Consider the following 90,580-nt stretch of genomic DNA (forward strand, 5'->3'; position numbering starts at 1 on the left):
CCTATCCTTAACGTTCGACCCTTGCACATCGTGTCTCACCCGGCAGGGTGAGACCCGTCTCTGTCTGTTGTGCATGGTCCTTGCGGACGATGCCGAACAAACAGTGAAGCTGACTATCCATCATCGGGCCGAAGCCCTAGGTAGTTGATATGCAAGAGTGTTCCGTCGTCTAGGACCAAACCGCCCGCATATCTCTTCAGATACCATCGATTTCAAAGAGCGTGAGAGACAAAATCGACTGGATGCGCCCTAACTTCCTTGGCGCGCCCCGCCTCATCGATCTCTCGTTTTGTTGTTCGCCTCGTTGCCGTGTGGCCCGTCTGGCGTTCCGTTGTGCGCCTCAGCGCCGCCGGTGAGGGGGTATTTACGGATTGCGGCTCACACTCGCAAGCCCTTTTTTCCGGAAACGTCATGTTTTTTTCAAAAAACTCGATTTCCCAACAAAAACAATGGCTTCCTTTCCTGAAATTTCGCCCACCCCCAGTTTTGCGCAGGATTTTTTCTGCCCCATACCGCGCAATTCCGGGGGAAATCGGCTTATCCACAGGGAATCTGCCGGGAAATGGCCAGACTCGCCCCCGGATTCCCCCGGAATCGGCGGCGAGTCAGCCGGGCGACTCGTGAATCGCGCCCGATTCACCCCCAAATGAATCGCTTTGTCGTCCGCGAGTCGTCATTTTTTCGGAAAGAATCCCTGAATCGCCCCGAATCCGGGCGCCGCGAGGTATTCGAAAAGCGATTCCGCCGGAATCGCCCCCGTCCGGGTCAGGCCCGGCTCTGCGCCCTGTCCGCCATCCGTGCCCGGCGCGGTTTCCCGATCCCCGGCAGCCGCAGGACAAGCAGCACCAGGATGACACCCAGCATCACCAACGGCTTCACCTGCCACCCCTTTACCAGCATCAGGTAATGCACCGCCCCCAGTACGGCCGCCGGATAGGCCAGCTTGTGTAGCTGCCGCCATGTCTGCCCCAGCTTGCGAACCGATAGGTTGTTCGACGTCACCGCCAGCGGCAGCAGCAGAACGAAGCCGGCCATGCCGACAGTTATATAGGGCCGCTTCACGATATCGGCCCAGACCCGGTCGAGCGCCTGAACATCCAGCACCGCCCAGGTGAGCAGATGGATCGTCACGAAGAAGAAACACGTCAAGCCGATCGCCCGCCGGAACTTCAGCAGGTTCACCTTGGCGAACCGCCGCAACGGCGTCACCGCCAGCCCGGCAATCAGAAGGTAAAGCGCGGCCTCGCCATAGGCATGTTCGATCGCCTCCACCGGGTTCGGGCCCAGTGCGCCGGTCGCGCCCTGGAAGAACACCCAGCCGGCATAGGCCAAGCTGCCCACGTAGACCGTCCAGGCCGGCACGCGGCGCATGGCCGAATTGAAGCGATCGACAAACCCCATCAGTGGAACTTCACCAGGTCCATGCCTTCATACAGGCCGGCCACCTCTTCCTCGTAGCCGTTGAACATCCGGGTCGGCGTCTTCTTGGCGAAAAGCCCCTGCCCGATCAGCTGTTCGTATTCCTGGCTCCAGCGCGGGTGATCCACCTTCGGGTTCACGTTGCTATAGAAGCCGTATTCATTCGCACTGTACTTGTTCCAAGCCGTCGGCGGCTGCGTATCGGTCAGCGTGATCCGCACGATCGACTTGATCGACTTGTAGCCATACTTCCACGGAACCACCAAGCGCAGCGGCGCGCCGTTCTGGTTCGGAATGTCCCGGCCATAGATCCCGGTCGCGATCATCGTCAGCGGATGCATCGCCTCGTCCAGCCGCAGCCCCTCGACATAGGGCCATTCGATCACCGGCCGGCTGACCCCCGGCATCTCGTCAGGGCGCAGCGCGGTCTCGAACGCCACGAACTTCGCCGAAGACTGCACCCCCGCCATCTCCAGCAGGTCGGCCAGCTCGAACCCGTTCCACGGCACGACCATCGCCCAGCGCTCCACACAGCGGAAGCGATAGATCCGCTCCTCGACGGTCATCTTCTTCATGATGTCCTCGAAGGCGTACGCGCCGGGGCGGTCGACCATCCCGTCGATCTCCACGCTCCACGGCTCGGTCGTCAGCATATGGGCGTATTTCGCCGGATCGCCCTTGCCGGTGCCGAACTCGTAGAAATTGTTGTAGCTGGTGATGTCGTCCCATTCATTGGGCTCCAGCGTATCGGCCCGCGCCGGGGCGCCAATGCCGGTCAGCGCCAGCCCGGCGGCCGCCGCCCCGATCACTTGCCGCCGGTTCAGGAACAAATGCTCCGGCGTCACGTCATTGTCGGTCAGGGTGTTCTTCCAGCGAAAGGCCATGCGTCGGGTCTCCGGTAATGCGCTACATCTGCGCCACAGATGTAGAGGGCCACGGCCAGCCCGGCAAAACAAGCCGACTCACAAACACGTTGCCCTACCGTAACATTCGGCAGCCCTCGCGCGCGCACGCGCGCGCGTCGTACTAAGGCCCGCCTACTCCGCCGCCTTCGCTGGGTCATAGCTTGGCAGAAGCCGGTTGAACGGCACGCTCGTCCCGTCCGCCTGCACGATCCGCACATGCCGCCGCCGCATCTGCCGCGGTTCGGCCACGCCGACCGAGTGGGCGATGGTCTCGACCTCCCTGATCACCGCCTGCGCGTAATGCGCCACCTTGTCGATCTTGGTCTCCACCACCAGCCCCTTCTGATACCGCGGGTTATGCGTGGTGATCCCCGTCGGACAGGTGTTCCGGTTGCACTTCAGCGCCTGGATACAGCCAAGCGAGAACATGAACCCCCGCGCCGAAGTCACGAAATCCGCCCCGGCACAGATCGCCCAGGCCACATCGCCCGGGTTCACCAGCTTGCCGCTGGCAATGATCCGGATCCGTTCCTTCAGCCCGTGCCGGTCGCGCATGTCCACCACCCGCGGAAGCGCCTCGCGCACCGGCATGCCCACAAGGTCGAGCAAAGGCATCGGCGCGGCCCCCGTGCCACCCTCGCCACCGTCTATGGTGATGAAGTCGGGCGCATGCTTGGCCCCGCGCGCGTCGATCGCCTCGAAGAGCGGCTCCATCCCCTCGACCGAGCCCACCGCCGTCTTGATCCCCACGGGCTTGCCGGTCACCTCGCGGATATGTCCGATCATGTCGAGCAACTCGTCATAGGTGCCGGCCTCCGGGTGCCGGTTGGGCGAGATGCTGTCCTGCCCCACCGGAATCCCCCGTATCATCGAGATCTCCGGCGTCACTTTCGCCCCCGGAAGGATACCGCCCTTGCCGGGCTTCGCCCCCTGGCTCAGCTTAAGCTCGAACATCCGCACCGTCTCGTGCGCGGCGACCTCCCTCAGCTTGTCGTCGCTCAGCCCGCCGGTCAGGTTCCGAACTCCGTACTTGGCCGTCCCGATCTGGAAGACCAGGTCGCACCCGCCCTCGAGGTGATAGGGCGACAGCCCGCCCTCCCCGGTATTCATCCAGATCCCCGCCGCCTTCGCCCCCTTGCTCAACGCCCTGACCGCCGGCCTGGAAATCGACCCGTAACTCATCCCCGAAATGTTGAAGATCGACGGCGCGGCAAAGGGCATCCGCGCATGCGGCCCGATCTCCAGCGGCTCGGTCTTGGCATACATGTCGTTGAGCGGCGGAAAGGCCGAGTTCGCGAAGATCGGCGTGCCAGGCACGCTGATATTCCGGGTCGAGCCAAAGGCCACCGTGTTCCCCACGCCCTTCGACGCCCGCCCCACCCAGTCGCGCTGCGCCCGGTTGAACGGCAGCTCCTCCCGGTCCATCGCGAAGAAATACTGCCGGAAGAATTCTCCCAGCTCCGAGAACAGGTGCCGGAACCGTCCGATCACCGGGTAATTCCGCCGGATCGCGTCGCCCCGCTGCGACCGGTCGATCACGAACAGGATCACTCCCGCCAACGCCAGCAGTCCCAGCACCGCGATGAACGCGACCGCCAGGATCTCGACGGCCCTCATTGCGAACCCCATGTCCAGTTCCATCCTCGCCCTCCATGCCCGGCCCGATCGGCCGCCGCCCCCTACAGACTTCTTCGCGGCGCCCGAGACTTCAACCCGCGAATTGCCATCCCCGTACCCCGCCGGATCACCGTTTGGGCGCCGACGCGATCACGCACCGCTAACCCTGAATAACAAATCTTTGACTTGATGACGCGAAATGCGCGGGCTTAGCGGGCCGATCCCGAAAGTCCACCCGCCCGAACGGGATCTTGCAGTGAACCGGTTTCGCAGGCCTCCCGTACTCCAGACCGAATGCTCAATGGGCATTCTCACACTCAACCAAGGAGGAGACTCTTATGCTTCGCAGAACCTATCTCGCTCTGACCGCCGCCACCCTGCTGTCGGCCACCGCTGCTCCGGCGCTCGCGGAAAGCGGCTCGATGGACGTCGTCGACACCGCCGTCAACGCCGAGGGCTTCGAAACCCTCGTCGCCGCGGTCGAGGCCGCGGGCCTGGTCGAAACGCTGAAGGGCGAAGGCCCCTTCACCGTCTTCGCTCCCACCGACGAGGCGTTTGCCGCCCTGCCCGAGGGCACGGTCGAAGACCTGCTTCTGCCCGAGAACAAGGATCAGCTGACCGCGATGCTCACCTACCACGTGGTGCCCGGCAAGGTGATGTCCGGCGACCTGTCCGACGGCATGACCGCGGCCACCGTCGAGGGCAGCGAAGTGACCATCATGACCGAGGGCGGCGTCATGGTGAACGACGCCACTGTCGTGCAGCCCGATATCGAGGCGTCGAACGGCGTCATCCATGTCATCGACAAGGTGATCATGCCCGACATGTAAGCCCGTCACGATGACGGTTTGGCGGGACGGGGCGGCAATGCCGCCCCGTTCTCGTTTCACGATTCGGCGAAAGTGGCCCCGGAATTCGAGCGCACGCCGGCTTGTCTCGGGATTGGCAACGCCAACGCTACCTTCGATATCATTGTTGCCCAAACTGGCCGCAATCCGCCGCTCGCCGACACATTCTCACCACAGATGGCCTTATTTATGCCATATTCGGACCACAGAAAAAACTTGGTTCCGGTCGCCTGGCCGGGCCCTGCGCGGGGGCGCAGATATTAGGTTTGTGAGTGCTGCGATGAAATCCTTTCAGGAATTGCCGCCGTCGACCGGCGACTTCTCCAACTCTGCCGCTGGCGCGAATCCGTATTTGAAACAGCCCAGCCGCGCCTTCTGGCGTTCGGCGGTATCCGACCTGTCCCCGATCGAGATGGACGGCGTCTACCAGCCCCGCTTCCGGATCTCGCGCGAAACCCGTATTTCCGCCGCCGGAAGCTGCTTCGCCCAGCACATCGCGCGCCAGTTCAAGGCCCGCAACTACCGCTTCACCGATGTCGAACCCGCCCCGCCCTTCCTGGACGCGGAAACCGCCGAGGATTTCGGCTACGGCCAGTACTCCGCCCGCTACGGCAACGTCTACTCGATCCGCCAGCTGCTCCAGCTCTTCGCCCGCGCCGAGGGCGCGATGGACCCCGACGATCACGTCTGGCTGAAGGATGGCCGCGCCTACGATCCGTTCCGGCCCACCATCCAGCCCGACGGCTTCGCCTCGCTGGCCGAGATGGAGGCCGACCGCGACTATCACCTCGACCAGGTCCAGACCCTGCTGGGCCAGACCGACCTCTTCGTCTTCACCTTCGGCCTGACCGAGGCCTGGGTGAACAAGCGCGACGGCGCGGTCCTGCCCTCGTGCCCCGGCACCCATGCCGGCACGTTCGACCCGGACACCTACGCCTTCCGCAACTTCCGCTTCGCCGAGGTGCTGCAGGATGCCGAGGCCTTCATCGCCCTCGCCCGCCAGCACAACCCGGACATGCGATTCCTCTTCACCGTCTCGCCCGTGCCCCTGACGGCCACCGCCACCGATCAGCACGTGCTGGCCGCCACGACCTATTCCAAGTCGGTCCTGCGCGCGGTCTGCGGCGAGCTGGCAATGGCGCATGACTTCGTTGACTACTTCCCCTCCTACGAACTGGTCGCATCGCACCCCATGCGCGGCATCTACTACCGCCCCAACATGCGCAACGTCGCGGCCCAGGGCGTGGCCCGGGTGATGGACATCTTCTTCGCCGCCCACGGCGACACCGGCACCGCCGAGCCGAAGCAAGACGAGACACCTGCCGTGCCCACCTCCGACCCGGCCTGCGACGAGGAAATACTGGAGTTCTTCGAGACATGACCCTGAACATCTGTGGCAACTCCCACACCCGCGCCCTGCGCGCCGGCATGCAGATCCTCGAAGACAGCGTCGCCGAAGAGGTCGTGGTCTTCCCCCTCGGCACCGCCGACAACGAGGCCGAGCCGTTCAGCACCATCGAGAACGGCCGCGTCGTCCTGACCAACGGCCGCTTCCGCACCAAGCTGCAGAAGAATTTCGGCTTCTCCAGCTTCGGCCCGGCCGATCGCTGGGGCATCTGTCTCGGCACCCACAACTACCGCCTGATGCGCTCCGAGGCATGGCTCCGCGCCGCCCCGGCGTGGCTCGGCATCCCCGGAATGCAGCCGGTGCCCGAAGCCGCCTTCGCCCAGATGGTCGCCGCCGATCAGCGCCACATCCGCGCGTTCTTCGACCAGCTTCTGCACACCGGCGTCCGCCCCTTCGTCATCTCGGCGCCCTGGCCCGTGCGCAGCCACCCGATCATGACAGAAACCGGCGTCCGCCCCGAGATCATCAAGGCGATCGACGTCAAGGCCCGTGCCCTATTCGCCGCATGGCTGGCCGAGCGACGCATCGACCTGATCCTGCCCCCGGAAGAGGCCGCCGACGAACAGGGCTTCCTACGCCCCCGCTTCGCCAAGGGCGGCGACGATCACTACCACGGCAACCCGCGCTATGGCCGTCTGATGATGAAGAAGGTGCTGGAAAGCCAGCGCGTGGCCGTCGCCGCTTAGGCCATCGACAGCCAGATGGCGTAACCGAACAGAACCACGTTAAGGTAGGACGTCCCCGCCATGCCGAAGGCGCGATAGAGCGGATGGATGCGATACCCGATCCAGAACGCGAGCCGCATCACCACGAAGATGATCGCCGCCCCCGCGACGACGCTCACCCTCTCACCGGTCGCACAGGCCGCCACCGCCAACGAGGCGACCACGAAGAGCACGTATTGCTGAAGGGTGTTTTCAGCGACGCGTCCGTTGATCTTGATCGCATCGGTTTCCTTTCCCAGGGTCGGGTCGATCGCGTCGCTGGTAAAGCGCGCGTTTCCCACGAACAGAAGCACCAGGAACAGCGGCAACGCCGCAATCGCGATCCATCCCGCAGCATAGGCAAGCCGCTCGCCCGGCAACGCCTCGGGCGGCAGCCCCGTCAGAAAGAACGACAGCGCGACAAGCCCCCCCAGCATCGTGAGAACGCCGCTCGCCGCTCCGGCCGCAACAACCTTCTGATCTCTCGTCATCGGCCTATCCGTCCTGCCTGAAAACATCGGGCTACCCGGCGATTGATTCGGCAAACCGGGTCGGCCCGAGTGTGGCCGCCTGCGCGCCCCGCATCTACCGGTTTTCCCCTTCAGCCTGTGAAGTTTCCGTAACGCTAGACCACCTCAAGGCTCGACCGCCGGCGAAACTCCAGCTCTCCGGCCAGCGCCCGGCGCAGCGCCACGGGCCGCTCGCCGATGGCGCATTCCGTCACCCGGTTGATCAGCCCCGCCGATTTCAGCCGCTTGCCCACGCCGTGCCCGACCTTGCCGATGATGTAATGGTGCAGGTTCGGACAGACCGGAAAGCGCGACCAGTGCGGGCGCTCTACCTTGCCACCGCCATGCAGGACGAAATAGCTGCAACCCGGCTCCTGCGTATCCTCCAGCGGCGGCCTGGTGAACCGCCCGATCCGCTCGCGATAGGCCGCCCACCGCTCCTCTTCGGGCACCACCGCCGGGTCCGCCGAATACTGCGCCGAGATCGCCAGGCAGCTCTTCGCCCGCAACGCCCCGGCAAAGATCACCGCACCATAGCCGCCCATCGAATTGCCGAAGGTCACAGTCTCGGTGATCCCGTGCGCCTCCCGGTACCGGCCCACCACGTCGAGGATCTCCTCGAAGATCCCCGGATCGTTGTACCAGCTCCGCAAGGTGTCCGACACGAACAGCACGTGGTTGCGCCCGTCCTGCCGGCTGCTCTTGACGAATTCCTCGGTCTGGTGCCGCGCCTCGGGCTTGCCCACACCGGTGAACGACACCACCAGCCGCGGTTCGCTTCCCGCAAGGCTCTTGGCCTTCACCCGGTCCGACTGGTGAAACACCGCAAGCGGCGCGGTCGGCAAACCGGCCATCTACTCGACCACCGACCTGTCCTTCTGATCGGCCACCGGCGCCGCGCCGGCCTCGATCCCGTGCTTGTCCAGCAGCGTCGCCAGCCAACTCCCCTCGGGCGGCACCCCGTCATGTCGGCGCGCGCAGAACCGCTTGATCGGCGCCCAGATATGGATGCAGCGCGTGTTCTCGGTCAGCTTCCGCTTCACCGCCATCGGCCGCTTGGCAAAGGCCCGGCGATTGGCGAAATGCACCGGGTAGTAATAGTCGGTCGGCCGCGCGTGCTTGTCCTCGCCCGTCTCCTGCAGGAACGCAGTCACGCCCAGCGGCCCCCACACGCCCCACGGCATCTCCGACACGTGCATCGGATCGCCCGCTTCGGCCCTTGCCTTGATCTCGTTCAGGAACCGCGGCGGAAGCCATTCCGGCACCGGGTACTCGTCCTTGGTGAACTCCAGCAGCCCGTTCAGCGCCGGCGAATCCTGCGGCAGCCGCAGGATGGCACCGTTGATCTGCCCCTTCTGCTTCTCCTCCGACCAGAATTCGTAGCCATAGACATGGCTTTCCCCGCCCGGCAACGGCTTCACCGAATAGACATCGGTGTCGATATAGATGATCTCCGGATCCTTCGCGATCATGTGAAAACGGAACAGGTCGGAAAACAGCGCCACGCTCCCGGTCCGGGCATGGGTGTGGAAATCATCCGTCTCCAGAACCTCCCGCCCGTCGCGCACCTCGACGCCCTCGGGGATGCCGCCAACCTCGCCATATGTATAAAGGATCGTGCGGTGCCCCTGATCGACGAAAGACTTCAGGCACAGTTGCTCGAGCCACGTCAGCGACCCGCCAATCCACAACGCGCCCACCGGGGGAAGTTCTGCCATTCCATTGCCTCGGGTTATCTTTTTTGGTTGCCCCAACTTCTACCCCACCCCCCGAATCGCATCAAGCTTGGCCCGACGCGAAGTCGCGCCAAGTTTCCTCAAATCCACAGCACCGGCGCAGCCATTGCCGCATTGCACCACGCGCCCGCTCTGGTACTTCTAGGGACCATGGGCAAACGCCCCGCCAAGCAAGGAGCCGCCTCATGCCAGATCGCCAGCCGAGAACCCTGCTCGGGACGGTCAAGGACGAAGGCCCCTACCTGCTGGAATGGATCTGTTACTACAAGCTGATCGGCTTCGACCGCATCGTCGTCGCCTCCAATGATTGCGAGGACGGCACCCGCCAGATGCTCGACTACCTCGACACCGTGGGCGAAATCACCCATCTCGAGAACAGCGGCCAGCGCGACGGCGAACATGCCGACCCCCAGAACCGCGCCTATGACAGGTTCTGGGCCGACGAAACCATCAAGACCTCCGAATGGGTGCTGGTGGCCGATGCCGACGAGTTCCTCAACATCCACGCAGGCGACGGCACCGTCGACGCCCTGGTCGACGCGGCCGAGGCCCGCGCCGGCAAGCGGGTCGACATCATCTCGGCCACCTGGCGGGTGTTCGGTAATGCCGGCATCGTGCCCTTCGAGGATGAACCGGTCATCGCCCAGTTCACCCGCTCCGCCCCGCCCGGCACCAACAAGGTCCAGCGGTACACCGCCTTCAAGTCGATGTTCCGCCCCCACCCGGTGCGCAAGCTCGGCATCCACCGCCCCCGCCTCTCGCCCCGCTACCAGGAAGGGCGCGTATCGCTCACATGGGTCAACGGCTCGGGCGACGAAATGCCGGAGCGCTTCCTCCAGCAGGGCTGGCGCTCCTTCGAGGACAGCTATGGCGACGCGCTGGTCACCATGAACCACTACATGATCAAGTCGTCCGAAGCCTTCCTGATGAAGCGCTACCGCGGCACCGCCAACAGCGACGACGACGAGCGCATCAACTTCCGCTATTTCGAGACCTTCAATGCCAACGATGTCGAGGACACCACCATCACCCGCCACGTCCCGGCGCTGAAATCGGCCATCGCACGGCTCAAGGCCGACCACCCGCATCTTGCCCTGCTCCACGACCAGAGCTTTGCCTACCACCGGGCCAAACTCGAAACAGCCCGACAGGAACTCGCGGCCAGCCGCCCGGATATCGCGGCAAGGCTCGGCCTCACCGCCTGAAGCCCTCACAAAGCCGGCGTTTTGCAAAAGACACGCCCAAGAATCGCCTTATAAATGCTTGTTGCCTGCTTTAGCGAGAGGTGGGACACTCCTGCCCGAGGCAGACGAAAGAACGGGTTACATGGCCTCCGATCGAAAAGAACGCTTCCTGATCGTCACCACGATGAAGAACGAAGCGCCCTTCATGCTGGAATGGATCGCGTATAACCGTGCCATCGGGTACGACGATTTCCTCATCTATACCAACGACTGCACCGACGGCACCGACGCCATCGCGAAGCGGCTCGAGGAAATGGGCCTCGCCGCCCATGTCGACAACAACAACCGCCAGATCGGCCGCAAGGGGGCAGAGCTGTCGCCCCAGCGCGCCGCCCTCCGGCTCGCGACCGACCACCCGCGCTACAAGGCCGCAGACTGGGTCATCTGCTCGGATGCCGACGAGTTCATGAATGTCCGCTCGGGCCGCACACTGCCCGACCTCGTCGCCGCCTGCGGCCCGGCCGATGCCATCTCGGTCTGCTGGAAGCTCTTCGGCAACGGCCTGCACCGCCATTACGAAGACATCCCCCTCACCGAACAGTTCTTCTCCTGCGCGCCCGAAGACGGCTTCACCAATTTCCGCGGCGCCGGCATCAAGACCCTCTTCCGCAACAACGGCGCCTTTCACCGGATGGGCGTCCACCGGCCCAAGGTCAACGCCGCCCGCGCCCCCGACCCCGAGAAGCCATACGCCCACGTCACATGGCGCGACGCCGGCGGCCAGCAGGTCGATGCCGAGACGATCACATGGCGCACATGGGCGGGCTTCTCCCACACCCACGCCCGGCTGCACCACTACGCCATCCGCTCGGCCGACAGCTTCCTCGTCAAGCGCGACCGCGGCCGCACCAATCACGTGCATGTCGACCAGGGCCGCGAATATTTCGACGCCATGAACACCAACCACACCCGCGACTATTCCGTCCTGCGCCACGTGCCGGGCATGTTGCGGGAACTGGTCAAGCTTCGCTCTGACCCGGTGCTCAACGAGCTGCACATGCAGGCCGTCGCGTGGCACCGGGAAAAGATCGCCGACATCAAGTCCCGCCCCGACTGGCGCGACTTCATCGAGATGGTCTATACCCATCCCGGCATCAAGCGCCCCGATCCCAGGGCGGCCAGCCAGCCCGAACCGGAACCGGAAGAAGAATTTGCCGACGACTGAGCGCATGAGCCCGATCGACGACATCCTGTCGAACTACCGCAATCGCCGGCACCTGCTGCAAACCATGCACTTGCCGGCGAAACCCTATGGCGGGCCCGATTTCCTCTACATGAAGAACCACAAGGCGGCCTGCACCAACATCCTGACCCTGCTGATCACCCAGATGCACAACGCCCTCGGCGGCGATGCCGCGCCCGAGATCAGCATGGACGGCGTCCATAACCTGCCCACCGACTACCTGCGCGCCGGCGCCCGCGGCCTGACATGGGAAACGGCACAAGACGCCCTCACCGGCCCGGGCTGGTTCCGCTTCACCATGGTCCGCGACCCGCTCTCCCGCACCGTCTCGGCATGGTCCGACAAGCTGCAGCCCGGTTCCAACCCGCGCCATCTGCGCGACCTCAACACCCATCTGGGCCGTCCCGCCGACACGGAAATCACCCTGCCTGCCTTCCTCGACCTGCTGGCCCAGGACGAGGGCGCCCGCGACCTCGACCGCCACTGGCGCCCGCAGCACAAGGAAATCAGCTACGGCCTCGTCTCCTACGACCTGATCGGCCGGGTCGAGGCGATGGACGACGCCCGCCGCGCCATCATCCGCGCCCTCTTCGGCGCGAAAGGCGAGGCGGTCGAGGCCATCGACACCCGCAAGCATCTCGGCCACCGCACCGCGAGCCAGCAACATCGCGACAGCCTATCCGCCGCCGACCGCCGCAATGTCGACCGCGCCTTCGCCCGCGACTTCGAGATGTACGAGGAAATCGCCGGGACGGAGGCCGCCTAGACCCCATGCGCAAGCTCTGGATCCATATCGGCACGCCCAAGACAGGCTCCACCGCGATCCAGCGCTATGCCCGCGCGCGCCAGCCCTACCTCGCCTCGAAATCCGTCGATTTCCTGATCCGCGGCCGCCGCGGCTCCTATAACGATCTCGGCGTGCAGCTTCGCGGCGGCCAGCGGGCCGAGGCCGAAAAGACCGGCGCCGAGATCCGCCGCAAGATCGCCGACAGCCCGGCCGAAACCCTCGTCCTCACCTCCGAGATGTTCACCGGCAGCGATCCGGCCCTCCTGCGCGAGGTGCTGGCGCTCGACGAGCCCTTCGAAACCCGCATCGTCGGCTATTTCCGCCGCCAGGACCGCTATCTCGAAAGCGCCTACAAACAGAAGATGAAGACCGGCAAGGTCAAGCCGGGCTTCCAGAACTACGTCGACAAGTTCGGCACAAGGGGCGGCGAATACCTCCGCATCATCTCGGGCTGGGATGCCGCCTGGCCCGACGCCGAATTCCTCTTCCGGCGCTTCGACCCGGCGGCCTTCCCCAAGGGCGACGTCGTCTACGATTTCATGTCCCTGCTCGGCCTCGACATCGACGCCGATGGCAAGCCGCCCGCCGAAGAGGTGGCCAACCCCACCCCCTCGATCGACCTGCTCGACCTCATGCAACTGGTGGCCGACATGCCCGGTCTCGACGCGCGCAAGGTCTTCCGCTCCATGCCGGTGGGCGCCCTTCCCCGGTTCGAGGGCCGCGCGATGGACAACGCCACCGCCCTGGACCTGCTGCAGCAATTCGAAGCCGACAACGAAGCTCTCCGCCAGCGCTTCTTCCCCGACGACCCCGCGCTTTTCCCGGTGGATGACCTCTCGGGCCCCGATCCTGCCATCGCGTCCCCCGGCTTTTCCGACGACCAGCGCACCATGATCCGCGCCCTCCTTCAAGCGGTCACCGAACAGACCACGCGCTCCCGCGCCTGACGCCCCTCAGAACCCGCGCCGCCACCCGATCGCGAAGGCGTTCGAGCCGGAATCCGTCGCCATCAGCCCGTAAGCATCCGACCGGTGATGCAGTCGCACGAAGATATCGTCATCTCCATCCCCCACCGAAAACGCGGTCTCGAGGCTGAAATACACCAGCGTCCGCTGCGATTCGCCCCGCCGGACCACCTCCAGCAGCGGAGTCTCGCTCGTGTGGGAAATGCCGATCCCGAAGGCGAAACTGTCGATCACCGCCGGCCACGGCCGCGCCGGGCTGTAGCGGATCGTCACCGGCAAAACCAGCTCCTGGTACGTGTCCTGCCCGAAATGATGGTTAAGCTGAACCTCCGCGCCCAAGGCCCAGCGCGGGTCGCTCAGCGGCACTTCGTAGCCAAGGATCAGCCCGCCGAAATAGGCATCGGTGAATTCCGTCTTGGTGGGCACGAAGACCTCGTCGATCCCGTTGATCGTCATTTGCCCGCCCTGAAGGCTCAGCGAAAGCCGGCCTTCCCCCGCGCGGTCCCCCTCCGCAGAGGCCATCGACGCCAGGATCAAACCGAGTGCCGCCACGAAGGATCGACAGGAAACACATGGGATACGCACGTGGTGCTCCCGCAGTTGAAAAACGACATTCCCCGGTTGGCGCAGCCCCTGAATACACCCCGGCAAGCGCTTCGGGCAACTCCATTCGGCAGCAGCCCGGCCCGATCAGCCGAACCCGCGAAAAGCCGCTCAGGGTTCCAGCACGCTCAGCCGCGCATCATCGCGAATGGCTGCCCAGTCGCGCTCGTAAAGCCCCTTCAGATGCGCCCGCTCCTCCGCGCTCCACGGGTCGAACTTGCCGTTCTCCTCGTTGAGCGGGAATTGCTCCTGCACCGCCTTCGCCCGTTCCGACATGGCGCCGGCCCCCTCCAGCTCGGAAATCAACACCAGCTCCTCGACCGCCCGCCGCGACGCGGTCGGCCGGGGCTTGGCATCCTCCATGTCCTTCAGCCGGCGCACGTCGACCCCCTCGCCGCAGAACAGGCCCAGCACCTCGTTCCGCAAGGCGCGGAAATCCTCGAACCGCCAGACATGGACGCGCGTCTCCGGAAAAACCTCCGCGAAATCCCCCAGCACCGCCTGCCATGACGGCAGGCTCGCCAGCACGTTTCGCCGCATCTCCTCGGGCGTGATCATCTTGCCCGATGTCGTCGCCGTCGCCGCCCGCAGGTACTCCACATAGGACGACGCGAAGAAATCCGCATAGTTCCTGACGGCAAAGAACGCATCCGTCACCGGCAGCGGGATGCGCTTGGCGAAACACTGAAAGAACGTCTTGCGATACTGGTAAAGCGCGCCCGAGGTCACGCAATGCCCCGGCAACCCCGGAAGGTTCTCGTCCGACAGGATCATCCGCTTCGGCCGAAGCGCCAGCGGCTCGGCAAAGAACGCATCCGCGAACCCCTGCAACTCCTCCTCGGAAAACTTCGTCCGCCGGCTGATCTTCAACTGCCGGAACGCATCGAGCTGCGAGGGAAAGGTCACGTGCTTGCGCAGCTTCTGGTGCGGCACCACGTAAACGCTCTGCCCACCCAGCCACGCCTCGTTATCCTCCAAAAGCTTCTGGATGTACGTCGTCGCCGTCTTGTGAAACCCGCCATGCAGCACCGCCCGGCTCTCGCCCTCCGCCGCTGCCTGAACGTCGAACCGCACCGGGCGCACCGGCGGCGGCATGTAGGTGCCCCCGCCGCCCCTCGGCGCGGTGCGCACCGTATCCTTCTTCTTTTCCTTCCGCTCGGCCTTCTTCGTCTCGGCCCGGGTCGCGTTGGTCATCTCGGCGCACAGCTCGGCGATCTTGCCGTCCTGCAGCATCTCTGCCATCCGCGCCTCGTGCCACGCCCGACCCGCCTGCTCCATCTCCGCCAGCGCCGCATCCCCGCGCAACGCCTCCAGCACCGGCGCCGACCGCGCGATATCGGCCTCCATCGCCGTATCCTCGACACCGTTCACGTCTAGCTTGCCCCAATCGTCCAGCAGCGCCTTCCGATGGTTCTTCTTCTCCGGCACGCCCCGCCGAAGGATGAACGCCTCTGGGCTGGGCACGGCGTAGTAATGCAACCGCGCGAACCGGTGCGAAAACCCGTCATGCGCCGCCCACTGCCCCTCGAAATACTTTTCCGGCATCGCCTGCCCGCCGGCATCGACCCACGCCACCTTGCCGGGGCCGTCGTCGAAATACGGCCGATGCGGTGCCAGCCGGCTGACCTTGCCGGGCCGGAACAGCGTCTTGATCCCGCGGCCGATCATCCGCCCCCGGTCATCCTCCTCGGCGCACAGCGTATAAGCCTCTCGCACCGACCCCTCCGGCAACCCCCGCCGCCAGCCCGACCCGAACGGCTTGCGGCAGATCGAGATCGCATCCGCCGCCCCGACCGCCGTCAGAAAACTCTGCAGATCACCGGCCCCGGTGCGGACCTGCAGATACTCGTCCACATCCACAGGCAGCGCCCAGTCGGCCCCCAGCCTATCGAGCACTGGCAGCACATCCCGTAGCCCATACCGCAACGGATCGCGCCCCGCCTTCAGGTCAAGCGGCACATGATGCACATACCCCAACTCCGCCAGCCGCGCGGCTATCCGGTCGGTGCCATCCTCGCTTCCGCTGGTGAACAGCACGGCCCCTGCGAACCCCAGGGCCCGGTAATGCGCGATCCATTCCAACAGGTAAGGCGCCTCGTTCACCGGCGCCGCGACGATCCACGCCTCCTCCGTCATCACACGCCCCGGTTTCCGCCAAGCCGCCCGTGCTTGCGCAGGTTCTGGCGAAACGCCACCGTCGCCCGCTCGGCCATGGCGGTGCGCCCGTCCTTCTCGAAGTAATTGGCCAGCGACCCGCGATACCACGGCAACCGCCGCCGTTCTCGGTAGAGCTCGTAGAACCGCCGCTCCGTCAGGTCGCCGAACAGCGCCTCTGACATGATCGGCTTCAACGCTTCGATCTTACGCAGGAAAACCGCCGACTTGTGGTTCGAGAACCAGCATTTCAGCGGCACCACGGTGCCCCCGGCCCCCTCCGCCGCCATCAATCGGTCAGTATGAAACTGGTCCAGCTCGAAATACGGATCATAGAACACGTACGCGCGCCCCAGCTCCGCCACCGCCTCCGCCGCATCGCCCAAGGGCAGCGACCAGTCCTGCCGCCGCCCCACCTGGTACCGCGTCTCCCACGGCACCAGCGCCTCGTTCAGCGTCGATTGCGGATTGAAGGCCAGCACATGCGCCCCCGGCGCCAGCCGCCCGAAACTCAGCGCCCCGAAGGCGCCCATCGAAGAGCCGGTGAAGACGCACCGCTCGTACCCCTCGAAGAACCCCTCGGCGGCCATCTTCTGCATCGTCGCGATCAGCCCGGCATCGCGGTACCAGTTCGGCAGATGCGCATAGACCCCGAGGTGACTCACCTGGTTGTCCCGCGCAAACTTGTAGGCCCATGGCAACCGCCCCGGCGAGCGGTCGTTGACGTTCGAAAGGTTGTCGAAGGTCACCATCAGGATCGGACGCCGCCTTTTGACGAACAGCATCGGATGGCGCGGATCGGAGTGCAGGAACCCGCTGGCCGACCCGCACGGCCCGATCTCGTCGAACCACATCGGTTTGTCGATCTGCTCGGCCTTCTCGACCTGCCCGGCCGGTTCGACCTCCGGAACGTCCTCTTCCTCGCTCATCCGCCCGGGCCCCGCCTATTCGCCCGCCGCGGCCTGCGGCTCGCCCGCATCCCAGCGCACCGAATAGTCGCCTTGCGAGACGTTGCGGATCCGCTCGTCGGTCACCGCATCCGGCCCGCGCTCGATGATGTAGAACAGGTACCACCGCCCCTGCATCCCGGCCCCGCGAAACCGCCGCCCGTCCTGACCCGTGTCGGGCGCCGGCCGCGGCTTGGCATCGGTCACATCGTGCGGCACGGCGGCACATTCATGCAGCACGCAGCGCCGCGCATCCTTCCAGTAGCGCCAGACCAGCTCCGGGCTGAACTGGTAGAACCCGTGCCCGGCCCAGCCGGTGATCCCGTTGATCGACAGGAAGATCCCGCCCGGCCGCAGCATGTGAAACACGTTATCCAGCGCCTGCGGCGTGTTGTAGATATGCTCCAGCGTGCCGCCATCGATGATCACGTCGAACCGCCCGCGCAGGTCATCGGGCAACGGATCGTTCAGATCATGGGTCAAATCGCACTTCTCGTAAGGCGACGCATCCAAAGACATCGACTCCGGGAACCCGATCTTCTTCAGGAAGGTCTCGCTGAACCCGTCCTCCTGCTCATACTCCGGAATATCCGGGCTCAGCCCCGCCTGCCGCAGCTTTTGCCGCACGAAGCGGCGGAACTTGCCCTTGATGTGGAACTTCTGCCGCCCCAGCATCACGCAGTTTTCCTTGCCCTCGACAAGCCCCCGCGCGGCGATCAACTGGCTGGCAAGCTGTGCGTCAATTCCCATGGCGACCTCTACCGCTCCGTCCGGTGGCGCCCCGTCGGGGGCCCGTCACAACCATTACGCAGCGCGAAATGCCTCGCGTCAACAGCAGCCGGCCCGTCACACCGGCCCCGGCACACGCGTTGACCGCCCCGCCCGTTTTTCTTGTCTAGGGGGCGCACTGCTCTCGCAATTTGGATACGGCAGCGGCGCGTGACCGGTCAATACGCCACGCGCCCAACGGCCTGTGCAGCGTTCGCGTCGTTGCCGTTTTGCCCGCGAAACCGCCCCGTTCAGCAAAAAGCCCCGCCGTCTCCGGCGGGGCTTCCCAAGCTCAATGTACGACCGCGTCGTCGGGCCGCCCGCGGTTGGAACTGCCCACCCGGTCGCCGATGATCAGCCCGTCGGGCCCGGCACTCACCGGCACCGTGCTGCCGTCGAGGATGTCGCCTGCCAGCAACGCCTCGGCCAGCGGATCCTGCAGCGCCTTCTGGATCACCCGCTTCAGCGGGCGCGCACCATAGACCGGGTCGTACCCCTCGTCGGCCAGCCACTTCCTGGCGTCCGCATCCAGCTCCAGCCGGATTTTCCGGCTCGCCAGCCGCTTGGTCAGGCGGCCCATCTGGATATCGACGATCCCGTCCATCTGGTCGCGCGTCAGCCGGTCGAAGACCACGATCTCGTCCAGCCGGTTCAGGAACTCGGGCCGGAAATGCGACCGCACCGCATCCATCACGTCACGCTTGGCCGAAGCGGCATCCGCCCCCTCCGGCAACTGGCTCAGCGCCTGCGACCCAAGGTTCGACGTCATGATGATCAGCGTCTGCTTGAAGTCGACCCGGTGCCCCTGACCATCGGTCAGAACCCCGTCGTCAAGCACCTGCAACAGCACGTTGAACACCTCCGGATGCGCCTTCTCGACCTCGTCGAACAGCACCACCTGGTAGGGCCGGCGGCGGACGGCTTCGGTCAGAACACCACCCTCCTCGTAACCCACATACCCCGGCGGGGCCCCGATCAGACGGGCGACGGCGTGTTTCTCCATGAACTCGCTCATGTCGATCCGCACCATCGCGCTGTCATCGTCGAACAGGAACTCGGCGACGGCTTTCGTAAGCTCGGTCTTGCCGACACCCGTCGGCCCGAGGAACAGGAAGCTGCCCAGCGGCCGGTTCTCGTCGTTGAGCCCCGCCCTCGCCCGGCGCACCGCGTTGGCCACGGCCCGCACGGCGCTGTCCTGGCCGATCACCCGCTTGTGCAGGTTGTCTTCCATACCCAGCAGCTTCTCGCGCTCGCCTTCCAGCATCTTGGCGGTGGGAATCCCCGTCCAGCGCTCGACCACCTGCGCGATCTGCTCCGGCCGCACGGCCTCTTCCACCATCATGCCGTCTTCCTCGGCCTGCTCGGCCTCGGCCAACTGCTTCTCGAGCTGCGGAATGACGCCATAGGACAGCTCCCCCGCCTTGGCGAGGTTGCCCTCGCGCTTGGCGTGGTCCAGTTCGATCCGCGCGCGGTCAAGCTGCTCCTTCAGGTCGCGTGCGCTGGCCAGCTTGTCCCGCTCGGCCTGCCACTGCGCGGTCATCTCGGCGGATTTCTCCTGCAGCTCGGCCAGTTCCTTCTCGAGCTTCTCGAGCCGGTCCTTGCTGGCGGCATCATCCTCCTTGCGCAGCGCCTCAGCCTCGATCTGCTTCTGCAGGATATCGCGGTCGAGCGCGTCAAGCTCCTCGGGCTTGCTGTCGACCTCCATCCGCAAGCGGCTGGCGGCCTCGTCCACAAGGTCGATCGCCTTGTCCGGCAGGAAACGGTCGGTGATATAGCGGTTCGACAGCGTCGCGGCGGACACAAGGGCACTGTCCGAGATCCGCACACCATGGTGCAGCTCGTATTTCTCCTTGATGCCCCGCAGGATACTGATCGTATCCTCGACCGTCGGCTCCGACACCACCAGCGGCTGGAACCGGCGGGCCAGCGCGGCGTCCTTCTCCACGTGCTTGCGATACTCGTCCAGCGTCGTCGCACCGATACAGTGCAGCTCGCCCCGGGCCAGCGCCGGCTTGATCAGGTTGGCGGCGTCCATCGCGCCATCCGTCTTGCCCGCACCCACAAGCGTGTGCATCTCGTCGATGAACAGGATGATCTCGCCCGCGGCACTGGTGATCTCGTTCAGCACGGCCTTCAGCCGCTCCTCGAACTCGCCCCGATACTTCGCCCCGGCAATCAGCGCCCCCATGTCGAGCGACAACAGCCGCTTGTTCTGAAGGCTCTCCGGCACGTCGCCATTGACGATCCGCAGGGCAAGCCCCTCGGCAATCGCAGTCTTACCGACGCCCGGCTCACCAATCAGAACGGGGTTGTTCTTCGTCCGGCGGCTCAACACCTGCATCGCGCGGCGGATCTCGTCGTCGCGGCCGATGATCGGGTCGATCTTGCCATCCTCGGCGGCCTTGGTCAGGTCGCGCGCGTATTTCTCCAGCGCCTCATAGGTATCCTCTGCACTCGCGCTGTCGGCGGTCCGGCCCTTGCGGATATCGTTCACGGCCTCGTTGAGGCTCTGCGCGCTCACCCCGCCCTGGTCCAGCGCATCCTTTGCCGGGCTTTTCACCACGGCCAGCGCCGTCAGCAGGCGTTCGACGGGCACGAAACTGTCGCCGGCCTTCTTCGCCAGCTTCTCGGCCTCGTCCAGCACCTTGCCGGTCTGGCTGTCCATGTAGACCTGGCCGGCATCGCCCGTCACCTTGGGGATCTTGCCCAGCGACAGCTCAAGCGCCTGCACCACGCGCTGCGGCTGGCCGCCCGCGCGCTTGATCAGGTTGCTCGCAAGCCCCTGGTCGTCATCCATCAATGCTTTCAGAACATGTTCGGGCGCCAGCTTCTGATGGCTCTCCCGCATCGCGATCGTCTGCGCCGCCTGAAGAAAGCCACGCGACCGCTCGGTGAACTTCGACAAGTCCATCCCTACTTCTCCTTTTCAAAGCGTTCCACCTTTTGGCGCACCCAGCATTAGGCATGCATCCGTCGGGAACCTCGACCCCCGAAATGGGGGGCGCGGCGCGGGTATTCAAGCGGGCAACTGCCGGAAAAAGGGCAAATTTCCACCGATCTGCCAGCGCCATTGCGGCAAGTTTGCGCCACTGTCGCCTGCCACCGACGGAACACTGGAACTTTTCCGTAATACTTCACGTTTATACCACATGTATGCCGCTCCTGGCGGCCGCAACACAAGGATTAGTGCAATGCTTATCGAGAAACTCGGCTTTGACGATGTCCGCTACAATCCGGAACTGTCGGCCTTCGAAGCGCTGGTGCAGATCAGGGAAGAAGGGGAGGTTTATTCCTACCCGGTCCACATGCTTGCACCGCTGCACGCAGAATTCAACGTAATCGCCCGGGGCCTGACCGACAAGGCCCTGCGCGCGCACCGCCACGCGCCAGAGCGGTCCATGCGCCTGCGCCGCGCCCCCGTCCCGGGCGAGGCCGCGCTGCAACTCGTGCCGAACGGCGTCGAAACCCCCGAACTCCGCCGCCTCGGCGGAGCGCTTGCAGCCTGAAACCCCCGTCCCCGGGCATCTCCCGGCCCGGGGACGACCCCGACCCTTCGGCTGCAATGCCTGAACCCCCCGCGTCTCGCTCCCGCGCGGGGGGTTGACCCGGTCGCCCTCCGCCGCGAGAAGGTTCCAACCCCCATCGCAAAGGAGCGCCCCCGATGTCCGATGACCGCCTCATCGTCGCAATAGATCTGCCCAACGCCCTCGAAGGGCTGCAACTGACCGAGGCGCTGGGGGATAACGTCTCCTTCTACAAGATCGGTCTCGGCATGCTCACCGGCGGCGGGCTGGCGCTCGCAAACGAGCTCAAGCAGGAGCACGGCAAGCGCATCTTCCTCGACATGAAGCTCTTCGATATCGGCGCCACGGTCGAAAACGCCGTGCGCGGGCTGGCGCAGTTCGACCTCGACTTCCTCACCGTCCACGGCGATCCGCATGTTGTACGCGCCGCCAAGGAAGGGGCGGCGGGCAAGGACATGAAGATCCTCGCCGTGACCATCCTCACCTCGCTCGACCGCGCCGATCTCGACGCCGGGCTGATGAAGGCAGGCGACGTGCCCGCCCTGGTGGAGGAACGCGCCGCCCGCGCCTTCGAGGCCGGCGCCGACGGGGTGATCGCCTCGCCACAGGAAGCCGCGATGATCCGCGCCCTGCCACAGGCCGAGGGCCGCCTGATCGTCACGCCGGGCGTCCGCCCCGCCGGCGCTGCGCTCGGCGACCAGAAGCGCGTCGCCACCCCGGCCCAGGCCTTGAAAGACGGCGCCGACCACATCGTCGTCGGTCGCCCGGTCTGGGCCGCCGAAGACCCCGCCGCAGCGGTCCGCGCCATCTTGAGCGAGATCGCCTGATCCTGCCGTCGGAATGGGGGCCAGCCCCCAATACCCCCGGGATACTTGACCCAAGAAGAAGCACACACCGCGCGCCTTCCTGGTTCGGGTACTCAAGTCCGCAACGCCGCCACGCCTTCCAGCACCCGCGGCCGAAAATGCGGCACCGCCTCCGCCGAGGCGGCGAATGCCTCGGGCGGCATCAGGAACCACCCCTGCCCCTCGTTTCCGAACCGCACCTCGGCGGCGCGTTCGGCAGGCAGGGCGGCGGCGAAGAACCACGCCCGGATCGGGATCGTATAGAACCGTCGCCACGAAATCTCCGTGCGGGACAGCCGCAACCCCAGCTCCTCTCGCATCTCGCGCAGGGCACAAGTTTCGGGGCTTTCTCCCCCCTCGCGCCCGCCGCCGGGCAGGTCGAGCAGCCCAGGATAGGCAATCCCCTCGATGTCGTCGCGCCGGATCACCGCCAGCCGCCCACCCAGAAGCAGGATGGTCTTGGCCCCGTCGAAGTCATGTTCCGGATCGCCTGTCATGGCCCGCCCCGCCGCTGACGTTTTCTGACCGGTGCCCTCACGTGCCCCGGTGAACTCTGGTCCGAAAACATGTAAGCTCGTCCCGATCCGACACAAGCGCCTGACACATGCCGTCTCTCTGCCGCACCTGCCTGACCCGGTTCGACACCGGCCCGCGCTGCCCCGCCTGCCGCAGCCCGCGGGTGCTGGCGCATGACGAACTTTATTCCCTCTCCATCGCCCATATGGATTGCGACGCATTCTATGCCAGCGTCGAGAAGCGCGACAATCCCGACCTGCGCGACAAGCCCCTGATCATCGGCGGCGGCCGGCGCGGCGTGGTCTCCACCGCCTGCTACATCGCCCGCATCCGCGGCGTCCGCTCGGCCATGCCGATGTTCCAGGCGTTGAAGCTCTGCCCCGACGCCGTCGTCCTGAAACCCCGGATGGAGGTCTATGCCAGCGTTTCGCGCGAGATCCGCGCGATGATGGAAGAGCTGACGCCGGATGTCGAACCCCTCTCCCTCGACGAGGCCTTCCTCGACCTCACCGGCACCGAGCGCCTGCACGGCGCCCCGCCCGCGGTGATGCTCGCCCGCCTCGTCAAGCGCATGCAGGACGAGCTGGGCCTCACCGGCTCGATCGGGCTCAGCCACAACAAGTTCCTCGCCAAGGTCGCTTCCGACCTCGACAAGCCGCGCGGCTTTTCCATCATCGGCAAGGCCGAGACGGCCGATTTCCTGCGCGACCGCCCGGTCAGCCTGATCTGGGGCGTGGGCCACGCCACCCGTACCGCGCTGGAAGGCGCCGGCATCCGCACCTTCTCCGACCTGCTGCGCTGGGACCGCGAAGACCTGACTGCGCGCTTCGGCTCGATGGGCGAACGCCTCTGGCACCTCGCCCGAGGTCAGGATGCCCGCCGCGTCTCGGCCAATGCGCCGGTGAAATCGATCTCCAACGAGACCACCTTTTCCGAGGACACCGCCAGCCGCGACATTCTCGACGGCCATATCTGGCGGCTCTCCGAAAACGTCTCCGACCGCGCCAAGGCCAAACGCCTCGCCGGCCGCGTCGTCACGCTCAAGCTCAAACGCGCCGATTTTTCCCTCGTCACCCGCCGCCTCGCCCTGCGCGACGCCACCCAGATGGCCGACACGATCTACCGCACCGCCACCCACCTGATGGCCCAGGTCGATCACAAGTCGCCCTACCGGCTGATCGGCGTCGGCATCTCGCATCTCGTGGCCGAGGACAGCGCCGACCTTTCCGGCGACCTTCTCGATCCCGAGGCCCGCGCCCGCGGCCTTGCCGAACGCGCCAGCGACGAGATCCGCCGCCGCTTCGGCAGCGACGCCATCATCAAGGGCCGGGCATTGCGCTAGAAGTTATTCCGCCGCCAGCGGCTGTTCCACCGGCCGCCCGATCGCGGCAATCTCGCCGATCACGCCGTCCAGCAACCGCTTGAACGTGCGGAACCGCGAATTCGGCCGAATCGACTGCTCGTCCATGTAGAGCGACCGGTCGATCTCGATCTGCACCGCGTGATGGCCGTTCGAGGGCCGGCCGTAATGCTGGGTGATATAGGCCCCGGCAAAGGGCGTGTTCCGCGTCACCACCAGCCCGGCATTGTAGAACGCCTCCTCGATCCGGTCGACGATCTGCTCGCCCGCCGCCGCGCCGAACCGGTCGCCCAGCACCACGTCGGGCCGGCGCACGCCGGAACGCGCCACCGAATCCATCGCCTCGTGCGGCATCGAGTGGCAATCGACCAGGATCGCCTGTCCGAACTGCCGCTGCGCCTCGGTCAACTGCAGGCGCAGCGCGGCGTGATAGGGCCGCCAGTAGGTCTCGATCCGCCGGTACGCCTCCTCCCGGCTGATCTTGCCGGTATAGATCACCTGCCCGTTCGCCACCACGCGCGGCACAACCCCCAGCCCCGAGGCCACGCGCGGGTTGTGCCCTGCCTTGCGCACCCCCTCGATCAGGGCCGGGTCAAGCTCGTCCTCGCTGCGGTTCAGGTCGACATAGGCCCGCGGCACGGAGGCGCAGAGCAACGGCGCGCCATGCGCCGGCGCGCTTTCGAACAGGTCATCGACGAAAGCATCTTCCGAACTGCGGATCGCATGCTCGTTCAGGGCCGATTGCTTCAGGAAACTGCGCGGATAATCCCGCCCGCTATGCGGTGATGCAAACACCACCGACGTGGTGCGGCGTTCGGGGTGGGTGATCTGGAACGCAAGCCTGTGCATCGAACCTCCTGCTCGTCGGTATCATAGACCGAAATTGCACTTCTAAAAGCCCTTGATCCCGTTTCCGACTCCTTTTATAGACCTCCCTCACCGGCGCGGATTTCCGCGCCCCAATTTATTGGGGTGCTGGTCCGTTTCGGTATTCATGGGCGATTAGCTCAGTGGTAGAGCACTTCGTTGACATCGAAGGGGTCACTAGTTCGAACCTAGTATCGCCCACCATGAATTCACTGTTCCGCACCCCGCGGGACGCCCGCGAAACCAAGGCGCTGGCCCGCGCCGCGACCAAAGAGGAGAGGACCGATGAAGGTCAAGAACTCGCTCCGTTCGCTCAAGAACCGGCACCGCGATTGCCGCGTCGTGCGCCGCAAAGGCCGCGTCTACGTGATCAACAAGACCCAGCGGCGGTTCAAAGCCCGCCAGGGCTGAGCCTTTCCGGCAACGGATTACCTGGAAAACCCCGCCTTCGGGCGGGGTTTTTCGTCGTGGTGGCAAAGCCTCTACCCGACCCGCTTCTCGAAATAGACCCGGTTGAACCCGTCCTCTGTCCGCCGCTCCGTCTCGGCATAGCCGAGATGCGGATAGATCGAAAGGTTCGCGGCCATCTTCTCGTTGGTATATAGCTGCACGCCCGCCAGCCCCAGCCGCCGTGCCTCCGCTTCGCAGAACCCGATCAACGCCCGACCGATCCCCTGCCCGGCGGCGGTTTCTGCCACGGCCACGTTTCCAGGAACATGCGATCGCCGCGCGGGAAAAACACGATGAACCCCAGCACGCTGCCGTCCGCGCCCTCGGCCACACGGACGACGCCATCGGCGATTTGCCCCGCGAAATTCGCCACCATCGGCGCGGGCTTCCGCCCGATCGCGGCCACGTATTGCGCATAAGCCGCCTCGGCACAGCCCCGCACGGCGGCCTCATCCGCTGTGACCGCCGGCTTTATCCGCCACGCCTCAACGCCCATGGCTCCGGTCATACCCGTTCACCGCCGGGCTCTCCCACCCGTCAAGCGCCCCGGCCTTTGGCGCGAACACCTCCACTAACAACGGATGACAGGCCGCCGTGTCGCTCGAATGCTCGGCCGAGCAATCCCCGCCCGGACAGGCCGACAGAGCCCCCAACACGTCGATCTCGGCGAAGAACTCCAGGTAATCGCCGGGCCGAACCGGGCTCGCCTTCATGAAATACTGGCCCGTGTCCCGCGTGAACCCGGTGCACATGAAGACGTTGAGCACGTCATGCACATGCGGCTCCGCCTCTTCCAAACTCATCCCCAGCTCATCCGCCAATGCCCGCGTCAGGTTGGAATGACAGCAATAGTGATACTGCGACCCCGCCAACAGGTTGCCCGTATACGGATCGCACCGCGTCCCGATCACGTCATGCACCGACCCGCCGAACCCGTCGATCCCGTACCAGCCCAGCGTATCGCCCGTGATCGTCGCCATCGGCCGCAAATACGGAAACGAGGACCACATCCGCTCCCCTTCCGTCAGGTGCGTGCCATGCAGCGCCCGCGACTTGCCGGAATAGAACCGCTCCGACAAATCATGCGCGTTCCACAGGTTCAGGTCACCCACCTGCGGCCCCTCGATGCTGCTGATCCGGAAGAACTGCCCGGCCGCCGCCCGGAACGTCGCGGCCTCCCGCGGTTCGACCCTGACCTCGGCGACCTTCTCCGCCCCGTCCCGCGCCCGGGCATATAACTCAAGATCCGGCACCGGCAGCGTGTCGTTCGGATAGCAGATCACCGGCTTTACCGCCCTGCGCGCCTCGGCATCCTTCGGTTCCCGCATCCTGTCACTCCTTCTTGTCCGGCTGGGTCACCCGGCAATGCAAAGGCTCTTTGCCCGTCGATGTAAAGACCACCGCGCCACAGGCCGCACAGCGATACATCGCCTCGCCGTCCTTGTCGCCCGACCGCACGGCCCGCCAGCGGCAATTCCGCGTCGCCCGGTTCGAGAAGACGAGCACCAGAACGAAGGCGATGATCAGCCCGGCAACGATGATCACTTTGACACCTCCCTGCGCTTGCCTCGGGCACCCTATCAGCCGGCGCGCCGAGGGTGGAGGGGGCCTCACGCCATTTCCACCGCCCGCGCCCGCCGCGCCAGCTCCGACTGCCGCCGGCACAGGAACGCCCGCAAAAGCGCCGGGTACTCCTCGGGCACCGCCTGCGCGACCGTCGCCCGCGCGGCCAGCCTTTCGCGCCACGCCGCCACGCCCGGCAACCCGTCCAGCAGGCGGAACTCCCCCAGCGCGTCGAACACGTCGAGATAGCGGAACACCGGCCCCCACGCGGCATCCACCATGCCGAACCGCGCCCCGGCAAAGAACGGGCCGTCCACCTCCGGCGACACCCGGGCGAACATCTCCGCCAGCCTGGCACGTTTCTCCTCGAATTGCTCCGCCGGGGCCGAATAGAACGCCGCAATCGCGTTCAGCGTTTCCGACGCATAGGCACACCACGCCCGCTGCCTTGCCCGCTCCAGCGCATCCTCCGGCAGCAACGCACCCTCCGTCACCTCGTCGAGATACTCGGCGATCACCTGGCTTTCGAACAACGCCACACCGCCCGCCTGCAGCACCGGCACCTTTCCCAGCGGAGAGATCTCCCGAAACCAGCCCGGCTTGTCCGCCAGGTCAATATAGGTACGCTCATGCGCGATCCCCTTTTCCGACAGAACGATGACTGCGCGCTGCACATAAGGGCAAAGATGGTGGCTGATCAGGTGATACGTCATGTGGGCTCTCCATTTACATGCATTTGCATATAACTTGCCAAGCCTTGCATTTAAATGCACTTGCATGTTACCCGGCGCACATGCCGCTCCCCACCGATTCACAGAAAGCCACGTGGCGCCGCCTGTTCCGGGTGCAGGCCCACGCCCACCGCCACGCCGAGACCGCCCTGAAATCCGCGGGCCTTCCGCCGCTCGAGGTTTACGATGTCCTGCTGGAACTCGACCGTGACGAGGCAGAGGACGGCCTCACCGCCAGCCAACTCGAACCCCGCCTGCTCCTGCCGCAATACGGCGTCTCCCGCCTCCTCGACCGGCTGGAAGCCGACGGGCTTATCGCCCGCCGCCCCAACCCCGAGGATCAACGCAGCCGCCTTGTCACCATCACCGAACGCGGCCATGCCCTGCGCGCCGCGATATGGGAGGTGTATGGCGACGCCATCGCCGGGTTCTTCGACACCCGCCTCCGCCCCGGCGAGGTCGACCGCCTCGGAACGTTGCTGGCAGAGCTCGACAACCACCCCGACGCATGATCCCGCCCCCCCGGGCCCGTCGCGCCTCACGCCTCCCGCCCGGCCACGCGCCCCGAGAAGATGCACCCGCCAAGGAACGTGCCCTCCAGCGCGTTGTACCCATGGTACCCGCCGCCGCCGAAGCCCGCGACCTCGCCCGCCGCGTAAAGCCCCTCGAACACCGAGCCATCCCCCCGCAACACCCGGCCATCCAGCCCCGTGTGCAGGCCCCCCAGCGACTTCCGCGTCAGGATATTCAGCCGCACGGCAATCAGCGGCCCCTTCTCGGGGTCCAGTATCGCATGCGGTTTCGCCGTCCGGATCAGTCGGTCACCCCGATATGCCCGTGCCTGCCGGATCGCAATGATCTGCGCGTCCTTGGCAAAGGGGTTCTCCAACTGTGCATCCCGTGCCTCGATCTGCCGCCGCAGCTTCGCGGCCTCCAAGGGCACCTCCGGCGTGATCCGGTTCATCCCCTCCACCAGCTCGTCAAACCCGTCCGCCACGACGAAATCCGCGCCCTTCTCCTTGAACGCTTCCACCGCCCGCGTCGCGCCCTTGCCCAGCCGCTCCTTCAGAACCGCCCGCCACTTCCCGCTGGTCAGGTCGGGGTTCTGCTCGCTCCCCGACAGGGCGAACTCCTTCTCGATGATGCCCTGCGTCAGGATGAACCAGCTATGCCCGTGCCCCGTCGACAGGATGCGCTTCAACGTCGCCAGCGTATCGAACCCCGGCAGGCACGGCGCCTCCATCCGCTCGCCCAGCGCGTCGAACCACATCGACGACGGCCCCGGCAGGATGCGAATCCCGTGATTGGGCCAGATCGGATCCCAGTTCCGCACCCCCTCGGTGTAATGCCACATCCGGTCCTCGTTGATCGCCGCGGCCCCGGCCCCCTTGGCCACCTCCTGCATCGCGCCGTCCACGTAATCCGGCACGCCCGAGACCATCACCTCCGGCGCCTTCCCCAGCCGTTCCTCCGGCCACAGCCGCCGCACCTTCGCATGATCCCCGCCAATCCCGCCGCTGGCGACAATCACGCTCTCGGCGCTGATCGCGAACTCCCCCACGATCTCGCGGCTGGTCGACGCCCCGCGCCTTGCCTTGTCCTCGGCCAGCACATCGCCGCTCACCCCGGTCACCCGGCCCGCCTCCACGTCCAGCGCCGTCACCCGATGCCGAAAGCGAAACTCCAGCAAACCCCTCTCGGCCGCCGCCTCCACCTCCCGCACGAAGGGCGCCACGATCCCCTCGCCCGTCCCCCACGTGATATGAAACCGCGGCACCGAGTTGCCGTGCCCGTCCGCCTTGCCGCCGCCCCGCTCGGCCCAGCCCACCACCGGGAACCACCGCAGGCCGATTTCGTGCAGGTACCCCCGCATCTCCCCGGCCGCGAAATCCAGGTACGCCTCCGCCCAGGCCCGCGGCATCGCATCCTCGTCCCGGTCGAACCCGGCGCTGCCCATCCAGTCCTGCGCCGCCAGCGCCCGGCTGTCACGTATCCCCATCCGCCGCTGCTCCGGCGTGTCGATCATGAACAGCCCGCCCAGGCTCCAGAACGCCTGCCCGCCCAGCGATTGCGGCCCTTCCTGGTCCAGCAGCATCACCTTCCGGCCCCGCCGCACCGCCTCATACGCCGCGACCAGCCCGGCCAGCCCGCCCCCGATGATGATGACATCCGTCTCCGCCATGCGCGCCTCCCTTTCCCTTCAGGTTAGGAACAAGCGCGCCCCGGCGTCCACAGAAACGACGCGTCAGCCCCGTTCCAGCACATCCACCGACAGCACCGTCGGCAGATGCCGCGCGACCTCGGCCCAGCTTTCACCCTCGTCCGCGCTGGCAAAGACAGAGCCGGTGTTCGTCCCGAAATACACCCCCGCCGGATCGCCGCTATCCACGGCCATCGCCTGCCGCAGCACGGTGAAGAAACACGCCTCCTGCGGCAGCCCCTCGCGCTTGTCGGCCCATGTCGCCCCGCCATCCACCGACTTCCAGACAGCTGCCGCCGCCCCCGGCGGATACCGCCCCTCCGTGTCGCCGTTCAGCGGCACGGTCCAGATCGTGCCCGCCTCCCGCGGATGCAGCCCGATCGGAAACCCGAAATGCGAGGGCAGGCCTTGGGTGATATCGTCCCAGCTCCGCCCGCCATCGCCGCTGCGGAACACCCCGTGATGGTTCTGCTGGTACAGCACGTCTCCCGGCGCCCGCGCCATGTTGTGCACGCACATGCCGGTATTGCCATCGCTCCCCGCCGCCGGATGGGCATGGTCACACGCTTCCGCATTCGACAGCCGGTTGCGCCGCTCCCACGTCGCCCCGCCATCCTCGGTCGCAAACACCCCTGCGGCGGATATCCCCACCCAAAGCTTCCCGGCATCTTCCGGATCATGCAGGATCGTGTGCAACACCAGCCCGGCCGCCCCCGGCTCCCATTCCTGCGCCGACGGATGCTCCGTCAGCGCCTCGACCTTCGCCCAAGTCTCCCCGCCATCCCGGCTCTCGAACAACGCCGCCGGCTTCGCCCCGGCATAAAGCCGCCCCCCGGCCCGCCGGATCGACCACAGCGCCACAACCTCCCCGTCAAACGGCGCCGGCGGCTCCGGCTCCATGCCGAATGCCTTGGCCATCTCCGGTTCGGCCTTCAGAAACTCGTTCATCGTCCCATTGGCAAACCGCGACAAGACCCAGCTCTCGCCGCCATCCTCCGACCGCCACACCCCGGCGCCGTGAAACTCACCGCCGCCCGCGGCCCAGATCGTGCCGCTCTCCGGATCGCCCGCCATGTGGTTGATCGGCCAGCCCCCGCAATGCGGCCCGCTGACGGCCCAGCCGTCCCCCTCCGGCCGAAGCAGGAAACCTCCCTTGGTCGTCCCCAGAAGCAACGTCACAGACATGGCCCACGCCCTCCCTTTTCCGGGCGGACCCTACCACCGAATCGCGCTCAGGTCGCCTCGTCGTAGAGAAGCCCGTAAAGATAGGCGCGCCGTTGCTCCTCGTTCAGGACACCCTGTTCCCAGCCATCCCCAAAGGCACGGCGGGTTTCCTCGTCATCGTAATGCTCGTCGAACACCCGCCCCAACCGGGACAGAAGCTCCGCCACCTCCGACGAGAACTTCTGCTCCCCCATCGCCACGCGGTTGAGGTAATGCATCCGCATCGCCAACTGGTGACACACCGCCCGGAACTCCTCCTTCGACTTGAAGTCGAGCGAAGGGCGCTCCGGCGCTTCGCTCAAACCGTGCGCTCCAGCATGAGCTTCTTGATCTCGGCAATCGCCTTGGCCGGGTTCAGCCCCTTCGGACAGGTCTTGGCACAGTTCATGATCGTGTGGCACCGATACAGCTTGAACGGATCTTCCAGATCATCCAGCCGCTCGCCCGTCGCCTCGTCGCGACTGTCGATGATCCACCGATACGCATGCAACAGCGCCGCCGGCCCGAGGTACTTGTCCCCGTTCCACCAATAGCTCGGGCACGCGGCCGAACACGACGCGCACATCACGCATTCATACAGGCCATCCAGCTTCTCGCGGTCCTCGATCGACTGCTTCCACTCCTTCGCCGGCCGGTTCGTCTTGGTCTCCAGCCACGGCATGATGCTGGCATGCTGGGCATAGAAATGAGTGAGGTCCGGAATCAAATCCTTCACCACCGGCATATGCGGCAGCGGATAGATCTTCACGTCGCCCTTGATCTCGTCCATCCCGTAGATGCAGGCCAGCGTGTTGATCCCGTCGATATTCATCGCGCATGACCCGCAGATCCCCTCGCGGCACGACCGCCGGAAGGTCAGCGTCGGGTCGATCTCGTTCTTGATCTTGATCAGCGCATCCAGAACCATCGGCCCGCAGGTGTCCATGTCGATGAAATAGGTGTCCACGCGCGGGTTCTGCCCGTCATCGGGGTTCCAGCGGTAGATCTGGAACTTGCGCACGTTCGTGGCACCCTCGGGCTTGGGCCATGTCTTGCCCGTCTTGATGCGCGAGTTTTTCGGCAGTGCCAGTTCGACCATGTCAATTCCTCCTGGGGATTTGCACCTGCGCAGTCTCCTGCGCCGTATCCGTCTGCGGGGTCTTGCCCGCCTGCCCGCTCTGCCGCAGCCGGATCAGCTGCCTTGCATCGTCGGGGTAGACCTTCGAAAGCCTGTCGCACAGAACCTCGTCCTGCGCCGCAAGCCACATGACGATCCGGTATTCCGGATCGTCCCGCATCTCTTTCCAGCGGGCGAGCGTGTTCAGCTCCTCCGCAGTGCCGGCATCCGCCTGGAAGGACGAGCCGTTACCGTAACGCTGCACCTCGCCAAGGCTGTTGTCCCGCGCCTCCAGGCCCAGCCGCTCCAGCAGCCCGGCGCGATACCCGGCATCGGCCATCCACGGCTCGTACCGGATCACCACCGGGCCCGGCCGCGCCTCGTCCCTGACCAGCTCCAGCATGCAGGAATACCCGTTCACCGCCTTCAGAACGACGCCCACGCGCTGATGCGCGGCAAAGGCCCCGTTCCCCTGCACCTTCTTCAACAGCGACGCGGCCCAGTTCAGGAACCCCCGGCAGATCACCACGTCATGACTGATCGCCGCATCGTCCACGCCCACCGTAACCGGCCGCTTCCGCCGCTCGTTCGGCATCGCATCCTCGTAGGACAGGATCAGCGCCGCCCCGTCCCCGGCCCGTTCGGCCAGCTTCACCGGGTCGCCGCCGCTCCCGGCCACGCGCTCCCCGTCGAGCTCGATGGCGCGATATGTCTCGAAAGGTTTCCGCCCCGCCCCGCAATTGTTGAAGAACAGCGACCGCCCGCCCGGCGCGTTCCGCGCCAGCCAGTTGATCACCGCATGGTTCCCCGACCGCCGCATCCCGAAGACGCGCAGCACCGGACCGGGCGTGATCCCAAGCTGCGGCCATGCGCTCATGACGGCAGTCTCCGGTGCACGGCCAGTCCGGCCTCGCGTGCTATGGCGGTCCCGCACGCCATCACCGCCTCAGAACGTCCGTTCCTTCGGCGCGATCTTCTTCAGCGCGATCCCGCCTTCCTTCTCGGTGGTCAGCGGATCCTCGATGATCGGCCGATAGCTCAGCTTGACGTCCTTGCCGTCGACCCGCGCGATGGTGTGCACGCGCCATTTCTCGTCGTCGCGCTTGGTGAAATCCTCGTGCGCGTGGGCGCCCCGGCTTTCCTGCCGCGCCTCGGCCCCGGCAATCGTGGCCAGCGCGTTGGGCATCAGGTTGGTCAGCTCCAGCGTCTCCATCAGGTCGCTGTTCCACACAAGGCTTCGGTCGGTGACCTTGATGTCGCCCAGCTTGGCGGCGATGGCGTCCATCTTCTTGACACCCTCGGCCAGCGTCTTCGACGTCCGGAAGACGGCCGCGTCCTCCTGCATCGTCCGCTGCATCTCCAGCCGCAGCTCGGCGGTGGGCGTGCCGCCATCGGCATGGCGCAGCCCGTCGAACCGCTCGAACGCCTTCTCCACCTGGGCGGTGTTCGTCGCCGGCACGGCGCTCCCGGCATCCACGACCTTGCCGGCGCGAATGGCCGCGGCCCGGCCGAACACCACGAGGTCGATCAGCGAGTTCGACCCCAGCCGGTTCGCGCCATGTACAGACGCACAGCCCGCCTCGCCCACGGCCATCAGGCCCGGCACCACGGCATGCGGGTCGCTCTCCGTCGGGTTCAGAACCTCGCCCCAGTAATTCGTCGGGATACCGCCCATGTTGTAATGCACGGTCGGCAGCACCGGGATCGGCTCCTTGGTCACGTCCACCCCGGCGAAGATTCGCGCCGATTCCGAGATCCCCGGAAGCCGCAGGTTCAGCGCCTCGGCCGGCAGGTGGCTGAGGTTCAGGTGAATATGATCGCCGTTCTCGCCCACGCCCCGGCCTTCCCGGATCTCCATGGTCATCGACCGGCTGACATAGTCGCGCGGCGCAAGGTCCTTGTAGTTGGGCGCATAGCGCTCCATGAACCGCTCGCCCTCGCTGTTGGTGAGGTAGCCACCCTCGCCCCGCGCACCTTCCGTGATCAGGCAGCCCGAGCCGTAGATCCCCGTCGGGTGGAACTGCACGAACTCCATGTCCTGAAGCGGCAGACCGGCCCGCGCCACCATACCGCCGCCATCGCCGGTGCAGGTATGCGCGCTCGTCGCGCTGAAATACGCCCGGCCATAACCGCCGGTCGCCAGCACCACCATCTTCGCGTTGAAGACATGCATCGTCCCGTCATCGAGCTTCCAGCACACCACGCCGGTACAGGCGCCGTCGTCGCTCATGATCAGGTCGATGGCGAAATACTCGATATAGAACTCCGCCTTCTGCTTCAGGCTCTGACCGTACAGCGTATGCAGGATCGCGTGCCCCGTCCGGTCGGCGGCGGCACAGGTGCGCTGCACCGGCGGGCCTTCGCCAAACTCGGTCGTGTGCCCGCCGAAGGGGCGCTGATAGATTTTGCCCTCCTCGGTGCGCGAGAACGGCACGCCGTAATGCTCCAGCTCGTAAACCGCCTTCGGCGCTTCCCGCGCGAGGTACTCCATCGCGTCCGTGTCGCCCAGCCAGTCCGACCCCTTCACCGTGTCGTACATGTGCCATTGCCAGCTGTCGGGGCCCATGTTGCCAAGGCTCGCGGCAATCCCGCCTTGCGCGGCCACGGTGTGCGACCGCGTCGGGAACACCTTCGTCACACAGGCCGTGCGCAGCCCCTGCTCGGCCATGCCCAGCGTCGCCCTCAGCCCGGCACCGCCGGCGCCCACGACAACGACGTCATAATCATGCGTCTCGTATTCGTATGCAGCCATCTCTCAGCTCTCCGGTCTCAAAGGGCGATCCTGGCGAGGGCGAACAGGCCCGTCACCATCAGCCCGTAGCTCACACAGGTCATCAGGATGATCGCGTATTTCCGCTTTCCACCCTGTACGTAATCCTCGATCAGCACGCGGACACCGTCGTTGAAATGCCGGAAGCCTACGATCAGCGTCAGCGCCGCGACGATCGCCGGGAAGGGCCGCGCGAAATAGGCCACCACCGCCTCGTGCGGCTCGCCCAGCATCGGCCCGAAGGTGAACACGAACAGCGGGATCAGGATGAGCAGCGCCACCGAGGACACTTTCATCGCCCAGAAGTGATGCACCCCGGTCTTGGCCGAACCAAGGCCGACGGCGCGCTTGCGGTCGGTCAGATAACGCATCGCGTCCTCCTCAGATGATGATGACGGTGACGATGGTCAGAATCACCGATCCACCGATCGCGGCCCAGCCCAGCCTCTCGGCGCTCGGGATGTCCAGCATCGCGCCGCTGTCCCAGATCAGGTGCCGGATCCCCGCCAGCGTGTGATACCACAGCGCCCACAGCGACAGCACCATGATCACGTCGCCGATGAAACTGGTCACCAGCCCGTCGACCGTGGCGAAATACTCCGCCGAAGTCGCCGCCGCCAGGAACCACCAGACCGTCAGGATTGCGGCCAGCAACAGCGCATTGCCGGTGATCCGCGTCAGGATCGAGGTGATGGAGGTCAGCTGCGGGCGATAGATTGTCAGGTGGGGTGACAGCGGGCGGTTGCCGCGGTTCACGTCTGCCATGGATCGGTCCCTTTCGTGTTTGCGTCGGGCGCAAGACAAAAGCCTGCCCGGCGCGTGGCCGGTCGGTCGGCTTCCTTCTCCTACGTTTTAACGGGTGAGTCACGTATGCAAAGAGCGAAATGCCGGATTTTTCAGGCAATTCGTCGCATTTGGCCCTTATGTGATCACAAGCGGATACGCGTGATCACAAACGCCCCTCCCCCTCGCCTCCTTCCCGCGCCGATATCTGCTTCGCCACCTCACGCAGCAATTTCCGCCGCATCCGCGCAGGATATTCGGCATAGCTGTTGGCTGTGATCACAAACGCGCCCGGCCCCAGGATCACGTTCTCCCAGAAATACTCGGTCATCATCGGCTCCGCCCCCTCGATCACCAGCGCGTTCACCACGATCCCCTCGGCCTGCAACGCCGCCCGCACCGCCACCGGGTCGATCCCCTCGTTCGACGACCCGTCACCTGATATGTCGATCACCCGCCGCTCGCACGCCGGCCCCTCCGCCAGCCTGTCCCGCGCGAACAAAAGCGCCTCGCCGATCGCGGTCGAGAAATTCCGCCACTGCCGCGGCGCCCGCTCCACCTCGTTCGCGAATCGCTCCAGCACGTCGAAACCGGTAATCCTTGTCCACGGCACCACCACCTCCTGCCGCGACGAGCCGGTCCAGTGCATCACCATCACCGCCGCCTCGCCCGCCACCAGCGCCTCGCTCACCGATCCGTCGCGCAGCCCCTCGGCCAGCCCCTGCATCTGGATGGCGTATTCATGCCGGTCGACCGAGCCCGACACGTCCACCGCCAGCACCAGCGCGATCTCGCACGCCGCCGCCGGCACCGCCGCGCCCAACATCATCAGGTGAAAGAGACCACGCAAGACCATGCGCCCAGAATGACCAATCCCGCGCCCCCTGCCCAGCACGGAAAAGCCCGAGGCGCACCCCGGGCTTCTTCTTGGTCCAAATATCCAGATCCCGACAGCCGCCCCAGGGCGCCGTCACATCGGCATGAGCGCCCAGTAATCCAGGTCCAGCATCACGTGCGGCAGATACTTCCCGTCCTCGCCCTTCAGCGTGAACGCCTCCCCGCCCTTCGTGGCCACCAGCCGCAGCCGGATCGCACCCACCCCCGGCGCGCCGGTCTCGGCCTTGTCCAGAACCTCAGACCACGCCTTGATCGTGTCACCGGCAAAACACGGGTTCGCATGCGCGCCTCCGTTCAGCCCGGCCACGATCTGCGCATTGGCCAGCCCGTTGAAGCTCAACGACCGCGCCATCGAAATGACGTGCCCGCCATAGATCAGCCGCTTGCCATCCTCCCGCAGGCTCGCATCGAAATGCACCTTCGCGGTGTTCTGCCACAGGCGCGTGGCCATCATGTGCTCGGCCTCCTCGACGGTCACCCCGTCGACATGGTCGATCACCTCGCCCACCTCGTAATCGCCCCACCGGTGCGGCTCGCCCGCCAGCGTGAAATCGTATCCGCTGAAATCCAGCCCTTCCGGCACCACGAGGTCCGACGCCTCCAGCACCGGCTTCAGCTCCGGGATCACCGTCTCCGGCGCCGGCGCATCCAGGTCGAACTTCCGCACCATCGCCCAGCGCACGTATTCGAGCACCACCTCGTCCCGCTGGTTCACCCCCTTCGTCCGCACCCAGACGACACCCGACTTGCCGTTCGAATTCTGCTTCACCCCGATCACGTCCGAGGTCGAGCGCAGCGTATCGCCGGGCCAGACAGCCTTCAGCCACCGCCCCTCGGCATAACCCAAATTCGCCAGCGCGTTCAGCGAGATATCCGGCACCGTCTTGCCGAACACCACGTGAAATGCCGCCCAATCGTCGATCGGCGCCCCCGGCAGCCCGCACCCTTTCGCGAACTCATCCGAAGAATAAAGCGCGTGCCTCGCGGGATAGAGCGCATGGTACAAAGCCCGTTCGCCCCCCGATACCGTCCGCGGCACCGCGTGGTGGATCGTCTCGCCCACCGTGTAGTCCTCGAAAAACCGCCCCGGGTTGGTCTTCGCCATGCTCACTGCTCTCCCAGCTTGGTGTCCGGCGAATACGTGCCCTCGGCCTCTTTCACGACCGCCTGCCCGCAGCGCATCACGCCGTTCGCCGCGTCATAGGCATAGGTGGGCGAGCCGTGCAGCGCCCAGCCCTTGTTCAGCGCCTCGGTCACCTTGTGGCAAAAGGCCGACGTGTCGTCGGCGCTCAGGAATCTGTACAGTTTCATCTCTCTCACCCGAAAACAGGATAGCCCAGCCAGCCATGGATCAGGGCGATCACCCCGAACACCACCACCGTGCCCACCACGGCCATGATCTCCTTGCGCGCAGGCACAGGCGCGGGCGGCACCCACTCGGGCTCCGACCGGTTGATCACGATCACCTCGATCACCGCCCAGGCCAGCAGCCCGCCGAACAGCACGAAGGACGGCACGTCGCCATTCACCAGCAGATGCGCCAGCGCCCAGGTCTTCACGCCCGCCAGCATCGGATGCCGCATCTTCCGAGCCACCGCCGTCTTCATGCCGGATGCAGCGAACAGGTAGACCGCCACCAGCATCAGCAGGTTGTTGATCCCCGCCGTCATCGGCGTCCGGCCCCAGAAGAACGCGCCTTCCGCCATCCGGTAGCCGATCACCATCAGCACGATCGCGACAAGCAGGCTCAGCGCCACCGCGCCCTTGCCCCCCTCGCCCATCGAGGCCCGCGGCCCCGGCGCGATCCGTTTGAACAAATGTGCAAGGGTCCAAAGCAGAACCCCGAGGATAAGCCAGATCATGCGCCCTACTCCGCTGCCAGTTCCGAAATCGCCTGGCGCTTCGCAAGGATGCGCTGCGCCGCCACCACGTGCAGGTTCTCGACGATCTGCCCGTCGACAACGGCCACACCCTGCCCCGATTTCATGCTCTCTTCATAGGCCGCGATCTGCCGCTCGGCCAGATCAATCTCCGATTGCGTCGGCGCGAAGGCCGTGTTCGTCACCTCGATCTGCGCCGGGTGGATCAGCGTCTTGCCGTCGAACCCAAGGTCGCGCCCCTGCTCGCATTCCGCCTTCAGCCCGTCGCCATCGCGGAACCGGTTATACACCCCGTCAATCGCCACGACGCCCCGCGCCGCCCTTGCGGCCATCACGATCATCTGCAACGCCGTCATCAGCGGCAGCCGGTCGGCCCGCGTGCGACAGCCCAGGTCCTTGGTCAGGTCGTTCGTCCCCGTCACCAGCCCGGTCACCCGGTGATGCGCCGCGATCTCGCGCGCGTTGAACACGCTCACCGGCGTCTCCATCATCACCCAGATCGGCATGTCCGGCGCCAGCATGTCGGCCAGCGCATCCACATCCGTGGGCGTGTTCACCTTGGGCAGCAGGAAGATATCGGCCCCCGCATCCTTCAGCACCCGCACATCCTCGTTGCCCCATTCCGTCGTCAGCGCGTTGATCCGAACCACCTTGGCCCGCTTGCCGTAATCGTTCTCCTTCAACGCCGTCGCCAATATCTCCCGCGCCTCGGCCTTGGCATCCGGCGCCACCGCATCCTCTAGATCGAAGATGATGGCATCGGTCGGCAGGCTCATCGCCTTCTCCAACGCCCGCTCCTTCGAGCCGGGGATATAAAGAACGGAACGATAGGGATGCGTCGTCAGGTCCATCTGCTGGTCCTCGTCTGGCAGGTGACGGAAATTTTCTTGCGCAGTCCTGCCACTTTTCGCCCGAAAAGTTCAAGCGCTTTCGCGCCGCATTGCAGCGAACGCCGCGGCGCGCGTTGCATTAACCGTCTCTTGGCAGGTGCGTCACAGCCTTTCCGCACACGCCCTTCGGGGCCCGTTCCGAAAAGGATACGCAAATGATCAAGTCGCTTGTCATGGCCCTCGCCACCGCCACGCTCGGCACAACCGCGGCCGCCTCCAACTGCGCCCCGCGCGATGTCGTGCTCGACCGGCTGGCCGACCGCTACGGCGAATCCCGCCAGTCGATCGGCCTCGGCGCCAACAATGCCGTGGTCGAGGTGTTCGCCTCCGCCGAAACCGGCACCTGGACGATCATCGTCACCACCGCAGAGGGGCTCACCTGCATGATCGCCAGCGGCCAGGCGTTCGAGACCCTGGCCGAAGCCCCGCCCGCCCCCGGCACCGACGCCTGACCGGTCAGGTCAGCGCGTCCCAGATCAGCTTGCTGCCGGTCACCGTCAACAGGACATAGGTGATCGCGAAGAACAGGCCCTCCGGCACCAGCCGGTGCGCCTTCACCCCGATATAGGCCCCCAGCAACGCGAAAGGCGCTATCGCCACATCGAAGACCAGCGTCTCCCGCGTGAAGATCCCCAGGAACGCATAGGGCACCACCTTCGCCAGGTTGATCAGCCCGAACACCAGCACCGTCGTCGCCTGGAACGGCGTCTTGCCCACCTTCTTCGACAGCAGGTACACCGCCACCGCCGGCCCGCCCGCGTGGCTGATGAAGCTGGTGAACCCGGCCACCACGCCCGCCAGCGCCCCGCCCCATGGCGGCAGCTCCCGCTTGCCGATCCGCAAGAGCCCCAGCCGGCCCGACAGCTGCCACCCCACGAACACCAGCGCCACCGCCCCGATCAGCAGCCGGAACAGGTCCGGCTCCGCCACCGTGTAAAGCGCCGCGCCCAGCGCCACCCCCGGCAACGCCCCCAGCACCAGAAGCCGTGCATCGGGCCAGCTCCATTGCCGCCAGTAGGGCCTGAGCGTCGAGACGTCGATCAGCATCAGCAGCGGCAGCATGATCCCCAGCGCCATCCCCGGCGGCATCACCAGTGCCAGAATCGTGGCGCTGGCAAAGGCCGCGCCCGACCCGAACCCGCCCTTCGATATGCCCGCGAAACAGGCGGCAAACGCACCCAACGCGTAAACTTCCCAGCCGAACCCGCCCATGCGCGACGCCCCTAAATCACCGGTTTTCCAACGGAATATCCCACCCCGACCAAAAGCAACAGCCCCCGCACACACCCGCGCCGCATCGCAGCGCCCTTGCGTGGCTGCCGCTTTGGGACTAGGCCATGGCAAAATTCAAACCACCGGAGAATTTTCCAATGGCCAGACCCAAGATCGCCCTCATCGGCGCCGGACAGATCGGCGGCACGCTCGCCCATCTCGCAGCCCTCAAGGAACTGGGCGATGTCGTCCTCTTCGACATCGCCGAAGGCACCCCCGAGGGCAAGGCGCTCGACATCGCAGAATCCGGCCCGTCCGAAGGCTTCGACGCGGCGCTCAAGGGCACGCAGGACTACGCCGACATCGCCGGCGCCGATGTCTGCATCGTCACCGCCGGTGTCCCCCGCAAACCGGGGATGAGCCGCGACGACCTGCTCGGCATCAACCTCAAGGTCATGAAAGCCGTCGGCGAAGGCATCAAGGCCAACGCGCCCGACGCCTTCGTCATCTGCATCACCAACCCGCTCGACGCGATGGTCTGGGCCCTTCAGAAATTCTCCGGCCTTCCGGCCGAGAAGGTCTGCGGCATGGCCGGCGTCCTCGACAGCGCCCGCTTCCGCCACTTCCTCAGCCTCGAATTCGGCGTCTCCATGAAAGACGTCACCGCCTTCGTCCTCGGCGGTCACGGCGACACCATGGTGCCCTGCGTCCGCTACTCCACCGTCGCCGGCGTCCCCCTGCCCGACCTCGTGGACATGGGCTGGACGACGCAGGACAAGCTCGACTCCATCGTCCAGCGCACCCGTGACGGCGGCGCCGAGATCGTGGGCCTCCTGAAAACCGGCTCCGCCTTCTACGCCCCCGCCACCTCGGCCATCGAAATGGCCGAAGCCTACCTCAAGGACCAGAAGCGCGTCCTGCCCTGCGCCGCCTATTGCGACGGCGACCTCGGCGTGAAGCAGATGTATGTGGGCGTGCCCACCGTCATCGGCGCCGGCGGGATCGAGCGGATCATGAACATCAAGCTCAACTCGGAAGAGCAGAAGATGTTCGACACTTCCGTGAAGGCCGTGAAGGGCCTCGTCGACGCCTGCAAGGAAATCGACAGCTCGCTGGCCTGAGCCACAGCCCGACCCGACAAAGGAAAGCGCGCCCGGATCACCCCGGGCGCGTTTTTTTCATGGCCGGAAGGTGGCTCGGATCAGTTCGACCCGCTCTCCTCTTCCTCTTCCTCCGCAGGCTCTTCCTCGGCGGACTGGCCTTCCTCGGTCGACTCGCTGTCGCTCTCGGTGCCCTCTTCGGATCCTTCGCCGTCGGCAGGGCCGATCTCGGTCACGCTGTCGCTTTCGGCGGTCTGGCCGTCACCTGACGCGTCGCTCTCCGCACCGCTCTCGGCCGCTGCGCTGTCTTCGCTGCCCGAGGTCGGCGCGCTGCCGCCCTCTGTCGCGGATTCGCCGTCGGTGCCCTCTTCAGCCTGCCCGCCCTGGGCATCGCCGCTGTCCGAACCGCTCTGCGAAGCCTCGCCCGACTGGCTCTCGCCACTCTCGGCCGCCGCGTTCTCCGCCTCATCCGATCCGCTCTCGGCCGCACCGGCTTCCTCGCTCGCCGGCCCGATCTCCAGCATCCGGCTCTCCGACTGGCTGTTCAGCTCGGTCATCCGCTTCTCGATCTCCAGAAGCCGGTTCGACCGCTCCTCGACCTGCTCGGTCAGCGTCGTCACCACCTGCTGCAGCTCGGCCCGCTGCGCCTCGGCGGCGGCCACGTCTTCCTGAAGCCCGGCCTGCTGCTCCGTCAGCCGGTCGACCGCGTCATCCAGCTTGATCCGCTCGTCCTGCAAACCCGACACGTCGGCCTGCAGCGTCTCCATCTCCTTGCGCAGGTTCGCTTCCTGCTCCACCGTCGCCTGAAGGGTTTCCTCCGCCGTGGCGGCCTCTTCCGAAAGCTTGGCAACCTCCTCGGTCAGCCCCGCCTGCGTCTCGCGCAGCTCGGCCTCCTCGGCCCGTGCCGCCTCCAGCCGCTCTCCGACCTCGGCCAGCTGGTCGCTCTGCTCGCTGATCTTCTGGCTCAGCTCGGTGCTGCGGCTCTCGTAGTCATCCAGCACTTTCTGCAGCGGCTCCGCCTCGCTCTTCAGCTCCGCCAGCTGCTCCTCCTGCGAGGATATCTCCCCCGCCAGCGCCTCGCTGCGCTCGGTCCTCTGCGCCACTTCCTCTTCCAGCGTGCCGACCTGCTCGCTCAGCGTCGCCTCCGAGTCGCGCAGCTCGCCCACCCGGGGCTCCAGCTCGCTCAACTCCGTCCGCGCCTGCTGCAGTGATCCCACCACTTCTTCCTGCGCGTTGTATTCGTTTTGCAATTGCGATTTCGCGGTCAGGGAATAGATCCCGATACCCCAGCCCACCAAGGCGACACACGCCACGGCCAGAACCTTGCCGCTCAACCATCCATTGCCATTGTCTGCCATAAATCAAATCCTCTCCTGTGCTGATCGTGATGATCTGTCCCGCGCGGCGCACAAGACGCCCTCGTGGGACAACCGAACTGCGCCGTGAAATGTTCCCTGCCGTACCATAAAAACCCCTGCTGTGCCGAATCGATCCGGAACGCCCGCTTTGTGATCACACGATTTACACCTGTGATCACAAAGGGCGAAAAACCGCCGCTATTCGGGGGGGGCGGGCAGAAACCCGTTTATCTTGCCGCCACACTTATGTGAATAACTGTCCCTGAACGCAGCAAAACGGGACAGTTTCATGAACATCCACGAGTATCAGGCGAAGGCTCTGCTTCGCTCCTACGGTGCCCCCGTGTCGGATGGCCGCATCGTCCTGCGGGCCGAAGAGGCCAAGACAGCCGCCGGCGCGCTCGACGGGCCGCTCTGGGTCGTCAAGGCCCAGATCCACGCGGGCGGCCGCGGCAAGGGCACCTTCAAGGAGCCGGGCGCCGGCGAGGCCGGCGGCGTGCGCCTCGCCAAGTCGGTCGAGGAAGCGGCCGACGAAGCCAAGCGGATGCTCGGCCGGACACTCGTGACCAAGCAGACCGGTCCCGCCGGCAAACAGGTCAACCGCATCTATATCGAGGATGGCTCCGGCATCGAGAAGGAGATGTACCTCGCCCTCCTCGTCGACCGCGCCACGTCCCGCATCAGCTTCGTCTGCTCCACCGAGGGCGGCATGGACATCGAGGAGGTCGCCGAGAAGACCCCCGACAAGATCCTCAGCTTCTCGGTCGACCCGGCCACCGGCTACCAGCCGTTCCACGGCCGCCGCATCGCCTTCATGCTCGAACTCGAGGGCAAGCAGATCAAGCAATGCGTCGCGCTGATGGGCACCCTCTACCAGATGTTCCTCGAGAAGGACATGGAGATGCTCGAGATCAACCCGCTGATCGTCACCGACGGCGGCGACCTCAAGTGCCTCGACGCCAAGATGGGCTTCGACTCGAACGCCATCTACCGCCATTCCGACATCGCCGAGCTGCGCGACACGACCGAGGAAGACCCCAAGGAACTTGAAGCCTCCAAGTACGACCTCAACTACATCGCGCTCGACGGTGAGATCGGCTGCATGGTCAACGGCGCGGGCCTCGCCATGGCCACCATGGACATCATCAAGCTCTACGGCTCCGAACCCGCCAACTTCCTCGACGTGGGCGGCGGCGCGACCAAGGACAAGGTGACCGAGGCGTTCAAGATCATCACCTCCGACCCGAACGTGAAGGGCATCCTCGTCAACATCTTCGGCGGCATCATGCGCTGCGACGTCATCGCCGAGGGCGTGGTCGCCGCGGTCAAGGACGTGGGCCTCAAGGTGCCGCTCGTCGTCCGGCTCGAAGGCACCAATGTCGAGAAGGGCAAGGAGATCATCGAAACCTCCGGCCTCAACGTCATCGCCGCCGACGACCTCAAGGACGGCGCCGAGAAGATCGTGAAGGCGGTGAAGGGGTAACCTGCACTTGAAACAGGAAACCGCATTCGTGCTCTCCATCGGAGCCATCGCCCTGGCGCTGATCTGCGCAGGCGCCGGCTACGTGGCCTCTCGGTTGTGCCGTCTGGTCATCACCGGGCCGGAAAGCGCGTACAACACCTGTGGCGGCCCCGGCGGCGGACTCGCGGAAGGGCTTACGAAAACGCTGTCCACCGGCGCATATGTGGTTTCTGCAACATCAATTCTGGCTTTCTTCTTTTTCATGAAGAAGGCGCGACAATAGGAGAACGCCAAGATGGCAGTCCTCGTAGACGAAAACACCAAAGTGATCTGTCAGGGCCTCACCGGCTCGCAGGGCACCTTCCACACCGAACAGGCCATCGCCTACGGCACGAAAATGGTCGGCGGCGTCACCCCCGGCAAAGGGGGCCAGACCCATCTCGACCTGCCGGTCTACAACTCGGTCCACGAAGCGATCCACGAAACCGGCGCCAACGCCTCGGTGATCTACGTGCCCCCGCCCTTCGCCGCCGACTCGATCCTCGAGGCGATCGACGCCGAAATGCCCCTGATCGTCTGCATCACCGAGGGCATCCCGGTGCTCGACATGATGCGCGTCAAGCGGGCGCTGGAAACCTCGCAGTCAATCCTCATCGGCCCCAATTGCCCCGGCATCATCACCCCCGACGCCTGCAAGATCGGCATCATGCCCGGCCACATCCACAAGCGCGGCTCCTGCGGCGTCGTCTCCCGCTCCGGCACGCTCACCTACGAGGCGGTCAAGCAGACCTCCGACGTGGGCCTCGGCCAGTCCACCTGCGTCGGCATCGGCGGCGACCCGATCAAGGGCACCGAGCATATCGACGTGCTGGAATGGTTCCTCGCCGATGACGAGACCGAGTCGATCATCATGATCGGCGAGATCGGCGGCTCGGCAGAGGAAGAGGCGGCCCAGTTCCTGAAGGACGAGGCCAAGAAGGGCCGCAAGAAACCGGTCGCGGGCTTCATCGCCGGCCGCACCGCGCCTCCGGGCCGCCGCATGGGCCACGCGGGCGCCATCGTCGCCGGCGGCAAGGGCGGCGCCGACGACAAGATCGAGGCCATGCGCTCGGCCGGCATCACCGTCTCCGAAAGCCCGGCGGGGCTCGGCGAAGCGGTGCTCGAAGCCATCGGGAAATAAGGGAAAATCAAAGAAAGGGCCCGGCCAAAACGGGCCCGCGAACAACACGGGAGGGAAGACAGAATGGACTTTCAGACATCGGTCAAGACATGCCTGACTCAGAAATACGCCACCTTTGCCGGCCGCGCCTCGCGGTCGGAATTCTGGTGGTTCATCCTGGCCTATTTCGTCGGTGCGCTGATCGCCCTCCTTCTTGGGCGGATCGTCTACCTCCTCTACGTCTTGGCGCTGATCGTGCCGACCACGTCGGCGGGCTGGCGGCGCCTGCAGGATACCGGGCGTCCGGGATGGTACATCTTGGTTCCCGTCGGGTTCAGCCTTTTCACCATGCTGCTCTCCCCCGCCCCCATGGCCGACCCGATGGCCCCCGGCGGCATGGGCGGCATGGGGCTGATGGCCATCCTCGGCATCGTCCAGCTGATCCTCGCCATCCTCTACATCTACTGGCTCACCCGCCCGTCCGAGCCCGAAACCAACACCTACGGCCCACCGCCCCAGGCGTGAGCCGCAACACACAAGGCGTCCGAATGGCCATGAGCCGGACAAAGCACAAGCCGAACCGCCCCGCGGGCCGCATGGCCGGCCCCCGGGCAGCCGCCCCCCTATTCACGGCAGTTCATGCCTCGGCCCGCCCGCCCGTCGCCCGGGCCGGGCTCAAGGCACTTACGGGAGTCTGACAATGACCGACCAATCCCCCAACGACCAGTTCCATGCCTCCTCCTTCATGCAGGGGCACAATGCCGAGTATCTCGAACAGCTCTACGCCCGTTACGCCAACGACCCGTCCGCGGTCGACCAGGCCTGGGCCGATTTCTTCTCGCAGCTCGGCGACGGCGAGATCGACGTCAAGAAAGAGGCTGCCGGCCCCTCCTGGGCGCGCGCCGACTGGCCGCCGCACCCCAATGACGACCTGACCGGCGCCCTCACCGGCGAATGGCCGCCCGAGATCGAGACGAAGAAGGCCGGCGACAAGATCAAGGCCAAGGCCGACGAGAAGGGCGTCGAGATCTCCGACGACGCGGTCAAGCGCGCCGTGCTCGACTCGGTCCGCGCGCTGATGCTGATCCGCGCCTACCGCATCCGCGGCCACCTCGCCGCCACGCTCGACCCGCTCGGCCTGCGCGACCACGGCTACCGCCCGGAACTCGACCCCCGCTCCTACGGTTTCACCGAATCCGACATGGACCGGCCGATTTTCATCGACAACGTGCTGGGCCTCCAGGTCGCCTCGATCCGCGAGATCGTCGATATCGTCAAACGCACCTATTGCGGCACCTTCGCCCTGCAATACATGCACATCTCCGACCCCGAGCAATCCGCCTGGCTCAAGGAACGGATCGAGGGCTACGACAAGGAAATCCGCTTTACCCGCGAAGGGCGCAAGGCGATCCTCAACAAGCTGGTCGAGGCCGAGGGCTTCGAGAAATACCTACATGTCAAATACATGGGCACCAAGCGCTTCGGCCTCGACGGCGGCGAAAGCCTGATCCCGGCGATGGAGCAGATCATCAAGCGCGGCGGCAGCCTCGGCATCAAGGAAATCGTCATCGGCATGCCCCACCGCGGCCGCCTGTCGGTGCTCGCCAACGTGATGGGCAAACCCTACCGCGCCATCTTCAACGAGTTCCAGGGCGGCTCCTTCAAGCCCGAAGAGGTCGACGGCTCCGGCGACGTGAAATACCACCTCGGCGCCTCCTCCGACCGGGAATTCGACGGCAACTCCGTCCACCTCTCGCTCACCGCCAACCCCTCGCATCTCGAGGCGGTGAACCCGGTGGTGCTCGGCAAGGTCCGCGCCAAGCAGGACCAGTATCACGACACCGACCGCACCTCGATCCTGCCGATCCTGCTGCACGGCGACGCGGCCTTCGCGGGCCAGGGCGTCGTGGCCGAATGCTTCGGCCTTTCGGGCCTGCGCGGCCACAAGACCGGCGGCACCATGCATATCGTGGTGAACAACCAGATCGGCTTCACCACCGCGCCCCACTTCTCGCGCTCTTCGCCCTACCCGACCGACATCGCCCTGATGGTCGAGGCGCCGATCTTCCACGTCAACGGCGACGACCCCGAAGCGGTCGTTCACGCCGCCCGCGTCGCCACGGAATTCCGCCAGAAGTTCCACAAGGACGTGGTGATCGACATCTTCTGTTATCGCCGCTTCGGCCATAACGAGGGGGATGAACCGATGTTCACCAACCCCATCATGTACAACAAGATCAAGAAGCAGAAGACCACGCTGGCGCTCTACACCGACCGGCTGATCGCCGACGGGCTGATCCCCGAGGGCGAGATCGAGGACATGAAGGCCGCCTTCCAGTCCTACCTCGCCGACGAGTTCGAGGCGGGCAAGGAATACCGCCCCAACAAGGCCGACTGGCTCGACGGCAAATGGTCCCATCTCGACCGCCAGGACGAGGATTACCAGCGCGGCGAAACCTCGATCAAACCCGAAACGCTCGAGGAGATCGGCAAGGCACTCACCACCGCGCCCGACGGCTTCCCCCTGCACAAGACCGTCTCCCGCCTGCTCGACGCCAAGGCGAAGATGTTCGAAACCGGCGAGGGCTTCGACTGGGCCACCGCCGAGTCGATCGCCTTCGGCTCGCTGCTGACCGAGGGCTACCCGGTCCGCCTCGCGGGCCAGGACAGCACCCGCGGCACCTTCTCCCAGCGCCACTCCGGCTTCATCAACCAGGAGACCGAGGAGCGTTACTACCCGCTCAACAACATCCGCGCGGGCCAGGCCCAGTACGAGGTCATCGACTCGATGCTCTCCGAATACGCGGTGCTGGGCTTCGAATACGGCTTCTCGCTGGCCGAGCCCAACGCGCTCGTCCTCTGGGAGGCGCAGTTCGGCGACTTCGCCAACGGCGCCCAGATCATGTTCGACCAGTTCATCTCCTCGGGCGAAAGCAAGTGGCTCCGCATGTCCGGCCTCGTCTGCCTCCTGCCGCACGGCTACGAGGGGCAGGGCCCGGAACACTCCTCCGCCCGGCTCGAACGCTTCCTCACCATGTGCGGCCAGGACAACTGGATCGTCGCCAACTGCACGACCCCGGCCAACTACTTCCACATCCTGCGCCGGCAGCTCCACCGCACCTTCCGCAAGCCGCTCATCCTGATGACGCCCAAGTCGCTCCTGCGGCACAAGCTGGCGATCTCCAAGGCCGAGGAATTCACCACCGGCTCCTCCTTCCACCGCGTGTTGTGGGACGATGCCCAGTACGGCAACTCCGACACCACGCTGGTCGAGGATGACAAGATCAAACGCGTCGTGCTCTGCTCGGGCAAGGTCTATTTCGACCTGCTGGAAGAACGCGACAAGCGCGGCATAGACGACGTCTACCTGATGCGCATCGAACAGTTCTACCCGTTCCCCGCCATCTCCCTCGTGAAGGAGATGGAGCGCTTCAAGAAGGCCGAGGTCGTCTGGTGCCAGGAAGAGCCCAAGAACCAGGGCGCCTGGAGCTTCATCGAACCCAACATCGAATGGGTCCTCACCCGCATCAAGGCCAAGCACAAACGGCCGGTCTACGCCGGCCGCCCGGCCGCCGCCTCGCCCGCCACGGGCCTGGCCTCGCAACACAAAGCCCAACAGGAAGCGCTGGTCGACGCCGCGCTCAGCATCGAAGGAAAGTGATCCGATGACCATCGAAGTACGAGTCCCCACGCTGGGCGAATCCGTCACCGAGGCCACCGTCGCCACCTGGTTCAAGCAACCCGGCGACGCGGTCGCGGCCGACGAGATGCTCTGCGAACTGGAAACCGACAAGGTCACCGTCGAGGTGCCGGCCCCCGCCGCCGGCAAGATGGCCGAGATCGTCGCCAAGGAAGGCGAAACCGTGGGCGTCGACGCCCTCCTCGCCACCATCTCCGAGGGCGAAGGCGCAGGCGACGATGACGCGCCCGGGAAATCCGCCTCCGAGGAGACATCCGGGAAGACGGAAGAGAAGAAGCCCGAATCCGGCCGCGGCACCGGCGGCAGCGGCGGCAGCGGCGGCAATGGCGGCGGCAACATCGACGTGATGGTCCCCACCCTGGGCGAATCCGTGTCCGAGGCCACCGTCTCCACCTGGTTCAAGAAGGTCGGCGACAGCGTCAGCCAGGACGAGATGCTCTGCGAGCTGGAAACCGACAAGGTCTCGGTCGAGGTCCCCTCGCCCGCCGCCGGCACCATCACCGAGATCCTCGCCCAGGAAGGCGAGACGGTGCAGGCCAACGCCAGGCTCGCCGTCCTCAACGGCGCCGCCGACGGCACCACCGAACCCGCCGTGCGCCCCGCCGCCGGGCAGGACGATCTCGCCGGCTCCGAGGCCGACGCGGGCGGCACGCAGTACACCGCCCCGCCCGCCGGCCGCGATATCGAGGATGCCCCCTCGGCCAAGAAGGCGATGGCCGAAAAGGGCCTCTCCCGCGACCAGGTGCAGGGCTCCGGCCGCGACGGCCGCGTGATGAAGGAAGACGTGGCCAAGGCCGGCTCCGGCGCCGCCGCCAAATCCGACAGCGCCCCCGAGGCCAAGGCCCCCGCCCAGGCCCCGCGCGCCCCGGTCTCCGCCGAGGATGCCGAGCGCGAGGAACGGGTCAAGATGACCCGCCTGCGCCAGACCATCGCCAAGCGCCTGAAGGACAGCCAGAACACCGCCGCCATGCTCACCACCTATAACGAGGTGGACATGACCGGCGTGATGGAGCTGCGCAACGCCTACAAGGACGAGTTCCAGAAGAAGCACGGCGTCAAGCTCGGCTTCATGTCCTTCTTCACCAAGGCCTGCTGCCACGCGCTGAAGGAGGTGCCCGAAGTCAACGCCGAGATCGACGGCACCGACATCGTCTACAAGAACTTCGTCCACATGGGCATCGCCACCGGCACGCCCACCGGCCTCGTCGTGCCGGTGATCCGCGACGCCGACGCGCTCTCCTTCGCCGAGATCGAGAAGGCCATCGCCGAGAAAGGCGCCCGCGCCCGCGACGGCAAGCTCTCGATGGCGGAAATGCAGGGCGGCACCTTCACCATCTCCAACGGCGGCGTCTACGGCTCGCTGATGTCCTCGCCCATCCTCAACCCCCCGCAATCGGGCATCCTCGGCATGCACAAGATCCAGGAACGGCCCATGGTCGTGAACGGCGAAATCGTCGCCCGCCCGATGATGTACCTCGCCCTCAGCTACGACCACCGCATCGTCGACGGCAAGGGCGCGGTCACCTTCCTCGTCCGGGTGAAAGAGGCGCTGGAAGATCCGCGGCGGCTGTTGATGGATCTGTAAGACATGGATGTTCTTGGAGGTTTATCTGCTGCAAGAATGGCTCTCGATCTCGCAAAAGACTTGCGAGAGATCGACAAGTCGGTTGATGAGGCAACTTTCAAGATGAAATTGGCCGACCTCATGAGCGCTTTGGCAGATACACAAATCGCGTTTGCGGATGCAAAGACGAGGATATCAGAGCTAGAGGACAAGATAGAAACGCTCACTAACGGAGAACCCTGCCCAAAGTGTCGGGCAGGGAAGCTCTCTTTGACGTCTTCGGAGCCGATGCATTTTTATGGTGCAGACCGTTTTGGCGTTGAAGAGCAACTCTGGGAATGTGGTGAAGAAGGCTGTGATTACTCAACGTTGCGAAAGCACGATCCTCATGGGATTCTCCCAAAGTTGGCAGCGACGCGATAGCGATGTGCAAAAGCATTGCTCAATATATACGCGTAGAACCATCGGCACGGTGGGTATGTCCACCTAAGTTCTAACCACGAGATCGGAGCATTCCCATGACCACCCAACTCCTCCTCCGCTACGACAGCTTCGACCGCGACACCCACGAGGCCCATGCCGAGGACCGCGCCAATGCCGGCCTCACCCAGCTCCAGGTCTGGCGCGAGGGCACCGGCGCCCACTGGGCCCTCTTCGACGTCAACGACCCCGACCGCGCCACGGCCTGGGTCGAAAAGGAAACCGCCCTCGGCCACGGCCCCTCCGCCCACCACCTGCTGGAGACCGCATGACCCGCGAAGACCCCATGGATGAGATTGTGCGCCTGACGCGAGGTCTCGACCATTGGCGCGACTGGTCCATCGAGGAACACAGGCGGCCCTACGGCGAGGTCGTATCCCCCGGCGATATGTTGTTTCTCCTGACAGAGGACGGCCCCGAGGAACTGGAGGCCATCCACACCACCCACCCGGAACGAGACACCGGCCGCCACTGGCTGTCCCGCATCGACCCCAAGACCGTCCGGCCCTCCGACGCGAGGACCGTGCTGAAAATGCTTCGGGAATGGTATTCCCATGTCGCCTCCGATATCCGGGCCTTCCAAGACCAAGCCCAACCGGCGGAGACGCAGATATACAGTGACTACCTGGGGCGTTTCCGCACGGATGTCGGCTTCGACCTGATGTCGGAAGGAAACGCCATCCGCGGGCTCGCACTGAAGGCCCTCGAAAACGGCGCCATCAAGACCCGGCGAGACTGGGACACGCTGAACGAACTGCGCGTCGACATAAGTCAGACAATCCTGAGCACTGACGAGATGGCCCGGGTTTCCGACCTGATGGACGGCTACGAGGCCCGCCAATGACCCCCGAGCTCACCGCCCTCACCCTCGCCGCCCTGCTTCAGGTCGTGCAATACGTCCTGATGGCGGTCCCGGCCAACCTCGAGCTCGGCCCGGGCAAGACCCTCTCCCCGCGCGACCCCGGCCGCCTCGGCCAGCCGCTGATCGACCAGGTCAGCCCCGGCACCGGCCGCCTCTTCCGCGCGCTCAACAACCATTTCGAGGGGCTGATCCTCTTCACCATCGCCTGCGTCGTCGTCACGCTGGCCGATCAGTCCACCCCCCTCACCACCGGCTGCGCCTGGACCTACCTCGCCGCCCGCGTCCTCTACATCCCCGCCTACTATTTCGGCTGGGTCCCCTGGCGCTCCCTCATCTGGGCCGTGGGCTTCGGCGCCACCACCCTCATGCTGCTGGCGGCCCTGGCATGAGCTTCTTCTGGCTACAAGTATCCCGGGGTGAATTGGCCGAAGGCCAAGAGGGGCAGCGCCCCTCCCCGACGCAAACACCGACGCAATACCGACAAAATACCGACGTGATACCGACGTCCCAAATCCAAGGAGAACCCGCTCATGGCAAGCTATGACGTCATCGTAATCGGCTCCGGCCCCGGCGGCTATGTCGCCGCCATCCGCTGCGCCCAGCTGGGCCTGAAAACCGCCTGTGTCGAAGGCCGCGATACCCTCGGCGGCACCTGCCTCAACGTGGGCTGCATCCCCTCCAAGGCGCTGCTCCACGCCTCCCACATGCTGCACGAGGCCGAGCACAACTTCGCCAAGATGGGGCTGAAGGTCAAGGCGCCCTCGGTCGACTGGAAAGAGATGCTGTCCTACAAGGACGATGTCATCGGCCAGAACACCAAGGGCATCGAATTCTTGTTCAAAAAGAACAAGATAGACTGGCTCAAGGGCTGGGGCTCGATCCCCGAAGCGGGCAAGGTCAAGGTGGGCGACGACACCCACGAGGCCAGGAACATCATCATCGCCTCGGGCTCCGAAGCGGCCAACGTCCCCGGCGCCGACGTGACCATAGACGAGAAGATCGTCGTCACCTCCACCGGTGCCCTCGAACTGCCCAAGATCCCCAAAAAGATGGTCGTCATCGGCGCCGGCGTCATCGGCCTCGAGATGGGCAGCGTCTACGCCCGGCTGGGCACGGAGGTGACGGTCGTCGAATACCTCGACAACATCACTCCCGGCATGGATGGCGAGGTTCAGAAGAACTTCCAGAAAATGTTGAAAAAGCAGGGGCTTCAGTTCGTCATGGGCAGCGCCGTCACCTCGGTCGAGACGCTCAAGACAAAGGCCAAGGTGAACTACAAGCTGCGCAAGGACGACAGCGAACACCAGCTCGACGCCGACATCGTCCTCGTCGCCACCGGCCGCAAACCCTATACCGACGGCCTCGGCCTCGACGCGCTCGGCATCGAGCTCACCAAGACCGGTCAGATCAAGACCGACGAGCACTGGCAGACCAACGTCAAGGGCATCTACGCCATCGGCGACGCCATCACCGGCCCGATGCTCGCCCACAAGGCCGAGGACGAGGGGATGGCCGCGGCCGACGTGATCGCCGGCAAGCACGGCCACGTCAATTACAACGTCATCCCCAGCGTCATCTACACCCACCCCGAGGTCGCCGCCGTGGGCAAGACCGAGGAGCAGCTGAAGGACGAGGGCCGCGCCTACAAGGTCGGCAAGTTCACCTTCATGGGCAACGCCCGCGCCAAGGCCGTCTTCGCCGGCGACGGCTTCGTCAAGCTGATCGCCGACAAGGAAACCGACCGTATCCTCGGCGCCCATATCATCGGCCCCTCGGCCGGCGACCTGATCCACGAGATCTGCGTGGCGATGGAGTTCGGCGCCTCGGCCGAGGACCTGGCCCTGACCTGCCACGCCCACCCGACCTTCTCTGAAGCGGTGCGCGAGGCGGCGCTGGCCTGCGGGCTCGGTCCGATCCACTCGTAACGAAAAGGCCGGTGAGAAGCTGCTCTCACCGGCCATGCATCCGCCACAGGCACTCTACGATGTGAATGGCAGTCTCCGTTACACCAGGGGGACGGATGCGGACACTGCAAGACTGTTACGCGAGCGCCGGAAACTTCCGTCGCAGAAAAATGCGCGGCGGGCCTGAAAGGGGCCGACGCGCGGCCTACCACATGCGCGGCGCGGCGTTCTTCTCGTAATCCCGGTCATAGGCCGCGCCGCCCATCTCGCCATCCGACATGTCCGCCAGGATCTGCCCCACCGTCGGCACCGTGTCGCGATCGTCCCGCGTCCAAAGACGCGAGCGCAGCAAGGCCTTGGCGCATTGGGTGTACACCTCGGCCACCTCGATCACGATCACCGTCGCCGGCAGGATCGACTTGTGCGCAAAGCTCTGCCTCAACCCCTCGTCATCGGTCAGCACCGCGCGCCCGTTCACCCGCACCGTGGTGTTCGACCCCGGCACCAGGAACAGCAGCGCCACCCGCCCGTCCTCGACGATGTCCTTCAGGCAATCCAGCCGGTTGTTCCCGCGCCAGTCGGGCATCATCAGCGTTTTCGCGTCCTCGACCCGCACCACCGGGCCGTCATCGCCGCGCGGGCTGCCATGCACGCCCTCCCGGCCGACCGTCGACAGGATGCAGAAGCGCGACCCCTCGATCCACTCCCGGTAGAGCGGCGTCAGCCGGTCGGCCACCTTCACGATCGCCCCCGGCACCGCCTCGTCATAGAGCGCTGCAAGCGCCTCAACTGTCTCGATTTTCCGCATCGAACCCCGCCTCCGTCATCAACCGGTTCGAGGCCTCCTCGACCTCGTCCGCCAGCCGCGCCATGAACGTGCCCTTGTCGAGCCCCGCCTCGATCCGCGGCAGGAACTCCACCACCGCCAGCCCCGGCTTGCGCAGGATGCCCATGCGCGGCCAGAACAACCCCACGTTGGTGGCCGCCGGTACGCAATCCTGCCCCAGCTCCTCGTAAAGCACGCCCGAGCCGATCTTGAACGGCGCCTGCACCCCCGGCGCGATCCGGGTGCCCTGCGGGTAGATGATCAGCTGCCCGGGCTGCTGGCGCCCCTTGGCCACGTCGCGCACCATCTTCTTGATGGCCTGGCTCCGCTTGCCCCGGTCGACCGGCACACAGCCGATCTTGAGCGCGTACTGCCCGATCACCGGCGCCCACATCAGCTCGCGCTTCATGATGAACTTGCCGGCGGGCACGCTGCCGAAAATCAGGATGATATCCAGGAACGACTGGTGCTTCGCGGCGATCAGCACCTCGTCGGTGGGCGGCGTGCCGCGCACCTCGGTGCGGATGCCCACCATCCAGCGCGCCGTCCACCGCACCCAGCGGCACCAGGTGTGGCAGGCGGTCAGCGCACCCTTCCGGCTGAACAGCGCCCACGGGAAGAACACGACCCCCATGATCCCCATCATCGCATAGATGTTGACGATGAAGACCAGCGACCGAACCCATTGAACCGCGTCTCTCATGGCATGTCACGCAAGGTTTTCCGCGCGGCGGCCCGCGTCGCGCCAAAGGCCACGAGCCCGGCCAGGATCGGAATGGTCAGCGGCCAGAGCCAATGCCACCCCTGGAACCCCAGCCCGGTCAGGAACCCGCCCTCGGGCTGTGCCGACGGAAGCAGCGCAATCGCCACCATGCCCAGCACCATGCCGATCCCCGCCCCGGTCAGCGCCCGAAGGGTGAACCGCCGCTCGAAGGCCTGCGCGATGTAAGAATCCCGCGCCCCCACCAGCCGCAGCACGCTGATCACCTGCGTGTTGGCCGCCAGCGCCGCGTTCGCGGCCAGCGTGATCATCGCCGCCGTCGCCGCCCCGATCAGCAGGATCGACGCCCAGCCCAGCATCCGCAGCCGGCTCGCCGCCCGCACCAGCGGCCGCCGCCAGCGGGTGTGATCGTCCAGCACCGCACCCGGCGCCTCCGCCGCCAGCCGCAGGCGCAGCCCCTCGGCATCATAGCCCTCCTCGGTCTCGATCACCTCGATGAGCTGCGGAATGGGCAGCGTGTCGACCGGCAGGTCGGGCCCGAACCACGGCTCCAGCAGCGCCTGCTGCTCCTCCGAGCTCAGCGCGCGGGCCGTGTCGACGCCCTTCGTGGTCTCCAGCACCTTCAGCGCCGCCTCGGTCTGGGCCGCAAGCTGGCCGTCGGGCGCCGAGATGCGGATCGTCGAACTCCGCGCCAGCTCCGCACCCCACTGGTCCGCCAGTCGCCCGGTCGCCAGCGACAGGGCCAGCGCGAAAACCGCAAGGAACGCCATCGCCGCCGCGCTGAACAGGGTCAGCGTCGCGGTGAACCCCGTGGGCGGCACCACCCGGTCGGCCTGCGTGTCGCCGACAAGGAACTCGGTCACCTGGCTCAGCACCGCCTTCAAAGGTCCGCCCCCGCCAGTTGCAGCCGCCGGTTGGAAATCCGCAGCACGCGCGCCTGCACATGGGTCTTTGCCGCCCGGATCAGCGCAAGGTCATGGGTCGCCACCATGATCGTCTTGCCCATCCGGTTCAGCTCGATCAGCAGCCGCAGAAGGCGCTGCGACATGTCCCAGTCGATGTTGCCCGTGGGCTCGTCCGCCAGCACCACGTCGGGCGACATGATCACCGCCCGGGCAAGCGCCGCCCTCTGCCGCTCGCCGCCCGACAGCTCCGGCGGCAAGGCACCCGCCCGCGCCGTCAGGCCCACCCAGCTGGTCAGCTCCTTCAGGTTCGCCCCCTCGGCCAGCAGGTCGCGCCCGGCCACCATCAGCGGCAGCGCGATATTGTCCGACACCGTCAGGTGGTCGAGGAACTGGCAATCCTGGTGCACCACCCCGATCCGCCGCCGCGCCAGCGCGATATCGTCCCGCTCCATGTCGCGCACGTCCGAGGTGAACAGCCGCACCTGCCCCGACGTGGGCAGAAGCGCCCCGTAGCACAGCTTCAGCAGCGTCGTCTTGCCCGCCCCCGACGGCCCGGTCAGGAAATGAAACGACCCGGGCTGCAGCTTGAGCGATATCTCACTCAGCAACTCTCCCCCGCCGTAATTGTAGGCCACGTTCTCGAGCTCGATCAAAGCCTGCCCCTTTGCGAAACAGCCCTTTCATGCCCCAAGGCATGGGGCAGTGCAACGGTAACCGCCCCAAATTGCTTTGCTCTTTCACGATCCAGCCGTTACACATAAGGTCAAGCGGACCGCCGGACGGAAAAAGGCGGCTGCCGGGGATCAGGCAACGGATGGCGAAATGAGGCTCATTTGCCCGAATTGCGGGGCACAGTACGAGGTACCGGACGAAGTCGTTCCGGAAAGCGGGCGTGACGTACAATGTTCCAATTGCGGGGACACCTGGTTTCAGACCCACCCCGATCACCCCCATGAGACAGCCCCCGAAGCGCCGGCCGAGGCCGATGACACCGCCGAGACCGAGGAATTTGACGAACCCGACTGGGTCGAGGTCGACGACGACGAAGCGGACGACCTGACCGCCACGCCGGCAGAGGAAACCCCCTCCCGGCGCGAGCTCGACCCCGAGATCGCCAGCGTCCTGCGCGAGGAGGCCTCGCGCGAGAAACAGGCCCGGGCAGCGGAAAAGGGCGGGCTGGAAATGCAGCCCGACCTGGGGCTCGACGGGGCACATGACGACAGCAACCGCCGCTCGGACCAGGCCAAGGCCCGCATGGCCCGCCTGCGCGGCGTCTCGTCCCCGCAGGCCGACCCGGCCGAGGACGAGGATATAGACCCCGCAACCCGCCGCGGCCTTCTGCCGGATATCGACGACGTCAACTCCACCATCGCCTCGGCCCAGCCCGCCGTCCGGGAAGACCTTTCCGCCCGTGACGGATCCCGGGTGACCACGCCCGAGCGTTCGACGGGCGGTTTCCGCCGTGGCCTGCGCCTGGCCGTGTTGCTGGCGATCCTCGCCACCGCCGTCTACATCTTCTCGCCGCAGATCGCCGAAACCATCCCGGCCACGGCCGATCCGCTGGTCGCATACGTCGAAACGGTGAACGGCTGGCGCGCCCAGCTCAACGAGGCGGTCGCGCCCCTCGTGGCACAGGTTCAGGAGATGATTGGCGGGTAAGGGGCCCGGAACGGGACGGCCGGCAGGCTTTCCCGCCCGGCCTCAGAACCGCTCCAGCAGCCGCTTGAGATATTCCAGCTCCACGTCCGGCCGCTCGCCCTCGCCCGAGCGCCGGCGGATCTCGTCCAGCAATTCCCGCGCCCGGCGATAGACATCCTCGCCCTGCAACAGGTTGTCCTGCGTGCCCACCTGCGAGCCCTGCCCGGGGGCCCGGCCAAGCGGGTCGTTCTGCTGGTCGCCGAACTGGCCGCGGGCCTGGCCCTGCGCGCCTTGCGTCTGGTTGTTCTCGGCCATCGCCTCGCCAAGGTTCCGCATCCCCTCGCGCAGCGCTTCCATCGCTTCCGACTGCCGGTCGATCGCCTCGGCCAGGTCATCCTGCCGCAGCGCGTCCTCGGCCCCCCGCATCGCCTGGTCGGCCCGGTCAAGCGACTCGCGCGCCGCCTCGCCCGCCTCGCTGCCGGCGCCGGGCAAGTTGCCGCGCTGCCGCTCCAGCTCGCGCCGCAGCGCCTCCTGCCGGTCGGCAAGCGTGCCCTGCTGGCCCTGTTGTCCGTTCTGGCCCTGCTGCTGGCCGGGCTGGTTGCCCTGGCCCTGCTGGTCGCCCTGACCCTGCTGGTGGCTCTGGCCCCGCCCCTGCGAGCCGTCGCGGCCCTCGTTCTGCTGCGACTGGCCCTGCTGCGAGTTGGGGTTGAACTGCTCCTGCAGGTCGCGGAACGCCTGGTCCGACAGGCCCTGCTGATCGCGCAGCGTCTCGGCCAGCCCTTCCATCGCCTCCTGCCCCGGGTTGTCCCCCTGCTGGCCCTGCTGGCCCTCGGTGATCCGCAGGTTCTCCATCATCTCCTGGAATTCCTGCAGCGCTTGTTCGGCCTCGGCGTAACGCCCTTCCTCCATCAGCTCCTGGATCCGGTCCATCATGTCCTGCAGATCCTGCTGGTTCAGCATCATCATGTTCTCGGATAGCTGCTGGTCGCCCTGCTGCTGCTCTCTATCCCGCTGCGCCTGCTGCGACTTCTGCCGCAGGTAATCCTGCGTGGCATCCCGCAGCTCCTGCATCAGCCGGGCGATCTCGTCCTCGCTGGCGCCATTGCGCATCGCTTCGCTCAGGCGCTCCTGCGCCTCGCGCATCCGCTCCAGCGCGTCGCCGATATCGCCATCCTCCAGCACCAGCGCCAGGTCCCACAACGCTTGCGCCACCTCGTCCCGCGCCTCGGTCGTCAGGCTGTCATGCGCCGTCAGCGTCTCCAGCCGCCGCAGGATCACCCGCAGCCGCAGGTAGGCCGTCTCCGACCGGAACAGCCCCTCTTCGGGCGCGTGCGACACCGCCCGCAGCACCTGCGCCACGCGCCTGGCATTGTCGCGCGACCACAACAGGTCACGCCGCATCTCGATGACCGAAGCCGCCAGCGGGTCGAAGAACCGCCGCGCGGGCAGCTTCATCTCCTCCGGCGCGCTCTGCCCGGCCTGCTCGGCCGCGTCGCTCACTTCCAGTTCCAGCGTCACCGGCAAGTGCGCCCAAGGGTGCTGCGACAGGTTCTCGATCAGGGTCTCGGTAAACTCCGCCCGGTCGCCCGTGATCGGCATCGGCAGGTCGATCGAGATCGGCTCCCGAGGCTCCGGCTCCGTCGCCAGCCCGTAACGCCGCTCCACCGCGTCGAGATCCAGCCGGAAGATCGCCTTGCCCGCCACAACGCCGTGATCGTCCTCGGCTTTGAACGGCTGGCTCATCTGCCCGTCGAAGGTCGTCTTCGCCCCCTCCGAGACAAGCGAGACCTGCGGCTCCCGGTCGGGGATCGCCACGATCGTCCACGTCTTGCCGCCCGGCCCGTCGATGCTCAGCGTGCCGTCCGACACGATGACGAAGGAATGTTCCGTATCCGTCGCCGCGCCCACGTCCTCCGTCCGGCCCGAGACGGTCTCGGCCACGCTCAGCGCGCCGACTTCCCCGTAAAGCCGCACGGTCACCCGGCTGCCCTCCGGCACCCGGATCTCGCCCTTCTGGTCGTTGAGATAGAGGCTCGGCAGCCCGGTATAGGTCGGCGGTTCGATCCAGCCTTCCCAGGCAGGGCCCGTCGCAATATCCGGGCCGCTCCCCGGCCCCATCTGCGACACCGAACCGACACGCATGACCGACCCGAACAGCAGCGCCACGACCAGCCCCAGCAACGCGACATAGCGCAGCCCGAACGGATCGCGCGGCGCCAGCGCAAGGTCGGGCTCCACCGCCCTCGCGGCGCTCGCCCGCTCCGCCATGCGCCGCAAATGCGCCTGCCACAGGGCTTCCGAGGCGGGATCGCCCCCGCCGATGGCCTGCCGGTCGCCCAGCGCCGCCAGCGGCCGGCCCGGCATCACGCTGTCCATCCGGTCGACGGCCTCCTGCCGCCTGGGCCAGCGGAACCGCATCGCGCCGTGAATGGCAAACCCGATCAAGCCCAGCCCGGCCAGCACGAAGCCGACCCAGACCACCTCGACCGGCAACAGGTCCTGCAACCCGAGGATCAGCGCCGCGGCTGTCGCCGCCAGCACCGTCCAGAACGGCCAGAACGCCCGCACCAGCCGTTCCGCGATCAGCCCGGCCCATGTCAGGCTGAGCGGACGCCGCAAACGGTTCATCACGGGGGTCAGAGGGGTCTGTCTGGCCATGCTCCCTTCCGGATCGGGGGCTGCCGCACCTGTCGCACTCTTACAGCCACTCCGGAATGGTATCTCGATTTATCATCTCGTCAAAGGTCGGACGCGCCCTGATGACGGCAAATTGATGCCCATGCACCAGAACTTCCGGCACCAGGGGCCGCGTGTTGTACTCGCTCGCCATCACCGCGCCATAGGCCCCGGCACTGCGGAACGCCACCAGGTCCCCCTCGCCCACGGGCGGCATCATCCGGCCCTTGGCAAAGGTGTCGCCGCTTTCACAGACAGGGCCGACAATGTCATAGGGCGCCTGTTCCACCGCCGCGTCCGGCTCTATCACCGGCACGATATCGTGATACGCGTCGTACATGGCCGGGCGGATCAGGTCGTTCATCGCCCCGTCGAGGATGAGGAAATTCCGCCCCTCGCCCTCTTTCAGGTAAATCACCCGGCTGACCAGAATTCCGGCATTTCCGACCACCAGCCGCCCCGGTTCGATCTCGATCTCGCAGCCGAGATGCCCCACCTCCTCGCGAATCATCGCGCCGTAATCCAGCGGCAGCGGCGGCGCCTCGTTGCTCCGCGTGTAGGGAATGCCCAGGCCCCCGCCCAAGTCGAGCCGCCGGATATCATGCCCGTCGGCCCTGAGCGTCTCGGTCAGTTCCGCCACCTTCCGATAGGCCAGCCGGAACGGCTCCAGCTCGGTCAGCTGGCTGCCGATATGCACGTCGACCCCGATCACCTCCAGCCCCGGCAGGGCCGCGGCCTCGGCATAGACCTCGCGGGCCTTCGCGATGGGAATGCCGAACTTGTTCTCGCTCTTGCCCGTGGCGATCTTGGCATGGGTCTTGGCATCCACGTCCGGGTTCACCCGGATCGTCACCGGCACGGTCGCGCCAAGCCCCGCCGCCACCTCGCTCAGCGCCCGCAGCTCCGGCTCGCTTTCCACGTTGAACTGCCGGATACCGCCCTCGATGGCCAGCCGCATCTCCTCGCGCGACTTGCCGACGCCCGAGAACACGATCCGCTCCCCCGGCACGCCCGCCGCCTTCGCCCGCGCATATTCCCCGCCCGAGACCACGTCCATCCCCGCGCCAAGCCCCGCCAGCGTCTTAAGGATGGCCTGGTTGCTCGCCGCCTTCATCGCGTAGCACACAAGGTGGTCCACGCCTTCGAGCGCCTCGTCGAACAGCCGGAAATGCCGCGTCAGCGTGGCGGTGGAATAGCAGTAGAACGGCGTGCCCACCGCGGCCGCGATCTCGGCCACAGGCACATCCTCGGCATGCAGCACCCCGTCACGGTAAAGGAAATGGTCCATATCCGCTGCCCTTTTTCTCCAGCCCGCCTCATAGCAGAGCGCTTGGCTAATGCAATTGTGCAATACCTTGTCTCCCTGCCCGCACTTCGACAGAAGTGACACGGACAGATCGCGGCGGGACAACAGTATGCATGTCATCGAGGCACAACGGCTTTTCGAGAGGGAAGGGCGGCTCTGGATGAGAAACGCCCTCTCGCCGGAAGAGCTTGCCCGGCTACGCACAAAATGGTCGGCCGGTGCCCGCCCCGGCGCGCGCCATTCGAATTCGACGCCTTTCGCGCAATCCCTCCGTCGGCTGGACGTCGTTTCAAGGCTGCAGCGGACCTGGCCGGGCATGCGGCTGGTGCGCGTCGTCTCCTTCGAGAAGCGGCCCGGTACCAATTGGGGCGTGCCCTGGCATCAGGACCGAACCATCGCGGTCAGCCAGCGGTTCGAAACACCCGGCTTCTGCAACTGGTCGGAAAAGCAAGGCCAGTGGCATTGCGAACCACCGGCCGAGATCCTGCGCCGCATGCTTTTTGTCCGGCTGCACCTGGACGAGAACACTTCCGCCAACGGCGCGATGGAAATTGCCGTTGGCAGCCATGAGGCCGGGCTCGTGCCGGCGGCACAGGCCGAGACTGTGGCGAGCCAATTCAGACACGAGATGACGACCGCGGCGGCAGGCGACGTGCTGGTACTGAACATGCTGACGCTGCACCGCTCCCTGCCTTCGCAAGAGCAAAACACCCGCCGCGTGATCCGCATGGATTTCTCGGCCGATGCCCTTCCGACACCCCTTGACTGGGCCGGTTAGGACACCCTGCGTTTCATCTTTCCGAAAATACTCAATCCCCCGGCCAAGGCCCGCGATACCGCATCCGACGGGCCCAGACCATCCGGCACATCGCCGCCAAATACCTCAGAGGCTGGTGCCCACACCCATCGTGAACCGCCCCGAGACGAAATCCGCGCCGACCCCGCCGCTCATCCCGTTGGACCCGAGGCCGACATTGGCATTCATCGACGGCTGGATCGGCTCGCCATCGGCGCCACAGGCCGCCAGCGCCGCAAGGCTCAAAAGAACGAAGACGCGTTTCATGACAGGATCTCCTTCCACCGGGCAATCTGTTCGCGCACGCGCACCGGCGCCGTGCCGCCAAGACTCGTCCGGGACGCCACCGAATTATGCACGCCCAGCACGTCGAATACATCCCCCGTGATCGACCCGTGTACCGATTGCATGTCCTCGAGGCTCAGGTCGGGCAGGTCGCACCCCTTCTTCTCGGCCATCGCGACCAGCGACCCGGTCACGTGATGCGCCTCCCGGAACGGCATGCCCAGCACGCGCACCAGCCAGTCGGCCAGGTCCGTCGCCGTCGAGAAGCCGGTCGCCGCCGCCGCCTCGAGGTTCTCGCGCAACGGTGTCATGTCGCGCACCATCCCCTCCATCGCCGCCAGCGCCAGCATCAGGTGATCGGCCGCGTCGAAGACCTGTTCCTTGTCCTCCTGCATGTCCTTGGAATAGGCCAGCGGGAGCCCCTTCATCACCGTCATCAGCGCCACGTTCGCCCCGAAAATCCGCCCCACCTTGGCCCGCAGAAGCTCCGCCGCGTCGGGGTTCTTCTTCTGCGGCATGATCGACGAGCCGGTCGAGAACCGGTCGGAGAGCGCCACGAACCGGAACTGCGCCGACGACCAGATCACCAGCTCCTCGGCGAACCGGCTCAGGTGCATCGCGCATATGCTCGCCACGCCCAGGAACTCCAGCGCGAAATCCCGGTCGCTCACCGCATCGAGGCTGTTGGCACAGGGCCGGTCAAACCCCAGCGCCTCCGCCGTCATCTCCCGGTCGATCGGGAAAGACGTGCCGGCCAGCGCCGCCGCGCCCAGCGGGCATTCGTTCATCCGGCTCCGCGCATCGCGCACCCGGCTCAGGTCGCGCCCGAACATCTCCACATAGGCCATCATGTGATGGCCCCACGTCACCGGCTGCGCCACCTGCAGATGCGTGAACCCCGGCATGACCCAGTCCGCCCCGGCCTCCGCCTGCGCGAGGCACGCTTGCAAGAGCGTGACGAGCCCCGCCTCGGCCGCATCGAGCTGATCGCGCACCCAAAGCCGGAAATCCGTCGCCACCTGGTCGTTCCGGCTGCGGCCCGTGTGCAACCGCCCGGCCGGCTCGCCGATCACCTCCTTCAGCCGCGCCTCGACATTCATGTGAATGTCCTCCAGCGCGGTGGAAAATTCGAACGTGCCCCCTTCGATCTCTGACAAGACCGTGAGCAGCCCTTCCCTCATCGCCTCGGCATCCTTATCACTGACGATGCCCGTGGCGGCCAGCATGGCGGCATGGGCCCTCGAACCGGCGATATCCTGTGCCGCCAGACGCTTGTCGAACCCGATCGAGGCGTTGATCGCCTCCATGATCGCGTCCGGTCCGGCGGCAAAGCGGCCGCCCCACATCTGGTTCGAGGTCGTGTCAGTCATGTCTTGGCCCTTCGGAGGGAATATGAAAATCCTGTCTGCGCTCGTCCTTTATACATGCATGATCCTCGGTGCAAACGCCGCCGCGGCCGACATGAACAAGCTCGCCGCGATGCGCGAGGGCGACATGAAGAAACTCTCCTTCCATTCCGAGCCGAAGGAGGTCTCGCAAGCCAGCTACACGATGGAAGACGGCAGCACCGGCACCCTCGCCGATTACCAGGGCAAGATCGCGGTGGTGAACTTCTGGGCCACCTGGTGCGCCCCCTGCCGCAAGGAAATGCCCATGCTCTCCGAGCTTCAGGCCGAACTGGGCGGCGACGATTTCGACGTCGTCACCATCGCCACCGGACGCAACCCGCCGCCAGCGATGAAAGCCTTCTTCGACGAGATCGGCGTCGACAACCTCCCCCTCCACCGCGACCCCAAGATGCAGATCTCGCGCGAGATGGGCATCCTCGGCCTGCCGATCACCGTCATCCTCAACCGCGACGGGCAGGAAATCGCCCGCATGCAGGGCGACGCCCACTGGAACTCCGACAGCGCCAAGGCGATTCTCAGGGCGCTGATCGAGGACGGCGCCTCCGGCTGACATCTCTTGCCGGTTGGCGCGGGAAGGTCTAAGGCCCATCCCATGTTCGACAACGCCGACGATATCCACCCGCTGTTCGAGGGCGCCCCCTCAAGCACCGAGTTCAAGAAACTCCGCAAACGCATCGTGCGCCAGACGCGCGAGGCGGTGGAACAGTTCGGCATGGTCGAAAAGGGCGCCAAATGGCTCGTCTGCCTCTCCGGCGGCAAGGACAGCTACACCCTGCTGGCCATCCTTTACGAGCTGAAATGGCGCGGCCTCCTGCCGGTCGAGCTGCTGGCCTGCAACCTCGACCAGGGCCAGCCCGGCTTCCCCGCCACCGTCCTGCCCGAGTTCCTCGAGAAGATGGGCGTGCCCCACCGGATCGAGTACCAGGACACCTATTCCGTCGTCGTCGACAAGGTTCCGCAGGGCCGCACCTACTGCGCCCTCTGCTCGCGCCTCCGCCGCGGCCACCTCTACCGCATCGCCCGTGAGGAAGGCTGTTCGGCCGTGGTGCTCGGCCACCACCGCGACGACATCCTCGAGACGTTCTTCATGAACCTCTTCCACGGCGGGCGGCTGGCCACCATGCCGCCGAAACTGGTCAACGAAGAGGGCGACCTCTTCCTCTATCGCCCCCTTTCCTTCGTCGCCGAGGCCGATTGCGAGCGCTTCGCCAAGGCCATGAACTACCCGATCATCCCCTGCGACCTCTGCGGCTCGCAGGACGGGCTCCAGCGCCAGCAGGTCAAGCAGATCCTCGACGGCTGGGAGAGGAATTCCCCCGGCCGCCGACAGGTGATGTTCCGGTCACTGATGAACGCCCGGCCCTCGCACCTGCTCGATTCGGGCCTCTTCGATTTCGCCGGCCTCCAGCGGCGGGAGGCCGGGGATACGGGCTTGCAGGACGGGCCCGACGCGCCCCCGAAGCTGCGTTAAGGAAAAATTGAGCGACAGGACGTAGCGTCCGGGCACAAACCGGGAACGTCCATGATTCTACGCATACGACAAACCTGTGCCCTGCTGCGCCGACGGCTCGCCGATCTGCTGACCGGGCCGCTGGCGCTGGCCCTGCTGCCGGCCCTGTTGCTGGGCGGCTACTGGGCGGGGGGCGAACCCGCCCTGCTGTGGTCGACGATCGCCTTCCCTGCGCTGCTCGTGCTGGCCGGGGTCTTCGGCCGGCCCGGGTCATCGTCGGGCACCGACGCCGGACCGCCCGCCACCGGTGACTCGCTGGAAGAGGCGCTCGACACCGCCCTCGCCCGCGCCCGCTCCCAGGGCGGAATGACCGCCTGCGTGATGCTGGAACTGGAAAACCACGCCGCGCTCTGCGCCTCCCGCGGCGAGGAGGTGACGGGCCGGGCCGCCGACCGGGTGGCCGAACGGCTGGGCGCCTGCCTGCGCCGCCGCGACCGGGTCTTTCGCCTCGACAACGCGACCTTCGGCATCGTCCTGGTCCCGCCGCGGTCGATGACGCCCGACACCGTGTGCAAGCTGGCCGCCCGCCTCCAGAGCGAAGCGCAGCACCCCGCCGACGAACCGCCGGACGAGCCGCGATTCACCGCCGCCATCGGTATCTGCCTTTCGACCGGCGGCATCGGCGAACGCGGTGCCGGGCTTGCCTCGGTGGCCACCGCGGCCCTGCGCGAGGCGTCCGCCCGCGGGCCGTCCACCATTCGCGTCCACCGGTCCGACAGTCCCGGCGCGCCGAACGGGATACGCCCTGCCCGGCTCTGCGACGAGGTGGCCCAGGCCCTCAACGGCGGCGAGATCGTCGCCTGGTTTCAACCGCAGATCTGCACCGACACCGGTCGCGTCTCGGGGTTCGAGGCTCTGGCGCGCTGGTGCCACCCCCAGCGCGGCGTCCTGTTGCCCGGCACGTTCCTGCCCCAACTCGAGAAGGCCGGGCTGACCGGCAACCTCCAGGCGATCATGCTGCGCCACGCGCTCGAGGCGCTCGGCCGCTGGGAAGCGGCGGGTTTCACCATCCCCGGCGTCGGCGTCAACTTTTCGCCCACCGACCTGCGCGACCCGGCCCTCGCCGACACCGTCGCGTGGGAACTCGACCGCCACGACCTCGCGCCCACCCGCCTCAAGATCGAAATCCTCGAAACCGTCGTCTCCACGTCTCCCGATGATGCCACGGCCCGGAACATCCGCCGGCTGTCCGATCTCGGCTGCTGCATAGACCTCGACGATTTCGGCACCGGCCATGCCTCGATTTCCTCGCTCAAGCGGTTTTCCATCGACCGGCTCAAGATCGACCGCTCCTTCGTGCGCGGCATCGACACCGACCCGCGCCAGCAGCGCATGGTCGCGGCCATCCTGACCATGGCGGAACAGCTCGAACTCGAAACCCTCGCCGAGGGGGTCGAAACCGCGGGCGAACACTCGCTCCTGGCCCAGCTTGGATGCGCCCATGTGCAGGGGTTCGGCATCGCCCGGCCCATGCCGCCCGAGGCCACCCTGCCCTGGCTGCGCACCCAGGCCGGCACGCTCCAGGCTCCGCCCGACCTGCGCAAGGGCGCGGTCTGAGCCCACGGCATCTGGCCGCACCCGGCCGCGAATTGCCCTGAATCCCCTTGACCTTTCGTCCCGCACTCTGTTGAACCCCGTCAAACTTTCTCAACCACGGGTGCCGCTGGCAATGGACGACCAGAACAAGAACCTCATCCTTGCAACCGCGCTCAGCTTCGTGGTGATCTTGCTGTGGTTCGTGCTGTTCCCGCCGCCCGAGGCGACGGACACGGCCGACACGACGACGCAGGAAACCAGCCAGCAGACCGGCCAGCAGGTCACCGACGAGGCCGGCGATGTCGCCCTCGCCCCGGGCTCGGCCGATCCCGGCGCCGACACCGGCACCGCCACCGCCGCCACCGAGGAAGCCCCCGCCGAGGACCAGGCGCCCCGCGTCGAGATCGACACGCCCGAGCTCCTGGGTTCGATCTCGCTCCGCGGCGGCCGCATCGACCAGCTTGCGCTCAAGGACTACCGCGAAACCCTCGACCCCGATTCCGACATCGTCACCCTGCTTTCGCCCGTGGGCAGCGAAAACCCCTATTACGCGCTCTTCGGCTGGGCCCCCGGCAGCGGCCTGACCCGCGACGAGGTGCCCGGCGCCAACACCCTGTGGGAGCTCGAGGGCGACGGCACGCTCACCCCCGACAGCCCCATCGTGCTGAGCTGGGACAACGGCGCCGGCCTGACCTTCCGCCGCGAAATGAGCGTCGACGACAAGTACATGTTCACCGTCACCCAGTCGGTCGAGAACACCGGCGACGACACCCGGTCGCTCGCCCCCTACGGCATCCTCGCCCGCCACGGCACGCCGCCCGACCTGAAGAACTTCTTCATCCTGCACGAGGGCGGCATCCGCATCGTCGACGGCGAACTGACCGAGGTCGATTACGACGATTTCGAGCCTGCCTCGAACCACGAAACCATCGCCGTGGAAGAGGCCGCCTGGACCGGCTTCACCGATCACTACTGGATGACCACGCTGATTCCCGAACAGCGTGCCGGCACCAAGATCAGCACCTTCCGCGACGGCCGCCGCGACATTTACCAGACCACCGCGCGCCAGCCGACCGTCACCCTCGCCGCCGGTGAGACCGCCACCAGCTCCACCCGCGTCTTCGCCGGGGCCAAGGAATGGGCCACCATCCGCGACTACCAGAACGAGCAGGATGTCCCGAAATTCCTCGACTCGATCGACTGGGGCTGGTTCTTCTTCCTGACCAAGCCGATCTTCGCCGTGCTGCACTGGCTCAATGCCATGATCGGCAACATGGGCTGGGCGATCATCGCGCTGACGCTGATCATCAAGGCGCTGCTGCTGCCGCTCGCGTACAAGTCCTACGTCTCGATGGCGAAGATGAAGGAACTCCAGCCGCAGATGGAGAAGATCAAGGAAAGCGCCGGCGACGACCGCCAGAAGCTCCAGCAGGAGATGATGGCGCTCTACAAGAAGGAAAAGGTGAACCCCGCCTCCGGCTGCCTGCCGATCCTCCTACAGATCCCGATCTTCTTCTCGCTCTACAAGGTGATCTTCGTCACCCTCGAGCTGCGCCACGCGCCCTGGATCGGCTGGATCCGCGACCTCTCGGCGCCCGATCCCTCGTCGCTCTACAACCTCTGGGGCCTGCTGCCCTGGGCCGCGCCGGAACCCGGCTCGATCCTCGCGCTGATCTTCATCGGCATCCTGCCCCTGGGCCTCGGCATCTCGATGTGGCTGCAGCAGAAGCTGAACCCGGCCCCCACCGACCCGACGCAACAGATGATCTTCGCCTGGATGCCGTGGGTGTTCATGTTCATGCTCGGCAGCTTCGCCAGCGGGCTGGTCCTCTACTGGATCGCGAACAACACCATCACCTTCGCCCAGCAATACCTGATCATGCGCAGCCAGGGCTACAAGCCGGATGTCTTCGGCAACATCAAGTCGAGCTTCAAGAAGAAGCCCAAAGCCTCCGAGGACGCCAAGAAACCGAAGAAGTCCGGGGGCAAGTGATGGCCACGGTCGCCGCGCTCTGGCGTCACCCGATCAAGGGCCACGGGCGCGAGGAACTCGACCGTGTCACCCTGACCGAGGGCCAGACCATGCCCTATGACCGGCGCTGGGCCGTCGCCCACGAGATGGCCCGCGCCGACGGCTCGGCCTGGGCTCCCTGCGCCGAGTTTTCCCGCGGCGCCAAGGTGTCCGCCCTGATGGCCATCGACGCCAGAACGGACGAGGCCGCCGGCACGGTCACCCTCACCCATCCCGACCGGCCCGCCCTCACCTTCGATCCCGAAACGCAGGCGCGCGCCTTCCTCGACTGGGTCCGCCCGCTCATGCCGGAAAACCGGGCCCAGTCCACCCGCATCGTCCGGGTCGAAGGCCGCGGCATGACCGACAGCGATTTCCCCTCCATCAGCCTGATCAACCTCGCCTCGAACGACGCGCTGGGCGAACAGATGGAGCAGGACCTCTCGCCGCTCCGCTGGCGCGCCAACATCCACCTCACCGGCCTGCCCGCATGGTCGGAGTTCGACTTCGTCGGCAAGACCCTCCGCATCGGCACCGCCGAGCTCGAGGTGCGCGAGCCCATCGTCCGCTGCCTCGCCACCACCGCCAACCCGGCCACGGGCGCGCGCGACGCCGACACGCTGGGCGCGCTCAAATCCGTCCACGGCCACCAGGATTTCGGCCTCTACGCCGTGGTCACCAAGACCGGCGAGATCGCCACCGGCGACAGCGTCGAGCCGCTCTGATGGCGCTCCCCTTCCCCCTCGCCCCCGAGCCCGACCAGCACGCCTCCGAGACGGGCCGCAAGCTCTTTGCCGGGCCGGTCGATTTCGTCAAGGGCGTGGTCGCCATGTCCGGCCTGCCCCCGGCCGACCGGGCCGAGGTCTGCTTCGCCGGGCGCTCGAACGTGGGGAAATCCTCGCTGATCAACGCGCTCACGGGCCGCAAGGCGCTCGCCCGCGCCTCCAACACGCCGGGCCGCACGCAGGAAATCAACTACTTCGCCCTGGCCGACAGCCACTACCTCGTCGACCTGCCCGGCTACGGCTATGCCAACGCCCCCCTGCCCAAGGTCGCGGCGTGGCAGGCACTGCTCAAGCAATACCTCTCCGGCCGCGCCACCCTGCGCCGCGCCTTCGTGCTGATCGACGCCCGCCACGGCATCAAGGAGGTCGACAAGGAGATCCTCTCGCTCCTCGATTCCGCCGCCGTCACCTTCCAATGCGTGCTGACCAAGGCCGACAAGGTCAAGGCCAATGACCGCGAGGCGGTGCTGACACAGGTCCGCGGCAAGCTGGCGAAACACCCCGCCGCCTTCCCCGAGATCATCCTGACCTCCAGCGAAAAGGGCGACGGCCTCGCCACCCTCCGCGCGACGATCGCCGGCGTGGCCTAGCTCTCCCCGCCCCGGCCCCCGAGCCGGGGCCTCACCTCTCCAGCCGCCAGAGGTCCCGGGTCAGGCCCGGGACGGATACCTCCAACTTACGACTCCAAATAAGAACAAAACGTGAATATACTCCCCGGATCATGTTCACCGAGCTCTCCGCCACCTCCAACTTCACCTTCCTGACCGGCGCCTCCCACCCCGAGGAATACATAAGCCGGGCGGCCTTTCTCGGCCTGCCGGCGCTCGCCATCGCCGACACCAATTCCGTGGCCGGCATCGTCCGCGCCCACACGCAAGCCCGCGAGATCGCCCGCCAGGTCGCCGAACGCCGCGCACTCGAATCGCAGAACGGCCCCATCGGCCCGCCCGCCCCCGATCCGCAACCGCCCGAATGGGCCCACACACCGCGCCTCATCCCCGCCGCCCGCCTCTGCCTGACCGAGGGGATCGAGCTCACCGCCCTGCCGCGCGACCGCACCGGCTGGGCCCGGCTCTGCCGGCTGATCAGCACCGGCCGTCTGCGCGCCGAGAAGGGCACCTGCCGCCTGACCATCGCCGACCTGCTGGAAAACGGCGGCCACATGGCCCTCCTCCTCCACCCGCCCGGGCGCCAGGACAGGCGCGACTGGGCCAGAGGCGCCCGCCGCCTCATCCGCCGTTACGGCGCCGACATGCACCTCCTCATGTCCCCCCGCTACGACGGGCAGGACCGGGCCCGCTTCGACACCCTCGCGGAGCTCGCCCGCCGCCTCGGCCTGCCCACCATCGCCTCGGCCACGCCAATGATGCACCACGCCCGCCGCCGCCGCCTCGCCGACGTGCTCACCGCCATCCGCACCGGCCGCCGGGTGGAGGCGCTGGGCCGCGACGCGCTCGCCAACGGCGAATGCCGCCTGCGCTCCCACACCGAAATGCTCCGCCTCTTCCCCGGCCACGAGGACGCCGTCCACCGCACCGGAGAGCTTGCCGACACCCTCGCCTTTTCCCTCGACGAGCTGCGCTACGAATACCCAAGCGAGCTCTCCGACGGCGAAACCCCCGCCAGCCGCCTGCGCCGCCTCGCCTATGAAGGCCTGCGCTGGCGCTACCCCTACGGCGCGCCCGAGAAGGTGAAAAACATGCTCGAACACGAGCTCGCCCTCATCGCCAAGCTGAAATACGAGCCCTACTTCCTCACCGTGAACGACGTGGTCGCCTTCGCCCGCTCCCGCGACATCCTCTGCCAGGGGCGCGGCTCGGCGGCCAACTCGGTGGTCTGCTACTGCCTGGGCGTCACCAGCGTCTCGCCCGAAACCGGCACAATGGTCTTCGAGCGCTTCGTCTCCGAGGCCCGGAACGAGCCGCCCGACATCGACGTCGATTTCGAACACGAACGCCGCGAGGAGGTGATCCAGCACATCTACGAGCGCTACGGCCGCCACCGCGCCGGCCTCTGCGCCACGGTCATCCACTACCGCGGCAAGCGCGCCATCCGCGAGGTGGGCGCCGCCATGGGCCTGTCCCAAGACACCGTCGGCGCGCTGTCCTCGCAACTCTGGGGCTTCTTCGCCGCCGGCAACCTCGAACGCCAGCGGCTGCAGGAAATCGGCCTCGACCCAGACGACCCCCGCCTGCGCCAGACCATGGAACTGATGCGCGAGATCGAGGGCTTCCCCCGCCACCTCAGCCAACACGTCGGCGGCTTCGTCATCACCGAGGGGCGGCTCGACGAACTGGTCCCGATCGAGAACGCCACCATGGAAAACCGCACCGTCATCTGCTGGGACAAGGACGATATCGACAGCCTCGGCATCCTCAAGGTCGACGTGCTGGCGCTCGGCATGCTCACCTGCATCCGCAAGGCCTTCAACCTGCTCGAACAGCACCATGGGCTGAACTACACGCTGGCCACCCTGCCGCCCGAAGACCCGGTCGTCTACGACATGCTCTGCGCCGCCGACAGCATCGGCGTCTTCCAGGTGGAAAGCCGGGCCCAGATGAACTTCCTCCCCCGGATGCGGCCGCGCTGCTTCTACGACCTCGTGATCGAGGTCGCCATCATCCGCCCCGGCCCGATCCAGGGCGACATGGTCCACCCCTATATCCGAAGGCGGAACGGCGAGGAGGCCGTCGAATTCCCCTCCGACGAGCTGGGCCAGGTCCTCGGCAAGACCCTCGGCGTGCCGCTCTTCCAGGAACAGGCGATGCAGATCGCCATCACCGGCGCGGGCTTCACCCCCGAGGAGGCCGACCGCCTCCGCCGCTCGCTCGCCACCTTCAAGAAGAACGGCTCGGTCAGCGAATTCCGCACCCGCTTTCTCTCCGGCATGGCGAAAAACGGCTACGATGCCGACTTCGCCGAACGCTGCTTTTCCCAGATCGAGGGCTTCGGCTCCTATGGCTTCCCCGAAAGCCACGCGGCCTCCTTCGCGCTGCTGGTCTATGCCAGTGCCTGGATCAAGCGCCACCACCCCGCCGTCTTCGCCTGCGCGCTGCTCAATTCCCAGCCGATGGGCTTTTACGCCCCGGCCCAGATCGTCCGCGACGCCCGCGAGCACGGGGTCGAGGTGCGGCCCGTCTGCGTGCAATCCAGCTACTACGACAACGTGCTCGAACCCGACGAACGGGGCGCCCTCGCCCTCCGCCTCGGCTTCCGGCAGGTCAAGGGCCTGTCCGAGGAGGACGCGGGCTGGATCACCGCGGCCCGCGGCAACGGCTACACGCAGGTCTCCGACATCTGGCGCCGCGCCGGCGTGCCGCCCGCCACCCTCACCCGGCTGGCCGAGGCCGACGCCTTCGCCGCGCTCGGCCTCACCCGCCGCGACGCCCTGTGGGAGGCCCGCGCGCTGGCCGGCGACAAACCCCTGCCCCTCTTCGCCGGCGACATGGAGGGCGAGGCGATCCACGAGCCCACGGCCCACCTGCCCCGGATGACCCTGGGCGAGGAGGTGGTCGAGGATTACGTGGCCACACGGCTCTCGCTCAAGGCGCACCCGGTGGCGCTCCTGCGCGATATCCTGACCCCGTCGCACGTGGCGGGCGGGGGAAATTGAGTATTTTTGGAAAGATGAAAGCCGGGGCGCGGCGCTTGGGCCCGCCCCGGCAAAGCCCCGCGGGCTTACATTTCGGCCAGAAGGCCCTCGCCCGCCGACACTTCACAGGTGCCGGGGCTGTCTTCGAGGTTCAGACGGCTCACCTTGCCGTCTTCCACCAGCATCGCGTAGCGCTTCGAGCGGTCGATCAGCCCCGCGGGCGGGGCCGAGAAATTCATCCCGATCGCCTTGGTGAACTTGGCCTCCGGATCGCTCAGCATGGTGATCCCGGCCGCCGACGCGCCGGTCGCCTCGCCCCAGCTGCCCATCACGAACGGGTCGTTCACGCTGACGCAGATGATCTCGTCCACGCCCTTCTCGGCAAACAGGTCCTTGGTGCGGATGAAGCTCGGCACATGCGCGGAATGGCAGGTGGGCGTGAACGCGCCCGGCACGGCGAAGATCACGACCTTGCGGCCATCGGTTTTCGAGGAAAGCTCGACCGGTTCCGGCCCTTCGCCCCCCATCTGAACCAGAGTTGCATCGGGAAGCTTGTCGCCAACAGTGATCGTCATTGTCGCATCCTGTCTATCAATTGCGTTTCCATCGGGGGTAGATATAGGGTCACGTCGACACACTGACCATGATAAATCGGGAGGATCGGGCATGCCCGGCATAGTCGTGATCGGAGCGGGGCAGGCAGGCGCCTCGCTGGTGAGCAAACTGCGCGCGCTGGGCTACGAGGGCAGCATCACCCTCATCGGAGAAGAACACGCGCCGCCCTACCAGCGCCCGCCGCTCTCCAAGAAATACCTGCTCGGCGAAATGGAGCTGGAACGCCTCTTCCTCCGCCCCGAAAGCTTCTATGGCGAGAACGGGATCGACCTGCATCTCGACACCCGCGCCGATGCCATCGACCGGCAGGGCAAGGTGGTCGTCGCCGGCGGCAAATCCATCCCCTACGAGCATCTCGTGCTCACCACCGGCTCCGTCCCCCGCCGCCTGCCCGGCAGCATCGGCGGAGAGCTGCGCGGCGTCTACGTGGTGCGCGACCTGAACGATGTCGACACGATGGCGCCCGAGTTCACCGAGGGCAAACGCGTGTTGATCGTCGGCGGCGGCTATATCGGGCTCGAGGCGGCGGCGGTCGCGGCCTCCCGCGGGCTCAAGGTCACGCTGGTGGAAATGGCCGACCGCATCCTCCAGCGCGTCGCCTGCCGCGAAACCTCCGACTATTTCCGCAAGCTCCACACCGACCACGGCGTTAACATCCGCGAGGGCGTGGGCCTCGAGACCCTGACGGGCGAGGGCCACGTCACCGGCGCCCGCCTCTCCGACGGCTCCGAAATCGAAACCGATTTCGTCATCGTCGGCGTCGGCATCACGCCGGCCACGGCCCTGGCCGAGGCCGCCGGGCTCGAGGTCGAGAACGGCATCAAGACCGACGAACACGGCCGCACCTCCGACCCCGCCATCTGGGCCGCGGGCGATTGCGCCTCCTTCCCCCATGACGGCGCCCGCATCCGGCAGGAAAGCGTGCCCAACGCCATCGACATGGCCGAACTCGTGGCCGAGAACATCATGGGCGCCGACAAGGCTTACGTCCCCCAGCCGTGGTTCTGGTCCGACCAGTACGACGTCAAGCTGCAGATCGCCGGGCTGAACACCGGCTATGACCGCGTGATCGCCCGCCCGGGCGAGCATGAGAACGCGGCCTCCTTCTGGTACTACAAGGGCGACACCCTGCTCGCCGTCGACGCCATGAACGACGCCCGCGCCTACATGGTCGGCAAACGCCTGATCGACGCCGGCAAATCCCCCGATCCCGACGCGATCGAGAATGTCGACACCGATCTCAAGGCGCTCCTGAAGGCATGAGGATCATCGGCGGCGCCTTCCGCGGCCGCCGGCTGGCCTCTGTGGGCAAGGGCGATGCGGCGGCGCATCTCCGCCCTACCTCCGACCGGGTGCGCGAAAGCCTCTTCAACGTGCTCGCCAACGCCCATGCCGACCGGCTGGACGACGCCCGCGTGCTCGACCTCTTCGCCGGCACCGGCGCCCTGGGGCTCGAGGCCCTCTCCCGCGGCGCGGCCCACGTCACCTTCGTCGAGAACGGCCGCACCGCCCAGAAACTCCTGCGCGAAAACATCCGCCTCTGCGGCGCCGAGGACCTGACCCAGATCCTCCCCCGCGACGCCCGCAAACCCGGCCCCGCCCCCGCGCCCTGCACCCTCGTCTTCCTCGACCCGCCCTACGGCAAGGGCCTGGGCGAACAGGCCCTCGCCGCCGCCATCACACAGGGCTGGCTCGCCGATGACGCCCTGATCGTCTGGGAAGAAAGCGCCGACATCACCCCGCCAGACGGCCTCACCCAGATCGACGAGCGCCGCTACGGCGACACCTTCATCCGCCTGCTGGAATACACAGGCACCTGAGCTTCTTCTGGCCAAAAATATCCCGGGGGGCGTTGAAATCCCTCAGGATTTCAACGTGGGGCAGCGCCCCAAATCTCAACCCTTCATCAACTCCGGCAGATCACCGGTAATCCCCGCCGCCTCGCGAATGAACCCGCGCCGCAGCCCCGGCATCGCGCCAAGCACGCCCATCCCGATATCGCGACCCAGCCGCAGCACGGGATTGTCGTTCGAAAACAGCCGGTTCGTCGCATCCGTCACCGCCGCCAGCGTCGCCGTATCGAACCGCCGCCACTGCTGGTAGCGCGCCAGAACATCCGGCGCCGCGAAATCCTCGCCCCGCCGCGCGGCCTCGCCCAGCACCTGCGCCAGCGCCCCCACATCGCGCAGCCCGGCATTCAGCCCCTGCCCGGCAATCGGATGCATCCCGTGCGCTGCGTCGCCGACAAGCGCCAGCCGCTCGGCCACGAAGCTGTTGGCGATGGTCAGGCCCAGCGGATAGGTATAGCGCTTGCCCTTCAGGCTGATTTCCCCAAGGAAATCGCCGAAACGCGGCCGCAGCACCTCCATGAAATCCTCATCACTCAGCGCGGCGAACGCCGCCGCCGTCTCCTCGCTCTCGCTCCACACGATCGAGCTCACGTTCCCCGGCAGCGGCAAGATCGCCAGCGGCCCGGGCGGCATGAAGAACTGGTGCGCGATCCCGTGATGCGGCAACTCATGCGCCACCGCCGCCACCAGCGCCGTCTGCCCATAGCCCCAGCCGGTGCGCCGTATCCCGGCCCGTGCCGCCGTCCCCGACGCGCGCCCGTCGCAGCCCACGACCATCCGGCCCGATACGGTTTCCCCCGACGCGAGCGTCAGCGTCACACCCCGCGCGTCCACCTCCTGCGCCGCCACGCTGTCGGTGATCTGGGTGATGCCATCGGCCGCGCCCATCGCCTCCAGCAAGGCCCGCCGCAGATACCGATCCTCGATCATGTGCCCCATCGGGCCTTCCTCGATCTCGGCATGGTCGAAATGCAGGAAGAACGGCGACGGCCCCTCCCCCGCGCGCCCGTCCGACACCTTGATCTCCAGCATCGGCTGGGCATGGTCCTCGACCCGCTCCCACACACCGATCCGCCGCAACAGACGGACCGAGGCCAGCGCCAGCGCATAGCCCCGCCCATCGAACGCGGCATCCTTGCGCACGGTCTCGGTCAAGGCATCGATCACGGTCACGCTGCGCCCCGCCTGGGCCAGCGCCAATGCCAGCGCCGGGCCGTTCAAGCCCCCGCCGACGATCAGGATATCGCTCATCTCGCTCATGCCCCTCAATATGGACAGCGCTGCGGGATTGTCCATGCGCCGCACTGCCGCTACGGTCGCTTTCCGAAGACACGGGCAGGAAGGGACAACAGGCATGAAAGACTGGCTTCACATGACGGCGGCCGAGCTCGGCCGCGGCATCGAGAAGGGCGAGATCGACCCGGTCACCCTCTGCGACACCTACCTTTCCGCCATCGACGCCCACCCCGCCCGCGACCGCATCTACACCATCGTCACCCACGACCGCGCCCGTGCTGAGGCGAAGGCCGCCAAGGCACGCGCCGACGCAAAACTCCGCCTCGGCCCCCTCGACGGCGTGCCGGTCAGCTGGAAAGACCTGTTCGACACGGCCGGCCTCGCCACCTGCTCCGGCTCCCGCCTGCTGGAAGACCGCGTGCCCGCGCATGACGCGCCGGTGCTCGCCACCGCCACCCGCGCCGGGCTCGTCTGCCTCGGCAAGACCCATATGAGCGAGTTCGCCTTCTCCGGCCTGGGCCTCAACCCGATGACGGCCACGCCCCCCAACATCAACGACCCCGAGGCGGTGCCCGGCGGCTCCTCCTCCGGCGCGGCGGCCAGCGTCGCCCACGGCCTCGCCGCCTGCGGCATCGGCAGCGATACCGGCGGCTCGGTCCGCATCCCCTCGGCGTGGAACGACCTCACGGGCCTCAAGACCACCTCCGGCCGCATCCCGCTCACCGGCGTCGTGCCGCTTTGCGAGAAGTTCGACACCGTCGGCCCCCTCTCCCGCTCGGTCGAGGATTGCGCCCTCGTCCTCGCCGCACTCGAAGGCACAAATCCGGCCGACCTCAAAGGCGCCACCCTCAAGGGCGCCCGCTTCGCCGCCCTGCAAACCGTGGTGATGGATGACGTACGCGACGGCCCCGCCAAGGCCTATGCCGACGCCGTGGAACGCCTCAAGGACGCCGGCGCCACCGTCGAGCCCATCGACTCGCCCGAGATCGAAGAAGCCATGCCCATGTCCGGCGTGCTCTTCACCGCCGAGGCCTACGGCATCTGGCACGACACGATCGAGGCCGCGCCCGACCGCATGTTCAAACCCATCCTCGAACGCTTCCGCGGCGGCCGTGACATCTCCGCCCCCACCTATGTCGCCGCATGGCGCCGCCTCGAACAGCTCCGCCGCGACTGGCACGCGCGCGTCGCGGGCTACGACGCGGTGATCCTGCCCTCGGCCCCAAACCTGCCACCCAATGCCGAACGCCTGATGACCGATGACGCGTTCTACGTGACCGAGAACCTGCTCACCCTGCGCAACACCCGCGTCGCCAACCTGATGGGGCTCGCCTCGATGAGCCTGCCCACCGGCACGCCAAGCTGCGGGCTGATGCTCTGCGGCAAACCCTTCGGCGAGGAGCACCTGCTGCGCGTGGCCAGCGCGGTCGAAAAGGCGCTGGCGTGACGCCCGTGGCCTGCGTCGGAATTTGAGTATTTTGGGAAAGATGAAAGACGGCTCATGGCAAAGCTGCTGCTGGACGGGACGGGACTGACGGTCGAGGCACTGGCGACGGCGGCGCGCGGCACGGGCGGCGTGGCGCTGGCCGAGAGCGGGCTGGCGAAGATGCGAGAGACCCGCGCGCTGATCGACCACGCCATCGCCAACCGCGTCCCCGTCTACGGCGTCACCACCGGCCTCGGCGCCCGCTCGACCGAGGCGCTCGATGCCGACACGCTCGCCGGCTTCTCCCTGCAAACCATCCGCGGCCGGGCCCACGCCGTGGGCGATCCCATGCCGCGCGACACCGTTCGTGCCCTGATGCTGGCCCGGCTCAACACGCTCCTCACCGGCTATAGCGGCGCGCGGCCGGAAGTGGCGGATTACCTGGCGAAGGTCATCGACGCCAACCTCGTGCCGGTCGCGGGCGGGCTCGGCTCGATCGGCGGCGGCGACCTCGTGCTGAACGCCACGGTTGCCCTTGCCCTCATCGGCGAAGGCCGCATGACCGGCCCCGACGGACAGGAAGGCCCCGCCGCCGACATGCTCCGCGCCGCCGGTATCGAACCGCTGCAGCTCGCCCCGCGCGACGGGCTGGCGCTCGCCAACCACACCGGCTTTTCCGCCGGGCTCGGCGCGCTGGCGCTCGACGGGGCGCTGACCGGCTTCGCCGCGGCCCAGGCGGCGGCCTGCCTGACCATGGAAGGCTTCCGCGCCAACCTCACCCCGCTCGACCCCCGGGCGCTCGCCGCCAAGCCCCTGCCCGGCCAGACCATCGCCGCCCAAGACCTCCGCACCCTGCTCGAAGGCTCCGCGCTCTGGCAGCCCGGCACTGCCCGCCGCCTGCAGGATCCGCTCTCCCTGCGCAACACCGTCCAGATTCACGGCGGCACCGCCGCCGCCCTCGCCAACGCCCGCCCCGTCGTCGAGACCGAACTCAACGGCGCCTCCGACAACCCCATCGCCATCGCCGAAACCGGCGAGGTCATCTCCTGCGGCGGCTATCACAGCACCGAACTGGGCCTCGCCCTCGAATCCGTCTCCCGCGCCTGGCAGCACCTCGCCATGGGCCAGGTCGCCCGCATCGCCCGCATGATGGACCCGGATTTCACCGCCCTCCCCCTCTTCCTCGCCCGGCCCGACAGCGGCTCCAACGCCTTCGCGCCGGTGCTCAAGCTGGCCGAGGACCTCGCCGCCGAGATCACCCAGGCCGCCATGCCCCAGCCCGTCTGGCCCTCGATCAACGCCAACGGCGTCGAGGACAGCCTCACCTCCGCCCCGGTCGCCGCCCGCACCCTCACCCGCATCAACGACCTCGGCCGCCGCCTGACCGCGATCGAGCTGATGGTCGGCGCCCAGGCGGCCGACCTCCGCGACATCACCGCCGATCTCGGCCCGCCCATGGCCCGCCTCTACCGCGCCATCCGCGCCGCCTCGCCGCGGATCGACACCGACCGCCCCCTGACCAACGATGTGGAATCGCTGGCGAAACTCATCGAACAGGGCACCCTGACGGCACCCGCCTGACCGGCTGCCAAAATGCCACAACACCTTGTCAAGGCATTGGTTTCGCTGGACCTGATGCAAGTCCTCCGGTACATTTTATGCAAACGGGGCACCAACGATCCCGGTATCTGAGGCAGGACGAGATGTTTCCCGAGCGGTTTTCGAACCTACCGGAATATGCATTCCCGCGTTTGCGGGCGTTGCTGGATTCGCACAAACCCGGCGGCGACACGTTGCATATGACCATTGGCGAGCCGAAACACCCGTTTCCGGCCTGGATCACCGATGTCATCACGGATCACGCCCACGAGTTCGGCAACTACCCCGTGAACGAGGGCACGCCCGAGCTGCGCCAGTCGATCTGCGACTGGGTCAAGCGCCGCTACAAGGTCACGCTCAAGCCCGACACCCAGGTGATGGCGCTCAACGGCACCCGCGAGGGGCTCTACAACGCCATGATGGCGCTCTGCCCCGAGGCGAAGAACGGCAAGTGGCCGATGGTCCTCATCCCCAACCCGTTCTACCAGGTCTACATGGTCGCCGCCCTCAGCGTCGGCGCGGAACCCGTGTTCCTGCCCGCCACCAAGGAAAACGGCTTCCTGCCCGATTTCAGCGAGGTGCCGGGCGACATCCTCAACCAGGTCACCGTGGCCTATCTCTGCTCGCCCTCCAATCCGCAGGGCGCCATCGCCACGCGCGAGGACTGGGCCCACCTGATCGGCCTGGCCGAGCTCTACGATTTCAAGATCTTCGCCGACGAATGCTATTCCGAGATCTACCGGGATGAACCGCCCGTCGGCGCCCTGCAGGTGGCCCAGGAAATGGGCGCCGACCCCGAGCGCGTGCTGATCTTCCACAGCCTGTCGAAACGCTCGAACCTGCCGGGCCTGCGCTCGGGCTTCGTGGCGGGCGGGCCAGAGTCGATCCGCCGCCTGAAACAGCTCCGCGCCTATGCCGGCGCACCCCTGCCCATGCCGCTGCAGCGCGCGGCCGAAAAGCTCTGGGCCGACGAGGCGCATGTCGAGGAGAACCGCGCCCTCTACCAGGAGAAATACGCGCTGGCCGACCAGATCATGCACCGCGTGCCGGGCTACAACCCGCCCGAGGCCGGGTTCTTCCTCTGGCTGCCCGTGGCGGATGGCGAGGAAGCGGCGCTGCGGCTCTGGAAGAAGACCGGCGTCCGGGTGCTCCCCGGCGCCTATCTCAGCCGCGACACAGACGCCGGAAACCCCGGCAAGACTTACATCCGGGCCGCGATGGTGGCCCCAAAAGACGAGATGGCGGAGGGCCTCACACGGCTGCGCGACTGTCTCTACACATGAACGAGGACGAGGCGAAACATGGCATACCAGACACGCGGGCGCGACCCGTTGCTTGACAGTTCGATGGCCGAGGCGATCGAGAAGCGCGGCAAGGAACTTGCCGGGCTTGTCCTGCTGGCGATCGGCATGATGGCGACGGCGATGATCCTGTCCTACCACCCCGACGACCCGAGCTGGATGTCGGCCACCGACGCGCCGGTGAAGAACTGGATGGGCCATCTCGGCGCCTCGCTGGCGGCCACCGTGTTCATGGTGATCGGCTGGGGCGCGCTGGGCTTTGCCGTGATGATCTGCGTCTGGGGCCTGCGCTTCACCCTCCACCGGGGCGAGGAACGCGCGGTCAGCCGGCTGATCTTCGCGCCGATCTGGCTGGCGCTGCTGTCGCTCTTCGCCGCCACGCTGACCCCGGGCACAAGCTGGGCCGCCACCCACAGCTTCGGCCTCGGCGGGCTATTCGGCGATACCGTTCTGGCCACCTTCCTCGGCATCATGCCCTTCGGCGCGGGGCTCAGCCTCAAGCTCCTGTCGCTGATCATGGCCGGCCTCGCCGTCACCGTGGGCCTCTTCGTGCTGGGCGCCTCGCGCCGCGAACTCCTCCTTGCCGCCCGCTTCCTGCTGGTCGGCGTGATCATGACCTATGTCGCCCTGCGCTCGGCCCTCGGCCGCGGCGCCAGCGGGGCGGCGCAGGCCTCGATGGGGCTCAAGTCCGGCGTCCAGGGCCACCTCCAGCGCCGCGCCGAACGCCGCGCCGAGGAAGCCGCCTACGCCGAGGAAGAGGAACGCGCCGCCCGCATCGTGCCCGCCGCACCCACGCGCCAGTTGCGCGCCGAGCCGGCCCTCCATGCCGCGCCCGCCGCCACCCGCCGCGCCGCACCGCAGCCCATGGCGGCGGCACAGAAACCGGCCGCCAGGCCCGAGCCCGAGAAATCCGGCGGCCTGCTGGCCCGGATGCCCTCGCTCATCCGCCGCCCCGAGCCGGAGCCCGAGCCCGAGCTGATCGACCGCTCCTATCACGGCGAAACGCCCGACAGCCCCGGCCCCGACCGCATCCGCGCCAAGATCGCCGACGCCGTCCGCTCGCGCCGCCGCCCGGCCGAGGACGAGGTCGCGGCCCCGGTCATCCCCCATGACAAGCCGCTGACCAAGGGTCGCGGCCGTGGCCCCGACCCGCTGCTGCTCGCGCCGCGCCCGGCGAAACTGCCGCCCGAGCCGCCGCTCACCGCGGCCCATATCCCCGCGGCCCCGGCCCCCGCGCCGCAGATGGTCAACGATTTCGCCGCCGGCAACGCGTATGACGACGCCTGGGATGATGACGATTACAACGTCTATCTCGACGGCGACGACACGCCCCCCGAACCGGTCATGCAGGCCCGCCCCCGCGTCCCCGCGGCCGAGCCGAAGAAGGTCGTGCAGCACCCGCCGCGTAAGGCGCCGCAACCCTCCGCCCGCGCCCAGGCCGAGGCCCAGCCCGCCCTGCAGTTCGAGGACAAGCCGCAGGTCGAGTTCGAGCTCCCCGCCCTCAGCCTGCTGACCAACCCGGCCAGGATCGAACGCCTCCACCTCAGCGACGAGGCGCTCGAGGAAAACGCCCGGATGCTGGAAAACGTGCTCGACGATTACGGCGTCAAGGGCGAGATCGTCTCGGTCCGCCCCGGCCCCGTCGTCACCATGTACGAGCTGGAACCGGCGCCCGGCCTCAAGGCCTCCCGCGTGATCGGGCTGGCCGACGACATCGCCCGCTCCATGTCGGCGCTCTCGGCCCGCGTCTCCACCGTGCCGGGCCGCAGCGTCATCGGTATCGAGCTGCCCAACGACCACCGCGAGATGGTCGTCCTGCGCGAACTCCTCGCCTCCCGCGATTTCGGCGACAGCAACATGCGCCTGCCGCTCGCGCTCGGCAAGGATATCGGCGGCGACCCGGTGATCTCCAGCCTCGCCAAGATGCCCCACCTGCTCATCGCCGGCACCACCGGCTCGGGCAAGTCCGTGGCCATCAACACCATGATCCTCAGCCTCCTCTACAAGCTCACGCCCGAGGAATGCCGCCTGATCATGATCGACCCCAAGATGCTGGAACTGTCCGTCTATGACGGCATCCCGCACCTGCTCTCGCCCGTGGTGACCGACCCGAAGAAGGCCGTCGTCGCCCTGAAATGGGTCGTGGCCGAGATGGAGGAACGCTACCGCAAGATGTCCAAGATGGGCGTGCGCAACATCGACGGCTACAACAGCCGCGTCGAAGACGCGCTCTCGCGCGGCGAGATGTTCTCGCGCACCGTCCAGACCGGCTTCGACGACGACACCGGCGAACCCGTCTTCGAGACCGAGGAATTCGCCCCCGAGAAGATGCCCTTCATCGTCGTCATCGTCGACGAGATGGCCGACCTGATGATGGTCGCCGGCAAGGAGATCGAGGCCTGCATCCAGCGCCTCGCCCAGATGGCCCGCGCCTCCGGCATCCACCTGATCATGGCCACCCAGCGCCCCTCGGTCGACGTCATCACCGGCACGATCAAGGCCAACTTCCCGACCCGGATCTCCTTCCAGGTGACCTCCAAGGTCGACAGCCGCACCATCCTCGGCGAAATGGGCGCCGAACAGCTCCTCGGCATGGGCGACATGCTCTACATGGCCGGCGGCGGCAAGATCACCCGCTGCCACGGGCCGTTTGTGTCGGACGAGGAAGTCGAGGAAGTGGTCAGCCACCTCAAGGCCTACGGCCCGCCCGACTATGTCGGCGGCGTGCAGGACGGCCCCGAGGACGAGAAGGCCAGCGACATCGACGCGGTGCTCGGCCTCAACACCGGCGGCAACACCGATGGCGAGGACGCGCTCTACGACCAGGCCGTGCAGATCGCCATCACCGACCGAAAATGCTCGACCTCCTATATCCAGCGCAAGCTGGCCATCGGCTACAACAAGGCCGCGCGCCTCGTCGAGCAGATGGAGGACGAAGGCGTCGTCAGCCCGGCCAACCACGTCGGCAAGCGCGAGATCCTCGTCCCCGAGCAGTAAAGTGACCGGCCCCGGCCAATGCGCCGGGGCCTGACCCCCCTGCCCCGCTCCGGGGCCACGTCACCCCATGTCCGCCAGGGTACATAATGTCGGCAACGGCCTGCCTGTTGCGCAGAGTTTGGGCACGCCGCGCCCCCGCCGAACGCCCGCGCCCCCGGCACAAGCGGTGCCGCGCTTACCCGATCCCGGGATTTGTGCGCCGGCCCGCCGGTCCGCGCCCCCGGTCCTGCCTTCCTTTGCGACGCCCGGCGCGCGCCCGTATGCCTTGCTCCGTTAGCCACTCACGCCAGGCTCACACTCTGGCCAACACTCACGGAGCACGCCATGAAGAAAACGACCACCGTCCTCGCATGTACCGCGATCACCGCCGCTCTTGCCGCCACCGCCACGGCGCAGGAAGCGGCAACCAAAGCGGCGTCCAACCCGTTCGTCTCGTCGCAGAGCATGCCCGCCGCCGCCAATCAGGGCCTCATGACCGCGGGCGCGGTCGCCTCTCCGGTCGCTCTCGCGGCCGGTCTCGGCATGGTTCTGAACGACGGCAGCCCGGCCACGTCCTCCGCATCGAGCACAGGCAGGGCCAATTCAAGCCGCTGATTTCCTCCCGGATACCGGCTTGAACCCCGAAACCGGAACGGGCCCCGCCGGGGCCCGTTCCTTTTGGCCAGGATCGGCGCCATACCACCGCGACCGCAAATTTCCGTGATCGCCATGGTGCAATTTCCCGCACCAGCGCCTAAATAGGCCTCATGACTATGATACGTACCCTCCTTGCCTCGGCCGCCCTCTCTCTCGCGGCCCTGCCCGCGGCGGCCGAGAAGCTCTCGCTGGGCGAGATTTCCCGTTACCTCAACGGTTTCCAGACCGCCCAGGGAAAGTTCACCCAGATCAACGAGGATCAGACGATCTCGACCGGCCAGATCTACATCAAGCGGCCCGGCCGGGTGCGCTTCGAATACGATCCGCCCGAGGAAACTCTGGTTCTCGCCGATGGCACCCGCGTCGGCGTGATCGACCCCAAGTCGAACACCGGCCCCGAGGCCTATCCCCTGCACCGCACACCGCTCAAGATCGTGCTTGCCAACAATGTCGATTTCACCCGCGAGCGCATGGTCACCGGCCATGACAGCGACGGCAAGACGACGACGGTACGCGCGCAGGATCCGGATAATCCCGATTACGGCAGCATCGAGCTGGTCTTCACCGACAACCCGGTCGAATTGCGCCAGTGGGTCGTCACCGACGACACCGGCACCCGCACGACCGTGGTGCTGGGCGACCTGAGAACCGGCGTCTCGATCGGAGATGACCGCTTCGTCATTCCGGGCGTCGGCGTCGAGACGATCGACCGATAATATCTTACGTTGATAAGCCGCGCGTCGACGGGCCGTGGCGCGGCGATCCAACAGGGGTGATGGGCATTTTATCCCTGCCGCGCACCTCTGTCCTGCCTGCGTTGCACCGACCTCGCCAAATCGCCGTGCCGTCCGGACGGCCCGTCGATGCGCGGCGGGCTGCGCCCTCGATTCCGCGCTCGGCGCATGAACGCACCCTGTGCACCACGAAAAGGCCCGAGTTCAAAAGAAAAAGCCGCCGCCCGACCCCGGGCAGCGGCTCTTTCATTTCAGTACCGCCCGCAGCGCGCCAGCTGCGCCTGGTAGGTATTGGCCCGCGCCGCCGTCTTGTCGGCGACCCGCAACAGCCACGCCTTCTTGTTGTAGCTGCCGCTCCGGTAACCGCCCCGCCCCTCGTGATAGGCAAGGTACTGGTTGCGCGTGTCATGCTGGGAAATGCCGAGGTCCTGGGTCGTCTTCGCCATGTACCAGCCCATGAAATCGGCGGCATCGTGGATATCGTTGCGGCGCGCGTTGTACCGTCCGCGCTCCTCGAGATATTCCTCCCACGTGCCGTCCAGCGCCTGGCTATAGCCATAGGCCGAACTGATCCGGCCCATCGGGATCACCCCGAGCGTCCAGCGGAAGGGCGTGCGCGCCTCCCCGTCGAACTTGCTCTCCTGGTAGATCGTGGCCATCTGCACGTGAACGGGAACCCCCCATTGCCGCTCGGCGGCACGGAAGGCTCGGGCGTATTGCGGACGCTCGCGAAGGATCACGCAGGCGTCGTCAAGGTTGTCGGGCGCGGGACCGCTGCTGCGGCCGCCACACGACCCCACCAGCAAGATCAATAGAATCGCGCGAAGAGTTCTGCTCATCTGCCTCTCGCTCTTTTTTTGGTCTTTTTTACCATTGTAACGCATCGCGGCGCCTTGGGAAATCCCGAATTCCGGCACCTTTACTGTCATGGGCGGGTTCACACACTGTTTCTCGCGCTTCCGCCAGCAGGCATTGGACAAACGGGCCTTGAATTGGGTAATGTCTGCCTTTAGGGGCTGTTTTGAATGTATACGACACGTGCGAAATATCATTTGGGTCAAGTCGTGCGCCACCGGAAGCATCCGTTCCGGGGGGTGGTCTTCGACGTCGATCCCGAATTTTCCAATACCGAGGAGTGGTACGAATCCCTCCCCGAGGAAAGCCGTCCGTCGAAGGAACAGCCGTTCTACCACCTGCTGGCCGAGAACGACCAAAGCTACTACGTCGCCTATGTCAGCGAACAGAACCTGATCGCCGACTATTCCGGCGAACCGGTGGGGCACCCCGACATCCCCGACCTGTTCGGCCCGTTCGAAGACGGCCACTACCCACTGCATTTCCAATTGAACTGACCGGGCGGTGGGTTTGCACCCACCCTACATTCCCCGGATGGGCCGGGCGGGCCCGACCCCGCCCCTCACCGTCATCCCGTAGGGTGGGTGCCAACCCACCGCCCGTCCCGGCCCCCGAGCCACCCGAGGCCCCGGGCCAGGCCCGTGGCGCGACAGGCACCGCTACAAACGCCTCAATACCCCAGCGCACACCCGTCCTTGCGCGGATCGCTGCCGCCTTCCAGAACGCCGCCCTCATGCATCAGGATCGCCTGCGCTCCGCCAATCGGCTCATCGGGCACAACGACATCGTGCCCCATATCCGCCAGCGCCCGCCGCACCGCCTCCGGATAGCCACGCTCGACCTTCAGCGCGCCACCATCGGCGAAACTCCGCGGCGCGTCGATCGCCGCCTGCGGCGACAGGCCGAAATCGCGCAGGTTGCTCACGAACCGCGCATGCCCGTTCGGCTGATAGGCCCCGCCCATCACCCCGAACGGCATCACCACCCGGCCGCCCTCGCGCAGTATGCCCGGAATGATCGTGTGCATCGGCCGCTTCCCGCCGCCCAGCTCGTTGGGATGGCCCGGCGTCAGGGTGAACCCCGCGCCCCGGTTCTGGAACAGGATGCCGAACTTCTCCGACGCAATGCCCGACCCGAACCCGTGGAAGATCGAATAGATCAGCGACACCGCCATCCGGTCGCGGTCCACCACGGTAATATAGACCGTGTCCTTGTGCACCGCCTCGGCCACCTGCGCCGCCTTGGCCATCGCCCGCTTCGGGTCGATCAGCGCCGCCAGCCGCTCCGCCGTCTCCGGCGCCAGCATGTGATCCAGCCGCGCCGTATGATCCGGATCGGCAATGAACCGGTTCCGCGCATCATAGGCGAGCTTCGCCGCCTCCGCCTCGACATGCGCCCGCTCGGCGCCCCACGGGTCCATCCCGGCGATGTCGAACTGCCTGAGGATATTCAGCATCAGGATCGCCGTCGCGCCCTGCCCGTTCGGCGGATGCTCGACCAGCTCCACCCCGCCATATGTCCCGGCCACCGGATCGGCGTAGTCGCAGGCCACCCCCGCGAAATCCTCGGCCGTGTGCACGCCGCCCATGTCGCCCAGCGCCGCCAGCATGTCCTCGGCCACCTCGCCCTCGTAGAACGCCTTGCGCCCATCCTTCGCCACCCGGCGCAGAACCTCCGCCTGCCCCGGCGCGCGGAAAAGCTGCCCCGCCGTCAGCGGTTGGCCGCCATCGGAATAATGCGCCACCCCGTGCCCCTGAAGCACCGCCACGTCATTCGGGAAATCGAACGCCACCCGCTCGGCCACCGGCACGCCCGCCTCGGCATAGTGGATCGCCGGCTCCAGCACCGCGTCCAGTCCCAGCCGCCCGTGATCCTCGCTCAACCGACAGAATGCATCCACCGCGCCGGGCACCGTCACCGCCTCGACCCCGTGCACCGGCACCGTCTCGTGCCCCTTCTCCCGCAGCGCCGCCGCATCCGCCGCCGCCGGCGCCCGGCCCGACCCGTTCAGCGCCCGCACCTCGTCGCGTCCCGGCTCGTTGAACAGTACGAAGCAATCGCCGCCGATCCCGGTCATCTGCGGCTCGCAGATTCCCAGCAGCACGGCCCCGGCAATCGCCGCGTCCACCGCGTTGCCGCCCCGTTCGAGAATACCCACCGCCGCCTTCGCCGCGAGCGGGTGAGAGGTGGCGCACATGCCGTTCGCCGCCAGAACGGGCGAACGGCCCGGAAGATGAAGATCGCGCATAGATGAAAGCCCTCCTCTGTTCCCTGTTGCCGCGACACTAAGGCCGCCGCGCGGGAATGCCAACAAACCGGCGGGCCGGCGCGTGACTTTGCTGATTTTCAGGGGAAGGGGAGGTAGACCTCGACGCCGCGCACTGGGTGGGGGCTGTTAAACGCGGCGCCGAGGGAAGCCATATGCAGCTACAAGACCGGTTATGATGTTCATTTCGGGCGGTTTTTCGTAATGAATGCGGCGAGATTAAGGTTTTTGCCCCGTCACGCCCCCGCACGCGGCGCAAACCGCAACCCAAGGGTGTTTTGCCCGGCCTCGCGGCTGTATCGGACCGCATCGGCTTGGCTGTGAATCAGGTACCAGCCGAATCCGCCTTCCGGCTGCCGCTCGCAAGGCACCTCCGTCTCCGGCAGCCCACCGGGCGGCATGGTCCCGCCCGGCATCGGCCGGCCCCGGTCGGCCACCGTCACGCAGAGCGCCTCGCCCTCCATCCGCGCCTTCAGCCACACGCGCCCGCCGGCCCCGCCATAGGCATGTTCGCCGATATTGTTCAGCACCTCCGCCAGCACCAGCTCGACCCGGAACAGCAGGCCCGGCGCCGCCCCGGCCTGCGCCATCAGCCCGCGCACGGCGCTCACCGCCTCGCGCGTGGCCTCCGGCGTCGCCCGGATCGTCAGCGACAGGCGCAGCCCCGCCTCCGCCCCGGCCCGGCCGCCCGGCACGGCCCGCTCACCCGGCCGCGCGGCGCGTGGCACTGTCGACATCCCCGTGAATCGCGAAAACCGTATCCATCCGCGTCAGCCGGAACACCTTGTCGACGTCCGGCGCCAGCGCCGCGAGGTCCAGCTTGCGCTCCGGCCCGAGGAACTTCATCACCGCCACGATGGCGCCCAGGCCGCTCG

At 66.6% G+C, this 90,580-nt stretch carries 89 protein-coding genes, 1 tRNA gene and 1 pseudogene; 44 read left to right on the plus strand and 47 right to left on the minus strand.

Going from position 1 to position 90,580, the window contains the following annotated elements:
- Positions 1 to 765: 765 nt before the first annotated feature.
- The 3 genes from msrQ to ACO07J_RS01075 all read right to left on the minus strand — a co-directional run bounded on the left by msrQ (position 766) and on the right by ACO07J_RS01075 (position 3,953).
- Entirely contained in the window at positions 766 to 1,401 is a 636-nt protein-coding gene (msrQ, locus tag ACO07J_RS01065; protein WP_422025460.1) for a protein-methionine-sulfoxide reductase heme-binding subunit MsrQ, read from the minus strand.
- Positions 1,401 to 2,303 (minus strand): protein-methionine-sulfoxide reductase catalytic subunit MsrP, encoded by a 903-nt coding sequence (gene msrP, locus ACO07J_RS01070; protein WP_422025462.1) that lies wholly within the window; start codon positions 2,301 to 2,303, stop codon positions 1,401 to 1,403. Before msrP ends, msrQ begins: the two co-directional genes overlap by 1 nt.
- A 153-nt stretch (positions 2,304 to 2,456) precedes the next feature.
- On the minus strand, positions 2,457 to 3,953 hold the full coding sequence (locus ACO07J_RS01075; RefSeq protein ID WP_422025637.1) for an FMN-binding glutamate synthase family protein: 1,497 nt from the start codon (positions 3,951 to 3,953) through the stop codon (positions 2,457 to 2,459).
- Between the two features lie 326 nt (positions 3,954 to 4,279).
- Here ACO07J_RS01075 and ACO07J_RS01080 point away from each other — a divergent pair, with 326 nt between their 5' ends.
- The 3 genes from ACO07J_RS01080 (at position 4,280) to ACO07J_RS01090 (ending at position 6,883) form a co-directional block, all read left to right on the plus strand.
- Positions 4,280 to 4,771, plus strand: coding sequence for a fasciclin domain-containing protein (locus ACO07J_RS01080; protein WP_422025464.1), 492 nt, complete (start codon positions 4,280 to 4,282; stop codon positions 4,769 to 4,771).
- 298 nt (positions 4,772 to 5,069) lie between these two features.
- Positions 5,070 to 6,170 carry a GSCFA domain-containing protein gene (locus ACO07J_RS01085; RefSeq protein WP_422025466.1) on the plus strand — a complete coding sequence of 367 codons (1,101 nt, stop codon included), beginning with the start codon at positions 5,070 to 5,072 and terminating at the stop codon, positions 6,168 to 6,170.
- Positions 6,167 to 6,883 carry a hypothetical protein gene (locus ACO07J_RS01090; RefSeq protein ID WP_422025468.1) on the plus strand — a complete coding sequence of 239 codons (717 nt, stop codon included), beginning with the start codon at positions 6,167 to 6,169 and terminating at the stop codon, positions 6,881 to 6,883. Before ACO07J_RS01085 ends, ACO07J_RS01090 begins: the two co-directional genes overlap by 4 nt.
- Here the strand turns inward: ACO07J_RS01090 and ACO07J_RS01095 are convergent.
- From ACO07J_RS01095 to ACO07J_RS01105, 3 genes are all read right to left on the minus strand, one after another.
- Positions 6,880 to 7,392, minus strand: coding sequence for an MAPEG family protein (locus ACO07J_RS01095; RefSeq protein ID WP_422025470.1), 513 nt, complete (start codon positions 7,390 to 7,392; stop codon positions 6,880 to 6,882). The two genes, ACO07J_RS01090 and ACO07J_RS01095, sit on opposite strands and share 4 nt — an antisense overlap.
- Before the next feature lie 134 nt (positions 7,393 to 7,526).
- Positions 7,527 to 8,264: a hypothetical protein gene (locus ACO07J_RS01100; protein WP_422025472.1), complete on the minus strand. Its 738-nt coding sequence runs from the start codon at positions 8,262 to 8,264 to the stop codon at positions 7,527 to 7,529.
- The gene (locus ACO07J_RS01105; protein ID WP_422025474.1) at positions 8,265 to 9,128 is read right to left on the minus strand and encodes a hypothetical protein; all 864 of its coding nucleotides are present in this window, start codon (positions 9,126 to 9,128) and stop codon (positions 8,265 to 8,267) included.
- A 203-nt stretch (positions 9,129 to 9,331) separates the two neighbouring features.
- On the opposite strand from ACO07J_RS01105, the gene ACO07J_RS01110 reads away from it, so the two are divergent.
- The 4 genes from ACO07J_RS01110 (at position 9,332) to ACO07J_RS01125 (ending at position 13,307) form a co-directional block, all read left to right on the plus strand.
- Entirely contained in the window at positions 9,332 to 10,351 is a 1,020-nt protein-coding gene (locus tag ACO07J_RS01110; RefSeq protein ID WP_422025476.1) for a glycosyltransferase family 2 protein, read from the plus strand.
- Positions 10,352 to 10,472: 121 nt separating this feature from the next.
- A complete protein-coding gene (locus ACO07J_RS01115; protein ID WP_422025478.1) occupies positions 10,473 to 11,555 on the plus strand; it encodes a glycosyltransferase family 2 protein in 1,083 nt (360 codons plus the stop codon).
- 4 nt (positions 11,556 to 11,559) lie between these two features.
- Positions 11,560 to 12,339 (plus strand): sulfotransferase family 2 domain-containing protein, encoded by a 780-nt coding sequence (locus tag ACO07J_RS01120; RefSeq protein ID WP_422025480.1) that lies wholly within the window; start codon positions 11,560 to 11,562, stop codon positions 12,337 to 12,339.
- 5 nt (positions 12,340 to 12,344) lie between these two features.
- Positions 12,345 to 13,307: a hypothetical protein gene (locus tag ACO07J_RS01125; RefSeq protein ID WP_422025482.1), complete on the plus strand. Its 963-nt coding sequence runs from the start codon at positions 12,345 to 12,347 to the stop codon at positions 13,305 to 13,307.
- 6 nt (positions 13,308 to 13,313) lie between these two features.
- On the opposite strand, the gene ACO07J_RS01130 is transcribed toward ACO07J_RS01125, so the two are convergent.
- The 5 genes from ACO07J_RS01130 to clpB all read right to left on the minus strand — a co-directional run bounded on the left by ACO07J_RS01130 (position 13,314) and on the right by clpB (position 20,708).
- Positions 13,314 to 13,781 (minus strand): hypothetical protein, encoded by a 468-nt coding sequence (locus tag ACO07J_RS01130; protein ID WP_422025484.1) that lies wholly within the window; start codon positions 13,779 to 13,781, stop codon positions 13,314 to 13,316.
- 258 nt (positions 13,782 to 14,039) lie between these two features.
- Entirely contained in the window at positions 14,040 to 16,064 is a 2,025-nt protein-coding gene (locus ACO07J_RS01135; protein WP_422025486.1) for a glycosyltransferase family 2 protein, read from the minus strand.
- Entirely contained in the window at positions 16,064 to 17,011 is a 948-nt protein-coding gene (locus ACO07J_RS01140) for a hypothetical protein (protein ID WP_422025488.1), read from the minus strand. The genes ACO07J_RS01135 and ACO07J_RS01140 overlap by 1 nt, the downstream gene beginning before the upstream one ends.
- Positions 17,012 to 17,026: 15 nt before the next feature.
- A complete protein-coding gene (locus ACO07J_RS01145; protein WP_422025490.1) occupies positions 17,027 to 17,779 on the minus strand; it encodes a methyltransferase domain-containing protein in 753 nt (250 codons plus the stop codon).
- A gap of 310 nt (positions 17,780 to 18,089) precedes the next feature.
- Entirely contained in the window at positions 18,090 to 20,708 is a 2,619-nt protein-coding gene (gene clpB / locus ACO07J_RS01150) for an ATP-dependent chaperone ClpB (protein ID WP_422025492.1), read from the minus strand.
- A gap of 280 nt (positions 20,709 to 20,988) precedes the next feature.
- Between clpB and ACO07J_RS01155 the strand changes: the two genes are divergently transcribed.
- Both ACO07J_RS01155 and pyrF read left to right on the plus strand, forming a co-directional pair.
- Complete coding sequence (locus ACO07J_RS01155) at positions 20,989 to 21,303, plus strand: hypothetical protein (RefSeq protein WP_422025494.1); 315 nt, start codon at positions 20,989 to 20,991, stop codon at positions 21,301 to 21,303.
- A 155-nt stretch (positions 21,304 to 21,458) separates the two neighbouring features.
- Complete coding sequence (gene pyrF / locus ACO07J_RS01160) at positions 21,459 to 22,148, plus strand: orotidine-5'-phosphate decarboxylase (protein ID WP_422025496.1); 690 nt, start codon at positions 21,459 to 21,461, stop codon at positions 22,146 to 22,148.
- 92 nt (positions 22,149 to 22,240) lie between these two features.
- On the opposite strand, the gene ACO07J_RS01165 is transcribed toward pyrF, so the two are convergent.
- On the minus strand, positions 22,241 to 22,663 hold the full coding sequence (locus ACO07J_RS01165) for an NUDIX domain-containing protein (protein WP_422025498.1): 423 nt from the start codon (positions 22,661 to 22,663) through the stop codon (positions 22,241 to 22,243).
- A 107-nt stretch (positions 22,664 to 22,770) separates the two neighbouring features.
- Between ACO07J_RS01165 and ACO07J_RS01170 the strand changes: the two genes are divergently transcribed.
- Complete coding sequence (locus ACO07J_RS01170) at positions 22,771 to 24,024, plus strand: DNA polymerase IV (RefSeq protein ID WP_422025500.1); 1,254 nt, start codon at positions 22,771 to 22,773, stop codon at positions 24,022 to 24,024.
- Positions 24,025 to 24,027: 3 nt separating this feature from the next.
- Here the strand turns inward: ACO07J_RS01170 and ACO07J_RS01175 are convergent, their stop codons facing one another.
- On the minus strand, positions 24,028 to 24,891 hold the full coding sequence (locus ACO07J_RS01175) for an N-formylglutamate amidohydrolase (RefSeq protein ID WP_422025501.1): 864 nt from the start codon (positions 24,889 to 24,891) through the stop codon (positions 24,028 to 24,030).
- Between the two features lie 147 nt (positions 24,892 to 25,038).
- Here ACO07J_RS01175 and ACO07J_RS01180 point away from each other — a divergent pair.
- Positions 25,039 to 25,113, plus strand: a tRNA-Val gene (locus ACO07J_RS01180).
- An 81-nt stretch (positions 25,114 to 25,194) separates the two neighbouring features.
- A complete protein-coding gene (ykgO, locus tag ACO07J_RS01185; protein ID WP_008562923.1) occupies positions 25,195 to 25,320 on the plus strand; it encodes a type B 50S ribosomal protein L36 in 126 nt (41 codons plus the stop codon).
- Between the two features lie 71 nt (positions 25,321 to 25,391).
- Here ykgO and ACO07J_RS01190 read toward each other — a convergent pair whose 3' ends face one another.
- From ACO07J_RS01190 to ACO07J_RS01210, 5 genes are all read right to left on the minus strand, one after another.
- Positions 25,392 to 25,607 carry a GNAT family N-acetyltransferase gene (locus tag ACO07J_RS01190; RefSeq protein ID WP_422025502.1) on the minus strand — a complete coding sequence of 72 codons (216 nt, stop codon included), beginning with the start codon at positions 25,605 to 25,607 and terminating at the stop codon, positions 25,392 to 25,394.
- Positions 25,565 to 25,867 (minus strand): hypothetical protein, encoded by a 303-nt coding sequence (locus tag ACO07J_RS01195; protein ID WP_422025504.1) that lies wholly within the window; start codon positions 25,865 to 25,867, stop codon positions 25,565 to 25,567. Before ACO07J_RS01195 ends, ACO07J_RS01190 begins: the two co-directional genes overlap by 43 nt.
- A complete protein-coding gene (locus ACO07J_RS01200) occupies positions 25,845 to 26,687 on the minus strand; it encodes an urea carboxylase-associated family protein (protein ID WP_422025506.1) in 843 nt (280 codons plus the stop codon). Before ACO07J_RS01200 ends, ACO07J_RS01195 begins: the two co-directional genes overlap by 23 nt.
- A 4-nt stretch (positions 26,688 to 26,691) precedes the next feature.
- Entirely contained in the window at positions 26,692 to 26,904 is a 213-nt protein-coding gene (locus ACO07J_RS01205) for a hypothetical protein (RefSeq protein WP_422025508.1), read from the minus strand.
- Between the two features lie 65 nt (positions 26,905 to 26,969).
- Complete coding sequence (locus ACO07J_RS01210) at positions 26,970 to 27,635, minus strand: glutathione S-transferase family protein (RefSeq protein ID WP_422025510.1); 666 nt, start codon at positions 27,633 to 27,635, stop codon at positions 26,970 to 26,972.
- An 80-nt stretch (positions 27,636 to 27,715) separates the two neighbouring features.
- Between ACO07J_RS01210 and ACO07J_RS01215 the strand changes: the two genes are divergently transcribed.
- A complete protein-coding gene (locus ACO07J_RS01215; RefSeq protein ID WP_422025512.1) occupies positions 27,716 to 28,165 on the plus strand; it encodes a MarR family winged helix-turn-helix transcriptional regulator in 450 nt (149 codons plus the stop codon).
- 26 nt (positions 28,166 to 28,191) lie between these two features.
- Here ACO07J_RS01215 and ACO07J_RS01220 read toward each other — a convergent pair whose 3' ends face one another.
- The 13 genes from ACO07J_RS01220 to ACO07J_RS01280 form a co-directional block, all read right to left on the minus strand.
- Positions 28,192 to 29,835, minus strand: coding sequence for an FAD-binding dehydrogenase (locus tag ACO07J_RS01220; protein WP_422025514.1), 1,644 nt, complete (start codon positions 29,833 to 29,835; stop codon positions 28,192 to 28,194).
- A 63-nt stretch (positions 29,836 to 29,898) separates the two neighbouring features.
- Positions 29,899 to 31,038, minus strand: coding sequence for a WD40/YVTN/BNR-like repeat-containing protein (locus tag ACO07J_RS01225; protein ID WP_422025516.1), 1,140 nt, complete (start codon positions 31,036 to 31,038; stop codon positions 29,899 to 29,901).
- A 47-nt stretch (positions 31,039 to 31,085) separates the two neighbouring features.
- Positions 31,086 to 31,379, minus strand: a complete 294-nt coding sequence (locus ACO07J_RS01230; protein WP_422025518.1) for a hypothetical protein — start codon at positions 31,377 to 31,379, stop codon at positions 31,086 to 31,088.
- On the minus strand, positions 31,376 to 32,155 hold the full coding sequence (locus tag ACO07J_RS01235) for a succinate dehydrogenase iron-sulfur subunit (RefSeq protein ID WP_422025519.1): 780 nt from the start codon (positions 32,153 to 32,155) through the stop codon (positions 31,376 to 31,378). Before ACO07J_RS01235 ends, ACO07J_RS01230 begins: the two co-directional genes overlap by 4 nt.
- A 1-nt stretch (position 32,156) precedes the next feature.
- Positions 32,157 to 33,050 carry a hypothetical protein gene (locus tag ACO07J_RS01240; RefSeq protein WP_422025521.1) on the minus strand — a complete coding sequence of 298 codons (894 nt, stop codon included), beginning with the start codon at positions 33,048 to 33,050 and terminating at the stop codon, positions 32,157 to 32,159.
- 69 nt (positions 33,051 to 33,119) lie between these two features.
- Complete coding sequence (gene sdhA / locus ACO07J_RS01245) at positions 33,120 to 34,925, minus strand: succinate dehydrogenase flavoprotein subunit (protein WP_422025523.1); 1,806 nt, start codon at positions 34,923 to 34,925, stop codon at positions 33,120 to 33,122.
- A 17-nt stretch (positions 34,926 to 34,942) separates the two neighbouring features.
- A complete protein-coding gene (gene sdhD / locus ACO07J_RS01250; protein ID WP_422025525.1) occupies positions 34,943 to 35,314 on the minus strand; it encodes a succinate dehydrogenase, hydrophobic membrane anchor protein in 372 nt (123 codons plus the stop codon).
- 10 nt (positions 35,315 to 35,324) lie between these two features.
- Complete coding sequence (gene sdhC / locus ACO07J_RS01255; protein WP_422025527.1) at positions 35,325 to 35,708, minus strand: succinate dehydrogenase, cytochrome b556 subunit; 384 nt, start codon at positions 35,706 to 35,708, stop codon at positions 35,325 to 35,327.
- A 184-nt stretch (positions 35,709 to 35,892) separates the two neighbouring features.
- A complete protein-coding gene (locus tag ACO07J_RS01260) occupies positions 35,893 to 36,582 on the minus strand; it encodes a DUF1194 domain-containing protein (RefSeq protein ID WP_422025529.1) in 690 nt (229 codons plus the stop codon).
- 114 nt (positions 36,583 to 36,696) lie between these two features.
- Positions 36,697 to 37,728, minus strand: a complete 1,032-nt coding sequence (locus tag ACO07J_RS01265) for a MaoC family dehydratase (RefSeq protein ID WP_422025531.1) — start codon at positions 37,726 to 37,728, stop codon at positions 36,697 to 36,699.
- Between the two features lie 2 nt (positions 37,729 to 37,730).
- A complete protein-coding gene (locus ACO07J_RS01270; RefSeq protein ID WP_422025533.1) occupies positions 37,731 to 37,934 on the minus strand; it encodes a DUF1737 domain-containing protein in 204 nt (67 codons plus the stop codon).
- A 5-nt stretch (positions 37,935 to 37,939) separates the two neighbouring features.
- On the minus strand, positions 37,940 to 38,485 hold the full coding sequence (locus ACO07J_RS01275) for an NnrU family protein (RefSeq protein WP_422025535.1): 546 nt from the start codon (positions 38,483 to 38,485) through the stop codon (positions 37,940 to 37,942).
- 5 nt (positions 38,486 to 38,490) lie between these two features.
- A complete protein-coding gene (locus tag ACO07J_RS01280) occupies positions 38,491 to 39,354 on the minus strand; it encodes an HpcH/HpaI aldolase/citrate lyase family protein (RefSeq protein ID WP_422025537.1) in 864 nt (287 codons plus the stop codon).
- A gap of 194 nt (positions 39,355 to 39,548) precedes the next feature.
- On the opposite strand from ACO07J_RS01280, the gene ACO07J_RS01285 reads away from it, so the two are divergent.
- The gene (locus tag ACO07J_RS01285) at positions 39,549 to 39,845 is read left to right on the plus strand and encodes a hypothetical protein (protein ID WP_422025539.1); all 297 of its coding nucleotides are present in this window, start codon (positions 39,549 to 39,551) and stop codon (positions 39,843 to 39,845) included.
- Between the two features lie 4 nt (positions 39,846 to 39,849).
- Here the strand turns inward: ACO07J_RS01285 and ACO07J_RS01290 are convergent, their stop codons facing one another.
- Complete coding sequence (locus ACO07J_RS01290) at positions 39,850 to 40,605, minus strand: sulfite exporter TauE/SafE family protein (RefSeq protein ID WP_422025541.1); 756 nt, start codon at positions 40,603 to 40,605, stop codon at positions 39,850 to 39,852.
- A 158-nt stretch (positions 40,606 to 40,763) separates the two neighbouring features.
- On the opposite strand from ACO07J_RS01290, the gene mdh reads away from it, so the two are divergent.
- Positions 40,764 to 41,726 (plus strand): malate dehydrogenase, encoded by a 963-nt coding sequence (mdh, locus tag ACO07J_RS01295; protein ID WP_422025543.1) that lies wholly within the window; start codon positions 40,764 to 40,766, stop codon positions 41,724 to 41,726.
- 80 nt (positions 41,727 to 41,806) lie between these two features.
- Here mdh and ACO07J_RS01300 read toward each other — a convergent pair whose 3' ends face one another.
- The gene (locus ACO07J_RS01300) at positions 41,807 to 43,063 is read right to left on the minus strand and encodes a hypothetical protein (RefSeq protein ID WP_422025545.1); all 1,257 of its coding nucleotides are present in this window, start codon (positions 43,061 to 43,063) and stop codon (positions 41,807 to 41,809) included.
- Positions 43,064 to 43,352: 289 nt separating this feature from the next.
- Here ACO07J_RS01300 and sucC point away from each other — a divergent pair, with 289 nt between their 5' ends.
- The 11 genes from sucC (at position 43,353) to lpdA (ending at position 54,215) form a co-directional block, all read left to right on the plus strand.
- Entirely contained in the window at positions 43,353 to 44,546 is a 1,194-nt protein-coding gene (gene sucC, locus ACO07J_RS01305; RefSeq protein ID WP_422025547.1) for an ADP-forming succinate--CoA ligase subunit beta, read from the plus strand.
- A 7-nt stretch (positions 44,547 to 44,553) separates the two neighbouring features.
- Positions 44,554 to 44,808, plus strand: a complete 255-nt coding sequence (locus ACO07J_RS01310; RefSeq protein WP_422025549.1) for a hypothetical protein — start codon at positions 44,554 to 44,556, stop codon at positions 44,806 to 44,808.
- A gap of 12 nt (positions 44,809 to 44,820) precedes the next feature.
- On the plus strand, positions 44,821 to 45,705 hold the full coding sequence (gene sucD / locus ACO07J_RS01315; protein WP_422025551.1) for a succinate--CoA ligase subunit alpha: 885 nt from the start codon (positions 44,821 to 44,823) through the stop codon (positions 45,703 to 45,705).
- A 63-nt stretch (positions 45,706 to 45,768) separates the two neighbouring features.
- On the plus strand, positions 45,769 to 46,209 hold the full coding sequence (locus tag ACO07J_RS01320) for a DUF805 domain-containing protein (protein ID WP_422025553.1): 441 nt from the start codon (positions 45,769 to 45,771) through the stop codon (positions 46,207 to 46,209).
- A 175-nt stretch (positions 46,210 to 46,384) separates the two neighbouring features.
- Positions 46,385 to 49,345 carry a 2-oxoglutarate dehydrogenase E1 component gene (locus ACO07J_RS01325; protein ID WP_422025555.1) on the plus strand — a complete coding sequence of 987 codons (2,961 nt, stop codon included), beginning with the start codon at positions 46,385 to 46,387 and terminating at the stop codon, positions 49,343 to 49,345.
- 4 nt (positions 49,346 to 49,349) lie between these two features.
- Positions 49,350 to 50,969, plus strand: a complete 1,620-nt coding sequence (odhB, locus tag ACO07J_RS01330) for a 2-oxoglutarate dehydrogenase complex dihydrolipoyllysine-residue succinyltransferase (RefSeq protein ID WP_422025557.1) — start codon at positions 49,350 to 49,352, stop codon at positions 50,967 to 50,969.
- Positions 50,970 to 50,972: 3 nt separating this feature from the next.
- Entirely contained in the window at positions 50,973 to 51,371 is a 399-nt protein-coding gene (locus ACO07J_RS01335) for a hypothetical protein (protein WP_422025559.1), read from the plus strand.
- A 95-nt stretch (positions 51,372 to 51,466) separates the two neighbouring features.
- Complete coding sequence (locus ACO07J_RS01340; protein ID WP_422025561.1) at positions 51,467 to 51,700, plus strand: hypothetical protein; 234 nt, start codon at positions 51,467 to 51,469, stop codon at positions 51,698 to 51,700.
- Positions 51,697 to 52,272 carry a hypothetical protein gene (locus tag ACO07J_RS01345; protein WP_422025563.1) on the plus strand — a complete coding sequence of 192 codons (576 nt, stop codon included), beginning with the start codon at positions 51,697 to 51,699 and terminating at the stop codon, positions 52,270 to 52,272. Before ACO07J_RS01340 ends, ACO07J_RS01345 begins: the two co-directional genes overlap by 4 nt.
- Entirely contained in the window at positions 52,269 to 52,679 is a 411-nt protein-coding gene (locus ACO07J_RS01350; RefSeq protein WP_422025565.1) for an MAPEG family protein, read from the plus strand. The genes ACO07J_RS01345 and ACO07J_RS01350 overlap by 4 nt, the downstream gene beginning before the upstream one ends.
- A gap of 141 nt (positions 52,680 to 52,820) precedes the next feature.
- The gene (gene lpdA, locus ACO07J_RS01355) at positions 52,821 to 54,215 is read left to right on the plus strand and encodes a dihydrolipoyl dehydrogenase (RefSeq protein WP_422025567.1); all 1,395 of its coding nucleotides are present in this window, start codon (positions 52,821 to 52,823) and stop codon (positions 54,213 to 54,215) included.
- Positions 54,216 to 54,399: 184 nt separating this feature from the next.
- Here lpdA and ACO07J_RS01360 read toward each other — a convergent pair whose 3' ends face one another.
- Genes ACO07J_RS01360 through ACO07J_RS01375 form a run of 4 tightly spaced genes read right to left on the minus strand, consistent with a single transcriptional unit; the run spans position 54,400 to position 57,299 of the window.
- Positions 54,400 to 55,002: a pyridoxamine 5'-phosphate oxidase family protein gene (locus ACO07J_RS01360; protein ID WP_422025569.1), complete on the minus strand. Its 603-nt coding sequence runs from the start codon at positions 55,000 to 55,002 to the stop codon at positions 54,400 to 54,402.
- Complete coding sequence (locus ACO07J_RS01365; RefSeq protein WP_422025571.1) at positions 54,980 to 55,723, minus strand: lysophospholipid acyltransferase family protein; 744 nt, start codon at positions 55,721 to 55,723, stop codon at positions 54,980 to 54,982. Before ACO07J_RS01365 ends, ACO07J_RS01360 begins: the two co-directional genes overlap by 23 nt.
- Positions 55,720 to 56,625: a cell division protein FtsX gene (locus ACO07J_RS01370; RefSeq protein WP_422025573.1), complete on the minus strand. Its 906-nt coding sequence runs from the start codon at positions 56,623 to 56,625 to the stop codon at positions 55,720 to 55,722. Before ACO07J_RS01370 ends, ACO07J_RS01365 begins: the two co-directional genes overlap by 4 nt.
- Positions 56,622 to 57,299, minus strand: a complete 678-nt coding sequence (locus tag ACO07J_RS01375) for a cell division ATP-binding protein FtsE (RefSeq protein ID WP_422025575.1) — start codon at positions 57,297 to 57,299, stop codon at positions 56,622 to 56,624. Before ACO07J_RS01375 ends, ACO07J_RS01370 begins: the two co-directional genes overlap by 4 nt.
- A gap of 169 nt (positions 57,300 to 57,468) precedes the next feature.
- Here ACO07J_RS01375 and ACO07J_RS01380 point away from each other — a divergent pair, with 169 nt between their 5' ends.
- Positions 57,469 to 58,305, plus strand: coding sequence for a zinc-ribbon domain-containing protein (locus ACO07J_RS01380; RefSeq protein ID WP_422025577.1), 837 nt, complete (start codon positions 57,469 to 57,471; stop codon positions 58,303 to 58,305).
- A gap of 42 nt (positions 58,306 to 58,347) precedes the next feature.
- On the opposite strand, the gene ACO07J_RS01385 is transcribed toward ACO07J_RS01380, so the two are convergent.
- Positions 58,348 to 60,942, minus strand: a complete 2,595-nt coding sequence (locus ACO07J_RS01385; RefSeq protein ID WP_422025579.1) for a TIGR02302 family protein — start codon at positions 60,940 to 60,942, stop codon at positions 58,348 to 58,350.
- Positions 60,943 to 60,982: 40 nt separating this feature from the next.
- Entirely contained in the window at positions 60,983 to 62,248 is a 1,266-nt protein-coding gene (gene lysA / locus ACO07J_RS01390; protein WP_422025580.1) for a diaminopimelate decarboxylase, read from the minus strand.
- 127 nt (positions 62,249 to 62,375) lie between these two features.
- Here lysA and ACO07J_RS01395 point away from each other — a divergent pair, with 127 nt between their 5' ends.
- On the plus strand, positions 62,376 to 63,044 hold the full coding sequence (locus tag ACO07J_RS01395; RefSeq protein ID WP_422025582.1) for a phytanoyl-CoA dioxygenase family protein: 669 nt from the start codon (positions 62,376 to 62,378) through the stop codon (positions 63,042 to 63,044).
- Positions 63,045 to 63,149: 105 nt separating this feature from the next.
- Here the strand turns inward: ACO07J_RS01395 and ACO07J_RS01400 are convergent, their stop codons facing one another.
- Entirely contained in the window at positions 63,150 to 63,329 is a 180-nt protein-coding gene (locus tag ACO07J_RS01400; RefSeq protein ID WP_422025584.1) for an argininosuccinate lyase, read from the minus strand.
- Positions 63,326 to 64,717, minus strand: a complete 1,392-nt coding sequence (gene argH / locus ACO07J_RS01405; protein WP_422025586.1) for an argininosuccinate lyase — start codon at positions 64,715 to 64,717, stop codon at positions 63,326 to 63,328. Before argH ends, ACO07J_RS01400 begins: the two co-directional genes overlap by 4 nt.
- 22 nt (positions 64,718 to 64,739) lie before the next feature.
- Here argH and ACO07J_RS01410 point away from each other — a divergent pair, with 22 nt between their 5' ends.
- From ACO07J_RS01410 to ACO07J_RS01440, 7 genes are all read left to right on the plus strand, one after another.
- A complete protein-coding gene (locus ACO07J_RS01410) occupies positions 64,740 to 65,306 on the plus strand; it encodes a TlpA disulfide reductase family protein (RefSeq protein ID WP_422025588.1) in 567 nt (188 codons plus the stop codon).
- A 42-nt stretch (positions 65,307 to 65,348) separates the two neighbouring features.
- Positions 65,349 to 66,227: a tRNA 2-thiocytidine(32) synthetase TtcA gene (gene ttcA, locus ACO07J_RS01415; protein WP_422025590.1), complete on the plus strand. Its 879-nt coding sequence runs from the start codon at positions 65,349 to 65,351 to the stop codon at positions 66,225 to 66,227.
- Between the two features lie 51 nt (positions 66,228 to 66,278).
- Positions 66,279 to 67,823, plus strand: coding sequence for a putative bifunctional diguanylate cyclase/phosphodiesterase (locus ACO07J_RS01420; RefSeq protein ID WP_422025592.1), 1,545 nt, complete (start codon positions 66,279 to 66,281; stop codon positions 67,821 to 67,823).
- A gap of 112 nt (positions 67,824 to 67,935) precedes the next feature.
- Positions 67,936 to 69,795 (plus strand): membrane protein insertase YidC, encoded by a 1,860-nt coding sequence (yidC, locus tag ACO07J_RS01425; RefSeq protein WP_422025594.1) that lies wholly within the window; start codon positions 67,936 to 67,938, stop codon positions 69,793 to 69,795.
- Positions 69,795 to 70,538, plus strand: coding sequence for an MOSC domain-containing protein (locus ACO07J_RS01430; RefSeq protein WP_422025596.1), 744 nt, complete (start codon positions 69,795 to 69,797; stop codon positions 70,536 to 70,538). Before yidC ends, ACO07J_RS01430 begins: the two co-directional genes overlap by 1 nt.
- Positions 70,538 to 71,188: a ribosome biogenesis GTP-binding protein YihA/YsxC gene (gene yihA / locus ACO07J_RS01435; protein WP_422025598.1), complete on the plus strand. Its 651-nt coding sequence runs from the start codon at positions 70,538 to 70,540 to the stop codon at positions 71,186 to 71,188. Before ACO07J_RS01430 ends, yihA begins: the two co-directional genes overlap by 1 nt.
- Positions 71,189 to 71,319: 131 nt before the next feature.
- Positions 71,320 to 74,211 carry an error-prone DNA polymerase gene (locus ACO07J_RS01440; RefSeq protein WP_422025600.1) on the plus strand — a complete coding sequence of 964 codons (2,892 nt, stop codon included), beginning with the start codon at positions 71,320 to 71,322 and terminating at the stop codon, positions 74,209 to 74,211.
- Positions 74,212 to 74,276: 65 nt separating this feature from the next.
- On the opposite strand, the gene ACO07J_RS01445 is transcribed toward ACO07J_RS01440, so the two are convergent.
- Positions 74,277 to 74,765, minus strand: a complete 489-nt coding sequence (locus tag ACO07J_RS01445; RefSeq protein ID WP_422025602.1) for a peroxiredoxin — start codon at positions 74,763 to 74,765, stop codon at positions 74,277 to 74,279.
- Positions 74,766 to 74,856: 91 nt separating this feature from the next.
- On the opposite strand from ACO07J_RS01445, the gene ACO07J_RS01450 reads away from it, so the two are divergent.
- Both ACO07J_RS01450 and rsmD read left to right on the plus strand, forming a co-directional pair.
- Entirely contained in the window at positions 74,857 to 76,068 is a 1,212-nt protein-coding gene (locus ACO07J_RS01450) for an NAD(P)/FAD-dependent oxidoreductase (protein WP_422025603.1), read from the plus strand.
- Positions 76,065 to 76,625, plus strand: coding sequence for a 16S rRNA (guanine(966)-N(2))-methyltransferase RsmD (gene rsmD / locus ACO07J_RS01455; RefSeq protein ID WP_422025605.1), 561 nt, complete (start codon positions 76,065 to 76,067; stop codon positions 76,623 to 76,625). Before ACO07J_RS01450 ends, rsmD begins: the two co-directional genes overlap by 4 nt.
- 75 nt (positions 76,626 to 76,700) lie before the next feature.
- Here the strand turns inward: rsmD and ACO07J_RS01460 are convergent, their stop codons facing one another.
- Positions 76,701 to 77,951 (minus strand): FAD-dependent monooxygenase, encoded by a 1,251-nt coding sequence (locus ACO07J_RS01460; RefSeq protein WP_422025607.1) that lies wholly within the window; start codon positions 77,949 to 77,951, stop codon positions 76,701 to 76,703.
- Positions 77,952 to 78,009: 58 nt separating this feature from the next.
- Between ACO07J_RS01460 and ACO07J_RS01465 the strand changes: the two genes are divergently transcribed.
- The 6 genes from ACO07J_RS01465 to ACO07J_RS01490 all read left to right on the plus strand — a co-directional run bounded on the left by ACO07J_RS01465 (position 78,010) and on the right by ACO07J_RS01490 (position 86,566).
- Positions 78,010 to 79,338: an amidase gene (locus ACO07J_RS01465; protein ID WP_422025609.1), complete on the plus strand. Its 1,329-nt coding sequence runs from the start codon at positions 78,010 to 78,012 to the stop codon at positions 79,336 to 79,338.
- A 54-nt stretch (positions 79,339 to 79,392) separates the two neighbouring features.
- Entirely contained in the window at positions 79,393 to 80,898 is a 1,506-nt protein-coding gene (locus tag ACO07J_RS01470) for an HAL/PAL/TAL family ammonia-lyase (RefSeq protein ID WP_422025611.1), read from the plus strand.
- A gap of 122 nt (positions 80,899 to 81,020) precedes the next feature.
- Positions 81,021 to 82,199, plus strand: a complete 1,179-nt coding sequence (locus tag ACO07J_RS01475) for an aminotransferase class I/II-fold pyridoxal phosphate-dependent enzyme (protein ID WP_422025613.1) — start codon at positions 81,021 to 81,023, stop codon at positions 82,197 to 82,199.
- A gap of 18 nt (positions 82,200 to 82,217) precedes the next feature.
- Positions 82,218 to 85,214, plus strand: a complete 2,997-nt coding sequence (locus tag ACO07J_RS01480) for a DNA translocase FtsK (RefSeq protein ID WP_422025615.1) — start codon at positions 82,218 to 82,220, stop codon at positions 85,212 to 85,214.
- Positions 85,215 to 85,538: 324 nt separating this feature from the next.
- Positions 85,539 to 85,808, plus strand: coding sequence for a hypothetical protein (locus ACO07J_RS01485; protein WP_422025617.1), 270 nt, complete (start codon positions 85,539 to 85,541; stop codon positions 85,806 to 85,808).
- A gap of 152 nt (positions 85,809 to 85,960) precedes the next feature.
- Entirely contained in the window at positions 85,961 to 86,566 is a 606-nt protein-coding gene (locus ACO07J_RS01490; RefSeq protein WP_422025619.1) for a LolA family protein, read from the plus strand.
- Between the two features lie 269 nt (positions 86,567 to 86,835).
- On the opposite strand, the gene ACO07J_RS01495 is transcribed toward ACO07J_RS01490, so the two are convergent.
- Entirely contained in the window at positions 86,836 to 87,423 is a 588-nt protein-coding gene (locus ACO07J_RS01495; RefSeq protein ID WP_422025621.1) for a lytic transglycosylase, read from the minus strand.
- Between the two features lie 186 nt (positions 87,424 to 87,609).
- Here ACO07J_RS01495 and hspQ point away from each other — a divergent pair, with 186 nt between their 5' ends.
- Positions 87,610 to 87,936 (plus strand): heat shock protein HspQ, encoded by a 327-nt coding sequence (gene hspQ / locus ACO07J_RS01500; protein WP_300894841.1) that lies wholly within the window; start codon positions 87,610 to 87,612, stop codon positions 87,934 to 87,936.
- Between the two features lie 173 nt (positions 87,937 to 88,109).
- On the opposite strand, the gene ACO07J_RS01505 is transcribed toward hspQ, so the two are convergent.
- The 3 genes and pseudogenes from ACO07J_RS01505 to ACO07J_RS01515 form a co-directional block, all read right to left on the minus strand.
- A complete protein-coding gene (locus ACO07J_RS01505; RefSeq protein WP_422025623.1) occupies positions 88,110 to 89,687 on the minus strand; it encodes a gamma-glutamyltransferase family protein in 1,578 nt (525 codons plus the stop codon).
- A 254-nt stretch (positions 89,688 to 89,941) separates the two neighbouring features.
- Positions 89,942 to 90,433, minus strand: coding sequence for an ATP-binding protein (locus tag ACO07J_RS01510; RefSeq protein ID WP_422025625.1), 492 nt, complete (start codon positions 90,431 to 90,433; stop codon positions 89,942 to 89,944).
- Positions 90,408 to 90,580: pseudogene (locus ACO07J_RS01515) on the minus strand (anti-sigma factor antagonist); the annotation flags it as partial. The pseudogene ACO07J_RS01515 and the gene ACO07J_RS01510, both read right to left, overlap by 26 nt.

The sequence above is a fragment of the Roseovarius sp. genome, from assembly GCF_965228755.1.
Classification (GTDB): domain Bacteria; phylum Pseudomonadota; class Alphaproteobacteria; order Rhodobacterales; family Rhodobacteraceae; genus Roseovarius.

Coding starts and splice junctions, on each gene's coding strand:
- msrQ (WP_422025460.1), bottom strand. CDS start 1,401: ATGGGGTTTGTCGATCGCTTCAATTCGGCCATGCGCCGCGTGCCGGCC.
- msrP (WP_422025462.1), bottom strand. CDS start 2,303: ATGGCCTTTCGCTGGAAGAACACCCTGACCGACAATGACGTGACGCCG.
- ACO07J_RS01075 (WP_422025637.1), bottom strand. CDS start 3,953: ATGGGGTTCGCAATGAGGGCCGTCGAGATCCTGGCGGTCGCGTTCATC.
- ACO07J_RS01080 (WP_422025464.1), top strand. CDS start 4,280: ATGCTTCGCAGAACCTATCTCGCTCTGACCGCCGCCACCCTGCTGTCG.
- ACO07J_RS01085 (WP_422025466.1), top strand. CDS start 5,070: ATGAAATCCTTTCAGGAATTGCCGCCGTCGACCGGCGACTTCTCCAAC.
- ACO07J_RS01090 (WP_422025468.1), top strand. CDS start 6,167: ATGACCCTGAACATCTGTGGCAACTCCCACACCCGCGCCCTGCGCGCC.
- ACO07J_RS01095 (WP_422025470.1), bottom strand. CDS start 7,392: ATGACGAGAGATCAGAAGGTTGTTGCGGCCGGAGCGGCGAGCGGCGTT.
- ACO07J_RS01100 (WP_422025472.1), bottom strand. CDS start 8,264: ATGGCCGGTTTGCCGACCGCGCCGCTTGCGGTGTTTCACCAGTCGGAC.
- ACO07J_RS01105 (WP_422025474.1), bottom strand. CDS start 9,128: ATGGCAGAACTTCCCCCGGTGGGCGCGTTGTGGATTGGCGGGTCGCTG.
- ACO07J_RS01110 (WP_422025476.1), top strand. CDS start 9,332: ATGCCAGATCGCCAGCCGAGAACCCTGCTCGGGACGGTCAAGGACGAA.
- ACO07J_RS01115 (WP_422025478.1), top strand. CDS start 10,473: ATGGCCTCCGATCGAAAAGAACGCTTCCTGATCGTCACCACGATGAAG.
- ACO07J_RS01120 (WP_422025480.1), top strand. CDS start 11,560: ATGAGCCCGATCGACGACATCCTGTCGAACTACCGCAATCGCCGGCAC.
- ACO07J_RS01125 (WP_422025482.1), top strand. CDS start 12,345: ATGCGCAAGCTCTGGATCCATATCGGCACGCCCAAGACAGGCTCCACC.
- ACO07J_RS01130 (WP_422025484.1), bottom strand. CDS start 13,781: ATGACGATCAACGGGATCGACGAGGTCTTCGTGCCCACCAAGACGGAA.
- ACO07J_RS01135 (WP_422025486.1), bottom strand. CDS start 16,064: ATGACGGAGGAGGCGTGGATCGTCGCGGCGCCGGTGAACGAGGCGCCT.
- ACO07J_RS01140 (WP_422025488.1), bottom strand. CDS start 17,011: ATGAGCGAGGAAGAGGACGTTCCGGAGGTCGAACCGGCCGGGCAGGTC.
- ACO07J_RS01145 (WP_422025490.1), bottom strand. CDS start 17,779: ATGGGAATTGACGCACAGCTTGCCAGCCAGTTGATCGCCGCGCGGGGG.
- clpB (WP_422025492.1), bottom strand. CDS start 20,708: ATGGACTTGTCGAAGTTCACCGAGCGGTCGCGTGGCTTTCTTCAGGCG.
- ACO07J_RS01155 (WP_422025494.1), top strand. CDS start 20,989: ATGCTTATCGAGAAACTCGGCTTTGACGATGTCCGCTACAATCCGGAA.
- pyrF (WP_422025496.1), top strand. CDS start 21,459: ATGTCCGATGACCGCCTCATCGTCGCAATAGATCTGCCCAACGCCCTC.
- ACO07J_RS01165 (WP_422025498.1), bottom strand. CDS start 22,663: ATGACAGGCGATCCGGAACATGACTTCGACGGGGCCAAGACCATCCTG.
- ACO07J_RS01170 (WP_422025500.1), top strand. CDS start 22,771: ATGCCGTCTCTCTGCCGCACCTGCCTGACCCGGTTCGACACCGGCCCG.
- ACO07J_RS01175 (WP_422025501.1), bottom strand. CDS start 24,891: ATGCACAGGCTTGCGTTCCAGATCACCCACCCCGAACGCCGCACCACG.
- ykgO (WP_008562923.1), top strand. CDS start 25,195: ATGAAGGTCAAGAACTCGCTCCGTTCGCTCAAGAACCGGCACCGCGAT.
- ACO07J_RS01195 (WP_422025504.1), bottom strand. CDS start 25,867: ATGACCGGAGCCATGGGCGTTGAGGCGTGGCGGATAAAGCCGGCGGTC.
- ACO07J_RS01200 (WP_422025506.1), bottom strand. CDS start 26,687: ATGCGGGAACCGAAGGATGCCGAGGCGCGCAGGGCGGTAAAGCCGGTG.
- ACO07J_RS01210 (WP_422025510.1), bottom strand. CDS start 27,635: ATGACGTATCACCTGATCAGCCACCATCTTTGCCCTTATGTGCAGCGC.
- ACO07J_RS01215 (WP_422025512.1), top strand. CDS start 27,716: ATGCCGCTCCCCACCGATTCACAGAAAGCCACGTGGCGCCGCCTGTTC.
- ACO07J_RS01220 (WP_422025514.1), bottom strand. CDS start 29,835: ATGGCGGAGACGGATGTCATCATCATCGGGGGCGGGCTGGCCGGGCTG.
- ACO07J_RS01225 (WP_422025516.1), bottom strand. CDS start 31,038: ATGTCTGTGACGTTGCTTCTGGGGACGACCAAGGGAGGTTTCCTGCTT.
- ACO07J_RS01235 (WP_422025519.1), bottom strand. CDS start 32,155: ATGGTCGAACTGGCACTGCCGAAAAACTCGCGCATCAAGACGGGCAAG.
- ACO07J_RS01240 (WP_422025521.1), bottom strand. CDS start 33,050: ATGAGCGCATGGCCGCAGCTTGGGATCACGCCCGGTCCGGTGCTGCGC.
- sdhA (WP_422025523.1), bottom strand. CDS start 34,925: ATGGCTGCATACGAATACGAGACGCATGATTATGACGTCGTTGTCGTG.
- sdhD (WP_422025525.1), bottom strand. CDS start 35,314: ATGCGTTATCTGACCGACCGCAAGCGCGCCGTCGGCCTTGGTTCGGCC.
- sdhC (WP_422025527.1), bottom strand. CDS start 35,708: ATGGCAGACGTGAACCGCGGCAACCGCCCGCTGTCACCCCACCTGACA.
- ACO07J_RS01260 (WP_422025529.1), bottom strand. CDS start 36,582: ATGGTCTTGCGTGGTCTCTTTCACCTGATGATGTTGGGCGCGGCGGTG.
- ACO07J_RS01265 (WP_422025531.1), bottom strand. CDS start 37,728: ATGGCGAAGACCAACCCGGGGCGGTTTTTCGAGGACTACACGGTGGGC.
- ACO07J_RS01270 (WP_422025533.1), bottom strand. CDS start 37,934: ATGAAACTGTACAGATTCCTGAGCGCCGACGACACGTCGGCCTTTTGC.
- ACO07J_RS01275 (WP_422025535.1), bottom strand. CDS start 38,485: ATGATCTGGCTTATCCTCGGGGTTCTGCTTTGGACCCTTGCACATTTG.
- ACO07J_RS01280 (WP_422025537.1), bottom strand. CDS start 39,354: ATGGACCTGACGACGCATCCCTATCGTTCCGTTCTTTATATCCCCGGC.
- ACO07J_RS01285 (WP_422025539.1), top strand. CDS start 39,549: ATGATCAAGTCGCTTGTCATGGCCCTCGCCACCGCCACGCTCGGCACA.
- ACO07J_RS01290 (WP_422025541.1), bottom strand. CDS start 40,605: ATGGGCGGGTTCGGCTGGGAAGTTTACGCGTTGGGTGCGTTTGCCGCC.
- mdh (WP_422025543.1), top strand. CDS start 40,764: ATGGCCAGACCCAAGATCGCCCTCATCGGCGCCGGACAGATCGGCGGC.
- ACO07J_RS01300 (WP_422025545.1), bottom strand. CDS start 43,063: ATGGCAGACAATGGCAATGGATGGTTGAGCGGCAAGGTTCTGGCCGTG.
- sucC (WP_422025547.1), top strand. CDS start 43,353: ATGAACATCCACGAGTATCAGGCGAAGGCTCTGCTTCGCTCCTACGGT.
- sucD (WP_422025551.1), top strand. CDS start 44,821: ATGGCAGTCCTCGTAGACGAAAACACCAAAGTGATCTGTCAGGGCCTC.
- ACO07J_RS01320 (WP_422025553.1), top strand. CDS start 45,769: ATGGACTTTCAGACATCGGTCAAGACATGCCTGACTCAGAAATACGCC.
- ACO07J_RS01325 (WP_422025555.1), top strand. CDS start 46,385: ATGACCGACCAATCCCCCAACGACCAGTTCCATGCCTCCTCCTTCATG.
- odhB (WP_422025557.1), top strand. CDS start 49,350: ATGACCATCGAAGTACGAGTCCCCACGCTGGGCGAATCCGTCACCGAG.
- ACO07J_RS01335 (WP_422025559.1), top strand. CDS start 50,973: ATGGATGTTCTTGGAGGTTTATCTGCTGCAAGAATGGCTCTCGATCTC.
- ACO07J_RS01340 (WP_422025561.1), top strand. CDS start 51,467: ATGACCACCCAACTCCTCCTCCGCTACGACAGCTTCGACCGCGACACC.
- ACO07J_RS01345 (WP_422025563.1), top strand. CDS start 51,697: ATGACCCGCGAAGACCCCATGGATGAGATTGTGCGCCTGACGCGAGGT.
- ACO07J_RS01350 (WP_422025565.1), top strand. CDS start 52,269: ATGACCCCCGAGCTCACCGCCCTCACCCTCGCCGCCCTGCTTCAGGTC.
- lpdA (WP_422025567.1), top strand. CDS start 52,821: ATGGCAAGCTATGACGTCATCGTAATCGGCTCCGGCCCCGGCGGCTAT.
- ACO07J_RS01360 (WP_422025569.1), bottom strand. CDS start 55,002: ATGCGGAAAATCGAGACAGTTGAGGCGCTTGCAGCGCTCTATGACGAG.
- ACO07J_RS01365 (WP_422025571.1), bottom strand. CDS start 55,723: ATGAGAGACGCGGTTCAATGGGTTCGGTCGCTGGTCTTCATCGTCAAC.
- ACO07J_RS01380 (WP_422025577.1), top strand. CDS start 57,469: ATGAGGCTCATTTGCCCGAATTGCGGGGCACAGTACGAGGTACCGGAC.
- ACO07J_RS01385 (WP_422025579.1), bottom strand. CDS start 60,942: ATGGCCAGACAGACCCCTCTGACCCCCGTGATGAACCGTTTGCGGCGT.
- lysA (WP_422025580.1), bottom strand. CDS start 62,248: ATGGACCATTTCCTTTACCGTGACGGGGTGCTGCATGCCGAGGATGTG.
- ACO07J_RS01395 (WP_422025582.1), top strand. CDS start 62,376: ATGCATGTCATCGAGGCACAACGGCTTTTCGAGAGGGAAGGGCGGCTC.
- ACO07J_RS01400 (WP_422025584.1), bottom strand. CDS start 63,329: ATGAAACGCGTCTTCGTTCTTTTGAGCCTTGCGGCGCTGGCGGCCTGT.
- argH (WP_422025586.1), bottom strand. CDS start 64,717: ATGACTGACACGACCTCGAACCAGATGTGGGGCGGCCGCTTTGCCGCC.
- ACO07J_RS01410 (WP_422025588.1), top strand. CDS start 64,740: ATGAAAATCCTGTCTGCGCTCGTCCTTTATACATGCATGATCCTCGGT.
- ttcA (WP_422025590.1), top strand. CDS start 65,349: ATGTTCGACAACGCCGACGATATCCACCCGCTGTTCGAGGGCGCCCCC.
- ACO07J_RS01420 (WP_422025592.1), top strand. CDS start 66,279: ATGATTCTACGCATACGACAAACCTGTGCCCTGCTGCGCCGACGGCTC.
- yidC (WP_422025594.1), top strand. CDS start 67,936: ATGGACGACCAGAACAAGAACCTCATCCTTGCAACCGCGCTCAGCTTC.
- ACO07J_RS01430 (WP_422025596.1), top strand. CDS start 69,795: ATGGCCACGGTCGCCGCGCTCTGGCGTCACCCGATCAAGGGCCACGGG.
- yihA (WP_422025598.1), top strand. CDS start 70,538: ATGGCGCTCCCCTTCCCCCTCGCCCCCGAGCCCGACCAGCACGCCTCC.
- ACO07J_RS01440 (WP_422025600.1), top strand. CDS start 71,320: ATGTTCACCGAGCTCTCCGCCACCTCCAACTTCACCTTCCTGACCGGC.
- ACO07J_RS01445 (WP_422025602.1), bottom strand. CDS start 74,765: ATGACGATCACTGTTGGCGACAAGCTTCCCGATGCAACTCTGGTTCAG.
- ACO07J_RS01450 (WP_422025603.1), top strand. CDS start 74,857: ATGCCCGGCATAGTCGTGATCGGAGCGGGGCAGGCAGGCGCCTCGCTG.
- rsmD (WP_422025605.1), top strand. CDS start 76,065: ATGAGGATCATCGGCGGCGCCTTCCGCGGCCGCCGGCTGGCCTCTGTG.
- ACO07J_RS01460 (WP_422025607.1), bottom strand. CDS start 77,951: ATGGACAATCCCGCAGCGCTGTCCATATTGAGGGGCATGAGCGAGATG.
- ACO07J_RS01465 (WP_422025609.1), top strand. CDS start 78,010: ATGAAAGACTGGCTTCACATGACGGCGGCCGAGCTCGGCCGCGGCATC.
- ACO07J_RS01470 (WP_422025611.1), top strand. CDS start 79,393: ATGGCAAAGCTGCTGCTGGACGGGACGGGACTGACGGTCGAGGCACTG.
- ACO07J_RS01475 (WP_422025613.1), top strand. CDS start 81,021: ATGTTTCCCGAGCGGTTTTCGAACCTACCGGAATATGCATTCCCGCGT.
- ACO07J_RS01480 (WP_422025615.1), top strand. CDS start 82,218: ATGGCATACCAGACACGCGGGCGCGACCCGTTGCTTGACAGTTCGATG.
- ACO07J_RS01485 (WP_422025617.1), top strand. CDS start 85,539: ATGAAGAAAACGACCACCGTCCTCGCATGTACCGCGATCACCGCCGCT.
- ACO07J_RS01490 (WP_422025619.1), top strand. CDS start 85,961: ATGACTATGATACGTACCCTCCTTGCCTCGGCCGCCCTCTCTCTCGCG.
- ACO07J_RS01495 (WP_422025621.1), bottom strand. CDS start 87,423: ATGAGCAGAACTCTTCGCGCGATTCTATTGATCTTGCTGGTGGGGTCG.
- hspQ (WP_300894841.1), top strand. CDS start 87,610: ATGTATACGACACGTGCGAAATATCATTTGGGTCAAGTCGTGCGCCAC.
- ACO07J_RS01505 (WP_422025623.1), bottom strand. CDS start 89,687: ATGCGCGATCTTCATCTTCCGGGCCGTTCGCCCGTTCTGGCGGCGAAC.